The sequence below is a fragment of the Nocardioides sp. genome (assembly GCF_025965415.1).
GTDB lineage: Bacteria > Actinomycetota > Actinomycetes > Propionibacteriales > Nocardioidaceae > Nocardioides.
Genome location: NZ_JAOPWY010000142.1, coordinates 1 through 86,006, shown reverse-complemented (window position 1 = coordinate 86,006; position 86,006 = coordinate 1). Strand labels below are relative to the sequence as shown.

The 86,006-nt window shown below is 69.0% G+C and carries 75 protein-coding genes, 3 tRNA genes and 1 pseudogene; 32 read left to right on the top strand and 47 right to left on the bottom strand.

All coding sequences use genetic code 11. From position 1 onward, the window contains the following. On the bottom strand, positions 1-1,343 hold a 1,343-nt coding region (locus tag JWN97_RS15040), incomplete at its 3' end, for an alkane 1-monooxygenase (protein ID WP_297624210.1). Positions 1,344-1,562: 219 nt separating this feature from the next. On the opposite strand from JWN97_RS15040, the gene ppgK reads away from it, so the two are divergent. Next, the gene (gene ppgK, locus JWN97_RS15035) at positions 1,563-2,318 is read left to right on the top strand and encodes a polyphosphate--glucose phosphotransferase (protein ID WP_297624207.1); all 756 of its coding nucleotides are present in this window, start codon (positions 1,563-1,565) and stop codon (positions 2,316-2,318) included. Here the strand turns inward: ppgK and JWN97_RS15030 are convergent. After that, the gene (locus JWN97_RS15030; RefSeq protein WP_297624204.1) at positions 2,315-2,785 is read right to left on the bottom strand and encodes a MarR family transcriptional regulator; all 471 of its coding nucleotides are present in this window, start codon (positions 2,783-2,785) and stop codon (positions 2,315-2,317) included. The genes ppgK and JWN97_RS15030 overlap by 4 nt on opposite strands. A gap of 94 nt (positions 2,786-2,879) precedes the next feature. On the opposite strand from JWN97_RS15030, the gene JWN97_RS15025 reads away from it, so the two are divergent. Then, the gene (locus JWN97_RS15025) at positions 2,880-4,985 is read left to right on the top strand and encodes an MMPL family transporter (protein ID WP_297624201.1); all 2,106 of its coding nucleotides are present in this window, start codon (positions 2,880-2,882) and stop codon (positions 4,983-4,985) included. A gap of 18 nt (positions 4,986-5,003) precedes the next feature. Here the strand turns inward: JWN97_RS15025 and JWN97_RS15020 are convergent, their stop codons facing one another. Further along, complete coding sequence (locus tag JWN97_RS15020; protein WP_297624198.1) at positions 5,004-6,383, bottom strand: NAD-dependent malic enzyme; 1,380 nt, start codon at positions 6,381-6,383, stop codon at positions 5,004-5,006. Positions 6,384-6,444: 61 nt separating this feature from the next. Here JWN97_RS15020 and JWN97_RS15015 point away from each other — a divergent pair, with 61 nt between their 5' ends. The 5 genes from JWN97_RS15015 (at position 6,445) to JWN97_RS14995 (ending at position 9,593) form a co-directional block, all read left to right on the top strand. Beyond that, positions 6,445-6,735, top strand: a complete 291-nt coding sequence (locus JWN97_RS15015) for a GNAT family N-acetyltransferase (protein ID WP_297624195.1) — start codon at positions 6,445-6,447, stop codon at positions 6,733-6,735. 73 nt (positions 6,736-6,808) lie between these two features. After that, positions 6,809-7,375, top strand: coding sequence for a potassium channel family protein (locus JWN97_RS15010; protein WP_297624192.1), 567 nt, complete (start codon positions 6,809-6,811; stop codon positions 7,373-7,375). Next, positions 7,372-7,761 (top strand): hypothetical protein, encoded by a 390-nt coding sequence (locus JWN97_RS15005; RefSeq protein ID WP_297624189.1) that lies wholly within the window; start codon positions 7,372-7,374, stop codon positions 7,759-7,761. Before JWN97_RS15010 ends, JWN97_RS15005 begins: the two co-directional genes overlap by 4 nt. An 82-nt stretch (positions 7,762-7,843) precedes the next feature. Continuing rightward, a complete protein-coding gene (locus tag JWN97_RS15000) occupies positions 7,844-8,302 on the top strand; it encodes a DUF350 domain-containing protein (protein WP_297624186.1) in 459 nt (152 codons plus the stop codon). A 28-nt stretch (positions 8,303-8,330) separates the two neighbouring features. Next, entirely contained in the window at positions 8,331-9,593 is a 1,263-nt protein-coding gene (locus JWN97_RS14995; RefSeq protein ID WP_297624183.1) for a glutathionylspermidine synthase family protein, read from the top strand. On the opposite strand, the gene JWN97_RS14990 is transcribed toward JWN97_RS14995, so the two are convergent. The 5 genes from JWN97_RS14990 to JWN97_RS14970 all read right to left on the bottom strand — a co-directional run bounded on the left by JWN97_RS14990 (position 9,590) and on the right by JWN97_RS14970 (position 12,303). Further along, on the bottom strand, positions 9,590-10,618 hold the full coding sequence (locus JWN97_RS14990) for a hypothetical protein (protein ID WP_297624180.1): 1,029 nt from the start codon (positions 10,616-10,618) through the stop codon (positions 9,590-9,592). The genes JWN97_RS14995 and JWN97_RS14990 overlap by 4 nt on opposite strands. After that, a complete protein-coding gene (locus JWN97_RS14985) occupies positions 10,618-11,094 on the bottom strand; it encodes a glutathione peroxidase (protein WP_297624177.1) in 477 nt (158 codons plus the stop codon). Before JWN97_RS14985 ends, JWN97_RS14990 begins: the two co-directional genes overlap by 1 nt. Beyond that, the gene (locus JWN97_RS14980; protein ID WP_297624174.1) at positions 11,091-11,738 is read right to left on the bottom strand and encodes a nitroreductase family protein; all 648 of its coding nucleotides are present in this window, start codon (positions 11,736-11,738) and stop codon (positions 11,091-11,093) included. Before JWN97_RS14980 ends, JWN97_RS14985 begins: the two co-directional genes overlap by 4 nt. Before the next feature lie 108 nt (positions 11,739-11,846). Continuing rightward, a complete protein-coding gene (locus JWN97_RS14975; RefSeq protein WP_297624171.1) occupies positions 11,847-12,143 on the bottom strand; it encodes a hypothetical protein in 297 nt (98 codons plus the stop codon). Between the two features lie 76 nt (positions 12,144-12,219). After that, positions 12,220-12,303 (bottom strand) — tRNA-Leu (locus JWN97_RS14970). A gap of 177 nt (positions 12,304-12,480) precedes the next feature. Here JWN97_RS14970 and JWN97_RS14965 point away from each other — a divergent pair. Genes JWN97_RS14965 through pknB form a run of 7 tightly spaced genes read left to right on the top strand, consistent with a single transcriptional unit; the run spans position 12,481 to position 21,103 of the window. Beyond that, the gene (locus JWN97_RS14965; RefSeq protein WP_297624168.1) at positions 12,481-13,197 is read left to right on the top strand and encodes a DUF3662 and FHA domain-containing protein; all 717 of its coding nucleotides are present in this window, start codon (positions 12,481-12,483) and stop codon (positions 13,195-13,197) included. Continuing rightward, positions 13,190-13,669 carry an FHA domain-containing protein gene (locus JWN97_RS14960; protein WP_297624165.1) on the top strand — a complete coding sequence of 160 codons (480 nt, stop codon included), beginning with the start codon at positions 13,190-13,192 and terminating at the stop codon, positions 13,667-13,669. The genes JWN97_RS14965 and JWN97_RS14960 overlap by 8 nt, the downstream gene beginning before the upstream one ends. Then, entirely contained in the window at positions 13,666-14,913 is a 1,248-nt protein-coding gene (locus tag JWN97_RS14955) for a protein phosphatase 2C domain-containing protein (RefSeq protein WP_297624162.1), read from the top strand. Before JWN97_RS14960 ends, JWN97_RS14955 begins: the two co-directional genes overlap by 4 nt. Positions 14,914-14,932: 19 nt before the next feature. Further along, positions 14,933-16,339 carry an FtsW/RodA/SpoVE family cell cycle protein gene (locus JWN97_RS14950; protein ID WP_297624159.1) on the top strand — a complete coding sequence of 469 codons (1,407 nt, stop codon included), beginning with the start codon at positions 14,933-14,935 and terminating at the stop codon, positions 16,337-16,339. Next, positions 16,336-17,796 (top strand): penicillin-binding protein 2, encoded by a 1,461-nt coding sequence (locus tag JWN97_RS14945; protein WP_297624156.1) that lies wholly within the window; start codon positions 16,336-16,338, stop codon positions 17,794-17,796. The genes JWN97_RS14950 and JWN97_RS14945 overlap by 4 nt, the downstream gene beginning before the upstream one ends. Continuing rightward, positions 17,793-19,289, top strand: a complete 1,497-nt coding sequence (locus tag JWN97_RS14940) for a serine/threonine protein kinase (protein WP_297624153.1) — start codon at positions 17,793-17,795, stop codon at positions 19,287-19,289. The genes JWN97_RS14945 and JWN97_RS14940 overlap by 4 nt, the downstream gene beginning before the upstream one ends. Continuing rightward, complete coding sequence (gene pknB / locus JWN97_RS14935) at positions 19,286-21,103, top strand: Stk1 family PASTA domain-containing Ser/Thr kinase (protein ID WP_297624150.1); 1,818 nt, start codon at positions 19,286-19,288, stop codon at positions 21,101-21,103. The genes JWN97_RS14940 and pknB overlap by 4 nt, the downstream gene beginning before the upstream one ends. A gap of 4 nt (positions 21,104-21,107) precedes the next feature. Here pknB and JWN97_RS14930 read toward each other — a convergent pair whose 3' ends face one another. Next, positions 21,108-21,860: a DUF881 domain-containing protein gene (locus JWN97_RS14930; RefSeq protein ID WP_297624147.1), complete on the bottom strand. Its 753-nt coding sequence runs from the start codon at positions 21,858-21,860 to the stop codon at positions 21,108-21,110. Positions 21,861-21,965: 105 nt separating this feature from the next. Between JWN97_RS14930 and JWN97_RS14925 the strand changes: the two genes are divergently transcribed. Then, positions 21,966-22,418: a cell division protein CrgA gene (locus tag JWN97_RS14925; protein ID WP_297624144.1), complete on the top strand. Its 453-nt coding sequence runs from the start codon at positions 21,966-21,968 to the stop codon at positions 22,416-22,418. A 348-nt stretch (positions 22,419-22,766) separates the two neighbouring features. Here the strand turns inward: JWN97_RS14925 and JWN97_RS14920 are convergent, their stop codons facing one another. Then, positions 22,767-23,720, bottom strand: coding sequence for a rhomboid family intramembrane serine protease (locus JWN97_RS14920; protein ID WP_297624141.1), 954 nt, complete (start codon positions 23,718-23,720; stop codon positions 22,767-22,769). Positions 23,721-23,755: 35 nt separating this feature from the next. Beyond that, on the bottom strand, positions 23,756-24,268 hold the full coding sequence (locus JWN97_RS14915) for a peptidylprolyl isomerase (RefSeq protein WP_297624139.1): 513 nt from the start codon (positions 24,266-24,268) through the stop codon (positions 23,756-23,758). A gap of 186 nt (positions 24,269-24,454) precedes the next feature. Here JWN97_RS14915 and JWN97_RS14910 point away from each other — a divergent pair, with 186 nt between their 5' ends. Further along, entirely contained in the window at positions 24,455-25,207 is a 753-nt protein-coding gene (locus tag JWN97_RS14910; RefSeq protein ID WP_297624136.1) for a hypothetical protein, read from the top strand. A gap of 77 nt (positions 25,208-25,284) precedes the next feature. Here the strand turns inward: JWN97_RS14910 and JWN97_RS14905 are convergent, their stop codons facing one another. From JWN97_RS14905 to JWN97_RS14875, 7 genes are read right to left on the bottom strand one after another with little or no spacing between them, the layout of a single operon-like run. Then, positions 25,285-26,304 carry a lysophospholipid acyltransferase family protein gene (locus JWN97_RS14905; RefSeq protein WP_297624133.1) on the bottom strand — a complete coding sequence of 340 codons (1,020 nt, stop codon included), beginning with the start codon at positions 26,302-26,304 and terminating at the stop codon, positions 25,285-25,287. Next, entirely contained in the window at positions 26,301-27,143 is an 843-nt protein-coding gene (locus JWN97_RS14900) for a patatin-like phospholipase family protein (RefSeq protein WP_297624130.1), read from the bottom strand. The genes JWN97_RS14905 and JWN97_RS14900 overlap by 4 nt, the downstream gene beginning before the upstream one ends. 18 nt (positions 27,144-27,161) lie before the next feature. Further along, positions 27,162-27,542: a DUF3817 domain-containing protein gene (locus JWN97_RS14895; protein WP_297624127.1), complete on the bottom strand. Its 381-nt coding sequence runs from the start codon at positions 27,540-27,542 to the stop codon at positions 27,162-27,164. Between the two features lie 10 nt (positions 27,543-27,552). Beyond that, positions 27,553-28,281, bottom strand: coding sequence for an SURF1 family protein (locus tag JWN97_RS14890; protein WP_297624124.1), 729 nt, complete (start codon positions 28,279-28,281; stop codon positions 27,553-27,555). 33 nt (positions 28,282-28,314) lie between these two features. Next, positions 28,315-30,315: a glycosyl hydrolase gene (locus JWN97_RS14885; protein ID WP_297624121.1), complete on the bottom strand. Its 2,001-nt coding sequence runs from the start codon at positions 30,313-30,315 to the stop codon at positions 28,315-28,317. Then, positions 30,312-31,046, bottom strand: coding sequence for a hypothetical protein (locus JWN97_RS14880; protein ID WP_297624119.1), 735 nt, complete (start codon positions 31,044-31,046; stop codon positions 30,312-30,314). Before JWN97_RS14880 ends, JWN97_RS14885 begins: the two co-directional genes overlap by 4 nt. Next, complete coding sequence (locus tag JWN97_RS14875; protein WP_297624116.1) at positions 31,043-32,797, bottom strand: glycosyltransferase; 1,755 nt, start codon at positions 32,795-32,797, stop codon at positions 31,043-31,045. The genes JWN97_RS14880 and JWN97_RS14875 overlap by 4 nt, the downstream gene beginning before the upstream one ends. 210 nt (positions 32,798-33,007) lie before the next feature. Between JWN97_RS14875 and JWN97_RS14870 the strand changes: the two genes are divergently transcribed. Then, positions 33,008-33,652 (top strand): ABC transporter ATP-binding protein, encoded by a 645-nt coding sequence (locus tag JWN97_RS14870; RefSeq protein ID WP_297624113.1) that lies wholly within the window; start codon positions 33,008-33,010, stop codon positions 33,650-33,652. A gap of 54 nt (positions 33,653-33,706) precedes the next feature. Here JWN97_RS14870 and JWN97_RS14865 read toward each other — a convergent pair whose 3' ends face one another. The 3 genes and pseudogenes from JWN97_RS14865 to JWN97_RS14855 all read right to left on the bottom strand — a co-directional run. Then, a complete protein-coding gene (locus JWN97_RS14865) occupies positions 33,707-37,474 on the bottom strand; it encodes a PKD domain-containing protein (RefSeq protein WP_297624110.1) in 3,768 nt (1,255 codons plus the stop codon). 126 nt (positions 37,475-37,600) lie between these two features. Continuing rightward, positions 37,601-38,146, bottom strand: coding sequence for a HipA domain-containing protein (locus JWN97_RS14860; RefSeq protein WP_297624219.1), 546 nt, complete (start codon positions 38,144-38,146; stop codon positions 37,601-37,603). 179 nt (positions 38,147-38,325) lie between these two features. Further along, a pseudogene (locus tag JWN97_RS14855) lies at positions 38,326-38,484 on the bottom strand (ISL3 family transposase); the annotation flags it as partial. A 125-nt stretch (positions 38,485-38,609) separates the two neighbouring features. Between JWN97_RS14855 and JWN97_RS14850 the strand changes: the two are divergent. Beyond that, positions 38,610-38,732 carry a hypothetical protein gene (locus JWN97_RS14850; protein WP_297624107.1) on the top strand — a complete coding sequence of 41 codons (123 nt, stop codon included), beginning with the start codon at positions 38,610-38,612 and terminating at the stop codon, positions 38,730-38,732. An 81-nt stretch (positions 38,733-38,813) separates the two neighbouring features. On the opposite strand, the gene JWN97_RS14845 is transcribed toward JWN97_RS14850, so the two are convergent. The 6 genes from JWN97_RS14845 to JWN97_RS14820 all read right to left on the bottom strand — a co-directional run bounded on the left by JWN97_RS14845 (position 38,814) and on the right by JWN97_RS14820 (position 46,936). Continuing rightward, entirely contained in the window at positions 38,814-39,938 is a 1,125-nt protein-coding gene (locus tag JWN97_RS14845) for a prolyl oligopeptidase family serine peptidase (protein ID WP_297624104.1), read from the bottom strand. A 93-nt stretch (positions 39,939-40,031) separates the two neighbouring features. Beyond that, positions 40,032-41,216 (bottom strand): ABC transporter ATP-binding protein, encoded by a 1,185-nt coding sequence (locus tag JWN97_RS14840; RefSeq protein WP_297624102.1) that lies wholly within the window; start codon positions 41,214-41,216, stop codon positions 40,032-40,034. Next, on the bottom strand, positions 41,206-42,846 hold the full coding sequence (locus JWN97_RS14835) for an iron ABC transporter permease (RefSeq protein ID WP_297624099.1): 1,641 nt from the start codon (positions 42,844-42,846) through the stop codon (positions 41,206-41,208). The genes JWN97_RS14840 and JWN97_RS14835 overlap by 11 nt, the downstream gene beginning before the upstream one ends. 92 nt (positions 42,847-42,938) lie before the next feature. Next, a complete protein-coding gene (locus JWN97_RS14830) occupies positions 42,939-44,021 on the bottom strand; it encodes an extracellular solute-binding protein (protein WP_297624096.1) in 1,083 nt (360 codons plus the stop codon). Positions 44,022-44,319: 298 nt separating this feature from the next. Next, positions 44,320-45,546 (bottom strand): M24 family metallopeptidase, encoded by a 1,227-nt coding sequence (locus tag JWN97_RS14825; RefSeq protein ID WP_297624093.1) that lies wholly within the window; start codon positions 45,544-45,546, stop codon positions 44,320-44,322. Between the two features lie 241 nt (positions 45,547-45,787). After that, positions 45,788-46,936, bottom strand: a complete 1,149-nt coding sequence (locus JWN97_RS14820; RefSeq protein ID WP_297624090.1) for an MFS transporter — start codon at positions 46,934-46,936, stop codon at positions 45,788-45,790. 346 nt (positions 46,937-47,282) lie between these two features. On the opposite strand from JWN97_RS14820, the gene JWN97_RS14815 reads away from it, so the two are divergent. Both JWN97_RS14815 and JWN97_RS14810 read left to right on the top strand, forming a co-directional pair. After that, positions 47,283-47,978 (top strand): FadR/GntR family transcriptional regulator, encoded by a 696-nt coding sequence (locus tag JWN97_RS14815; RefSeq protein WP_297624086.1) that lies wholly within the window; start codon positions 47,283-47,285, stop codon positions 47,976-47,978. Between the two features lie 112 nt (positions 47,979-48,090). Then, a complete protein-coding gene (locus JWN97_RS14810) occupies positions 48,091-49,326 on the top strand; it encodes an FAD-dependent oxidoreductase (protein ID WP_297624083.1) in 1,236 nt (411 codons plus the stop codon). 284 nt (positions 49,327-49,610) lie between these two features. Here the strand turns inward: JWN97_RS14810 and JWN97_RS14805 are convergent, their stop codons facing one another. The 6 genes from JWN97_RS14805 to JWN97_RS14780 all read right to left on the bottom strand — a co-directional run bounded on the left by JWN97_RS14805 (position 49,611) and on the right by JWN97_RS14780 (position 57,246). After that, positions 49,611-51,038 carry a hypothetical protein gene (locus tag JWN97_RS14805; protein ID WP_297624080.1) on the bottom strand — a complete coding sequence of 476 codons (1,428 nt, stop codon included), beginning with the start codon at positions 51,036-51,038 and terminating at the stop codon, positions 49,611-49,613. Positions 51,039-51,065: 27 nt separating this feature from the next. Then, positions 51,066-53,267, bottom strand: coding sequence for a hypothetical protein (locus tag JWN97_RS14800; RefSeq protein ID WP_297624077.1), 2,202 nt, complete (start codon positions 53,265-53,267; stop codon positions 51,066-51,068). After that, positions 53,168-54,013, bottom strand: coding sequence for a CbbQ/NirQ/NorQ/GpvN family protein (locus tag JWN97_RS14795; protein WP_297624075.1), 846 nt, complete (start codon positions 54,011-54,013; stop codon positions 53,168-53,170). The genes JWN97_RS14800 and JWN97_RS14795 overlap by 100 nt, the downstream gene beginning before the upstream one ends. 388 nt (positions 54,014-54,401) lie before the next feature. After that, positions 54,402-55,394, bottom strand: coding sequence for an amidohydrolase family protein (locus JWN97_RS14790; protein WP_297624072.1), 993 nt, complete (start codon positions 55,392-55,394; stop codon positions 54,402-54,404). Continuing rightward, a complete protein-coding gene (locus JWN97_RS14785) occupies positions 55,391-56,098 on the bottom strand; it encodes a 4-carboxy-4-hydroxy-2-oxoadipate aldolase/oxaloacetate decarboxylase (RefSeq protein ID WP_297624069.1) in 708 nt (235 codons plus the stop codon). The genes JWN97_RS14790 and JWN97_RS14785 overlap by 4 nt, the downstream gene beginning before the upstream one ends. Beyond that, positions 56,095-57,246, bottom strand: a complete 1,152-nt coding sequence (locus tag JWN97_RS14780; RefSeq protein WP_297624066.1) for an alcohol dehydrogenase catalytic domain-containing protein — start codon at positions 57,244-57,246, stop codon at positions 56,095-56,097. The genes JWN97_RS14785 and JWN97_RS14780 overlap by 4 nt, the downstream gene beginning before the upstream one ends. 97 nt (positions 57,247-57,343) lie before the next feature. On the opposite strand from JWN97_RS14780, the gene JWN97_RS14775 reads away from it, so the two are divergent. Further along, the gene (locus JWN97_RS14775; protein ID WP_297624063.1) at positions 57,344-58,261 is read left to right on the top strand and encodes a hypothetical protein; all 918 of its coding nucleotides are present in this window, start codon (positions 57,344-57,346) and stop codon (positions 58,259-58,261) included. A 54-nt stretch (positions 58,262-58,315) separates the two neighbouring features. Here the strand turns inward: JWN97_RS14775 and JWN97_RS14770 are convergent, their stop codons facing one another. From JWN97_RS14770 to JWN97_RS14745, 6 genes are all read right to left on the bottom strand, one after another. Then, complete coding sequence (locus JWN97_RS14770; protein ID WP_297624061.1) at positions 58,316-59,164, bottom strand: alpha/beta hydrolase; 849 nt, start codon at positions 59,162-59,164, stop codon at positions 58,316-58,318. A gap of 15 nt (positions 59,165-59,179) precedes the next feature. Next, positions 59,180-59,977: a 3-methyl-2-oxobutanoate hydroxymethyltransferase gene (locus tag JWN97_RS14765; RefSeq protein ID WP_297624216.1), complete on the bottom strand. Its 798-nt coding sequence runs from the start codon at positions 59,975-59,977 to the stop codon at positions 59,180-59,182. Positions 59,978-59,982: 5 nt separating this feature from the next. Next, a complete protein-coding gene (locus JWN97_RS14760) occupies positions 59,983-60,474 on the bottom strand; it encodes a hypothetical protein (RefSeq protein ID WP_297624058.1) in 492 nt (163 codons plus the stop codon). A gap of 11 nt (positions 60,475-60,485) precedes the next feature. Beyond that, entirely contained in the window at positions 60,486-61,766 is a 1,281-nt protein-coding gene (locus JWN97_RS14755) for a Rieske 2Fe-2S domain-containing protein (RefSeq protein WP_297624055.1), read from the bottom strand. A gap of 32 nt (positions 61,767-61,798) precedes the next feature. After that, the gene (locus JWN97_RS14750) at positions 61,799-62,104 is read right to left on the bottom strand and encodes a 2Fe-2S iron-sulfur cluster-binding protein (RefSeq protein WP_297624053.1); all 306 of its coding nucleotides are present in this window, start codon (positions 62,102-62,104) and stop codon (positions 61,799-61,801) included. 827 nt (positions 62,105-62,931) lie between these two features. Further along, a complete protein-coding gene (locus JWN97_RS14745; protein WP_297624050.1) occupies positions 62,932-64,314 on the bottom strand; it encodes a polysaccharide biosynthesis tyrosine autokinase in 1,383 nt (460 codons plus the stop codon). A gap of 216 nt (positions 64,315-64,530) precedes the next feature. Between JWN97_RS14745 and JWN97_RS14740 the strand changes: the two genes are divergently transcribed. From JWN97_RS14740 to JWN97_RS14690, 11 genes are all read left to right on the top strand, one after another. Beyond that, a complete protein-coding gene (locus tag JWN97_RS14740) occupies positions 64,531-64,941 on the top strand; it encodes a hypothetical protein (protein ID WP_297624048.1) in 411 nt (136 codons plus the stop codon). Positions 64,942-65,020: 79 nt separating this feature from the next. Beyond that, complete coding sequence (locus JWN97_RS14735; protein ID WP_297624046.1) at positions 65,021-66,808, top strand: DUF4012 domain-containing protein; 1,788 nt, start codon at positions 65,021-65,023, stop codon at positions 66,806-66,808. A 160-nt stretch (positions 66,809-66,968) separates the two neighbouring features. Continuing rightward, positions 66,969-68,831: a nucleoside-diphosphate sugar epimerase/dehydratase gene (locus JWN97_RS14730; protein WP_297624044.1), complete on the top strand. Its 1,863-nt coding sequence runs from the start codon at positions 66,969-66,971 to the stop codon at positions 68,829-68,831. Next, positions 68,828-69,973: an aminotransferase class I/II-fold pyridoxal phosphate-dependent enzyme gene (locus tag JWN97_RS14725; protein WP_297624041.1), complete on the top strand. Its 1,146-nt coding sequence runs from the start codon at positions 68,828-68,830 to the stop codon at positions 69,971-69,973. Before JWN97_RS14730 ends, JWN97_RS14725 begins: the two co-directional genes overlap by 4 nt. Next, positions 69,970-70,581: a sugar transferase gene (locus JWN97_RS14720; RefSeq protein WP_297624038.1), complete on the top strand. Its 612-nt coding sequence runs from the start codon at positions 69,970-69,972 to the stop codon at positions 70,579-70,581. Before JWN97_RS14725 ends, JWN97_RS14720 begins: the two co-directional genes overlap by 4 nt. After that, complete coding sequence (locus tag JWN97_RS14715; protein ID WP_297624035.1) at positions 70,574-71,218, top strand: acetyltransferase; 645 nt, start codon at positions 70,574-70,576, stop codon at positions 71,216-71,218. Before JWN97_RS14720 ends, JWN97_RS14715 begins: the two co-directional genes overlap by 8 nt. 50 nt (positions 71,219-71,268) lie before the next feature. Further along, the gene (locus tag JWN97_RS14710; protein WP_297624213.1) at positions 71,269-72,366 is read left to right on the top strand and encodes a glycosyltransferase; all 1,098 of its coding nucleotides are present in this window, start codon (positions 71,269-71,271) and stop codon (positions 72,364-72,366) included. A gap of 410 nt (positions 72,367-72,776) precedes the next feature. Continuing rightward, on the top strand, positions 72,777-73,685 hold the full coding sequence (locus JWN97_RS14705; RefSeq protein WP_297624032.1) for a hypothetical protein: 909 nt from the start codon (positions 72,777-72,779) through the stop codon (positions 73,683-73,685). Beyond that, positions 73,682-74,650 carry a hypothetical protein gene (locus JWN97_RS14700; RefSeq protein WP_297624028.1) on the top strand — a complete coding sequence of 323 codons (969 nt, stop codon included), beginning with the start codon at positions 73,682-73,684 and terminating at the stop codon, positions 74,648-74,650. Before JWN97_RS14705 ends, JWN97_RS14700 begins: the two co-directional genes overlap by 4 nt. 83 nt (positions 74,651-74,733) lie before the next feature. Next, positions 74,734-76,092 carry an oligosaccharide flippase family protein gene (locus JWN97_RS14695; protein WP_297624025.1) on the top strand — a complete coding sequence of 453 codons (1,359 nt, stop codon included), beginning with the start codon at positions 74,734-74,736 and terminating at the stop codon, positions 76,090-76,092. A gap of 17 nt (positions 76,093-76,109) precedes the next feature. Continuing rightward, on the top strand, positions 76,110-77,228 hold the full coding sequence (locus JWN97_RS14690) for a glycosyltransferase (RefSeq protein ID WP_297624022.1): 1,119 nt from the start codon (positions 76,110-76,112) through the stop codon (positions 77,226-77,228). 562 nt (positions 77,229-77,790) lie between these two features. On the opposite strand, the gene JWN97_RS14685 is transcribed toward JWN97_RS14690, so the two are convergent. The 8 genes from JWN97_RS14685 to recF all read right to left on the bottom strand — a co-directional run bounded on the left by JWN97_RS14685 (position 77,791) and on the right by recF (position 85,923). Continuing rightward, positions 77,791-77,866: transfer RNA gene (locus JWN97_RS14685), tRNA-Ala, on the bottom strand. Positions 77,867-77,917: 51 nt separating this feature from the next. Then, positions 77,918-78,043 carry a DLW-39 family protein gene (locus tag JWN97_RS14680; protein WP_297624019.1) on the bottom strand — a complete coding sequence of 42 codons (126 nt, stop codon included), beginning with the start codon at positions 78,041-78,043 and terminating at the stop codon, positions 77,918-77,920. 45 nt (positions 78,044-78,088) lie between these two features. After that, a tRNA-Ile gene (locus tag JWN97_RS14675) sits at positions 78,089-78,162 on the bottom strand. 72 nt (positions 78,163-78,234) lie between these two features. Beyond that, positions 78,235-78,780: a DUF3566 domain-containing protein gene (locus JWN97_RS14670; RefSeq protein ID WP_297624016.1), complete on the bottom strand. Its 546-nt coding sequence runs from the start codon at positions 78,778-78,780 to the stop codon at positions 78,235-78,237. Positions 78,781-78,783: 3 nt separating this feature from the next. Continuing rightward, complete coding sequence (gyrA, locus tag JWN97_RS14665; RefSeq protein ID WP_297624013.1) at positions 78,784-81,501, bottom strand: DNA gyrase subunit A; 2,718 nt, start codon at positions 81,499-81,501, stop codon at positions 78,784-78,786. A gap of 60 nt (positions 81,502-81,561) precedes the next feature. Continuing rightward, complete coding sequence (gene gyrB, locus JWN97_RS14660) at positions 81,562-83,751, bottom strand: DNA topoisomerase (ATP-hydrolyzing) subunit B (RefSeq protein ID WP_297624010.1); 2,190 nt, start codon at positions 83,749-83,751, stop codon at positions 81,562-81,564. A gap of 278 nt (positions 83,752-84,029) precedes the next feature. After that, on the bottom strand, positions 84,030-84,617 hold the full coding sequence (locus tag JWN97_RS14655) for a DciA family protein (RefSeq protein WP_297624008.1): 588 nt from the start codon (positions 84,615-84,617) through the stop codon (positions 84,030-84,032). Continuing rightward, on the bottom strand, positions 84,607-85,923 hold the full coding sequence (gene recF, locus JWN97_RS14650) for a DNA replication/repair protein RecF (RefSeq protein WP_297624005.1): 1,317 nt from the start codon (positions 85,921-85,923) through the stop codon (positions 84,607-84,609). The genes JWN97_RS14655 and recF overlap by 11 nt, the downstream gene beginning before the upstream one ends. Between the last annotated feature and the right edge of the window lie 83 nt (positions 85,924-86,006).

The window sequence follows — 86,006 nt, the reverse complement described above, 5'->3', positions numbered from 1 at the left end:
CCCGCGGCGACCTCGTAGACGTAGTCGCAGCCGGGGCAGCGGGCCGCGAGCACCTCGCGCACCGCGCCGGGCAGGGACTCCTGGGCGGCGCGCGCGGCCTCGGCGGCAGCGGCGTGCCCGGCGGCGTCGTACCTCGCGAGGTAGGCCTCCCGCTTGCGGGGGCTGATGTTGGCCAGCGACACGTCGCCGCCGAAGTGGTCGACCACGCGATGGTCCATCACGCGGCGCCACACCGCGGGGACGATGGCGAGCACGATCATCCCGGCGTAGCCGGTCGGGAGGGTCGGGCTCTCCTCGAAGTCGCGCAGCGTCTGGTAGCGCCGGGTCGGGTTGGCGTGGTGGTCGCTGTGGCGCTGCAGGTGGTAGAGCAGGACGTTGGTCGCGATGTTGTTGGAGTTCCAGCTGTGGCTGGGCAGCACTCGCTCGTAGCGCTGGCGATCGCCCTCGCCGACCTTCTGGCGCAGCATCCCGTAGTGCTCCATGAAGTTGACGACCTCGAGGAGCGAGAAGCCGACGACCGCCTGGATGAGGAGGTACGGCACCACCTCGAGGCCGAAGGCGGCGATGACCACGGCCCAGAGGACCAGCGACATCAGCCAGGCGTTGAGCACGTCGTTGTCGAGGCGCCAGGGGCTCTGCGCGCGGCGGGCGAGGCGGCGCTTCTCCAGCCGCCAGGCGGACTTCACCGAGCCGCCGACGGTGCGGGGCCAGAACTGGTAGAAGTTCTCGCCCAGCCGCGCGCTCGCGGGGTCCTCCGGGGTCGCCACGCGGACGTGGTGGCCGCGGTTGTGCTCGATGTAGAAGTGGCCGTAGAAGACCTGGGCGAGCGCGATCTTCGACAGCCAGCGCTCGTTGGCCTCCTTCTTGTGGCCGAGCTCGTGGGCGGTGTTGATGCCGATGCCGCCGATGCAGCCGATCGAGATCGCCAGGCCGATCTTGTCGAGCGTGGTCAGGGGCTGGTCGGCCAGCAGCCCGAACACGTCCCAGCCCCCGGCGACGGCCATCGCCGAGACGAAGCCGACGTACTGGATCGGCAGGAAGAGGTAGGTGATCCAGCGGTAGTACTTGTCCTTCTCCAGCGCCTCGATCACGTCGTCGGGCGGGTTGGAGCGGTCGAGACCGGCGATCAGGTCGATCGCGGGGACGACGCCGAGGATCACGATCGGGCCGATCCAGAACCAGGTGCTCCATCCGGTGGCGACGTAGCCGCCGAACGCGACGAAGGCCAGGCTCGGCACCACGAGGCCGATCAGCCACAAGGAGCGCTTGCGGTCCTTCCAGAGCGCGGTGGTGCCCTCGGGCACCGTGCCGCTCGGAGCGAGTCGCGTGGGGTAGCCGGCCATCAGTCGGACCTCCTGGGTCGGGGTTTACAAGACCATACGATCTGTAAAGCAATTTGACAAGAGGCGCAGATCTGTCAACCGGAGAACCACCGGGTATCCGCCCGTCCGTCGGGTTCTCGACCGTTGCAACGGTCGAGAACCTCACCGAGGCCCGGGTACCCGGTGGTCGCGACGCGGGCCCGGCACACCACCCCCGCGTCGGCCGCTAGATTGACCCCCATGCAGCATCCCTTCGGCATCGACTTCGGCGGCACCGGGATCAAGGGCGCGCCCGTCGATCTCGCGCACGGCGACTTCGCCCTCGACCGCGTCCGCATCGACACCCCCAAGCCGGCCGACCCGCAGGCCGTGGCGAAGGTGTTCCAGCAGATCGTCGACAGCTTCCCGGCGGCGACGACACCGGTCGGTGTGACCGTGCCCGGCATCGTGCGCCGCGGCGTGGTGCTCTCGGCCGCCAACATCGACAAGTCCTGGATCGGCGAGGACGCCGACGCCATCTTCACCCAGGCGCTGGGCCGCGAGGTCCATGTCGTCAACGACGCCGACGCGGCCGGGCTCGCGGAGGCCGAGTACGGCGCCGCGAAGGGCCGCCAGGGGCTGGTCATGGTCATCACCCTCGGCACCGGCATCGGCTCGGCGATGATCTTCGACGGCCAGCTCGTGCCCAACTCCGAGATGGGCCACCTCGAGATCGACGGCGAGGTCGCCGAGGTCCGCGCCGCCACCAGCGCGCGCGAGCGCGAGGGGCTCAGCTGGGAGGAGTGGTCGGAGCGGCTCACCACCTACTTCCGCCACCTCGAGCGGCTCTTCACCCCCGACCTGTTCGTGGTCGGCGGCGGGGTCAGCAAGTCCTGGGACAAGTTCGGCCACCTGATCAAGGTGGAGACCGAGATGGTGCCCGCCACCCTCCAGAACCGGGCCGGCATCGTCGGCGCGGCTCTCGTCGCGCACCGCAAGGCCGGCACGGACGACTAGGAGTCCTTCGGCTCCAACACCTGCTCGAAGGCCTCGATGGCCCCGCGCAGGTAGCGCTCGACCAGCGCCCGCTCGTCGGCGGTGAAGCTCCGGTCGAGCCGGTCGAGGGCGATGAACATCGGCATCAGGTGGCCGACCACCTCGCCTCGCCCGGACTCGGTCAGCACCAGCTCCGTACGCCGGCGGTCGGCCGCGTGCGGTCGGCGCTCGACGTGCCCGCGGGCGACCAGCCGGTCGACGATGCCGGTCGCCGCGGCCGTGGACACCTCGAGCCGGCGCGCCACCTCGGCCGGGCCGATCTGCTCGCGGCCCAGGTGCTCGAGCGTCACCAGCTCGGTGTCGCTGATGCCGGCCCGGCGGGCGACCACGTGGTTGACCCGCGCCCCGGTGGTGACCAGCTCGCGCAGGGCCTCGAGGCTGCCGGACTCGTCCCACCCCTGCTCGGGCTGCTGGTCCGGTGGACTCACGGTCTTCCTCTCGTCTCGGTGTTGAGTTCGGCCGCGGGAATCGCTAATTTAGTTAGCAATCTACTCACTTAGCCACTCGATGGTAGGAACTCACGTGCCCGGTCACCAGCCCCCCGCCCCTGCCCGCCTCGTCGCAGGCCGTCGTACGGCGTGGTTGGTGGCCCTCGTGCCCATTCTCCTCGCCCTCGCGGTGATCGCGCTGGTGCCCGAGGGCGAGCGCGACGCCAGTGCCGTCGACACGCTCCCCGCGGGCGCCGACAGCACGCTCGCCGTCGCACTCGCCGACCGCCTGCCCGAGGACGACGGGCAGGTCGCGATCGTGCTCTGGACGGCGGGGTCCGGCAGCATCGACCAGGCCGCGCAGACCGACCTGAACCGCCAGGCGGTGGAGCTGATCTCGCAGGAGGGCGGCCAGTCGGGTGGCGGACAGGGTGGCGGCGAGCAGCCCGGCGGCGGACAGCCCGGCGGCGAGCAGGCCGGGCCGGTCGTCGTGGCCGAGGACGGGTCGGCGGCGTTCGCCGCGATCCCCGTGACGTCCACGTCGGCGACCGACAACATCGACCAGGTCGACGAGCTGCGCCAGCAGCTGCGCGACGACGCCCCCGACGGGCTCGAGGTCCAGGTCACCGGGCCCGCGGGCATCCAGGCCGACCTCGGCAAGGTCTTCGACGGCGCCGACCTGCGCCTCCTGCTGTCGACCGCGGGCGTCGTGGCGATCCTGCTGATCATCACCTACCGCAGCCCCATCCTCTGGCTGGTGCCGCTGATCGTCGTCGGCATCGCCGACCGGCTCTCCGCGATCGTCGCGACCAACCTGCTCCAGGTGACCGGGGTGGCCTGGGACGAGTCCACGGTCGGGATTCTGAGCGTGCTCGTCTTCGGCGCCGGCACCGACTACGCCCTGCTGCTCATCTCGCGCTACCGCGACGAGCTGAAGAAGGAGGACAGGCGGCACCTCGCCATGGCCCGCGCCGTCTCGCGCACGGCGGAGGCCGTCGCCTCGAGCGCCGTCACGGTCGTGCTCGGGCTGCTGACCCTGCTGCTGTCGGCGATCCCCACCACCCGAGGTCTCGGACTGGCGTGCGCCGTCGGCGTCGTCATCGCCGCGACCTTCGCCCTCGTGGTGCTGCCGGCGGCGCTCGTGCTCTTCGGCCGCTGGGTGTTCTGGCCCAAGGTCCCCCACGTCGGCGACACCGTCCTCGTCGACTCCGACACCTCGCTCTGGCACCGGGTCGGCGACGCGGTGGCGCGCCGCCCGCGCACCTTCGTCGTCGCCACGGTCGTCGTGCTCGCCGCCCTCGCGAGCGGCACGCTGGGCATCACCACCGGTCTCGACCCGGCCGACCAGTTCCTCGAGAAGCCCGAGGCGATCTCCGCCGCCGAGCGCCTCGGCGAGTCGTTCCCCGCCGGCACCAGCGACCCGGTGCAGGTCGTCACCCGCGACGAGCCCGAGCAGGTCCTCGCGGCGGTGGAGGAGGTCGACGGCGTCAGCTCGGCGCGCGTGACCACCACCGGCGACGGCATCGCCCGCATCGACGCCGTACCGGATGCCGACCCCGGCAGCGACCGGGCCCAGGCGATCGTGCTCGACGTCCGGGCGGCCGTCGCCGAGTTCACCGACACCCACGTCGGCGGTGGCGACGCCGAGTCCCTCGATGCCGCCGACCACGCCGCCCAGGACCGGCTGCTGATCCTGCCCCTGATCCTGCTGCTGGTGCTCGGCGCGCTCCTGCTGCTGCTCCGGTCGGTCGTCGCACCGCTGCTGCTGGTGGCCACCGTGGTCGCGACCTACGCCGCCAGTATGGGCGCCTCGTGGTGGATCTTCCAGGGCGTCTTCGGCTTCGAGGCGATGGACACCGGCGTGCCGCTGCTGGCGTTCTTGTTCCTGGTCGCCCTCGGCGTCGACTACAACATCTTCCTCGTCACCCGGGCCCGTGAGGAGGCGCGCGAGCACGGCACCCGCACCGGGATGCTCCGTGCGCTGACCGCCACGGGTGGCGTGATCACCAGCGCGGGCATCCTGCTCGCCGCGGTCTTCGCGGTGCTGGGCGTGCTGCCGCTGGTGGTGCTCGCCCAGCTCGGCGCGATCATCTTCGTCGGCGTGCTGCTGGACACGCTCGTCGTACGCACGGTGCTGGTGCCGGCGCTCGCGCTGACCCTCGGCGAGAAGTTCTGGTGGCCGCGGAAGGTGTCGGCCTGAGGGGAGCCCGGATCCCCGCTAGCCGTCGCGGCCGCTGATGGCGGCGGCCACGCGCTTGGTCACGTCGGGGTGGAAGACGCTCGGGATGATGAAGGCCGGGTGGAGCTCCTCGGCGCTGACGGTGTCGGCGATCGCCTTGGCCGCGCGCAGCAGCATGTCGACGGTGACCTCGTCGGCGCCCGCGTCGAGCAGGCCGCGGAAGACGCCCGGGAAGGCGAGAACGTTGTTGATCTGGTTGGGGTAGTCGGAGCGACCCGAGGCCACCACGGCGGCGTACTTGTCGGCCTCGGCCGGGTCGACCTCCGGGTCGGGGTTGGCGAGCGCGAAGACGATCGGGTCGGTGGCCATGGTCCGGATCCACTCCGGGTCGAGGATGCCGGGGGCGGAGACGCCCACGAACACGTCGGCGCCGGCCAGCACCTCCCGCAGCGAGCCGGTGGCGCGGCGCGGGTTGGTGGCGGCGGCCAGCTCGGTGTGGGCCGACGACAGGGACGCGTCGCCGGCCGACAGCGCACCCTCGCGGTCGACCACGACCACGTCGCCCGCGCCCGCGGCCAGGAGCAGCGTGACGATGGCCGTGCCGGCGGCACCGGCGCCCGACACCACGATGCGGACGTCGGCGAGCTCCTTCGTCACGCAGCGCAGCGCGTTGGTCAGTGCGGCCAGGACGACGATCGCGGTGCCGTGCTGGTCGTCGTGGAAGACGGGGATGTCGAGCGACTCGCGCAGCCGGCGCTCGATCTCGAAGCACCGCGGGGCGGCGATGTCCTCGAGGTTGATGCCGCCGAAGCCCGGCGCGATCATCTCGACGGCCTTCACGATCTCGTCGGTGTCCTGGGTGGCCAGGCAGATCGGCCAGGCGTCGATGTCGGCGAAGCGCTTGAAGAGGGCCGCCTTGCCCTCCATCACCGGCATCGCGGCGCCCGGGCCGATGTTGCCGAGGCCGAGCACGGCGGAGCCGTCGGTGACGACGGCGACCGAGTTGCCCTTGATGGTGAGCTTGCGGACATCCTCGGGGTTCTCGTAGATCGCCATCGAGACCCGTCCGACGCCCGGCGTGTAGGCCATGGAGAGGTCGTCGCGAGTGCGCAGCGGGACCTTGGAGGTGACCTCGATCTTGCCGCCGAGGTGCAGCAGGAAGGTCCGGTCGCTGACCTTGTGCACGGTCACGCCCTCGACCGCGGCCACCGCGGCGACGAGGTCCTGGGCGTGGTCGGCGTCGGAGGCCGAGCACGTCACGTCGACCACCAGCCGGTCGTGGCGCGACTCGGTGACGTCGATCGCGGTCACCACACCGCCGCTCGTGGCGATCGCGGTCGCGACGGCGCCGACGACGCCGTGGTCGGGAGCGGTGTACAACCGCATGGTGATCGAGTACGACGATGCGGTGGCGGCCATGGCCCAGACCCTCCCCCGGCGCCGGGGTTACGGGCAAGTCACCTGCGCCTAGGCTGGGGTTGTGACCATTGAGTTCGCCGACCACGCCGACGCCCACAGGTTCGAGCTGCGCGACGGCGACGAGGTGCTCGGCTTCATCGACTACCGCCTCCGCGACGGCGTGATCACCCTCGTCCACACCGAGGTCGACCCCGCCCACAGCGGCCAGGGCCTCGCCGCGAGGCTGGCCCGCGGCGCGCTCGACGACGCCCGGTCGCGCGGGCTGTCAGTCGTGCCGTCGTGCCCCTACGTCGCGTCGTACATCGGCAAGCACCCGGAGTACGCCGACCTGGTCGCGCCGGCCGACCGATGACACCGGGCCACGTTTCGGCCGCGCCCGGCGGGGAAGCCCTATAGTCCGGCGGCAGCAGGAGATCGAGGGTCACATGGCTGAGACGGACGTCGACGGGGCGGATGCCGTCGTCGCACGACGACTGGGATTCCTCACCCGACCCCTGCGCGCGCTGGTCAACGCGCCACACCTCCTCGTCCTGCTCATCCTGGCGATCTGGGTCGGCTGCTCGCTCACCTACGCCGTGCTCGAGGGCAAGGGCCCGATCGAGAGCCTCTGGTGGGGCATCGTCACCGGCTCGACGGTCGGCTACGGCGACTTCTACCCCTCCTCCACGACCGGACGCGCCGTCGGCGCGGTGCTGATCGTGTCGATGCTGGTGCTCGTCCCGATCGCCATCGGGCACGTGATCGCCAACCTGGTCTTCGACAAGGAGTCGCTCGCCGTCGCGACGGTGCTCGAGGACGTCCACGAGCGCATCGACCGGATGGAGCACCTCACCCTCGCCTCGCTCGAGGCGCAGCACGGTCGCGAGTGGCTCGACCAGCGGCTCGCGGAGTACGACGCAACCGACGCGGCCCGCACCGACGTCGCCGAGCAGATGCTCGCCCTGTTCACACCGTCGCTCGACCCCACGGACCCTCCCGGAGGCACCCGATGACCACCTCGCCCACCCGCCGCCGCATGCGGTCCGCGAGCATCTCGCTCGGGATCACCGCGGTCATGGCCTCCAGCCTCACGGGCTGCGCGTCCAGCGCCGACTACGCCGCGGTCTGCGTCAACCCCGACACCCAGGAGCGCGTCGACGACGACCAGTGTGACGACGGCTCCGACTACGACGGGGCCGGCTCCGGCTTCTTCTGGTACTACCTCGGTGCCAGCTCGCGGGTCCCCGCCATCGGGCAGACGACCTCCGGAGGCACCTTCCGCGGCAGCACCCTCAACGGCTCCGTCCAGCGCGGCGGCCTGCCGACGACGGGCGGCTCCACCGTCAGGTCCAGCACCACCAAGGGCGGGTTCGGCGGCAGCTCGCGCGGCTTCGGGTGACCCCGACCGGCCCGACCGCCCCGCCCGCCCGTCGTACGACGCCGTCCCGTCCGCAGCCTTCCTCCCCCCTCCAGGAGAACCCGTGACCGACCTGCTCGACGCCCTCCTCCACGCCGTCGCCTACGCCCTCGTCGGCGGCGCCATGCTGGTGGCGGCCTACTACGTCCTCGACCTGGCCACGCCCGGCCACCTCGGCACCCACCTGCGCGGGGTCGACGAGAACGGCATGGAGTCGGTGCACGCGCACTCGCGCTCGGCCGGCGTCGTCACCTCGGCGTGGTTGGTCTCCAACGCGGCCGTGCTCTTCACCGCGATCTGGACCAACGGCGAGACCTCGCTCGGCTGGGCGCTCGGCTGGACGGTGTCGTTCGGCGCCGTCGGCATCGCCCTCAACACGCTGATGTTCTTCGCGGTCGAGGCGATCACCCCCGGCAGCCTGCGCACGATCGTCACCGAGCCCGGCCCGGTGCGCCCGCTGGCGTACGTCGCCGCGTCGGTCGCGCTGTCCGTGGGTGCCATCGTCTGCGCCTCGATCGCATGACGACCCGTCGAGCGAGGGGCGTCGGCTGATGTGGCGGCACCGGTCGCGGGCCCGTGAGGGCTGGCGCGACACCGTCGTGGAGCAGGGGCTCGTCTTCCCCGTCACGAAGATGCCCGACGGCTCCGAGCTCCCCTACTGGAACGAGGACGCCTGGTACGAGGTGACCATGGAGGAGGTGGAGACCCTCGAGGCCGCCACCGAGGAGCTGTGGGCGATGTGCCTGCAGGCCGTCTCCCACATGGCCACGACGATGACCGACGAGCGACTCGGCCTGCCGCCCGGCTCGCTCGCCGTCGTACGCCGCTCGGTCGAGGCCGGCGACCCGGCGCTCTACGCGCGTTTCGACCTCGCCTACGGCGCCGACGGCCAGGTCAAGATGCTCGAGATCAACGGCGACACCCCGACCGGCCTCGTGGAGACCGGGATCATCCAGTGGAACTGGATGGAGGACGTGATGCCGGAGATGGACCAGTGGAACTCCGTCCACGACCGGCTCGTCGCCGGCTGGCGCACGCTCCGCCGCTCCGGGCACTTCGACGGCGACCGGATGCACTTCCTCTACGACCTGGGCGAGGAGGACTCCTACGACGGCGGCGAGATGGAGATGACCGTCCACTACCTCATGGACACCGCGATCCAGGGCGGCTGGTTGGCCCTCGCGCACCCGATGGCCGAGGTGGGCTGGAACCCCGACGCCAAGGAGTACCGCGACGTCCACGACGAGCCGATCCGCAACGCCTTCAAGCTCTATGCCTGGGAGGAGATGCTCGCCGAGCCCTTCGGTCGCTTCGTCGTCGACCGGACCGAGGCCCGGCCGACCCGCTGGATCGAGCCGGCCTGGAAGGTGCTGCTCAGCACCAAGGCGCTGCTCCCGGTGCTGTGGGAGCTCTTCCCGCGCCACCGCCTGCTGCTGCCGGCGTACTTCGACGACCCGCACGGCATGGAGCGCTGGGTCGCCAAGCCCCTGCACGGCCGCGAGGGCGACAACATCCGCATCCACCTCGACGACATGATCGAGGACGTCGTGATGCCGGGCGGCTACGGCGACGAGGGCTGGGTCTACCAGGCCTACACCGACCTGCCGAGCTTCGAGGGCAACCGTGTCGTCCTCGGCTCGTGGATCGTCGACGGCGAGGCCGCCGGGATGCTCGTGCGCGAGTCGGACAGCATGGTCACCGACTACTTCTCCCGCGTGGCACCCCACGTCATCTCCGACGGGCTCGCGCCGACCGAGGCACAGGTCGCCGAGTGGCTGGCGGAGCGGGTCGGGCCGGACGCCCCCAGCCTCTAGCGCACGACCGAGTCGGTGATCGTCCGGGTCGCGCCCAGGAAGAAGATCCCCGGCAGCGTCTCGAAGCCGTCGCTCGGGTTGTCGGTGAGCCGCGAGCCGTCGATGGTGAGCGTGCCGGTGCGGTCGTTGGAGACGAAGAAGATCGCGCCGCCGCCCTCGCGTGCGAGGTTGCCGCTCATGCTGGAGTCCTCGACAGTGAGGTGGATGGCGTTGCCGTCCATGTAGATGGCACCACCCGAGCCGCCGCCGGGCGTGCCGGGCCGTGACGGGTTGGCGCCGCGGCCGATGGCCCGGTTGTCGACGAACGTCGAGCCGACGACCCGCCACGAGACCCCGATGCTGCTCAGCGCGGCGCCGTTACTGCACCGGCCGCCGACGAATCCGGTCCCTCGCACGAGGACCGGGCGGTCGCGGTGCTGGTCGAGCACGCGTACGGCACCGCCGCCGAGGTCGGACCCGGTCTTGTCGCAGCGGCTGCCGACGAACATCGAGTCGAGGATCGTGAGGCGACCGCCGCGCACGAAGATCGCGCCGCCACCACCGCCGTCGGTGGTCTCCCCGGTCGCGTTGCCGTCCTCGAAGCCCATCCGCCTCACGACCAGCTTCGGCCGGGCCTGGTCGTTGCAGTGCGAGGTCGTCCAGACCTGCGCGCGGTCGCAGGTGTTCATGTAGAGGATCCGACGCTCGCCGAGCCCGCTGAGCGTCACCATGTGAGCGCCGTCGAGCACGACCTTCGTGGAGGTGTTGACCACCTTGGCGGTCTTCTTCATCGCGATGGTGACCGGGTGCGGCCCGCAGTCGAAGCCGATCCGACCACCCGCGGCGACCGCGCGGACCACCGCTCGCGAGGTGCAGGAGGCGGGGGTGCCGTTGCCGATCACCGTGTCGGCCGCCCTCGACGCCGCCTTCGTGCTCGCTGGTGGAGCAGGTCGCGCAGCGACCGTGTCGAGGCCCGAGGCCGGGACCGGAGCAGCCGGCGCCACCACCGCAGCGACGACCGCCGCGACGAGGACGCCGGCCCGCATCACAGCGCCTTCTCGATGTCCTTGCTGATCTTCTCCGGCTCGGTCGTCGGCGCGAAGCGCTCGATGACCTGCCCGTCGCGCCCGACGAGGAACTTGGTGAAGTTCCACTTGATCTTCGAGCCGAGCACCCCACCCTTGGAGTCCTTCAGCCACTCGAAGAGCGGGTGGGCGTCGTCGCCGTTGACGTCGACCTTGGAGAACAGCGGGAACGTCACGCCGAAGTTCTTCTCGCAGAAGTCCGAGATCTCCGCCTCGCTGCCGGGCTCCTGGTTGCCGAACTGGTCGCACGGGAAGCCCAGCACGACCAGGCCCTGGTCGGCGTAGGTGTCGTGGAGGTGCTGGAGGCCCTTGTACTGGCCGGTGAACCCGCACTGGGAGGCGGTGTTGACGACGAGCACGACCTTGCCGTCGTACTGCGAGAGATCCGTGTCCGTGCCGTCGATGGCCGGCGCCGAGAAGTCGGAGAGAGAGGTCATGACCCCGAGTCTGCCAGCCCGTCGCCAACGGGGTCCTCGTCGAACCGCCCCACGAACGCCCACTCCGCCAGCGGCTTGCGGACCCGGTCGCGGTGGTCGCGGGCCGCGGTCCGCTCGTCGACGTCGGCCGGGTCGCCCGGGCGCCCGACCGCGATGCCGGTCAGCAGCTGGTGGGTCGCCGGCACGGCGAGTTCCGCCGCGAGGGCGTCGTGGTCGAAGCCGGCGAACTGGTGGGCGTCCAGGCCCATGGCCCGTGCCTGGAGCGTGAGGTGCGCCGCGGCCTGCCCGACGTCGTGGAGGGCATAGTCGCTGTACACCGGCGCGTCGGGCTCGTCGCCGGTGCGCACGTGGGCGGCGGTGAGGAACACGACCGAGGCCCGCGGGACCCAGCTCGAGTTGCCGCGGCTGAGGTGGGCGAGGAGCCGGTCGTGGTTGGGCGTGCCCGGCACGCAGACGAAGAACACCCACGGCTGGCTGTTGCCGGCGCTCGGAGCCCACTGGGCGGCGCGCAGCAGGGTCTCGATCTCCGCCGGTGCCAGCCGGTGCCGGTCGTCGTACACGCTCGCGCTCCAGCGCGACCGCATCGGCTCGGCCAGGGCTGCGGCGGTGGGCTGGGGTGCCTGGGCAGGCGCGGGGTCGGTCACGCCGCGAGTATGGCCGCCGTGGACACGCGGGCACGGGTCACCCCGGACGCCCGACGGCAGCGTGGTGCCGGAGAGCGGGACCGACCGAGGTCCGCGCGCCTGCGGAGGTCAGGCGTCCAACGCGTCGAGCTCGGCCAGCGCCGAGGTCCAGCGCTCGCGCCGCTCGTCGTCGGACTGCTCCCACCACTTCTCGCCCCGCTCCCCGAGGCCGACCTTGGCGAGGTGGGTGCGGTGGCGCGTGGCGGCGAGCTCGGCGTCGCTCCCGGCCGTGCGCACGCCGGAGCGCCCGCGCCCGAGGTGGCGCGTGAGCCGGGCGAGCTCGTCGGCCGGGATGAGCGGGTCCGTACGCCGCCAGCGCCGGCCGTCGACCACGAGCCACTTCTCGTCCTCGGTCGGCTCGGCCATGGATCGAGCATGCCACCGTGGGCAGGGCGACCCGGGGAACGACGAAGGCCCCGGGGAACCCGGGGCCTTCGTTCTGTGCGCGAGGGGGGAGTTGAACCCCCACGTCCTTTCGGACACACGGACCTGAACCGTGCGCGTCTGCCTATTCCGCCACTCGCGCCAGAAGCAGCGGCAAAGATACCCCACGCTCGCGGCACGTTCCCAATCGCACCCTTCGGCGGGGCGGCACCCCTGCGTGGTCGCAACCGGCCGGTACGCTCGGCGGCACCGGCCGGGCGGTGTGTGAAGCCTGCCCACTACGACGATGCGACGTGAGCGTGCGGAAAGGAGGCCCGTGGTGAACGCCATCCAGCGGTTCGAGCAGCGGCTCGAGCAGGTCATCTCCGGTGTCTTCGCGCGGGCCTTCCGCAGTGCCGTCCAGCCCGTCGAGATCGCGGCGGCGCTGCAGCGCGAGTGCGACAACAACGCCCAGGTGCTGAGCCGCCAGCGGCGCCTGGTGCCCAACGACTTCCACGTCGAGCTGTCGGTGACCGACCTCGACCGCATCGTCGGCCTGGGCCGCGCGCTCGAGCAGGACCTCGTCGACCAGCTGCAGGACCACGCCGACGCCCAGGGCTACGTCTTCACCGGCCCCGTCTCGGTGGGCTTCGAGTCCGCCGACGACCTGACCACGGGCCGGTTCCGGATCCGCAGCAAGGCGCAGGCGAGCGTCACCGACAACGACCAGCGCACCCGCACCCGGTCCTCGCACGCGACCCTCGAGGTCAACGGCACTCGCCACCCGCTGCGCCCGCCGGGCCTTGTGATCGGCCGAGGCACCGAGGCCGACCTGCGGATCAACGACCCCGGCGTCAGCCGGCGCCACCTCGAGCTCGAGGTCAGCATCGACGGCGTCGACGCGGTCGACCTCGGCTCGACCAACGGCATCCTGGTCGACGGCTCCAAGGTCACCCGCGCCCGGCTGCACGACGGGTCCACCATCAAGATCGGGCACACCGAGATGACCGTCCGCATCGACGGAGGTCGCGACGAGGCCGGGGGCTGGAATGTCTGAGCTGACCCTCTTCCTGATCCGGGTGGCGTTCCTCGCCATCCTCTGGATCTTCGTGCTCTCCGCGATCTCGGTGATCCGCTCCGACATGTTCGGCGCCCGCGTCCCCGAGGGCGCCCGCGGCGCGGCCCCCGCCCCGACCGGCCGCAAGGGCGCGAAGCCCGGCAAGAAGCCGCGGCGCGGCTCACCCACCCACCTCCTCGTCGTCGAGGGCGAGAACCCCGGCACGCGCGCGGAGCTCGCCGACGCCCCGCTCCTCATCGGACGCGGCAGCGACGCCGCCATCAAGCTCGACGACGACTACGTCTCCACCCGCCACGCGCGGGTCGCGGCCAGCGGCGACGAATGGTTCGTCGAGGACCTCGGCTCGACCAACGGCACCTACGTCGGGCCGGTCCGCATCACCCAGCCCACCACCATCGGCCTCGGCGTCCAGGTCCGCGTCGGCAAGACGATCCTGGAGCTGCGGAAGTGACCCTCTACCTCCACTACTCCGCGATCTCCGACGTCGGCCGGGTACGCCGGGAGAACCAGGACAGCGGGTACGCCGGTCCGTGGCTGCTCACCGTCTGCGACGGTGTGGGCGGCGCCGTACGCGGTGACCTGGCGTCCAGCACCGCCGTGCAGGCGCTGCGCAAGCTCGACCAGGAGCCCGACGACGACATCCTCGGCCAGGTCGCCGGTGCCGTGCACCGCGCCGACGACCGGATCGCCGAGCTCGTCGAGGAGGACCCGGGCCTCAACGGCACGTCCACCACCGCGACGGTCGCCCTCTTCGACGGCGCCCGCTTCGGCATCGGCCACATCGGCGACAGCCGGGCCTACCTCTACCGCCGCGGCGAGCTGCGCCAGCTCACCCACGACCACACCTTCGTCCAGTCGCTCATCGACGAGGGGCGCATCACCGAGGAGCAGTCGCGGACCCACCCGCACCGCAACCTCATCCTCAAGGCGCTCGACGGGATCCGTCACGAGGAGCCCGACCTCTTCGACGTCCCGGCCGAGGTCGGCGACCGGATCTTCCTCTGCAGCGACGGCGCGTGCGGCACGCTGACCGACGCGCAGATGGCCGACATCCTCGGCACCGGCACCCCCGACTTCGCCGCCGTCGAGCTGGTCCGCGCCAGCCTCGAGGCCGGCAGCACCGACAACGTCACCTGCATCGTCGCCGACGTCTCCGAGGAGGCGCCGCCGGAGGATCTCGCTCCCCTCCTCGTCGGTGCGGCGGCCGACCTGCCGCGCCGGATGCCGCTGGCCGGCGCCGTCGGTGGCCTGTTCCGCGGCCACCGTTCCGGCGACACCGGCGAGATCCCTCCCGTCCCCGGCGACATCCCCGAGGGCGCCTTCGCGGCCGACCCGATCGACCCTGAGTCCGCGCGCTACGCCCCCCGCCCGCCGGGCCGCTACACCTGGCCGCGCCGGCTGATGGCCGCGGCCGTCGTGCTCGGCCTGGCCTGGATCGTGCTCGCGGCCGGCTGGTCGTGGAGCCAGCAGCAGTTCTACGTCGCCGACGACAACGGCAAGGTCGCGATCTTCCGCGGCCTCAACGCCGACCTGCCCGGCATCTCGCTCTCCCACCCCTACGAGGTCACCGACGTGGACCTCGACCGGCTCAGCGACATCGACGCCGAGCAGGTGCGCGAGGGCATCGAGGCCGACGACCTGGACGACGCGCGGCTGACGGTCGACAACTACGCCGCTCGCCAGGACGTCGAGTGAGAGTGACGAGCGCCCCGCGATGAGTCAGACCGGGACCCTCATGGGCTTCGTGCACCGGCGCCGCCGGGGTGCGGAGCTGTTCCTGCTCGTCCTCGCCCTCGCGGTCGGGATCGGCGCCTACGCCGCCGTCGGCCTGGGCCTCGAGGGGCAGGTGCCGACCGACCTCGTCGGCTACGGCGGCTGGCTGACGGCGCTCATCGTGGCGGCCCACGTGGCCGTCCGCGTCTTCGCCCCGTACGCCGACCCGGTGCTGCTGCCGCTGGTGGCTGCCCTCAACGGGCTGGGCCTGGCGATTCTGCGGCGGCTCGACATCACCTACGAGGCGCAGGGCTTCGACCAGCACACGTTCGCGCGCCAGCAGCTGACCTGGATGACGTTGGGGGTGGTGCTGTTCATCCTGACCCTGGTCCTGCTGCGCGACCACCGCTCGCTGCAGCGCTTCACCTACACCTCAGGGCTGGCCGGCATCCTGCTGCTGATCCTGCCGTTCATCCCCGGCATCGGGCTCAACCTCAACGGCGCCCGCATCTGGATCCGGCTCGCCGGGTTCAGCTTCCAGCCCGGCGAGGTCGCCAAGGTGCTGCTCGTGGTGGCCTTCGCGGGCTACCTCGTCCTCCACCGCGACGCCCTGGCGCTCGCGGGCCGACGGGTCGTCTTCGTCGACCTGCCCCGCGGTCGTGACCTGGGCCCGATCCTGGCGATGTTCGGCGTCTCGATGATGATCCTGGTGCTGCAGAACGACCTGGGCTCCTCGCTGCTCTTCTTCGGCCTGTTCCTGGTGATGCTCTACGTCGCCACCGAGCGGCCGGGCTGGCTGCTGGTGGGCGGACTGCTCTTCGCGGCCGGCGCGTTCGCGGCGTACTCCGTCGTCGGCAACGTGCAGAACCGCTTCAACTTCTGGCTGCACCCGCTCGACTACTACGACCAGTCCCCCGGCAGCGGCCAGCTGGTCGAGGCGATGTTCGGGATGGGCTGGGGCGGCCTCATCGGGCGCGGACTGGGCGGCGGCTTCCCCGAGCGCGTGCCCTTCGCCTACTCCGACTTCATCCTCTCGACCATCGGCGAGGAGCTCGGTCTCACCGCCGTCATGGCGGTCGTGCTCTGCTACGGCCTGATCGTCGAGCGCGCGCTGCGCGTGGCCCTGATCTCGCGCGACGGCTTCGGCAAGCTGATGGCCGTCGGGCTCGGCGCCGTGTTCGCCCTGCAGGTCTTCGTCGTGATCGGCGGCGTCACCGGCCTGATCCCGCTGACCGGCCTCACCACGCCGTTCCTGTCCTACGGCGGCTCCTCCCTCGTCGCCAACTGGGTCGTCATCGCGCTCCTGCTCCGCATCTCCGACCAGGCCCGCCGACCCGTGCCGCGGATGGACCCGGTCGACGACTCGGCCGCCGACAGTGAGCACACCCAGGTGGTGAAGCTGAAGTGAACAAGCCGATCCGTGTCGTCTCGGTCTTCTGCCTGGTGCTCTTCCTCGCGCTCCTGGTCAACGCGACCTACCTGATGTACGTCCGCGCCGACGACCTCGGCAAGGACCCGCGCAACCGCCGCATCATCACCGCGACGTTCTCCCGGGAGCGTGGCGCGATCCTGGTCGGCAAGGAGGCGATCGCGCGCAGCGTGCCCTCGAACGACAAGTACAAGTTCCAGCGCACCTACTCCGAGCCCTTCAAGTACGCGCCGATCACCGGTTACTTCTCGTGGTTCAACCAGACCGGCGTGGAGCGCTCGCAGAACTCCGTGCTCGCCGGCGACGACTCGCGCCTCTTCGTCACCCGGCTGGTCGACCTGCTCAGCAACACCGACCCCAAGGGCGGCAACGTCCAGCTCACGGTCAACGCCGCCGCGCAGGACGCCGCCTGGGCGGGCCTGGAGAACCTGCCCGGTGACGCCCAGGGCGCGGTCGTCGCGCTGGAGCCCACCACCGGTCGCGTGCTGGCGATGGCGTCCACGCCGACCTTCGACCCCAACAACTTCGCCTCGCACGACTTCGCCGCGGTCGCCGAGCTCGGCGAGCGGCTCAACGCCGACGAGCGCGAACCCCTGATCAACCGGGCCATCGCCACGACGCTGCCGCCCGGGTCGACGTTCAAGCTGGTGACCGCGGCCGCGGCGATCGAGTCCGGCGACTACGACGCCGACTCGATGGTGCCGGGCGGCTTCAGGTTCAAGCTGCCCCAGTCGTCGACGTCCATCGGCAACCACGACGGCGGCGACTGCGGCGGGCGCCGGATCACCCTGACCCAGGCGCTCCAGGTCTCCTGCAACGTCACCTTCCTCACCCTGGCCAACGAGCTGGGCAACGAGGCGATGGCCGACCAGGCCGAGGCCTTCGGCTTCAACTCCACCTCGCTCGAGGACCTCGGCGGGCAGGCGCCGTCGCTCTACCCCCGCGACATGGACGCCCCGCAGACCGCGATGTCGGGCATCGGCCAGTCAAGCGTGACCGCGACGCCCCTGCAGATGGCGATGGTGGCCGCCGCGATCGCCAACGACGGCGACGTGATGCGCCCCTACGTCGTCGACGAGGTCCGCGCCCCCAACCTCTCCGTGCTCGACCGCACCGACCCCCAGAGCATCAGCAAGGCGATCTCGAGCACGACCGCCGAGGAGCTGACCAAGATGCTCGTCGCGACCGTCGAGACCGGCACGGCCACCCCGGCCCAGATCCCGGGCGTCGAGGTCGCCGGCAAGACCGGCACGGCGCAGTCCACGGCCGACCGCCCGCCGTACGCCTGGTTCGTCTCCTTCGCGCCCGCCAACGACCCCAAGGTCGCCGTCGCCGTGCTCGTGCAGTCGAGCGACACCTCGCGCGACGAGATCGCCGGTGGCCTGCTGGGTGGCCCGATCGCCAAGGCGATCATGGAGGCGGTGATCAACCAGTGACCGCCCTCGCGCCCGGCGGTCACGTCGACGAGGCCCGCCGCTACGTCCTCGAGTCGCGCATCGCGACCGGCGGGATGGGCGAGGTCTGGTCGGCGCGCGACACCGTCCTCAACCGGCCCGTGGCCGTCAAGGTCCTCAAGGCCGAGTACGCCGACGACGCGCTGTTCCGCCAGCGCTTCGAGACCGAGGCGCGGCACGCGGCCTCGCTGCACCACCCCGGCATCGCGGCGGTCTTCGACTACGGCGCGAGCTCGCTCGACGACGGCTCCGCGACGCCGCGCCCCTATCTCGTGATGGAGCTCGTCGAGGGCCAGCCGCTCTCGGCGCTGCTGCGCCCGAGCGCCCCGCTCGACCCCGCGGCCGCGCAGGACCTCCTCGCCCAGGCCGCCGACGCCCTCGGCGTCGCCCACGCGGGCGGGATCGTGCATCGCGACGTCAAGCCGGCCAACCTGCTCGTCACGCCCGACCGCCGCGTCAAGATCACCGACTTCGGCATCGCCCGCGCCGCCGAGGGCATGTCGCTGACCGAGACCGGCCAGGTGCTCGGCACGCCCGCCTACATCTCGCCCGAGCAGGCCGAGGGCAAGACGGCCACCGCGGCCTCCGACGTCTACGCCCTCGGCGTCGTCGCCTTCGAATGCCTCGCCGGCCGCAAGCCCTTCCTCGCCGACACCCCGGTCGCCACCGCGATCGCCCACCTGCGCAACCCGGTCCCCGAGCTGCCCGATTCGGTGCCCGCCGACCTCGCCCGCGTCGTACGACGGGCGCTGGCCAAGGCACCCGAGGAGCGCTACCCCGACGGCGCGGCCTTCGCGCGGGCCCTGCGCGAGCCGGGGAGCGACGACGGGGCGACCGTCGTCGCCCCGGTCGCGGCGCCGGCACCGGAGTCCACCCAGGTGATGGCGGCCGCCGCGCCGGTCGGCGGTGCCCCCGCCGCACCGGCGTACGACCGGGATGTCGCCCCGCCACCTCCCGCCCCGCGCCGTACGACGCCGTGGCCGCTCCCCGTCGGCCTGGCGGCCGTCGCGATCGCGGTGCTGCTCGCGGTCTGGCTCGGCACTCGAGGCGACGACACCCCCGCGGGCGGGTCCTCCGACACCCCCTCGCAGACCCCCGGCCGGACGCCGAGCCAGAGCCCCCCCGAGACGCCCAGCGACACCCCGAGCGACACCCCGAGCGAGACGCCCAGCGAGACCCCGAGCGAGACGCCGACGGAGACGCCCACCGAGACCGCGACCGAGCCGGCCACCGTGGAGGTCGACCCGGCCGCCTACATCGGCCGTCGTGCCAAGGACGCCGAGAAGGAGCTGGAGCGACTGGACCTGGTGCCGGAGCTCGTCGAGCTGGCCAACCCGGGCGACGCCGAGCCTGACACCGTGGTCGACGTGTCGCCCAGTGGCACCCTCGAGGAGGGCGACACCGTGACCATCACCTTCTACGGCAAGCCCCCCAAGGGCTCGTCGGACGCATCTGGAAAGGGCAAGCAGCGATGAGCCAGTCGGAGCCGACACTGATCGGCGGCCGCTACGAGCTCGGCGAGCTCCTGGGCCGCGGCGGCATGGCCGAGGTCCGCAAGGGCAAGGACCGGCGGCTGGGTCGCACCGTGGCCGTGAAGCGGCTGCGCACCGACCTCGCGAGCGATGCCACCTTCCAGGCCCGCTTCCGCCGCGAGGCCCAGTCCTCGGCCTCCCTCAACCACCCCTCCATCGTCTCGACGTACGACACCGGCGAGGAGATGGCGACCGACGGCTCGGGCGTCGCCCAGCCCTACATCGTCATGGAGTGCGTCGAGGGGCGCACGCTGCGCGACATCCTGCGCGAGGGCCGCAAGATCCTGCCCGAGCGGGCCCTGGAGATCACCTCCGGCGTGCTCTCGGCCCTCGACTACAGCCACCGGGCCGGCATCATCCACCGCGACATCAAGCCCGGCAACGTGATGCTCACGCCGTCCGGCGACGTCAAGGTCATGGACTTCGGCATCGCGCGGGCGATGTCCGACGCCTCCAACACGATGACCCAGACCGCGGCCGTCGTCGGCACCGCGCAGTACCTCTCCCCCGAGCAGGCGCGGGGCGAGACCGTCGACTCGCGCTCGGACGTCTACTCCACGGGCTGCATGCTCTACGAGCTGCTGACCGGCCGACCGCCGTTCGTCGGCGACAGCCCGGTCTCCGTGGCCTACCAGCACGTCCGTGAGCCGGCCTCGCCGCCGTCAGACCTCGACGACCAGCTCGACGCGGAGATCGACGCCATCGTCATGAAGTCCCTGGCCAAGCGCGTCGAGGACCGCTACCAGAGCGCCGCGGCGATGAAGGCCGACATCGAGCGCTACCTCGCCGGGCACCCGATCCAGGCTCCCGCCGTGGTGCCCGCCCCGGCCGACACGCAGTACGTCCCCTCCGTGCCAGCCGGTGCGACCACCACCATGCCCGCCGCCGGCACGGTCACCGGGACCGCGGGCGGCCTCCCGCCGCAGCAGGACCGGCCCTCGAGGAGCCGCGCCGGCTGGTGGTTCCTCGGCGGCTTCGCGGTGATCGCGCTCCTGCTCCTCGGCGCCTACCTGATGAACGACCTGCTCTTCGACGCGCCGCCCGAGCGCACCGCCGTGCCCAACGTCGTCGGGATGACCGAGGACGAGGCGCGGCTCACGATCGCCGACGCCGGCTTCGTGGTCGGGCGGATCAGCCGGGAGACCTCCGACACCGTCGAGGCCGACCTGGTGATCGAGCAGGACCCCAACCGTGACGTCTTCGCCGACCCCGGCTCCTCGATCGACTTCGTCCTCTCCCTCGGCAAGCCCGAGGTCGAGGTGCCCTCCGTGGTGGGCGGCCTGCGGAAGGACGCCCGCGCGCAGCTGGTCGCCCTGGGGCTCAAGGTGCGCTTCGTGGAGGAGGACTCCGACGAGGACCAGAACCAGGTCCTCAGCACCAACCCGCCCGCCGGCACCTCGGTCGCCGAGGGCACCACGATCGACGTCGTCTTCTCCGACGGCCCCGAGAAGGTCCCCGACGTGCGGGGCCTCAGGCAGGCCGAGGCGGAGCGGCAGATCCGCGACGCCGGCTTCGTCCCCGACGTGCGCACCGACGCCACCTCGACGGAGCCCAAGGGCACGGTCGTGGACCAGATCCCGGTGGGCGGCACGGCCGACCAGAACAGCACCGTGACGATCTTCGTCTCCGCCTTCGAGGAGCCGGAGACCCCGACCGAGACTCCGACCGAGACTCCGACGACGCCGACGGAGACGCCGACCATCCCCACCGAGCCGCCGACGACCCCGCCCCCCTCGGGCCGGACCCGGGTGGGCTGACGCCCTACTCCGGGATCGGCGTGGCGTAGGTCAGGTCGAGCAGGCCGGCGTAGGCCGGTGCGGTCGCGGACTCCAGCGCGGTCATGTCCCAGGAGACGCCCCCGCCGGGGACGGTCGTGTAGTCGCGGTAGGTCGCCAGGATCGGGTCGGTGATGAGCTCGGACTCCAGCTGCGCGGGGTCGCCGATGCCCACGATGACGTACGGCGGGGAGTAGGGCAGCCCGTGCAGGGTCACCTGGTTGCCCTCGCACTTGATGCCGGTGGTGGAGATCAGCCGCTGGCCCTGGATGGTGACCGCCACTGCCCCGGCGTTCCACATCGCGTTGGCCACCGCCTGGATGTCCTGCTGGTGGACGACGATGTCGTTGGGATCGCCCTCGTAGCTGAGCCGCGCCTCGATCGAGGCGTCGTCCAGGGTCACCTGGACCGCCGCCCCGCTCTTCTCGGTCAGTCCGGCCGGGTCCACGAGCGTGGCGATCTCGTCCTGCACGCGCGACACCGAGCGGTCGCCGAGCTGCGCGCTCAGCGCCTCCACCTCGGCGTTGAGCGTCGCTGCCTGCTCGGTGAGGTCACCCGCCTCGTCGCGCTCGGCGCGCACGACCGAGGCGAGGTCGGTCAGCCGCCCGGCGCGCAGGTCGAGGCCGTCGCTCTGCTCCGCGCTCACCGCGAAGAGGGTGCCGCTGAGCAGCACCACCAGCGGCGTCGCGACCCGCCAGACGCGTCGGCGCCCGGGGGATGGGTGGGACGGGGACGGCATGACGACTACGCTAGCCCCCCGTCGGGCGCTGAGGCGTCCGCGGCCGGCTGCGCACGACGCCGGACCACCTCTCGCAGCCACATCCCGCAAGCCCCAGGAGCAGCAGTGTCGAAGTCCACGACGGTCATCACCGACGAGAAGAGGTCGCTCTTCACCGTCAGGTTCCTGATCAGTCTCGTCCTCGTCGTGGCCGGCATCGCGTGGCTGGTCTTCTACTACGCCCAGGCCCGCGGCAACCCGCTCGCCTTCCCGCCGGTGGAGGGCTCGCCCAAGGCCGTCAGCGACCTCGGCGACTGGAACTACGCGATCGGCTTCGGAGCGCTGATGCTCGGCCTCATGGTCTCGGCCCACCCCTCGACCCCGCTCGGCCGCGGCCGAGGCGTCGTGGTCGGCATGCTGGGCTGCTTCCTCGTCGGCCTGCTCTGGATCTGCACCTTCTACGTCTTCTCCGACGACCTCTCCAAGCTGTGGATCTTCAACGACCTCGGGCAGTGGAACCTCGTCGTCGGCATCGCTTTCATGGCGGTCGGCTTCAGCTTCGCGACCAAGTGGGAGTAGGTTCTCCTTCGGCCCGGTGATCGGGTCCCGCGCCTCGAGCGGTGAGTGAGGCGCCTTCCTGGGGAAGGGAAGGCGTCTCTCTCACCGCTCGAGTCGATTTCGGGGCCGCCCCGCCCCCCTCCGCGAGCGGTGGTGGAGCCACATTCCCGTCGTCAGGACTGTGGCTGGACCACCGCTCGTGCAGGCGAGCGGATTTCCACACTGTGGAGAACGCTTGTGGAGAATTACACGCATGTAGTTATCCACAGGTGTGTACACACCTGTGGGTAAAGGTCGGCCCCCGCCACCACGTCGTACGACGCGGGGCGGGGGCCAGGCGGAATGCGGTGTGCCAGAGGAGCGAGCGGCTCAGACGAGCGTGCCGGCGCGCACGACGGCGAGCGCCAGCAGGACGACTGTGAACAGGCCGAGCCCGCCCCACTGGATCACCGAGCGGTTGGACTTCGGCGCGTAGGCGATGATCGCGGCCGTCACGACGCCGCCGAGGAAGCCACCGAGGTGGCCCTGCCATGAGATGAGGCGCCAGCCGACGACGCTGATGACGACGCCGATGACCAGGTTCTGCATGAGCCACTGGGAGTTGAGCCGGGCCTTCTTGGCGGTGACCAGCAGGGCGCCGAGCAGGCCGAAGAGCGCGCCGGAGGCGCCCACGGTGCTGGAGCCGGGGCCGGCGAGGTAGAGCACCAGCACGGACGAGGCGACGGCGCTGACGAGGTAGATGGCCAGGAAGCGGGCGCGCCCGACGATGCCCTCGAGCGCGGGGCCGAAGACGAAGAGGGCGAACATGTTCATCGCCACGTGCCAGATCTCCACGTGGGTGAACGCGCTCGTGACGAGCTGCCACCAGGCGCCGTCGGCGACGCCCGCGTGCCAGATGCCGTCACCGGAGGTGGCCTGCTCGCAGACCCGGGAGTCGGTGATGCTCGGGTAGTACTGGCTGGGCGTGGACGTCGAGCCGCACCGGCCGATCGGCGCGAGGGCCAGCAGGTCGACCACCCGGGACAGCCGCCCGCCGGTCGCCGTGATGGCGAGCCAGACGACGGCGTTGATGCCGATCAGGACGTACGTCGTCAGCCGCGGGTCGGCGCTGCGCTCGCCGCCGTACATGGCGCGGTTCTGCCGTGAGCCCTTGTTGGCCGCCTTGACGCAGTCGGGGCACTGGAAGCCCACGGCGGCGTCGCGCATGCAGTCGGGGCAGATCGGCTTCTCGCACCGCTGGCAGCGGATCCAGGTCTCGCGATCGGGGTGCCGGTAGCACGTCGGCACCCCGGTCGCGGCCTGGCCCTCGGACGACTGGGTCATCAGCTGATGGCGATCAGGTCGGGATCAGGAGTCGGTCAGCGCTCGATGGTGACGGACTCGATGACCACCGGCTCGACCGGTCGGTCACCCGCACCGGTCGGGGTGGTGGCGATCGCGTCGACGACGTCGCGGCCCGCCTGGTCGGCGACCTCACCGAAGATCGTGTGCTTGCGGTTGAGCCACGGGGTGGCGCCGACGGTGATGAAGAACTGCGAGCCGTTGGTGCCCGGGCCGGCGTTGGCCATCGCGAGCAGGTAGGGCTTGTCGAAGACGAGCTCGGGGTGGATCTCGTCCTTGAACGTGTAGCCCGGGCCGCCGGTGCCGGTGCCGAGGGGGCAGCCGCCCTGGATCATGAAGCCGTCGATGACGCGGTGGAAGCCGAGGCCGTCGTAGTACTTCTCGCCGCTGCGACCGGCGTCGTCGCGGTAGTCCTTGGTGCCCTCCGCGAGCCCGACGAAGTTCTCGACGGTCTCGGGTGCGTGGTGGGGGAACAGGTTGATGACGATGTCGCCCCGGTTGGTCTTCAGGGTCGCCTTCAGGTCGGCCATGGGATGTGCCTCTCAGATCTGTGTCGTGTGCGCCTCGATCCTGCCACGCCGGACCCACCCCGACCCCACGCAGGGCGCCCGGCGTGACGGCGTACGACGTCGCCCGTCGGTGACTCACCCGGACGGGGCTGGTCGGCTCAGGGTCGGCATGGTGAGATGGAGTCACACTGAAAGAGGAGGTCACGCATGCCCTTCGGCCGCAAGAAGTCCCTCATGGACCGGGCCCACGACTATGTCGAGCAGCTCTCGGAGACCGTTCTCCCCCAGCTGGAGTCTGCGTGGGAGCAGACGGTGGACAAGGCCGGACCCGCTCTCGCCGACGCTCGCGACAAGGCCACCCCCCTGATCGCCGAGGGCCGCGCCCTCGCCGCGGAGAAGGCGTCCGAGGCCCGCGACAAGGCCGCGCCGCTCATCGCCGAGGCCCGGGCCACCGCCGCCGACAAGGCCTCCGTGGGCGCAGCCCTCGCGGCCGAGCGGGCGTCGGCCAGCCGCGACCTGGCTGCAGCCAAGGTCGCCGAGCTCCGGGGCATCGAGCCCGAGCCCAGGGGCTGCAAGCTCAAGAAGGTCCTGCTCCTCGGTGGCCTGCTGGCCATCGGTGGTGTCATCTTCAGCAAGCTGCGCGCCAAGCAGGACGACAACGCCCACTGGCAGTCGACCTACGTCCCGCCCGCACCGCCCAAGCCGTCGCCGGCAGCCCCTGCGGCTCCCGTCACACCGGCGACCACGACGATCACCGGTGACCCGCTCACCGACCCGCTGCCGGGCGAGGACGTCTCGGCCGACGACGTCGTGACCGTCGACCCGCCAGCCTCCGACGACATCGGTGGCGGCGCTCCCGGCGAGGCGATCAGCGACTCGGTCGAGGAAGCCCACGAGGCGACCACGCCCGACGAGCCCGCGGAGGTCATCGACATCGACGACGTGCCGCACAAGAAGTAGCGCCACGGCTCACCGCTCCGGGCGGTGTCCCGCCCACGTCCCGCGAGCCGGGACCGTGGGTGGGGCACCGCCCGTCGTCATTCCACGGGCGTGACGCGGTTGTCCTCGATCCAGTCGTCGACCCGCTCCCACCAGCCGTAGAGCCAGTCGATGCGCGCGTCGCGGTCCTCGGGGATCTCCGCGCGCGAGACCTCCCACCACCGCATGGTGATCTGCTTGTCCATCGGCAGCGAGCGCCACAGGTCGCTGACCGTGACGAGGTGGTCGAGCCCGGTGTGGGCGACCACGAGCACGTCGGCGTCCGGCGCGGCCTCGAGCGCGGCCAGTACGCCGCCGGGCCGGGGCGCCAGCACGTGAGTCATCTCCTCGGCGCGCACGGCCATCCGCTCCAGGCCGAGCTTGCGGAGCCTCGCGATCGCCTTGTCGCGCCGGCCCGCGGTGAAGTTGCCGCCCTCGGGGAAGATCACGAAGGCGTCGTTGTCGTCGAGGTCCGTGGCGAGCGCGGCGATCTGCGACTCGAGGTCCTCGCCGGCCTCCGGGTTGGGCGAGATGAAGCGCGCCGGGATGCGGCGCAGGATCACGTCGATCGCGGGGTCCCAGGCGAGGGTGTTCTTGAGGACCACGCGCGGCTCGCGGTGGTACCAGTGCAGCAGGGCGTACATCAGGATGAACGAGTCGCCGGGGCCCGCGTGGCGGCACATGACGAGCACCGGGCGCTCGGGCACCCGCGCCGGGTGCGGTCCGTCGGTGCGGATCCGCAGCGCGAGCACCCGCCGGGCCTCGCGGAAGAACACGAGCAGCGTGCCCTGCACAAGGTCGTAGTGGATGCCGGCGAAGTAGGGCGAGCGGATCCTCCACCCGAAGCCGCTCGCGACCCAGAGGCCCAGCAGCACGGCCAGGAGCAGGGACTCGAACGTCAGGTAGAGGATGACGACCCACAGCAGGCGCAGCGCCCGCCAGCGGCCGGGCAGCACCGGCGCGAGCGCGGCCGCGACGAGGAGCCAGACCGGGAGGGTCACCCACAGCACCACGGTCAGGCCGATCACCGCCGGTGCGACCACCAGGCGCCGCAGGGCCCAGGCCAGCGGGTGGTTCACGGCTGGTCCGGCCGGGCGCCGAGGGCGCCGTCGAGGTAGGCCCGCGAGGCGTCGTACGTCGCGTCGATGCGGGCCTCGACGCCACCGAAGTCCCGGTGGGCGCGCAGCGAGTCGTCGCGCGCCGACGTGCCCGCGGCGGGGAGCACGTGGGCCTCGACCCCGTCGGGGATGGTCGCCATGTCGCGCATGAAGCGGTGGCGGCGCGCCACCTCGAAGCTCACCCGCGCCACCTCCCACGGCTTCGTCGGTGCCTTGAGCGGCCGGTCGATGCGCCCGACCTGCAGCACGAAGATGCGGCTCGCACCCAGCTCGACCGCCCGGCTGACGGGGATCGAGTTGACCAGGCCGCCGTCGAGGAAGTGCTCGCCGTCGATCTCGGCGGGGGGAAGCAGACCCGGTACGGCGGCGCTCGCCAGGATCGCGGGCACGATCGGGCCGCTGGTGAACCAGTGCTCGGCCGCGCGCTCGATGCTCGCCGCACACACCTCGAAGCGCACCGGGAGGTCCTCGAACCTGGCGTCACCCAGCTCCTCCTCCAGCCGGCGACGCAGCGGCGCCGACGAGTAGATGTGGGTGCCGGACGAGACGGCCCGGCGGACCGTGCGCAGCGGCTTGTCGCCGTAGACCTCGCGGCCCTGCGCGGTCGCGGCCCACAGCTCGGTGAGCCGGTCGATCACGGCGAGCTCGGGCTGCCGCGCGACCATCGCGCCGTTGAGGGCGCCCACGCTCGTGCCGAGGACGAGGTCGGGGACGATGCCGCGCTCGAGCAGCGCCCGCAGCATGCCGACCTCGACGGCGCCGAGGACGCCGCCACCGCCGAGCACGAACGCCGTGACCATGCCCCCGACCCTAGGGGGCTAGGCCAGCTCGGGGTGCTCGGCGCGCACCCGCCGGGTGGCGCGGTGCTCGGCCCAGAAGGACAGGATCGGGACGGTGCCGCACACCAGCGTCACCAGCGTGAAGGGCAGGCTCCAGCCGGCCCGGCGCGAGAGCAGGAAGGCACTCACCAGGAAGATCATGTAGAGCCAGCCGTGCGCGACGCCGAGGTAGGTCGTGATCGTCTCGCCGAGCTGGTTGACGTCGGAGCCCGCGGTGACCCAGGCGGGAGTGCTGTCGAAGATGCCCCACATCGAGGAGCCGTCGAAGTTGGCGAGCGGGACGCCGATCAGGATGAGCACCACGAGCAGGACACCGACGACGGTGGCCATGACGCGGTAGGCGGTGAGGTTGCGGGACACGGCGGCCAACCTATCCGGCGCTCGGTGACGGCAGCTCGGGCGCCGTCGCGTCCCGGCGCCAGCGCCACCAGATGAAGGCCGCGAAGGCCCCGAAGACCCACCACTCGAAGGCGTAGAGCAGGTTGCGGACCCCGGTGAAGCGGCTCGGGCTGGGCAGCGCGTCGAGCGCGGCCGCCTGCAGGCCCTGCGCGGGCTCCTGGCTGACGAGGTAGGCGGAGTAGAGGTCGACGTCGACGCGCTGCACGGCGTCGGCGACACGGATCTCGGGGAACACGTCGTCGCTCGGGTCGTCGTCGGTGACCAGGCTCCCCTCGGGCGCCTGCAGCCACCCGGTCACGTCGGCGGTCCCCGTCGCGGCGAGCAGCGCGTCGTCGGGCTCCGGCGCCCACCCGCGTACGACGAGCACCGCGGCGTCGCCGACCAGGAGCGGGGCGACGGCCCAGTAGCCCGCCTCACCCTCGTGCGCGCGGTCCGCGACCCAGAAGCCGCCGTCGAGCCACTCGCCATCCACCTCGACCGGCCGGCCCAGGTCGGGTGCGGGGAACGGGTCGTCGTTGCCCATCACGTCGGTCAGCGGCACCGGCGTCAGCGCGGACAGGTCACGGGCCTCGGCCTCGCGGCTCGCCTGCCACGCGTCGTACTGCCACATCCCGAGCCACCCCGCGATGCCCACCAGCACCAGGGCCAGGGCCGCGGCGCCGAGGTCGGTCAGCAGGCCGGGGCGGCGGGGGGCGGTCACGGGCTCGATTGTCCCAGCCGGGCCTGAGCGCGATCACTCGCGGGTCATCGCGAAGGCCATCAGGTAGCTGCGGCTGACGGCGTCGTCGATCGACTCCTCGGGCCGGGTGCGCGCGTCGGCCACGGCGGCCGTCGCCTCGGTCCCGCCCGCGAGCGCCGAGTAGAGCAGCACGTAGTCCGCCAGCGGACCACGGAAGCCGTCGACCTCCGCCACCGCTGCGCGGATGCGCGCCGGGTCGCCGACGAGGTAGTCGGCGGACGGGCTCATCGGGATCAGCTGGATGCCCAGCACGGCCGACGCCTCGGACGAGAACCACGTGGCGTGGTCGCGCTTGCCGCCCCAGCTGATCCCGAAGACCTGGTGCGCGAAGCCCGTGGGAAGGTCGGGCTGGGTCCAGTACGTCCGGGCCGCCGCGGCCTCCGACGACAGCAACCACGCGGCCTCGGCGGCGAGGTCGGCGTCCTCGGTCGCCTGCGCCCACAGCGCCAGCCCGGCCCACGCCGTGACGGCCTCGGAGCTCGACTCCTGGTTGTTGCCGTCGGCGAAGGGGGAGGTGCCGGACGCCCACGAGTGCCCGGCGTACACGTCGTACACCCGCAGGCGGGGCGTCACGCCCGTGTCCGATCCACCCGCGATGTCCGCGGCGAGCAGGTCCATCACCGGCCGCAGGCGGTCGACCACCGTCGGGTCGTGGGCGGCCAGGACGCCGGCGGCGTAGAGGAAGTAGCCGTAGTGGAAGTGGTGGTCGTTGAACTCCTCGGAACCGAACGCGGGTGTCTGGCCGACGATCCCCCGCCACTCGGGATCGTGGAGGAAGCACTGCGTCGCGCGCTCCTCGCACCCGGCCGGGTCGGTCCACCGCTCGAGTGTGGTCGTGAGTGAGGTGCGCGCTGCGTCCTCCGCCTCCGTCGCACCCACCTGCGACGCGAGGTCGAGCAGCTGCGCCTGACGGTAGAGCCACTTCCCGCCGAAGTAGGTGTCCTCGGGTGGCGCACTCGACCCGGCGACGTCGGCGGCCACCTGGTGGGCCAGCTCCGACCGCTGGGTCGTGCCCAGACCGGACAGGTCCAGACCCGCGCTCGCCCGGTGCCGCGGCACCGTCCAGGTCAGTGCGGGTCCGCGGCAGACCGGGAGCTCGCCGTACACACTGGCGAACGACCCCAGGTCGCACGTCACCTCGTCGGACAGGCCCGCCGCCTGGACCGGCATGACGACGAAGGCGGCCTCCTGACCGCCGTAGGTCAGGGAGGTCGTCACCTCGCCGTCGCCGACGTCGTACGCCGTCGTGGTGCCGGTGACGGGCGCGGCGAACGCGGCCAGCTCGGCGGGGTCGTGGCCGGCCGGCACCGGGAAGAAGACGGCACTCCCGCCCGCGTCGAGGTCGATGGCGTCTCCGTCGACGGCGCCGTCGCGGACGCTCAGTCCGTAGCTGCCCGTGGGTGTCGTGGCGGTCCACAGGTCGTCCCCGGTGGGGGTCCACCCCACCGAGGTCGTCATCCGCTCGGCCTGCGTGGCGACGTGGCTGACGAAGGGGGAGCCCTCGGCCACCACCGTGCGGCCGAGCTCCTCGTCCTCCTCGTCGCGGCTGCTCACCGTGAACGAGGCATCGTCATAGGCCGCGACGACCTGCTCGGCGACGCCGGCGACCGTGACGGTGACGTCCTCCTGGTGGCTGCCCACCACAGCGGCCGCGGACGTGACCACCTGCGGCAGCCCGACCCCGAAGCCCTGGGGGCCGAGGGTGAAGGCGAGCGGCAGCGGGAAGACCGGCTGGGGCTCGTCCCCGAAGACCAACCCGGAGAACCAGCGGTTGGTGGGGGGCGTGAGCCCGTCGGCGAGCCGGTTCGCCGGCAGCGGGGCGAGGGTGCGACGGGGCAGTGCCTCGACGAGCGGCACCACCACGTCCGTGGGGAGTGCCGCCTCCGGCCGCCGGGCGACGCCGTCGGGAGCCGACATCGGCGAGTCGCCGCGGCACCCACTCACGAGGCAGAGGAGAACGCCGAGGGCGACGCCGACCGTCCCGGTGCGCTTCACCGCACACCCACCCGGTGGAGGAAGTCCATGAAGCTGTCGGTCGGTCCGGCGAGGACACCCGAGTCGGCCAGGGTCAACGTCACCGACACAGGACTGCCCGGCTGGTTGAGCGAGGTCAGGCTCTCCGACGCCAGGTGCGGCACGGAGAGCTCGACAGTGGTCACCGCGATGCCCTCGGAGGTCTGCACCGAGACGTGGGAGACCGTCGCCGACATCCGGCTCCTGCTCGGCAGCTCGACGCGTGCGTCGCCGCCGACCCGGATCCGGCCGTACTGGTCGGGCGTGAGCCGGAACTCCGCGGTGACGTACTGCGTGCCGCCGGCGGTGACCGTCGCCATGTCCCCCGCGGCCAGGAAGGTGTCCTGCTCGGCCTCGAGCTCGGTCAGGGTCCCGGCCATCGGCGCCACGAAGGTGACCCGCCCGCGCGCCCCGTCGATCCGGTAGGACTGCGTGGAGACTGGTTGGAGGCCGTTGGCGAGGTCGCGCTGCAGGTCGATGGACGAGATCGTGAAGAGCTCCTGGCCCAGGGCGACCTCGTCGCCCTCCTCCGCGAGCTGGCGCACCACCACCCCGCCGTACTCCGATCCGACCGTGGACCGGGAGGCCGCCACCTGTGCGTTGCTGCTGAAGGCCTGCCGGGACCGTTGGTTCACGACCAGGGTCAGCGCGGCCACCACGACGACCAGCACGACCAGCCCGCCCCAGAGCCGGAGCCGGTTGCGCCACGTCATGCCGGTTCCTGGTCGAGCGCCCGGTGCAGCACGGGGTCGGCGGGTGCCGGCGGTGCGTGCCGGGCCACGAGGGCGGGCTCGGGCCGACGCGGCGATGGCAGGAGGTCACGCGGTGGCAGGGCCCCCGGCAGGGGATCGAGCCGCGCATGACGCGCGGACCGGGCGGGCCGGCGGCTGCGACGCGACTCGCCCAGGGCGACGACGAGGAAGGCGCCCAGCACCACCGCGTTGGTCACGCACCAGGCGGTTCCGAGCGTGAAGCGGCCGGTCACCAGGTTCTGCCAGACACCGACGGCGCCCGTCATGGCCAGGAAGGCGAAGGTCAGCACCTGCGGCACCATGAAGTTGAACGGCGACGCGCTGCGGGTCGTGCCCCCCGTCACGTGCCACTGCTGCTCGCGCCCGACCAGCGCGTTCACGAACGCCTTCACGTAGATCGGGTAGGAGACCGCAGCCAGCATCAGCACCTCCCAGCGGAAGCTGCCCACGCTGAAGAAGGCGAGCAGCACCTGGAGGACGTAGAAGCCGGCGTACACCAGGAGCCACTGGCCCACGCCGACGGAGAGGTTGACCGGGTGCAGGTCGAAGAAGATCTCCATCGGGGGGACGAAGAGCAGGGCTCCCGGGGCGATGCCCGTGAGGTAGTGGGTCGCCGTGATCCCGTACATGATCCGCTGATCGGGCGTGAGCCGGCGCCTCGGCGAGAAGGGGTTGGCCCGGAACCAGATCTCGAAGCCGCCCGTGGCCCAGCGCAGCTGCTGCTTGCTGTAGGCCTCGATGGTCTCGGGGGCGTCGCCGACGGCCAGCGACTTGGCCAGGTAGATGCTGCGCCAGCCTCGCTCGTGCAGCAGCAAGGAGGTCCAGACGTCCTCGGACTTGGAGTCGACGCAGATGCCGCCGATCTCGTGCACGGCACTGCGGCGGAACATCACGTTGGTGCCGACGCAGAAGGCCGCGTTGAAGTGGTTCCGGCCCGGCTGCACGAAGCGATAGAACATGGTCTGCATGTAGCCCGCGCCGCGGGAGATCAGGTTGACGAGGTTGCCGTAGGTCTGCGGCGTCTGGACGAAGGCGACGGTCGCGTCGGTGAAGAACGGCAGCGTGTGCTCGATGAAGTCCGGGTGCGGCACGAAGTCGGCGTCGAAGATGCAGAAGAAGTCACCCTTGGCGATCGCCAGTGCGTGGTTGACGTTGCCCGCCTTGGCGCCGGTGTTGCTGAGCCGGCGGAGGTAGTGGCAGCCGATCTCGTCGGCGAGGGCCCTGACCTCGTCGGACCGGCCGTCGTCCAGGATCCACGTGCGGTGCTCACCCCGGATGGCCATCGCCGCGAGGGCGGTGCGGCGGATGGTCGCCACCGGTTCGCCGTACGCGGTCACGAACACCTCGACACGGGGGCGCCGACCATCGAGCAGCAACCCCCAGCGAGACGGGTCCTCGGCGCCGTCGCGGACGAGCAGGTCGTCCTTCGCCGCCCAGTAGGCGTAGGTACGCGGGTCCTTGGCCCCCGACAGCACCGTCCACATGGCCAGCAGGGTGTGCACCACGAGCACCCCCTCGGCGAGGACCACGACCAGCCACGGCACCAGGTCGCCGCGGTTGCTCGGGTCGAGCAGGAAGGTCGCATAGAGCAGCACCCCCGCCGTTGCCAGCAGGGTGAGGACGATCAGCACGGGTGAGTAGTGCTGGGCCGAGGCCGCGCGGCGCGTGCTCGGGATGTGCGGGTCGAGCTGCAGCAGGTCGTGGTGGTCCATGGTGCTGTCCTCCCGGACAGTGGGGATGGCGGGCCCCGAGGCGACGACCGTAGCGACGCCGTGCGACGGCCTCCTTACGCTCAGATGTCCAACTTGTAACGATCCAAGAGCCGGCGGTTCCGCTCAGCCACCTGTCACCCGGAGCCCGGCGGTGCCATGATCACGGTGGCTGACACGGGGCAGAGGACCCGCGGCCAGGGGGGGTGGGAGATGACCCGGATCTGTTTCGAGGACGTGACCCGCCACTTCTCGGGAGCCGCCGAGCCCGCGGTCGCGTCCGTAGACCTCGACGTCGCCGATGGCGAGGCGGTGGCGCTGGTCGGCCCGCCCGGCGCCGGGAAGACCACCTTGCTGAGGTTGGCCGCCGGGCTCGAGGCGCCCGACCACGGCCGGGTCCTGCTCGACGGCCGACCAGGACCGCGCGACGGGGTCGAGGTCGTGCTGCTGTTCCAGAACTACGCGATGTATCCCCACCTCAGTGTCCGGGACAACATCGCCACGTCGCTGCGCGGCAGGGTCACGACCGAGCAGGTGGCGGCCGACGTCGACGACGTGGTCGGTCTGCTCGGCCTGGGAGAGCTGGTGAGGCGGACGGCGTCGTCCCTCTCGACCAGCGAGCGGATGCGGGTCGCGCTGGCGCGTTCACTGGTCAGGCGCCCCGGCGTGCTGCTCATGGACGAGCCGCTCGCCAACCTCGAGCCGGGCGTCCGGACCGAGCTGCGTGAGCGGCTGGTGGCGGCACGGCACGCCTACCCCGCCACCACCCTCTTCGCCACCGAGGATCTCGCGGAGGCGGCCGCGGTGGCCGACCGGGTGCTCCGCGTCGAGGGTGGACGGCTGTCACCGCTGCCATGAGACCCACGGCCCCGCAGCTCCCGGGGGGTGGGGCTGCGGGGCCGGGGCCGGTGATCAGCGGGCGGTGCGGAACCCTTCGACGAAGGCGCTGCCGCGCTTCACGACCAGTCGCAGGCGGTGCGGCCGGTCGATCCCGAGACCGCTGACCACGGCGAAACGGTCGAGACGCGGTCGGGCCTTCCTACCGGCGAACGACACGACTCCCACCCGCTCGCCATCGATGAAGAGCACCGCCTTGCCGCCACGCCTGGCACGACCGAAGGCCAGGGCGACCGTGTCCCCCTGGAAGCCCAGGCGGAGCACGTCACGTCCTCGGCGCGTACCCCCGTTGTCGCAGTAGGAGCCTCCCGGCGCCCGGCCCCGTACGACGCGCCAGCTGCCCAGGTGGCCGACCGAACGTCCCTGGCAGGGGTGGGTGCGGGGGAGGGTGGCGGGCTGCGACGACGAGACCGTGACGGTCGGCTCACCCGAGCCCGCCGCGGGGCCTTGCGGATCCGACGGGAGCCCCGGTGTGCCGGGGGTGGGGTCGGTGGTGGGTGGGGTGGTGGGCGGGGCGGTGGGCGGGGTGGTCGTTCCGGGGTCCGAGATGGTGATCCGGACCGTGGCGGTGTCAGTCAGCCCACCGGCGTCCGACACGGTCACCGTGGCGTCGTACGTCCCGGGGTTCGCGTAGGTGTGCTCGACGACCGCGCCCTCCGCGTCCTTGGCGGGTCCGCCGTTGCCGAAGTCCCAGGACCAGCTGAGTGCGTCCGGGGTCTCCGCGTCCGTGCTCCCCGAGGCGTCGAGGACGACCCGCGTGCCGGTGACGCCACTGCTGGGCGTGGCCGTCGCCGTCGCCTCGGGTGCGGTGTTCGCCGCCGGCGGTGACTCCTCGCCCCAGCCGTAGTCGAAGGTGCCGCAGCCGGCTCCGAGCGTGAATGCCACGTCGCCGGTCAGGTCGCCGTCGGCCTGCTGCGGACCCTCGCCCGCCACCGTGCCGTCACCGTTGCCGGTCATCCGGAGCACCTCGAAGGTGAGGCAGTCGTGGTCGAACTCCCAGTTGCCGGAAGGGCTGGACGGGTCGGCGTAGTTGTCGGTCCATCCTTCCCCACCGTCGGAGAAGCGGGAGTCGCCCGCGGTCGCGGTCCAGGCGGCGTCGCTCAGGTCCGGGGTGTTGCTTCCCGGTTCCGGCTGGCTGTCCAGAGGCGACTGGGCCGGCGGGTCGTCGGTCCCGGCGTTGCCGTAGCCGTGGGCCTCGTCGGTGTAGGCGGTGTAGAAGCCCGAGGCGAAGGCGATCGCGTCGCGATCGATCTGTCCGTTGCCGTCCAGGTCGAAGCCGGAGCGGTCCCGCATCTCCATGTAGTAGGCGTGGTCGGAAGGTCCCTCGGCACCGGCGGCGACGTACTGCCATCCCTGCGTGCACTGTCCACCGGGCCCGTCGGCGCGGCACCCACCGTTGAAGATGCGCAGATCCTCCGGCGTCCCACTGGTCTCGAAGTCCGTCCCGTAGATCACCCTGGTGGTGCCGTCGGGCAGGGTCGCGGTGACCGTGAGGTCGTCGATGAACCAGCCTGGACGGGCCAGGCCCGGGTCGGTGGAGTAGCTGAACCGCAGCACCGGGCTGGGCTTGCCGACCAGCTCCGAGACGTCGTAGCGGTCGGCGAGGTAGACCATCTCCGGGGTGTTGCCGACCTTGCGGTCGAGCGCCTCGGAGCCGGCGTCGTAGGACCCCGAGGTGCCGGTGATGCCGTTGTCGAACGCCTGCTGGCACGCGTTCTGGTTGGGGTTGCCGGCCAGGGGGTCGGTGTTGGAGGTGGTGTAGCCGTTCTCCGACGGGTTGGAGCTGAAGGTCTTGCCGCCGTCGGTGGAGGTCAGCACGAAGCCGTAGTCGTAGTCCCACTCGATGTCCCACATGGACTTGAAGTCCGCGCTGAGCGTGGTGCCTACGGGCAGCGAGGCGACCTCCGGGAGGGCGACGTCGATGTTGTGTCCCTTGCCCGGGTCCTTGGCGCAACCGAAGTCGTTGCCGGAGCGGGACCACCAGGTGTGCGACGCCGTCGCCGTGTCACCGGAGTCGAACTTGGCCGGGTCGAGGAGCACGCGACCGGGGAGCTTGGCGACGTACATCTGCGAGTTCTGCACGCGGCCGACGCCGTTCTGGCCCTCGGTGAGGGTGTACGGGTCGCCGGCCGGGGTCTGCCAGGTGATGGTGTCGGTGTCCTGCTTGGAGTCGGGGATGGCGGACTCGGTGCGTGAGGAGTCGAGCACCTCCGGCACCACCCATCCGAGCTCCTGGCGCCCGAACGCGTCGATGTGGTGCGACTTGTCGGTCGCCATCAGGTTCCAGTCGCCGTAGGTCTCGCGGCCGCCGGTGGAGTAGAAGTCGGGGAGACCGAGGGAGTGGCCGTACTCGTGGGAGATCACGCTGGCGGCGTCGATCGCGGTCTCGGGGTTCACGTTGTAGGGGCCGACGCGGACGTAGACCTTGAGGGCCTCGCCCTTGTCGGCCGTCGTCATCGCGGAGTAGGTGGTGTCGGTGTACCAGAGCGGACGCCCCTCGAGGTCCTTGAGCTGGTCATCGGTCGTGAAGCCGGGCAGCTTGGTCACGGGGTCGCTGTAGTAGAACTCCAGGCTGGAGGAGTGCGGCCACACGTTGTCGTAGGGCAGCACGCCGTACTCCTGGGGGCACCCGGCGACGGAGAGCTGCGAGGCGCCGTTGCCCCCGCAGCCCGCGAAGACGGCCATGAAGAAGTCGACCACGCCGTCCTTGTCGGTGTCGTAGTCGGAGTAGTCGATCTCCGGGTCGGCGATGGCAGCTGCGTCGAGCACGAGCTTGCCGGCCGGACCGCAGCCTGAGTCGATGGACTGCAGCGCGCCGACGCCGGCAACGGCGCCGGCGAGGGCCGACCCGTTGGCGTCCGCGCCGTAGTAGGCGGTGTTCCCGGGCAGCTGGTAGACGCCATCTTGGATGCGCTCGGGGTAGAGCGGGGTGCCCTGGGCGGGGATCGGGCTGTCGGCGACGGTCACCCCGGCGGTGCAGGTGTTGCCCAGCTGGAGCTTGCTGAAGGGGAAGCCGGGACCGTAGGCGAAGTCGGCGGTCGTCTTCCCGGTGGAGGGAACGGTGCCCTCCGGGTAGAGCTGGCCCAGGCTCATCTCCTGGAAGAGGTTGAACGTCGAGCCCTCGTAGCCCGGGTCGTTGATGACCTGGTCGAGGGTGGTGTCGTGAGCGACGTAGTCACGATCGGTGTAGGCGACCGGGACGACCGGGAAGGGGCGGTCGCCGTAACGGGCGGTGTCGTACTCCTCGCCCGGGGGGATCACCTTCGGGCCGTGGCTGGTGAACTCCTTGCTGGCACCGCCGACGAGCACAGTCGCGGTGGTCGACAGGTCGCGCCACACCACGGTGGCGAGCTCGGACACCTGTGCGGCTCGGCTCTCCAGGACGAGGGTCCGGCTGGCGCCGGCCGTCAGCGTGCCCACCTCCCAGGTGTAGGAGCCGGCCTCGACGTCGGCAGCGCCGGCCTTCACGATCGTGCTGCCGACGGGCGCCACGACGTCGACGGTGGCGCCGGAGACGGTCGAGCCGGAGGTGTTGCGCACGATGATCCGCGACGGGTAGGTGTCGCCGGGCTTGACCCAGCCGACCGCGGAGACGAAGGAGTTCTCCACCTCCAAGCCACCGACGGTGCCGACGGAGGCGACGGGGGTGGATACGGCTGCGGAGGCCGGAGCGCTCGTGGCGCTGGCCGTGCCGGACGTAGCGACGGCGGTGACCGTCAGCATCCCGGCGAGCAGGGCGGTGACCGCGACGGGGACAGTCGCCAGCCGATGAGATCTGGGCATCGGGTTCCTCAGGAGGTGAGGACGCGTGCGGGGGCGCGTCGATGTCCCGAGAACGAGGCAGTGGTGCCGGAGGTTACGTGGGATGGGCCCCACCTGGCCCAGGTGCAGGAGCGCGACCGATCGACTTCAATCGCGCCTTCTACACCTTCTCGGACCGCACGTAGGCGTACCGTTCCTCGGACCGCGCATGGCGCGGGCTGCTGGGTGCAGCTTCATGCCCCATGAGCGCTGGATGGCGACAGAGAAGGCGACGCGCCGCCACAAGGCTTCCAGATCAAGGACCGTCGCGGCGCCTTCGTCGCTGATCGAGTCGCAGACGTCGGTGTAGTCGGCGACGTCGCCATCGGACCCTCCGAGGAGGGTCATCGCGCTGATGTAGGGCACACGACGCCCGTCGGGGGTCCGATCGAAGCGGTCCAGGATCAGCACCGCACGGCCGTTGATTCGAGTCATTCGCCGCTCGGGTACGGAGATGCCTGCCTCCTCAGCCAGGTCGAGTGCGGTGGCCTCCCAGGCCATGACATCCCAGGTGTCGTCGCGGTGCGGGAACTTGGCGATCATGAGCCGTTCCCCCTCGCGCACCGAGGCCTTCGGGCGGGCACCGCCAAGCGAACCGGACCCCGCGTCGAGCAAGTCCTTGACGGCCGTCTGATCGTCAGGGTCGCGTTCCACGGCATCCGCTGCGGCCAGGAGGCGGGGCAGCTCGAGCAGCTTGAGAACAACTGTGTCCGGATCGATGAAGGGACCGCTCGGCACAGAGGCGGAGGCGTGCCGGAGGCGTAGCGCTCCCCGGCGGGTCAGGTCTGCAACGCCGAGGAGATGGTCGAGGTCGGTGAGGGTGCGTTGGCTCGCCACTGGTCGGGTTCGAGGACTCGACACGCGAGGACCGCGCGGTCGGGCTCGAGGCGTTGGCCGGTCACGACGAGACCGAGCTCGTCGAGGCGACAGAAGGTGGACAGATCGGGGCGGACGAACGCATCTGCGCGCTCGCCGACGGTAGCGTCAGGCAAGTCGAGGTCTCTCAGGATGAGCGTGTAGGAGCCTTCATCCTCGGGAGACCTCGACGTCTATCCCGGGACCGACGCGCCCACCCGACCTACACCCTCAACTGTGAAGAGCCGCATGGGTCATCGCGATGGGCGGAGTGACGATCATCAACATCTCCAGCCCGTTCTGGGCGGTGCCGGGTGGCGTCCTCATCTCGTTGGCCGTGAAGTCGAAGGACTTCACGACCGCCGCCTCGTCCCCGGCGTCCTAGGACCCGCCGCACCACCGACGATCGCGCCACGCGCTGAAATGACGCGGCGGTGACCCCTGGGGAGCGACGGCGCGAGCTCGCCTACGGCGACGAGGTGGACGCCCCGTGCGCGAGGTCCGCAGTCACGTCCCAGATGGATTCATGTGCCTCCATCGCATGGCTGAACAGATTGTGGCTCGCGCCCGGCCAGATCGTCAGCTGCTTGTCCTCGCAGCCCCACGTGTCGTGCAGCTGCTGTGCCTGCTCGGCGCCGAAAAGGCGGTCAGCCTCCCCGTGGAACACGCGGAGCGGGACCGACGCACCGGGAGCGACCGTGCTGAGATCGAAGGGCTGGTATCTGTCGAGAGCGTCAGCTTGGTCCTCCGCGCGAATGATGTATTGCAGCTGCTCACGCAGTGGCGGATACGTGTTCCACACCCCATCGATCACGTTGAAGCACGTGCTGTTGACGATGCAGGCGCGGAATCGCTCATCCATAGCGGCGACGCGAGGGGCGAGGTGTCCTCCGAAGCTCGATCCGTAGATGACGATCCGAGACGCGTCGACAGCCGGTTCAGCCGCCAGGAGATCGTGCGCCGCACTGCCGTACACCTCGAAGTCATGTCGGAGGGCTACCCCGCCCCGACGCCTGGTCGCACCCTGTCCGGGTCCGTCACCGACCAGAACGGCCACGCCGCGCTCGGCGAGTGGCAGTGCCGACTGCCACACCTGCTCTTCTTTCAAGCCATCGGCGCCATAGACGAAGACGACTCCCGGCACCGGCCTGTCTGAGGCTTCGGGAAGCACGAGGTAGGCGGGGCAGCCCAGTCCCTCTGGGTCGATCACTCGGGGGAAGACTCGAGCTCCCGAGGCAGCGATCCAAGCCTGGAACGACTCGTCCAAGCGATCGTACGCATTCCGTGCGCGCGGCGAGTCGTTTGGCTCAGCGAACACGACCAGTCGGAACGCGTAGTAGGCCTGGACGAACCACCGCGAAGCGGTCACCAGATGCCCTCGGTCCCGAGCATTCTGCGCTCTCTCCCACCAATGGCGACCCTCCTGTTCCCACGCGGCGGAGAAGTCTGAGCCGGGGGTGGATCTCACATGCTCAGTCACCCGCTCGGCGACCCCGAGATCGAGGCCCTTGAGCGAGAATCGCTTCACAGCTTGGAACAGGTGCTCGGTCGGCGTGGGACCGCTTTCAGAGTCTGCAGAGACGTGGTTCATAGCTGCCCGCTCGGCCCTTTCTAGGTCGGTGAGTGACGTCGTCGTCACGGGAAGGCCGCGTGGCCAGGCGGGCCACTGCGGTCCTGATACTTCTTAGACAGAGGCTGCCGAGATCAACCACGTGCAGTCGTTCGCGATTCGCACGGACACCTCGGTGCCGTCCGCGAGGGATTGGGAAGGGTGCGACCGGACCCGAAGTCGGACGAAGCCGACCTCGACGACGTGGTCGACCGCTTCCCCCAAGAAGGCTCTCGCCCTCACGACTCCGCTCCATCGTCCTACCGCGTCCAGCTCGGGAGGGGCTGGCTCGATGCGCACGTGCTCCGGCCTGACGGCCACGATGACCTCTGCGCCGACCGGCAGCGTCAGATCTGAGTTCACCTGGAGTCGGCCGGCAGGGGTTTCGACGAGATAGCCGTCCGCATCCCGCCCCAGTACTCGTCCATCGATGAGGTTGGACGTACCGATGAAATCGGCCACGAACTTCGACGCTGGACGCTGATAGACCTCGCGCGGCGGACCGATCTGCTCGAACCGTCCTCCATTCATCACCCCGATCCGGTCCGACATGGCCAGAGCCTCGACCTGGTCGTGCGTGACGTAGATGGTGGTGATGTTGAGTTCGCGCTGCAGGCGCTTGAGCTCGAAGCGCATCTGCTCGCGCAGCTTGGCATCCAGGTTCGACAGTGGTTCGTCGAGCAGCAGGAGCGGCGGTTCCATCACCAACGCGCGAGCCAGCGCCAGTCGCTGCTGCTGGCCCCCGGAGAGATCGGTCGCTTGCCGACCGGAGAGATGCTCGAGTTGCACAACTGACAGTGCACGCTCGACCCGACTGCTCACTTCGGCGCGACCGGGCCTGCTCGCGCGCGGCTTCACCCGAAGCGGAAACGCGACGTTCTCGAAAACGTTCATGTGCGGCCAAATGGCATAGGACTGGAACACCATGCCAAGGCCCCGACGGTTCGCGTGCAGACGCACGCTCGTCTCGCTGTCGAAGAAGGTCTGTCCGTCCACGACGATGGCGCCACTGTCCGGGTACTCCAACCCCGCCACGCAGCGCAACGTCGTGGTCTTTCCACAACCCGAGGGTCCGAGCAGCGTGAACAGCTCGCCGGCCTCGATGGTCAGCGACAGGTCATCGACGGCGAGCACACGGGAACTGGCTTCGTTCTCGCCCGCCGTGAACGACTTGCACAGCGAACGAATCTCCAGCATCGCCGTCGGGACATCATCGGCGCCACTGAGCGTGGCGCCCTCCAAGGGGGCCTCAACCGACATGATTATCCTTACTCTCCTTTACGCCGAAATAGTCAGCAACCAATTTGGCGAATAGCGCCAGAATCCCGAGGAGGACCATCATTACTACCCCGGCAGCAGACAGCTCCGTGGCTAGGCCGGTGTCCCACATGTCCCAGATGAGCGGTCCCAGCACCTCGCCCCCGGGACTGTAGAGCAGGATCGAACTGGACAATTCTCGGATCGCGGACATCACGATGAATATCCAGCCGGCCGCAAAACTCGGAGCCATGAGCGGGAGGACGACACTTCTCAGCGTCCGCATTCGCGACGCTCCGCTGGCGAACGCGGCTTCCTCCAATTCGCCATTGATCTGCCGGAGCCCAGCGGACGCATAACGCATTCCGTATGGCATATACCGAGTGCAGTAGGCGATCAGGAGGATCCACAGAGTTCCATAGATCGGGACGGGCAGTCGCAGGTAGACGATGAGCAGGGCTGCTCCCATGACGACGCCAGGGATCGCGATCGGCAGGAACGACACGCCGTCGAGGGCCCAGGCGCCAGGGTGCCGCGACCTGAGGACCAGCCAAGCCGCGACGGTCATCATCGACATGATGATCGTCGCCGCTCCGATCGACAGCATCAGTGAGTTCCCCAGGGCGTCCAGCACACGTGGATTGCCGAAGACGTAGCGATAGTTGTCGAGGGTGAACGAACCCATGGTGGGAACGCTCGGGTACGGCTGGAAGGACATCAGCACCAGGACGCCGACCGGCAGGACCGTCGAGACGACGAACAGCACCACGATCGCCGCGCCCATAGGGACACGCAGCTTTCCGAGTTGGTGCCGGCGCGCCCGGAATGCCTTGCCACTGACCGTCTCGAAGGCAGCGGTTCCCTTCCCCAAGCGGGAGTAGGCGAAGACGCCGATGGCGGTCAGAGCGAGCAGGACGAGGGCGAACGCACCCGCCTGGCCATACTCGATGGGATAGGTCCGCAACAGTTGGAAGATGCGGGACGTGAACACCTGGATCCCCGCTGGGAGGCCGAGCAGACTTGGCCCCTCGAACGACTCCATGGCGAGCACGATCATGATCAGCACGCCCGCGAAGAGGCTGGGCTTCACAAGAGGCAGCGAAACCCGCCTGATCACGGTCGGTAGACGCGCCCCAGTCGTGAGTGCCGCTTCTTCGAGCGATGGATCAGCGCTCCGGAAGGCGGCATACATGAGCAAGAAGAGCAGGGGTATCTGGTTGGTCGCCTCGACGAAGATCATCCCCTCCATGGACCGCACGTTGAACGGTCTGATCCCGAACATCAGCTCGGTCAGCTCGTTGAGCCAGCCCGACCTGTCCGCACCAAGAAAGATCCACGCGATCGTGTGCAGGACACCGGGTATCACCAGTGGTGCCAGTGCCGAGACGAACAACAGAGGTCGGAACGGCACATCTGTGCGGGCGGCGAGGTATGCCATGGGCGTCGCGATGATGAGCGCGAGAACTGTCGCTCCGACGGCGTAGGTCATGGTGTTGGCGGTCAGCGTCCACAGCATCGACGCGTCGGCACCGAACGCCGCGGAGACATTGCTGAGGCTCGGGGACCCGTCGACGACGAACGTCGTGTAGACCAAGAAGCCGAGCGGCACGACCGCGAGCCAGGCGATCGCCATCGTCAACGAGATGGCCAGGACCGACTCCCCACTCAGCAGTCGAGGGGGTTTGAGCAGTCTCACCACCGCTCCCCGCGCTCCAGGGCTCGGCATCACGAAGCGGCCAGCGCTGAGTACTCGTCGATCACGTCAGCCTCGACCTCGAACCACCGTTCCGCGTCGATGAAACGCAGGTCGGCGTCTGCGTCGAAGGACAGCAGATCCTTCCTGGTCACGTCGTAGGCGAGCTCACGCAGCACGTCCTGACCATCCGAGATCAGCCAATCCATGAACAGGACCGATGTGGCCGGGTTGGCAGAGGTGTTCAGGATCGCGGCGGCCTCCGGAGTCGCGAACAGCGGCTCCAGGGGCGGCAGCCACTCCACCGGTGCCCCATCGCTCTTTCCTGCTTCGACGCCGTTGCTGAAGTCGGAGGCGAACAAGTCGTACTCGCCGGCGATCAGGAGCTGGCGGGTGCTGGTGTGACCGGAGTTGAAGTCGGCGCCGTCCACCACATCCGCCCAGTACTGGTCGATCTCCTCCTCGCTGCGTCCGAGGTCCTCGGCGAGGTAGTTGCTCACCGACCAGTACCAGTCGAAGTCAGACGCCTCGAGGGTCATCCTGTTGTCCCACACCGGGTCTGCCAGGTCCTCCCAGCTGGTCGGGGCCTCGTCAGGCGCGACGGCATCGGTGTTCCAGGCCGGCACGTACATGTTGTAGTGGTTGATGGTCCAGAACTCAGACACTGAACCCTCCACGAGATCTGCCTGATGCGGCGAGGTGTACGGCGCCAGGAGGCCGGCGTCCCGCACCGGGATCAGCCTGCTGTCGCCGATCCAGGTGACGTCGGCGGTGAGTCGGCCCGCCTCGCTCTCCTGCAGAATTCGAGTGCGTACGTCCTCCGCGTCGGCGCGGTAGCTCAGCAACTGAACGCCGGTGTCTTCAGTGAAGGCGGCGGAGACCTCGTCGTTGATGTCGCCAGCGGTCGTCGTGTAGACCGTCATGGAGCTCCCCTCCTTCTCTGCCAGGTCGATGAGGCGTGCTCGTCGCTCATCGACGGGCAGGTCGCCGACCTCCTCCAGCACGTCCTCGACCGAGCGGCTTTCGGCCGCTTCGCCTTCGCCGCCCCCGCACGCGGTCGTGAGAAGAACGACCATCGCCACGAGCACCGGGCGGACTCCTGCGAGCTTCTGCATCTGTGTTGATCCCTTCGGCTTCAGTGTGTGTGCGGCACCGCGCCGCCCGATAGTTCGGACCGATTGGTAGAACCATTAGTCACTGTGAGGATGGTCATACCATTGGAAGACCCGCGTCCACAAGAGCGCCTAGCCCCGGGTGGGACGACGCCGGACTCGAACCACGTGCGCACCCGACTCGTCGAGAACGCCCTCGAGGAGCCTGGAAGCGGTCCTCGCCGGGATGCCCGCCGAGCGCGCCCGGATGTCCGAGCGCCGCACGGCTCACCGAGCCGGCGTTCCAGCGATCGGAATCGGCTCAGCCCACGGAGCGGATGTCGGTCGGAAAGCGGTCGATCACTTCCGGGCCCCGGTCGGTGACGACGCACATGCTTTCGATTCGGAGCCCTCCCCGCCCTGGCACGTCGATGTGACCCTCCACCGCGATCACCATGCCTGCGGTGATCTCTTGAGGATGGTTGAGAGACCACTGACGATTCACAGCGGGATACTCGTACTGATGCAGTCCGATCCCATGTCCGATTTCGATCGTGAGCAGATCGACTTCGTCGTCGAAGCCAAGGTCCTTGGCCTTCGGGAAGTGTCTGGCGGCGACATCTGTCGATCCCCCTGGTCGCAAATCCCCGATCGTCGCGAAGATTCGTCCCTGAAGGTCGCTCATTCGGGACTGTTCGTCGGCGGTGGGTTCCCGCCCGACGACGAACGTGCGATAGACGCACGACTTGTAGCCCATGTAGCTCGTGCCGCACAGGTTGCCAAACGCGAGGTCCCCGGGATTGAGGAACTGATTGGTGCCCTTCAGCCCACGATCCACCGTGAGAATCCCCGCCCGTAGACCAGCCACGGCTTGATCGGCTCCGCCGGTGCTACCCGCCGATCGGCCTATCGCGCTGACTTCAGCGTCAGACATGCCTACCCGGGTGGCACTCGCCATGGCAGCCCACATTCGATCCGTGATGGCTCCCGCCATGCGCAGACAATCGATCTCAATGGGTGTCTTGACCGCCATCGCGGCCATCAGTGCGGGTTCGCCGGGGATCAGGCCCACTCCGGCCGCGGTCAGAGCCTCACGGGCATACCGATCGAATCCGACGATGCCCAAGCGTTCCGAGTCGATGCCCAGACGCGTGCGCTCGGTGTTGATCTCCGCCGCGAAGAGTCGGGCCTCTTCCTTGCAGGCCCCATCACCGGGGATGCCACGCAGCCACGACCGCGCCGTCCGAATCTCTGAGACCCACGGCGCCTCCACTCGCAACGTACGGTCGTATCCCGCATGCGCGAAAACCACTGGTTCGCCCTCGGCCGGGAACAGGACGTACCACAGACTCGGACAGAACTCTGGTCCGGTCAGTCCCGTGAGGTAGCGCAGGTACGCCGCACCACTCACCAGCACCGCAGAGACCTCATGCTCGCGCATGACCGTGCGGGCACGAGAGGCCCGCTGCCGGCGCAATTCAGCGGGGTCGATACGCGCCTGCCAATCGACCACACCGGGCCCGTAGCTGAGACGCTCAGTAAAGGGCACGCCGCCAGGCGCGGTGACATCATGACTAGGCATTGGTTTCCTTCGCGTGGTGACCGTTCGCGGTCCGGGAGGTGTCCCGTCCCGATGGGGTGTCAAGGGCATCTGACTGCGCTCGATTCTCGAGTCGGCCACACATAGCGGTACGCACTACACGGTTCGTGTCAGCTGCGCCCACGGAGGCGAACGAAGCGAGGTGAGCCGAACATATAATGGACTGACCATTTGGGTCAATCGTGTAGATCTACGTGTTGTCCGAGCTCGACAGGTGATCGCGGAGTGTGCGCGTCCTGACCGCCGGCAACGCGATGGCGAGGCCTATGACGGCCAATCCTGCCGATATCGGTAGGGCGGTCACGATGCCCGCCACGACCAGCGGGGCGGCAAAGGACGACGCGGCCCGGAACATCCCTACCGAAGCGATGGCCTCCCCGCGCTCCTGGGGGTGCACCGCGTCACTGGCGATCGCGGGCCCCATGGTCTGCAGACAGCCAGCCCCGAGGCCGGAGATGATCAATGCTGCCGCCACCGCGAGCGTCCACTCAGCCACCAGGGCGACGACCGCGATCGACAGCCCGGTCGCCAGGACCCCTAGGCCGAACGCGGCCGCCAGACCGCGCCAGCGAAGCCGTCCGGCTACCAGAGCACCGACAAGGGATGCGGCATGTGCGCTGGACACCAGGAAGCCGACAGTCGACGAGGAACGCCCTGCCTGCGCCAAGGCAACGGGTACGTACGAGGACAGGAGTGCTCGCCACGCTCCCGCTGTGACCGCCGCCCAGCAGCCTTCCTGGACACCCGGGCGCCGCCACAACCAACCGGGGGGACTGTTCTCGAGTCGCTCGAAGGTGGGGAGTCTGTCGAGTAGGCACGCAGGGACGACGGCTGCGAGCGTGACCGCAGCTCCTGCCGTCAAGGCGTGATTCAGGGACCGTTCGGCGAGGAGACCGGCAGCGATCGGGCCCAGCAGCATCCCGATGCTCGACAGGAAGTTGACGTGAGCCAAGGCCCTGACGGACGGGCCCTTCCCCCGGACGACGTGCACCTGGCTACCGGTCCAGAAGAACGCCCGCGCGACGCCCTGCAGCAACTGTGCCACGGCGAAACCGATGAGCGTCGGGGAGAGGGAGACAACGACCAACGAGGCCGCCAGGACCACGGCGGCTGACATGACCAGCAGCCAGTCGGAGCACGCCCGCAGGATCGGGACGAGGAGCAGGCGGGCACCCATCTGCGTGATGGCGGACGCGGCCGTGAGCAGGCCGACGGACGCGTTGCTGAAGCCGGCCGCCAGCATCGCGAGGGGCATGGCCACGGAGGCGACCCCCAGCCCGAAGGAGAAGAGCATCGCCCCGCTGGCGGCGGAGACGGTGTCACGGTGAAGGTCGGGCATCCTCTGACCTTCCACGCTCGCAACTCCCCTCCCCTCGGGCTCACGCACATCGTGGCCCACGTCGACGCCGGCCTCATGATTGTTATACCAATAGTCCTTCAGGTGTGGAATCTTCTTCGGTTCGTCGGACAGGGCGGCAACCTCCCTGGACCACGCAGGTCGCCTATCCACCCGCCCCCGGATCCAGCCGCCACCGTTCATCGGGTGTGCGGGTTCGCCGTCCACCGTGACGGCGACAGGTTAGACCATTGGACTGATAGATTGACCGCGAAGAGGCTTCACTCAACCCACCGGGGGGGACTGTATGACCAGCTCTAGCGACGAGCGCTCAACGACCAAGAGCGACATGTTCAGCCGCGTCAGCACGTCCCGGGTCTCCCAGGTGATCGTGGACCAGGTCAAGCTCCTGCTTCGAGACGGGTCTCTGCAGCCGGGCGATCGACTTCCCAGCGAGCGCGACCTGTGCGAGCAGTTCGGCGTCAGCCGTGTGACGATCCGTGAGGCACTGCGCGTGCTCGAATCCAGCGGCCTGGTGTCGATCAAGGTCGGTGCCCGAGGCGGCGCTTTCGTGACGACCCCCACCACCGAACGCCTCGGCGAGGGTCTGGCCGATCTGCTGAGCCTGTCCCACCTCACCGCCTCGGATGTGACGGAGGCTCGAAAGGTCGTGGAGTCGGGTGCCCTGCCCCTCATCGTCGATCGCGCCACCGACGACGATATCGCCGACCTGCTACAACTGATCGACGATGGCCAGAAGGCACTCACCAAGGGCGAGTACGACGTAGCCATGTCTGCTGCCTTTCACGTGCGCCTTGCCGAGTGCGCGCACAATCCCGCGCTCACGGCGTTGATCCACAGCTTCCACGGCCCCATGCTCATGTCCCTTCGCGAGGCGAAGGTGAGCGCGCCTCTGATGGGTCCGCAGGGAAACGAGGAGCACAGGGCAATCGTCATTGCGATCCAGTCGCGGGACGTGGCTGAGGCAGGTCGCATCATGAACGCGCACCTGAGCCGGACCGCGTCGCGAGTCGCCAGCCTCTGATCCGCCGACCCCACGCGCAGGCCTCCCCGGACCGAGGGATCCGCCGACCGCGAGGCTTCTGTCCGTACCCCACCTCCGATATGGTTTAATGGTATAACCATTAGGAGACAGGTTGCATACAGACACGCTCATCATCGGTGCCAGTCAAGCGGGCCTGCAGTTGGCCACGAGCCTGCGTCAACTCGGGGACGTCGGAAGCATCACGTTGCTCGGGGGAGAGACGCATCCCCCCTACCAGCGCCCCCCTCTGTCAAAGGCCTATCTCAAGGGAGACCTCGCCGAGGATCGCCTGCTGTTGCGTGGTCCCGAGTTCTTCGAACAACACCGGATCGAGCTCCGGTGCGGTGAATGGATCGAGGACCTGGAGCTGAGCGATCCACGCCTCGGGGCTGGCACGGCGACTACTCGTGGTGGCGATTCACTGCACTTCGGGCGCCTCGCCCTCACCGTCGGCGGGAGGCCTCGCCGCCTCCGAGTGCCGGGCGACGACCTTCGCGGCATCCACTATCTGCGAGACGTGGCGGACGCCGCTGCTCTCCGAGTCGAGCTCGCGGAAGCCTCACATGTCGTCGTCGTGGGTGGCGGCTTCGTGGGGCTGGAGGGCGCTGCGGTCGCCAGGGCGGCCGGCAAGGATGTGACCGTCGTCGAAGCATCTGATCGCCTCCTGTCACGAGCCGTCGACCGCATCGTCTCCGACTTCTACGCCGACGCCCACCGCCGCAGGGGGACCACCGTGCTGGTGCAGACCTCGGTCGTGGGGTTCACGGGCACGGACGGACGGGTCACCGGGGTAGGCATCTCGACAGGAGACACCCTCCCCGCCGACGTGGTCATCGTCGGCATCGGCCTCCTCCCCAGAACCGGACTGGCCGAGTCCATCGGCTTGCACTGTGAGGGCGGAGTACTCGTGGACGAAGCTGCGCGCACCAGCGTCCCCAGCGTCGTCGCTGCTGGAGACTGCACCGTCTCGACGCACCCCTCGCTCGGGCACATCCGCCTTGAGTCAGTCGACAACGCCATCGTCCAGGCGCGGGTGGCGGCAGCAACGATGCTCGGTGTCGAGGCTCCCCCTCCCGCGGTCCCCTGGTTCTGGTCCGATCAGGGGGATGTGAAGCTTCAGATCGCCGGCGTCAACAAGGGGTACGACCGTGTGGTCCTGAGAGGCGATCCTGACGCGGAGAAGTTCTCCCTCCTGTACTACCGCGGACAGGCCCTGGTTTCCATCGACGCCATCAACTCCCCGTTGGACTACATGGCCGTGCGGCGGATCCTGGATGCCGGCAAGAACGTGCCCGTCGAGGTCGCTGGCGATGGCACCGTGGCTCTTCGGGACTTCTTGCGCGACTGAGACGGCGCGTCGGAAGACAGGGCGGGCAACCCCTCGTCCGCGCGGACCACTGCGGACGGGAGTGACATCCTTGCCTCGCGGAGGCTTCCGCCGCCTTCGCCCTCGCTGGCGTGCCCGTGGGACACGAGAACCTCCGGGTCGGAGTGGGCCTTGGACAAAGCCACATCCCGTCCGGAGGTTCTCGCTCGTTCAACCAGGCCCGCCGCTACGGACGTCCTGACCGGACACCTAGGACCAGGTGGAGACCGAGGTCCGGCGGATCGGCGGCGCGGTCCCGGCTCCGTTCACCGGACGAACTCGCCCGCCAGGTCACGACGGATCCAGTCCACCGAGTCCTCGGCATAGTCCTTCCAGTAGTCGCCCTTGTAGTTGATGCCAGGGACGGCAGGGATCCAGTCGTACTCGAGAAGATCGGTGGCGCCGATCGTCTCCGCGAGACGCACCACGTCCGGGTCCTTCGTGATCGGCATGAAGCCCTTGTCGATGAGGTTGATCCACTCGCCGGTGCCACGCTGCTTGATCGAGAACGTCGGGAAGATGCAGTGCACGTGCGGGAAGTGCATCGTGGGCAGGTTGTTCTCCCGGGCGTAGGCCAGGAAGGTCTCATCCCAGTGCTCGGCGCCGAAGCCGAAGTGGATGACGCCGGCGCGCATCCGCTCGGGGAGGTTGGTGGTGGGGTCGGTGCTCCGCCACATCTTCTCGATGCCTCGGTGTCCCTTGGGCACCGTGCCGATGGAGCAGTCGTTGAAGTAGGCCCAGCCCTTGTAGGGGAAGCCCGGGTACTCGACGTCCTTGTAGCGGTCGACGATCTCGCGCCACACCTCTCCATAGCGACCTCCGCCGCGGATCTCCTTGATCATGCCTCCCTCGACCTCCACCTCGATGTGAGGGAAGAAGCCGGTGTGATTGCTCGTGCCGGCAATCACGCCGTTGACGGTGGGGAAGAAGATCCGGGCCTGCTCGAGGAACTCCTTGACGTCGTAGCCGAACCTGACCGCCTGGATGGTCGAGCCGAGGATGTGACCGCTCAGGTAGGCGCCCTTGGGCCACAACCGCGCCTGCTCCTCGGTGACCTTCCAGCTGATGTCCGTGCCCTGCGGGTCGGTGATCCGCACCTCCTCGGCAGTGGAGAACTGCTCGAGGACCTTCAGGTCGAGCAACCGGAAGAGCTCGTCGGGATAGGCGGTGCACTTGGAGATGAAGGTCTCGTAGTCGTTGAAGAGCCAGTTGCCCTTGATGTTTCCGCCCGTCGCGCGGGCCCAGTGCGGGCGACCAGAATCACCGGCATGGATGCGGCTGTATGCGGGGCGGTCCTTGAGGTAGCGCTTCAGCGCGGCAGCCTCGACGGAGTACTCCACACCTGTCTCGGTCATCTCACGGTGCCGGTCGACGGCCTCGCGCCAACCGTCGGCTGCGCTGTAGTACTCGGTGCTCATGCCGAGGTCTCGGCGCGTCACGTGGTCGACGGACTTGGCGCCGGCCTCGAGCATGGCTCGCTTGACGGCCTCGAACACGTACGGGTCCTGGTCGGAGTGGGTCATGATCAGGATCGAGTCGTTCTTCTCGATCCCACCCAGCGCCGAACGTCCGTAGCGTCGTCCGACATGGTGACGCGCGATCGGCATGAGCTCGTCGATGTCGGTCACGCGAGGCTGGTTGAGGTAGTCCGGGTAGCGGGGCGCCGGATAATCGAAGTCGCCGAACTCGGGCATGGATTTCCTTTCGGGATGGGTGAGACGTCAGATCCGTGCGAGGTTGAGCGCGGAGCTGCGTGTGCGTAGGTAGCGGTTCATGACCGCCGGGACGAGGTCTCCCGGATGTGGGACCGACACGGCGCGGTCACCCAGGACGTCGAGGCGTCCGAGATCGAGGTCTCCGGTGAGGAACAGCACCGAGCGAACGCCCATCGATTCGGCCTCGTCGAAGGCTCGGACGGTGTCCTGCAGCGCGTACAGGTCCTTGCCGTCGCCGTAGTCGTCGCCGTAGTCCTCGTCGTACGGCAGTCCGTCACTGATGACCATGAGCATCTTCGAGCGCGCCTCCGTGCGCCGCAGCTGGGCCGTCATGTGGCGTACGGCGGCTCCCATGCGCGTGGCGTCGAGAGGACGCAGCGACTCGATCCGGCGCGACACGGCCGTGCCGACGCCCTCGTGGACCGACTTGACCCGCTGCATCCGCACGGAGTGCCTCCCACTGGAGGAGAAGGCATAGACCATGGACTGGTCCGAGACGCGTTCCATGATCTCGGCCAACACCATGGCTGTCTCGCGCTCATGGTCGAGGACGGTGCGATAGGGGGTTCCATACAGGTGCTGGGCGGTCTCGTCGATCGTGAATCCGCCCTCGGACCGGGTGTCGACGTGGTCGGCCGTCGACATGCTCACATCGATCAGAACCCCACAGACCACGTCTCGTCCGAGCGGTGTCTTGCGTGTGTAGACGTTGCCGTTGAAGCCGCTTCCGGCGCGCAGTCCGACCAAGGTGTCCACTGCTGCGGACAGGTCGATCTCGTCTCCGTCGGCCAGTGCGCGCTGAAGCGACATGCCTTCCGTCGGGAGCCGGCTCCATTCGCGTTGCAGCGCCGTCACAGTGCTGCGGTGAGCAGCCAGGACTGCGCGCCCGTAGGGGGACGGGCCGCCTGCGGCAGCGAGCGGCTCCTCGACGACGCGGCACCACGAGGGTCGGTAGGTGGAGCGGACCGAGTCCCACTCCGGATAGAAGAACACGTTGGAGCTGCCGATGGACACGGGTGCCAGCCACGGCACGTCCCAACGATGTACGGCACCGTGCTCGTGCGGGATCGGTTCGGGCGGACCGCCTCGTTCCTCGTGGTCCCCATCGTCGTGCCCGTGCCCGTGCCCGTGGTCGTGGTCGTGGTGCGCGTGGCCCTCAAGCCCCTCGCGCCATGCGAACATCGCCGGATTCTCGAGGCGGCCCGTGTCGCGGTGTCCCAGGTAACGGCTGCCCAGGACGCCTCGGTAGAGCACGAGCGGCACGTCCAGTGCGTACCTGTCCTCCTCTTCGAGCTTGCTGCGCTGAGCGCCGCCGAGACCGGCGAGCATCGCTTCCGCGTCGGCAGCCGCGGCGGGCCGCGGGGCTGGTTGCGCGGGGTGCAGAGTGAAGGCCACAGGATCCTGGGTGGTCATCGGCGGGGTGTCGCTGAGCCAGCGGTAGAGGCACACCGCAGCCAGCACGCTCTCGGCAACGGTGACCTCCGAGGTCATCCAGTCGACGAGGTCCTCGCAGCGCGGAAGTGCCTGCGCCACGCTGGGGGCGAGGAGCACGTCGACCGGCTCATGTGCCAGCGACTTGGCGGCCAGGATCGTGAGCAACTGGTTGCGCGGCCCGCGGTCGGACACGCGCTCGATCCCCAGCCGGTCGAGGGCATGACGCTGAGCTCGGGCGTGGTGCTCGCGAAGGCCGGGATGCCGGCGCCGCAGCACGCCATCTAACCGGGTGCCTTCGAGGACGCCCAGGGCAGCCTCGCCTGTGGCGGGGTGGAGGCAACGGGATACGAAGTCGTTGACGAGATCCTTCCCGCTCAGGCCGTTGCCGACCTCGCCCAGTGTGCCGATGCCGGGGGCGTAGGTGAATGCCCGGTGTGCCAGAGCCACCAGGTACCAGCCCCAGTTGTCGTGTCCGTTGTCGAAGAAGTCGACGACACCGGGCAGCCTCACCGTGTCGTCGGTGTCCGGCGGGATCGGCGTTTCGCCGGACACGTCGTCCAGGAGGTGGAAGCCAACCGTCCTACCCGCGATGGCTTCGTAGAACAGTGAGGCGACCCGCGACTGCCGCTCGAAATCGACCGGGCCTTCGGGGAGATCCCTACGGGTCCTCGTGATCACCGCTCTGCCGCTCGGAACTGGGCCTCTACCAGTTCGGTGAGCGTGGTTACCGTGTCCGGGTCGTTGGTCAGGACGCTGGTGATGGCCACATCGCATGCTCGGGCTGGCGGCAGGCCCGCAAGGATGAGCTCAGCGGCATGCACCAGCAGTCGAGTGCCCGGGCCCTCGATGGCGGTGGAGTCCTGCAGGTTCCGGATGTTGTTGGCGAGGGTGACCAGCTGTCGTGCGGTGTGCGCGTCCGCCTCGGTCTCTCCACGTACGATCTCCACCTCCACGTCTGCATGCGGGTAGCCGAACTCGATCGCGACGAAGCGCTGAAGCGTGCTCGGCTTGAGCTCCTTGAGGGAGGACTGGTATCCGGGGTTGTAGGACAGGACGAGCAGGAAGTCGTCGTGCGCTCTCACCTCGGTTGCGAGCTTGTCGATAGGCAGGGTGCGACGGTGGTCGGTCAGGGGGTGGATCACCACCGTGGTGTCCTTGCGGGCCTCGACGATCTCGTCGAGGTAGCACAGCCCACCGGAGCGGACTGCGTGGGTGAGCGGTCCATCCACCCACACCGTCTCGTCGGCGTTGAGCAGGTGCCGGCCGACCAGGTCGCTCACCGTGAGGTCTTCGTGGCATGCGACGGTGGTCAGACTCAGGCCGGTGCTGCCGTCCACGCCGACCAGTCGCGCGGCCATGTGCTCCAAGAAGCGCGTCTTGCCGCATCCGGTCGGGCCCTTGAGGAGGATCGGGAGGCGTCTGTGGAAGGCAGCTTCGAAGACGGCCACCTCGTCGGCCTGGGCGACGTAGAAGGGGACGGCGGACGCGGTGGTCACTACACCGTCCGTCACGGTTGTCATGACTGCGGATCAACTCCTGGTGGGCGCTGGGACAGGTTCGTGTGGGTAGGGCCGGAGCGGCACGGCGATCGACGTCGGTCCCCTTCGGGCCGCCCGGACATCGCGGGTATCAGCCGGGCGGACGAGGCGGGCGGGGCATGGATGTGAGACTGCTGTTGAATGCCTCGAGCACCAGAGCCACTCCCATTCGTTCGGCGTTCGCGGAGACCGGGCGCCAGGCCGGACGAGTCACGATCGTCCGTGACGCCCGTCACGCCGCAGGCCTATCGGCTCACATTATCGGTATAAAGGTCAAACCATTCTTCGAGTCGTTATTCAATCGAGATCTTCCCGGGTGATCCCGCCCGCGAGCGGATGTACGTCGATGCCGTCGCACGCTGACGCGCGCCTACGGGCGGGGGAAACGGTCAGCGAGCCGCGGGTAGACCCGGAGCGCGTTCTCGCACAAGACGGCCTCCCGGTCACGGGCGGGAAGCCACGCGCCTCGTAGATAGGCCAACGTGTCGTCCCACTCCACTCCGGTGTCGGGATCGGCGCCGCGAACGGCACCCAACATCTCCGACGCGAAGAGGATGTTCGTCGAGGGCACGACGTCGAGCAACAGGTCGATGCCGGCCTGGTGGTACACGCAGGTGTCGAAGTAGACGTGGGAGAGCAGGTCCGAGGGATCGGGCCAGCCGTAGCGCATCGCCAGTCCGCGGTAGCGGCCCCAGTGGTAGGGCACCGCTCCGCCGCCGTGGGGGATGACGAAGCGCAGCCGGGGGAAGCGCTCGAACAGGTCGGACTGGAGGAGCTGCATGAAGACGCTGGTGTCCGCGTTCAGGTAGTGGGCGCCGAGGGTGTGGAAGTTGGGGTTGCACGCGGTGGAGACATGCACCATGGCGGGGACGTCGAGCTCCTCGAGGAGCTCGTAGATGTCGAACCAGGCCGGGTCGGTGAGTGGCTGACCCGCCCAGGTGCCCGACGGGTCGGGATTGAGGTTGACGCCGACGAACCCCAGGTCCTCGACGGTGCGGCGGATCTCGGCCAGGACGCCGGCGACATTTCCCGCTGGGGTCTGCGGAAGCTGAGCGACGGGAGCGAAGTTCTTCGGGTACAGCTCACTCACTCTGTGCACGAGAGAGTTGGACACGGCCGCCCAGGCGTTGGCGATCTCCGGGTCGGGGACGTGGTGCTCCATCCCGGACGCCTTGGGCGACAACAGCATGACGTCCCCGCCGCGCTCCTGCATCACCCGCAACTGATTGTTCGCGACGCTCTCCCGCAACTCGTCGTCCGAGATCGGCGCGAGCCCAGACCTCTCACCGCGCAGCTGCGCGGCACGGAACTCGTCGAGCGCCTTCGGCGCGGTCGTGAAATGACCGTGGATGTCGATGATCAACGCCGGCGCTCCTTCAGGTACGACTCGTGGTCGACGTATCGCACGCCGGCCGCTTCGATCATGGGTCGCATGTTGTTGACGTCCAGGGAGATCTCCCCGGCCGCATACCGCTCGCGGGAGGCTGCCTCCTTCTTCGATCTCGCCTCCGCGGCTTGCAGGACGTGAGCAGCATCGAGTCGCGGCACCACCACGACGCCGTCCTCGTCGGCAACGATCACGTCTCCCGGCGCGACGATCTGGCCGGCGATCGCCATGGGGACGTTGACGTCGCCGAGCGTCCCCTTGACGGTGCCTTCGGCCGAGACGCACTTCGACCACACCGGAAAGCCCATCGCCTCGAGGTCCGCGACGTCGCGCACCCCTGCGTCGATGACCAGTCCGAGCACGCCGCGCGCCTGCAGGGACGTCGCGAGCAAGTCTCCGAAGTAGCCCATGTCGCACGGTGCCGTCGGGGACACGACCAGTACGTCACCTTCGCGGCACTGCTCGACAGCCACGGCGATCGTGGTGTTGTCTCCGGGAGCGACGGTCACTGTCACGGCGGGACCGCCGATGCGGGCGCCGGGCCACACGGGGTTGAGGTGAGATCCCAGGAGCCCCGTCCGGCCTTGCGCCTCGTGGACCGTCGCGACGCCGTGGGCGGCGAGCTGTGCCGCGACGCCGATGTCTGCTCGCGGCGGATTGGTGACGACCAGGCCGCTCATCGCGTGACCGCCCCTCCGGGCTGGCCGATGAGCTCGGGCATCATCGAGACATGGATCGCGTCCTCATCGGTCTCACCGGCGAGGACTCGGATGGCGTGATCGACCTGGTCGATGCCGTACCTGTGGGTAGCAAGCTTCTCGAGGGGGAAGCGACCGGACGCCAGCTGCGCCACGGCGAGTTCGCAGGCGTTGAAGGAGTGCCCGCGCGCCGACTTGATGGTGATGGCCTTCTCGGTGACGGCCTTGACAGGGAAGTCCGGGAACGCGGCGAGCTCACCCTGGATCAGCAGCGTTCCTTCGCGCCGCTTGAGCACGGAGACTCCCAGCAGCACGGGGGCCGTGCCGGCGCGTGAGGTGCAATCGAGGACGTAGTCGACGCCGCGTCCGTGGGTGAGGTCCATGACCTTCTCGCGGGGATCCTCCTTCAGAACGTCGATGACGGCATCGGCGCCGAGCTCCAGGGCGAGGTCGAATCGCTTCCTGTCCCGCGTGGTGCCGGAGACGATGATCTGAGCCGCTCCGGCCTGCTTGGCAGCCACGAGCTGGGACAACCCCTGTTGCCCCGGTCCCTGGATCAGGACGGTGTCGTTGTAGCCGACGCCGGCCGTGAGGAGTGCCCATTCGATGCCGTTGGACAAGGGCATCACCAGACCAGCCTGCTCGGGGGTGATGCCGTCGGGGATCCTGTGCAGCACCGCGTTCCAGGGCAGGAACATGTATTCGGAGAAGCCGCCCCACAGGGTTCCGGGGTTGTCGGCGGACGTGTAGCCGAACCGACGGGCATCCGGGTTGGTGCGCCAGTCGGTGGCCTCGCAGTGCCGGTACTCGCCGATGCGACACCACTCGCAGTTGAAGCACGCGACGTAGTGCTCGACGAAGACGCGGTCTCCCTCCCGCAGCCCGTGCCGTGCCGTGAACTTCTTCCCCGCCTCGGCGATGACACCGACATTCTCGTGGCCCATGATGACCGGGCCGCGCGTCGCCGGGGTCGTCGGCGGGTTGCTGTAGAGCTTCACGTCCGTCCCGCAGATGCCTGCCACTTCGATCTTGAGCAGCGCGGACTCGGCGTCGATGCGCGGCAGGTCCAGCTCGCGCAGCTCGGTGGTTTCCGGCGCGGTCCGGACGGCCGCGCGCACCTTCTCAGTCATCCCTGCTCCTGCATCCAGGTTGGCTCAATGGTCTGACCAAAGGTACCATCTATATCCGCCGTCGACCGTCGGCGGCGACCTGTGGAACAGGAGCGACATGCGTGACCTCTCGACTCTGACCCGGCGCCAAGGCGCTACCAGCCCCCTGATCGACGGCAGCGTGCGTCCCGCGGGTTACCAGCTCCGCGTGGCGGAGGAACCCGTCCTGGTCAAAGGATTTCGCAGGATGGTCCGCGGGCTGGAGTACGACGTCGCGGAGATGGCGCTCACCACCTACCTGACCGCCAAGGAACATGGCGTGGCCTTCACGGCCCTGCCCATCTTCTTGGTGCGGGGCTTTCACCACGGCGCTACCCAGGTGCTGCGCGAGGGACGCATCCACGAGCCGGCTGATCTCAGCGGCGGACGCGTGGGTGTCAACCGGGGATACACCGTGACCACGGGCGTGTGGGGGCGAGCGGCTCTCGCCGACGCCGGCCTCGACCTGGACTCCGTGACGTGGGTGCTGTCCGGCGACGAGCACGTCGCCGCCTACGCCCCACCGTCGAATGTCGTTCCGGCGGGCGGTGAGCGCTCGCTGGAGGAGATGCTGATGGCAGGCGAGCTCGACGCGGTCGTCGGTGCCGGCATCGACCATCCCGATGTCGTGCCGCTCATCGCCGATCCGGAAGCCGCCGGGATGCAGATGCTGCGCGATCGGGGCATCTTCCCGATCAATCACGTCGTGGTGCTGCGCGATCAGCTTCTTCGTGAGGACCCGGACGTTGCCGTCGCCGTCTACGAGGCGTTCGCCGAGGCGAAGCGCCGCTACGTGGCGGACCTGGCCGCCGGCCTGGAAGAGACCGAGCAGGATCGCCTGCTCCGACGCGTCATGGACGTCACCGGAGCCGATCCCCTGCCCTACGGCCTGGCGCCGAACCGGGACGTGATCGAGGAGCTTCTCGACCAGGCCGCACGCCAGCACATCCTCGCCGCCCCGGTGACGCTGGGTCGGGTGTTCGTGCCCGTGTCCTGAGGGCCGGGCGACCCGACGCCCTCCACCGGCCGCGGCACGCATGCGGACGGTGCACTAGTGCTTCGCGAGGAACTGCATGACCCTGGCGGTCGAGGCTGCGGGAGTCTGCTCGACGACCGGGACGTCCCAGAACTCGTTGAGCGGGAGACACTCCTGCAGGTAGCGGGCCGCCGAGGGCGTGTGGGAGGAGTCATCACCCGGGACGATGAGTGCGGGCACGTCCAACAGCTGCAGGTCCTCGGGCTCGGGCCCCGGGACCGTGTCACGGTCGAAGAGCAGTCGGGCGGTCCCGCTCACCAAGGTCGAGTAGCGAGACAGCTCGAAGGCGACGTAGTGAGCGGCGAAGGCATCGTCGTTGCGAAGGGCAGCCGCCCAGGGACCGACCCGGGGGTCGTTGCTGAAGCCACTGCCACTCGTCCGGGCCAGGTCGACGACGGCGGCGAGGCCGTGCTCCAACGCGAATCCGAGGTGCTGAGCGAAGCGTTCGAGCTGCTTGGCGCGATACGGCACGCCCCCGGCGGGCGAGAAGAGCACCATCGACCGCACGCGAGCGGGATTCTTGACGGCGAGCAACGCGACGGTCGAGCAGCCCACACAGCCACCCATGGCGTGTGTCGACTCGATCTCGAGGTGGTCCAGGAGTCGAACCGCCTGGTCGACGTAGTGCTGCCAGGACAGCCGATCCAACCGTCCGCCGGAGTGACCGGACTCGCGGCGGTCGAACACGATGCACGTGTAGGACGCGGACAGCGCGTCGACGAAGCCGAGTTGGCGGTAGCGACCGAAAGAGGTCCAGTTCTCCAGGCTGGAGTCGAAGCCGCCGGGGCTGAACATGAGCACAGGCGGACCGTCGCCCACGGTCTCGTACCGGGTCGAGATGCCGTCGAGGTCTACGATGGGCATGGAATTCGCCTCCTGCTAGCTGTTGATTCCGCCGCGAATCTGACGTCCGGACCGGATGTCGGCGACGCACTCGGCGATGGCCTCGAACGCGATCCGCCCGACGTTCGCGTACGTGTCGGGCTCCTCGTCGATCCACGCGGAGTTGTAGCCGATCGCGGCGCTCGACATGCGGATCCGCCCATCCAGCCACGGCCCACCGCCGAAGCCACCCAGCACGGGGATGGCGACGGCGTCGACCACCGCGGGGCCGACCACGGGGCCGGAGTTGGTGAAGTTCAGGGCAACGGCGCCGGCCGATTCCAGCCGCTTCGCCTCGGAGACGAGCTCATCGAGCATGTCGTCGGGAACCTGCGCGGTTTCGGCGGCCGAATACGCGATGCCGTACTTCAGAGCCGTCTGGGGGGTGATGCCGAACTGGGCGAAGACGGGAACCCCGGCTCGGGTGACCGCCTCGACCACCTCAGGGAACTGTCCTGCCCCGTCGAGCTTGACCAGGTCGACTCCGACCTCCTTCGCCAGGCGTACGGCGGCTGCGACGCCGTCTCCGGTCTGCACGGGGCCGAAGGGGAAGTCACAGCTGACCATGGCCGAGGAGACACCTCGCCGCACCGCCTTGGCGACGACGAGGATCTCCTCGAACGTGACCTCCAAGGGGTGCGCATGTCCCCACAGGTTGACACCGACGGAGTCCCCGACCGAGATGATGTCTGCGCCGGCACGATCGGCGATCCGGGCCATCTGCGTGTCCCAGGCGACGATGCAGACACTCTTCTCTCCGGCCTCCTTCATGGCTTGCAGCCGTGGGAGCGTCATCCGGCTCATGCGCGAGTGGCCTTAAGCAACTCCACCAGGTCGTCGGCGTCGGCGGGTAGCAGCAGGACGCGTGCGTGGGAGCGGAGGTTGAACAAGGCCGCGCTCGTGAGGGCTTCGGGCGTCACGACGAGCGCGGCCGTCATGATGCCGCGCTCCTTGCAGGTGGCGCCGATGGTCGTGACGGCCTTGGCGTTCTCGCCTGTCACCGAGACGAGGATGACCGTGTTGCTGTCCTCCAGCTCGTCGGCGAGCAGCACGGGCTGACCCTCCATCGAGAGGAGCTCGTGTCCGGGGTCCGTCGCGGTGTAGAACCTCGCCTGTCCCCAGGACTGGGCGGCAGCGTCACGCACGATCTGCTCGGCGCTGTCATCCAGTGCGACCACCCTGGTGTTGCGGGCCGCTGCCAGCGTGTAGTCGATGCGGTACGCCGCCTCCTTCGAGGAGGCAGCCTGCGCGCAGGCGCTCGGACCTGCGGGTATCGAGAGTCGCTCAGCCATGCGGATCCACCTCAGACCGTGGTCTGGGGGACGCCGGGGCGGGCGATCATCGCGTCGCCGATGCCCTCGACGAAGGACTGGTCCGCAGGCAGGACGATCGCCACCGACCGCACCCTCTGGTCCTTGGCGCGGTTTCCGACGGGCTCGACGCCCTCTTGGAGAGCCATGGCTGCCTTGCGCAGTTTCTGACGCGCCTTGATGATGCCTGCGTCCGTGGCGACCAGGCGCTCCTTGGTCCGGTCGACGACCGGCCCCATCGACTCCTGCAGAGACGAGTCCTGGAGAGCGATGCCCTTGATCCCTGAATAGGTGACACCGCGACGCTGGGCGTCTCGATCCATGAGGTAGTCGTTGTCCTTGTTGGCGAGTGGACGGTATGCGTCGTCGTTCTCGCTGTGCACGCCCATGCCGGCCCGCATGGCCGTGACCTCCTGCTCAGTGAGCTGGCGCGTGGGGTGGTAGTCGAAGCTGTAGGCCCAGCAGTTCTCGTCGTCGATCGGGACCCAGAAGTGACCGTGCACGGGGTGGTCGCCTCGTGGAGGCACCATCGTGAAGTTGGGTAGCACCCACGGCGTGACGCGCCAGTAGTAGTGGCCCTGCTCGGCGTTGCGCCGGGCGGCGACCAGCAGCCCGCCTTCGTAGTCGACGACTTCGAACGACGGCATGAGGTCGCCCCTGTTGTACTGGTTGCCCTTCGCTCCCTTGAAGAGCGGGTCGCTCTCGAGGTTGCCCGAGTGCAGGAAGGAGACATGGCTCGAGTCGATGCCGCCCTCGAGCGCCTGGAGCCAGTTGCACTCCTGCAGCCGCTTGGAGGTGAACGCCTGACCTTCGGGGACGGTGTAGGGCTCCCATTCCGGCAACGGCGGTTGCCTTTCGGGATCTCCCAGGTAGGCGAAGAGCAGGTCGCCCAGCTTCACGATCGGATAGGACTTGAGTTTGACGTTCGCGCAGAAGCTGCTCGTCTCGGGCTCGCTGGGCACCTCGATGGCCTGACCCGTGACGTCGTACTTCCAGCCGTGGTAGGGGCACCGCAGGCCACCCTGCTCGTTCCGTGCGAACCACAGCGACACTCCGCGGTGCGCGCAGAACTCATCCATGAGGCCGTATCGGCCATCAGAGTCGCGGAAGGCGATGAGCCGCTCCGAGAGGATCTTCACGCGCACCGGCGGGCAATCGTCGGATGGCAGTTCTTCGGCCAGGAGCACGGGCTGCCAGTAGCGTCTGAACAGATCGCCCATCGGGGTGCCGGGGCCGGTCTGGCTGAGTAGATCGTTGATATCAGGACGCAGCATCGTGGTTCCTCTTCGGATCGATCGTGGTGGTGTCAGGGCTGGGTGGGCGGCACGTCGACGACCAAGCCGTTCAGGGTGTGGTCGATCTCGATCTGGCAGCCGAGCCGACTGCCTTCTCGGCGCTCGGTGACCCCGAGCTCCAAGAGGTCCTCCTCGAGGTCTCCCGGCACGCCGACCGCATCGCGGAACTCGTCGCGGACCCACACATGACAGGTCGCGCAGGAGCTGTTGCCGCCGCACTCTCCGAGGATCCCCGGGACACCCGTTCGGAGCGCGGCACTCATGACCGTCTCGCCGCTGTCCGCTTCGATTGCTCGTTCGGCCCCCGCGGTGTCCACATATACGACCTTCGGCACCTATCCTCCTGACCGCGTGACTAATGGCCTAACCATTATCCCGCTGATTGCCGCGTGGTCAAGTTGTCTCGAATCGAGCATCGTCCGACGGGGCACGGCGGCGTCGCACGTCGCCACAGGTGCGATCTCGTCGTACTCGTCCTGGTCGCCGCCCGGCTGTCGGGCACCTACGCGAAGCCGGGACGGCCTCGGCTCGTCCCGTGCGTTGGGTGATGCCGAGGGAGCGACCGGAAGAGCGGGTCACGACGATGTCGCCAGTTCGAGGTTCCACGCTGTCGCCGATCCCCAGATAAGGCGCTTGCGCTTGGCCGCCGCCGCGACCGAAACTCGGTGAAACGAACACGCGAATAGTCTGGCTACCTTCGCGCACCGCTCGTGTTGGATTCGACGCCGAACAGGGTCGCCGTCCGGGGAATGCTGGGATGATCTTGCCGTGACCCCCGACCAGCGACTGCGCGAGCTCGCGATGCTCCGCGAGGACCTAGACAACCTGATGAGGCCGATTTGACATAAGCTGCACCGCGGCAGCAGAAGGCGTGCGTGGGCCGGCATGGATCCGTGATTTGGGGTCTGTAGGTCCGACCATCTCGCGTTCTCCTGCATCACCAGCTGCTCGACGCCAACTGACCAAGCGTCGGGTCACGCGCTGGCGCGCATCTGCGCCAGCGGCATGACCGCGCGACTCGCGGCAGCCATCCGGATGTTCGCCGGCGGCGTGCTCCTCATCGAGCTCGACTGAGAGGCACGACTTGACAACGCGGTGACGATTTCCGGCAAAGTCCCACGGATGGGTCAGATGCCGCTGCCGATCAGGTCCCGGCAGGTGCCTCGTCGGGGGCAGAGCCGTAGCCATAGCCGTACCCGTAGCCGGAGCCGTAGTCGCCGCGACCCTTTCTGGGCACCATGTTGAACACGGCGCCGAGGGTGTTCGCGCCGACCGCGTCGAGGCGCTGGCGCGCTTCACCGAGCTGCTCGCGGGTGGTGCGTCCGTGGCGTACGACCACCACGGCGCCGTCGACCTGGGAGGCGATGAGCGCCGCGTCGGTGACGGGCAGCAGCGGCGGCGCGTCGATGATGATCACGTCGTAGTCCGCGCGCAGCTCGAGCAGCAGCGAGGCCATCGCCTGCGACTGGAGCAGCTCGGAGGGGTTGGGCGGGATCGCGCCGGAGGCCAGCACGTGCAGCCCGGAGCCGTGCGTGAGGACCACGTCGGTCGCGGTGACCTTGCCGACCAGCGCCGTGGTGAGGCCGATCGTGCCGTCGAGGCCGAGCAGCTCCGCGGCCTGCGGCCGGCGGAGGTCGCCGTCTACGAGCAGCGTGCGCTCGCCGGCCTGCTGGAGCGCGAGGGCGGTGTTGACCGCGGTGGTCGACTTGCCCTCGCCGGGCAGCGCGCTGGTGACCACGAACGCCTTGGACGTCGCGTCGATGTCGACGAAGGACAGGTTGGTGCGCAGCACCCGGAAGGCCTCGGAGCGCGGCTCGTGCGAGGTCAGCTGGGTGAGCAGCGGACGCTTGCCGACCTCGCTGTCGAAGGCAAAGGTGCCAAGAATCGGCGCCTCCAGGGACGTGGTCACGTCGTCGGCCGACTTGGTGCTGGTGTCGAGCAGCTCGCGCACCACCGCGAGCCCGACGCCCAGGAGCAGGCCGAGCACGAAGGCGAGGCCCAGGTTGCGTACGGGGTTGGGGGAGATGGCGCCGCTGGGCAGGGTGGCGGCGTCGACGATGGTGGCCTTGAGGACCGGCTGGTTGCGCCCGGGCGGCGTCTCCAGCTCGGCGACGAGCGCCATCAGCTCCTCGCCGTAGGTCTGGGTGAGCTGCTGGGCCACGACCGGGTCGGGGTCGGTGACCGAGAGGTTGAGCAGGACGGTCTCGGGGGAGGCCTGCGCCGTCACCTTGTCGGCCAGCTCCGCCGGCGTGAGGTCGCTGCTGGTCGCCGCGACGACGCGGGTGGCCAGCTCGGTGCCGGTGGCCAGGTCGGCGTACGACGACAGGCGCTGGCTGCTGAAGAGATTGCCCTGGTAGGCCTCGGCGGAGGAGGAGGCGCTTGTGGAGATGAAGAGCTGGGTCGTGGACTGGTACTGCGGGGTCGTCCGCCACGTGATCAGCGCCGCCGCGACGACCACCAGCAGGAGGGTTGCCACCACGAGTCGCCAGCGGCGGCGCAGGATGCGCAGGTAGTCGGACAGTTCCACGATGTGGTGTTCCCCCAGAGTCAGATGAGGGGCAAGTGTCAGCCACGAGCGGCGGCCCGGGCAACTTGACCGGATTTACCGTTCATTTACCGTCCTGTGTACTTTTGGGCTACGGTTTCCCCCGCCGACCCAGCCAAGGACACCTTGCCGCCGGGTCGGCTCGGATCGAAAACAAATAGGGGACGATCCCACACAGCCATCGGAAGGTTCTTCAGCATGAAGAAGACGGCCATCGCCACCACGTTCGTCGCGCTCAGCACCATGCTGATCGCTCCCTCCGCCCAGGCGGCCCCCTACCCGCGCTCCATCGACACCGCGTGCGTCGCCGTCGCCGCTGACTCCAAGGTCGGCCCCGGGGACCGCGTCAAGGTCACGTTCAAGTGGACCGCAGACGGCAACATCACGCCCCAGAGCCGCGTCACCTACACCGTGACCCGCAAGGGCGGCGGCGCGGTCGAGTCCGGCTTCTTCTGGAGCGGCGCCAAGAAGCAGTCGAGCGTGAAGTTCTTCCGGTTCGCTCGCAACGGCAACTACTACGTCGACTTCGAGACGGCGACCAAGCGCACGTCGGTGTTCCGCAACTGCGAGGCCTCGACGTCCAAGATCAAGGTGCGCAACCGCTTCTGATCCAGGCTCCACACGTTCCAACGATCTGCTGCCCACCAGGCGAAGCCGGTGGGCAGCAGTCATGACGGGGTAATTGACTGTGGCGAAGACCACACGCGAGCGCGCGGAGCGCCCGACCTGGCGCCGGTGGCGCTGGCCACTTGCGACGGCTCTCGCCGTGCTGGTGGCCGGTGGCCTCTGGGCAGGCTGGACGGTCTGGCAGGTCCAGCGTGACCTGACGGCTGCCAGGGCCCAGGCGGTCGCCCTGCCCGGCGCCTTGGCGGGCGACGGCGACGACGCCGCCACGGTCGTCGACGCCCTCCAGTCGCACGCCGGTGCCGCCGCCGACCGTACGTCGGGTCCCACGTGGCAGGTGCTCAGCGCGCTGCCGGCGCTGGGCGACGACTTCGACGCCACGGCCCGTGTCTCCCGCGCCGTCGACATCGTGGCGCGTGACGGAGCGGGTCCGCTCGTCGGGAGCGGGCTGAGCGCCGCGACGTTCGCGCCGCGCGACGGGCGGCTCCCGGTCGACCGCGTCGCTCGCGCCGCCGCGCCGCTCGCCGAGGCGCGCGACGGCTTCGTCGAGGCGCAGGCCGAGCTCGACGACATCCGGCTCGAGGGGCTGGTCCGCGAGCTGCGACCGCAGCTCGAGGCGCTGATCCGCGAGGTCGACGAGGGCGTCAGCACGCTCGACGGCGCGACCCGGGCCGCGGAGCTGCTGCCGGCGATGCTCGGGGGCGACGGACCTCGCGACTACCTCCTCGTCTTCCAGAACAACGCCGAGCCCCGGTCGCTCGGCGGCATGCCCGGCCTGATGGCACCCCTGCGCGCCGAGCGAGGCACGATCACCCTCGGTGGCACGGTCGCGGCCAGCGAGTTCGGCGAGCTCGACAAGCCGGTGCTGCCGCTCACCGAGCAGGAGCGGCGCATCTGGTTCGACCAGCCCGGGACCTACTTCCAGGACGCCGTCTTCATCCCCGACTTCGAGCGGGCGAGCGAGCTGATGGCCGCCCGGTGGAAGGTCGAGACCGGGCAGGAGGTCGACGGGGTCATCTCTGTCGACCCGGTCGCCCTGTCCTACCTGCTCCAGGCCACGGGTCCCATCACGGTCGACGGTCGCCGGTTGACCAGCAACACCTTCGTCGACGAGATCCTCCACGAGCCCTACCTGCGCTACCAGGACGACCCCGCGGCCGAGGACGCGTTCTTCGCCGAGGTGCTCACCACGACGTTCGACCGGCTCCTCGACCCGCGCACCAGCCCTTCCGCGCTGGTCACCGCGCTCTCGCGCGGCGCCACCGAGGGGCGCCTGCTCGTCCACTCAGCGAGTAGTGCGGAGCAGGACCTGCTCGACGGCACCCGCGTCGCCGGCGCCTTCCCGACCGGGTCGGGGGGAGCGGCCCAGGCGGGCGTCTACGTCAACGACGCCACCGGGTCCAAGATGGGCTACTTCCTCGACTACGGCGCCCGCATCAGCAGCGTCTCGTGCGCGGCCGGCGTGATCGGCTTCAGCGGCTCGCTCCGGATCCACTCCACCGCGCCGGCCGACGCCGCGTCGCTGCCGTCCACGGTCACCGGGCCGGGGACGTACGGCGTGGCGCGGGGCGACCACCTCAACGTCTTCGACCTCGTGGCGCCCACTGGCGGAGAGATCACCGACGTCGTGGTCAACGGCGTGAAGTCGACCGGCACCAATCGGACCTTCGAGGGCCGACCCATCGTGTCGGTGCCGATCCTCCTCGAGCCGGGCGACGTGGTCACCCTGACGTGGCGCGCGACCTCGGGCGCAGGCCACTCCGGGGGCGTCGAGCTGATCAGCACGCCCGGCGTGCAGCGTGGCGGTGGCAAGCAGTTCGTCCCCGCGCCGTGTGCCGGAGGGCAGGAGTGATGGAGACCACCCCCCAAACGTTGGCCCTCAGGGGTGGTTTGCCACGTCTGTGCCACGAGACGGTGACACGTCAAGGCGGGCCTGACCTAGGGTCGGCAGCGACCGTTCTTGGGGAACTGGGTCTTGCTGCCTCTACGAGGCGTTTCACACGTGTGGGGACATGTCGATGACTGTGCTCGGGCTTGAGTCTGCTGTGCGCGGACGCAGGACGGCGATGCTGATGGCGCTCGACGCGCTGGCGCTCGTTGCCGCCTACTTGTTCGCCGTCGTGGTGCGCTACGACGGGATTTCTCCAGTTCCCTGGCGCCATGCCGCGCTCGTGGTCGCCGGGGCTGTTGCGCTCCAGTGGGTCATCGGCCTCGTCGGACGCCTCTACCGGGGTCGCGTCGGGGTCGCCACCAACGAGGAGACCCTCCTGCTGGGAACCGCGACGGCAGCGGCCGGCCTGGTCGTCTTCGGCGCCAACGCGTTGACCGACCCCCTCTGGATCGCTCGCAGCCTCCCGCTGACCGCCACCTTCCTCGGCTTCTTCCTGATGCTGACCACGCGAGCGCTGTGGCGACGGCTCACCTTGCGGCTGGCGCCGCTGACGGCCGGTGCCGGCCAGCGCACCCTGGTCGTCGGTGCCGGCGCCAGCGGTGCCCGGCTCGTGCACTCGATGCGCAGCCACCCCGACTCCGGCCTGGTGCCGGTCGGCTTCCTCGACGACGACCCGTGGATGCGCAAGCGACGCCACTTCGGCGTCCCGGTGCTGGGCGCGGTCGCCGACCTCGAGCGCGTCGTGCGTGCCACGGGTGCGACCACGGTGGTCGTGGCGATCCCCAGCGCCAGCAAGGAGCTGATCAAGGCCGTCGTTGACTGCTGCACCGAGCTCGACATCACCGCCAAGGTGCTGCCGTTCTTCGCCGAGACCTTCGCCAGCAAGGCCGACGTCCGCGACGTGCGCGACGTCGACATGCGCGACCTGCTCGGCCGCGCCGCCATCCAGACCGACCTCGACTCGATCGCCGGCTACGTCACGGGCAAGCGGGTGCTGGTCACCGGCGCCGGCGGGTCCATCGGCTCCGAGCTGTGCCGCCAGCTGCACCGCTTCAGTCCCGCCGAGCTGATCATGCTCGACCGTGACGAGTCGGCGCTGCACGGCGTGCAGCTCTCGATCCACGGCCGCGCCCTCCTCGACAGCCCCGACGTGGTGCTCAACGACATCCGCGACGAGGTCGCCCTGCGCCGCGTCTTCGAGGACCGCCGCCCAGAGGTGGTCTTCCACGCCGCCGCGCTCAAGCACCTGCCGATGCTCGAGCAGTATCCACACGAGGCGATGAAGACCAACGTGCTCGGCACGGCCAACGTCCTCGAGGCTGCGGCCGCGGTCGGCGTGACCACCTTCGTCAACATCTCCACCGACAAGGCGGCCGACCCGACCAGCGTCCTGGGCTACTCCAAGCGCGCCGCCGAGCGCCTGACCGCCAACATGGCCCGCCGTGCCGAGGGCGCGTACCTCAGCGTGCGGTTCGGCAACGTCCTCGGGTCGCGCGGCTCCGTGTTGCACACCTTCACCGCCCAGATCGAGGCCGGTGGCCCGGTGACCGTGGTCCACCCGGAGGTCACGCGCTACTTCATGACGGTGGAGGAGGCGGTGCAGCTCGTCATCCAGGCCGGCGCCATCGGCGAGGCCGGCGAGGTGATGATCCTCGACATGGGCCAGCCAGTGAGGATCGTCGACATGGCCCAGCAGCTCATCGCGATGTCGGGCAAGAGCATCGAGATCGTCTACACCGGACTCCGTGACGGCGAGAAGCTGCACGAGGAGCTCTTCGGTGCCGCGGAGAGCGACGAGCGGTCCAAGCACCCCCTCGTCTCCCACGCGCACGTGGAGCCGCTGTCGGTCGACGTCGTCCGCTCCTTCGATCTCGGCTCCCACCACCTCGGGCTGCTCCAGGCCTTCGAGGACTGGGTGCACGGGTCCGAGTCGGAACTGTTGGGAGCCCACGGATACGGCCGTGAGCATGGAGAGGCAACATGACCGTCGACATCGAGACCCAGCCGCGCATCCTGCTGTCCCCGCCCGACGTGGGTGTCCTGGAGCAGGACTACGTCATGCGGGCCATGCGGTCGGGGTGGGTGGCGCCTGCCGGTCCGGACCTGGACGCCTTCGAGGCGGAGGTCGCGGAACGAGTCGGCGTCGCGCACGCGGTGGGGCTCGCGTCCGGCACGGCCGCCCTCCACCTCGCCCTGGTGTCGTGGGGCGTCGGCCCCGGCGACGTCGTCCCCGTCTCGACCTTCACCTTCGCCGCGACGGTCAATGCGATCCGCTACGTCGGCGCCGAGCCGTTCTTCGTCGACTGCGACGAGACCGGCAACATGAGTCCCGAGCTGCTGAAGCAGGCGCTCACCTCGTTGCGCGCGGACGACCGCAATGCCCCCGCAGTGGTCCCGGTCGACCTCTTCGGCAAGGCCGCGGACTACTCCGCCCTGGTGCCCATCGCTGCCGCCGCCGGCGCCAAGGTGCTCTCTGACGCGGCTGAGGCACTGGGCGCGACGCACCAAGGTAGCCCCGCAGGCTCCTTCGGCGACGCGGCGGTCCTGTCGTTCAACGGCAACAAGATCATGACGACCTCGGGCGGCGGCATGCTGCTGACGCACGACAGAACCCTCGCCGACCACGTCCGCAAGCTCTCCACGCAGGCGCGCGAACCGGTCCCGCACTACGAGCACACCGAGGTCGGCTTCAACTACCGACTCTCCAACATCCTGGCTGCAATGGGTAGGGCGCAGCTCGTCCGCCTCGACGACATGGTCGCGCGCCGTCGCGAGTGGCGCGAGCGCTATCGCGCGCTCTTCGCCGACCAGCCGGGTGTCTCGATCCTCGGCGGCACCGATGACGCGGGTGACAACTGCTGGCTGACCCCGATCGTCGTCGACCCTGACGTGTCCTCGTGGACGGCTGCTGACCTGAGCGGTGCTCTCGGACGCGCAAACGTCGAGACCCGTCCGGTCTGGAAGCCGATGCACCTCCAGCCGGTGTCCAAGGGGCTGCGAGGCGTGCTCGACGGGACCTCCGAGCGCATCTTCGAGCGCGGTCTGACACTTCCGGCCGGCTCCGTGCTGACGGACAGCGAGTTTGAGCGCATCGAGCGGGCGATCCTCGGGGTGACGGCGGCGTGAAGCCCTACGACCCCTTCAAGCGTGGCCTCGACGTGGTGGTGGGATCGGCGGCGCTGGTCCTGTCTGCCCCGCTGCAACTCGCACTCGCCGTCCTCGTGCGGCGCAAGCTCGGCTCGCCGGTCCTCTTCCATCAGCTGCGACCCGGAAAGGACGGTGAGATCTTCGAGCTGGCCAAGTTCCGCACGATGCTCGAGCCGGACGAGTCCCGCGGGCTCGTCACGGACGAGCAGCGGATGACGCCCTTCGGTGCCTTCCTACGCTCGACCAGCCTCGACGAACTGCCGACGCTGTGGAACGTAGTGCGCGGCGACATGAGTCTGGTCGGACCGCGGCCGCTGCTGGTGCGATACCTCGATCGGTACACGCCCGAGCAGGCGCGCCGCCACGAGGTTCGTCCTGGTGTGACTGGGCTCGCGCAGGTGAGTGGCCGCAACGCCATCACGTGGGACGAGAAGTTCGCGAAGGACGTCGAGTACGTCGACCTCCGCAGCCTGATGCTCGACCTGAAGATCGTCTGGTGGACGCTGGTGCAGGTGATCCGGCGGGACGGCATCTCGGCCGCAGGCGAGGTCACGATGTCAGAGTTCTCGGGATCGCGCCGTGCCTGAAGACCTCGTGATCGTCGGCGCCGGTGGCTTCGGACGTGAGACTGCTGACGTTGTGGAGGCCATCAACGTCACTGCCGCCTCGCCGTTATGGCGACTTCTCGGCGTTGTCGACGACTCGCTCTCTCCTGCAAGCGCCTCTCGCGTGCAGGCACAGAGCCTCCAGTACCTCGGTTCACTCGATGATCTGATCAAGCTCGACGTCCGCCCGCGCTACGTCGTGGGCATCGGATCACCCACGGTGCGACGACGTATTGCCGAACGCCTCGACGCCGCGGGCTTTGCAGCGGCGACGCTCATTCACCCGCAGGCGACCATCGGCTCCCTAGTGACCATCGGATCTGGATCCGTAGTCTGCGCCGGCGCTCGGGTGACCACTAACATCCAACTGGGCAGGCACGTGCACCTCAATCCCAATGTGACCATAGGCCACGACACCACGCTGGGCGACTTTGTCAGCATGAATCCAGCGTCGTCCATTTCGGGCGACTGCGTGATCGAAGACGAGGTCCTTGTTGACGTCGGCGCCGTCGTGCTGAATCAGCTCGTTGTCGGGCGAGGGGCACTTGTGGGCGCAGCGGCCTGCGTGGTGCGGAATGTGCTAGCTGGCTCGACTGTAAAGGGTGTTCCCGCAAAGTGAAGTCGCGGTGCTCAGCGTCGACGCGCGGCAGATCGCCAGGCCCGCGGGTGATGATCTTCGTCACCAGTCCGACGACCGTCGCGCACTTCGTGAGGCCGATAGCCGGCGCCTTTCTGGCGTGCGGTTGGTCGGTCGACATCGTGAGCGCTCCGGGCGATGAGCTTGACGGTACGGCTCGAGAGATCGGCGCGGCTTCGCATGCAATCCCTCTTCATCGAGGATTCGCTCCAGTTGCGATGCTTAGAGCTCTGGTCAACGCGACGAGGCTTGTGAGGCGACTGGGGCCTGACCTTGTCATCTCGGCGACTCCGGCTGCAGGCCTAGTGGGAGTCTTGTCGGGCAGGATTGCAGGAACCAATGCGAAGATTTTGCACCTCGCATGGGGCCGTCGTTCAGAAGCGCTCAGGTTCCCGCTGAAGCAACTGCTGGAGGGCCTTGAGGCGGCGACTGTCGCCTTTGCAGATGCAACGTTGGCGAACAGCGAGAGTCTGTCGGTCGCCATAAAGAGGTCTATCCGGCGACGCGCTTCGGTGACGGTGCTGGGAGAGGGCAGTTCTCATGGCGTTGATCTGAGCAGGTTCCGATACGAGCCCCCGAAACCTCGGGTGCGACCTGTTATCGGCTTCGTCGGAAGAGTTCGGCGGGACAAGGGCGTCATAGAGCTACTCGAGGCACTGGAGCTCCTCACTCAACGGGGATGCGCTTTCGAAGCAAGGATTTTCGGAAAGATTGAGGAGCCAGACTTGGCTCCCCGAATCGCTGTCACTCCGCGCACTTCCTACATGAGCTTTGCGTCCGATATGCCCGAGGTCATGATGGACCTGGACGTACTGTGTCTTCCCTCGTGGCGTGAAGGATTTCCCAACGTAGTACTCGAGGCGGGCGCGGCAGGTCGTCCCGTCGTCACGACAACAGCAACCGGCGCCATTGACTCGGTAGTCGATGGTGTCACCGGACTTCTAGTTCCTCCACGCGATTCCTACGCACTCGCGGATGCACTGGAGCGGCTTCTTCTTAGCCCAGAACTCCGCACGACGATGGGGGAATCGGGCCGCAAGCGCGTGGAGGCGGCCTTCGAGCAGTCAGTCGTCTGCTTGCGACTGGTCGACTTCGCCGTGGACCTGTGTGGGTTGGAGCGAACGCGATGAACACCGACTCAGCAGTCTTGTCACGGCGGAGAGGGGATTCGGTCGTCGTACGGACGTTGGCCATCGCTCTATTGACCACGTGGCTGGTGTTCGGCGCGCGAGTCACTGTGTCCTTGTCCACGGGCGGGAGAGGGACGCTCGCAATCCTTGAACCGACACTGATTCTCTTGGGTGTGGCCATTTGGTGTTGCACGCCCACCGGTAGAGGGAAGATTGTCCCCGCTCGGATGTATTGGGCATCGGCAGGGCCGTTGTTTCTCCTGCTGCTGCTCCTCCCGATCATGGGTGTCACTGCCGGCACACACGGCGTCCGAAGCCTCTACTCGATCGCAATGGTTGCGGTCCCGTGGTCAATCTTCATGGTCGGACGAGTGGCCGGAGATCCTCGGACGTGGGCCCGAGGTGTGACGGTGTCCATCTGGATCCACGGCTCCTACGGGGCGGTACAACTACTCGGACGGCTGTCACTGCTCCCGGATGCGATTTCGGAGTGGATCACTGCGTGGGATCTGAGCAGCCAAGCAGCGTACGCAGAGTCGTACATCGTCAGTCAGCGGAGCACCGGGATGCTGATCAACCCCAATAGCTTTGGCTTGTGGTCAGTGCTCGCCGTCGTATTCAGCGTCTTCTATCTCAAAGGGCGCATCCGCGCGTTCTCGATCGCCCTGGCTCTGGCAGGGGTCTACGCGAGTGAGTCCCGCACCGCCATGGTGGCGCTCATCGCGTCAGTCATCGCCGTGGCCGTCACCGGTAAGGGGTTGGACGCCATCTTCAGAATGGTGGCACTAATCATCGCCGCCGCGGTGCCTCTGGCCGTGCTGAGTTGGTTCGGAGTGCTGCAATCGTTCGTCGCCGTGAACGCTTTGGAGAGGATGCGCAGCGGTTGGCTCGCAGTTACTGGACGAGGTGTGGACGAAAACTTGGCCGGGAGGGTCGAGGCATGGAACTTTGCTAGCACGCTCTCCGCGGACTATTGGATGGGAACGTGGGGCCCGCCGCAGGTGACGCTTGGACGCTCCATCGACAGTCAATATCTCGCGATGTTCTTGCAGGGTTCGCTGCCGCTCCTGCTGGCGTACCTGCTTCTGCTTATCTCTCCTCTCATTGTGCTCCCGAAGCACCGTCGCCGACCGTTCGTCGCATTCGCGCTGGCCGTAGCGACCATGTCGTTCACAGCCACAGCGTTCGAGAACCTGGCTGCTATGGGATTGGTCTGGTGCGCACTTGTGATCGACGCCCTCAAGGTCCGGACAGGCAACCCCGAGGCGGTGCGGTCAGAAGTCTCTGAGGTGTCGCACAACAAGGTTGGCCCCACATGAGCCGCCGTCTGAAAGGTGAGCGCGTCCGCTTGGCTTTCGTCGGCCAAGCACGCTGGGCGCAGCAGTTGGCGAACGGTACGGTCGCCCAAGGATTGGACGCCCACGTGGTATCCGCCGAGCCTCCTTGGAACCTCCTGCGGCTGACCTCATTGCGTTCGTTGATGGGTTCCGATGTCGTCATCAGAGTGGGGTTCCGCCCCGGCGCCAAGACCACCCGTGGGCGCCTGTTCGATGCCTTGCTGGGAGTCCTGTCGAGGGGGAGCCTGCGCGTCATGTACTGGATCGGCACCGATGTCCAACGGCTCGTTGCCGAGGTCGAAGGCGGTGCCGCTTCGCAGCGGACCCGCGCGATGAGGCGTACTCATTGGCACTTGGCCGGGTCGTCGCGCCTCAAGTCCGAGCTTGCGGCGGTCGGCGTGGACGCCAGGCTGGTTGACTTCCCGTCCTTCGTGTCAATGCCCGTCGGCCGATTGCCCGACATGCCGTCCCGTTTCACCGCCCTCACGTATATCCCGGACTTCCGGAGCCGGTTCTACGGCGGTGACGTGATCCTCGAGCTCGCCCGCGCGCGTCCTGACATCGACTTCGTGGTGATGGGTGGCGACGGCACGTGGGCGGGTGACGCGCCCACAAACGTCCAGTTCGTCGGCTGGGTGAGCGACCCCGCCCCCCTCTACTCGCATTCGAGCTGTGTGCTTCGCCTCCCTGAACATGACTCGGTCGGCGCGACCGCGGCTGAAGCTCTGCTGTACGGCCGCCCGCTGCTCTACACCGAATCGCTCCCATACGCCAAGCTTGTCGACCGCGAGCTGACTTCGGTCCTTGCTGCGCTGGATGACCTTCATCGGGCACACAGCAAGGGAGAGCTCTACCCGAACGTGAACGCGAGCAACTGGGCAAGGCAAGAGTTCGACCCCGAGACTCGGTTCGCTCGGCTCGCCAATGTGCTGAGAGAGATGGCGTAGAACTCGCCGTGGCAGTTCGACGGATGTTGGCGCAGGTCGCCGCGCGAGCATCGACACCCGCGGGACGCATGGGAATGGCCGCGGTGGCCTCGGCCGTCGTTGGTGCGGCGACGACCCCGGTACTCGCCTGGACCGCCACCGCGGAGGACGTCGGCCGGTTCAACCTGCTGATGGTCTACGTCGGGCTCGGCGTTGTCGTCTCGTGCCTAGGTTTGGACCAGGCCTACATCCGCTTTCACCACGACGCTCGCAGACGAGGACGGTTGCTTACTGCTGCAATGCTGTTACCCGTTACCGTGTCCGGCATTTTCGCCGGGGCAATTCTGGTCGCTCCTAGTTGGTTCGCCGAACAAGCCTTCGACCTGCGGGCCGCATCGGTAGGCGTCGGGCTGGCAGCCGCAATAGTACTAAACGTCATCTATCGATTCGCGGCAGTTGAGATTCGGATGGCGGAGTCCCCAGGTGCGCTTCTGGTCAATCAGGTCGTACCGAAGGTCATCCTCATATGTGCCGTCCTCCTTGCTTCCGTGCTTGGCGCGGGGGTCCATTTCGAAATCATCGTCTGGGTCTACGCCGCCGGACTAGCCGCCGCCCTCGCGGTTTGGTCGTCACGCCTGTTCTCGCGCGCGGTGCTCCATGCCGAACGAACGGGAGAGGCCGATACACGGCAGATGCTTCGTTACGGCGTCCCTCTTACCGCCTCCGCTCTCGCCTTCTGGGTGGCGGCCTCAACGGGGGCGGTCGGTCTTCGAGCGCTTGCCTCAATTCAAGAGGTTGCGCTCTACGCACTCGCGCTGAGCTTTGCCTTGCCCGCGTCACTCCTGCAGGTGGTGCTGGCGAGCGTCTGGACTCCCATCGTATTTCGTTGGAACGACATTGAGGCGCGGGAGCAGTTACCGAAAGTACAGAGGATGGTCTCGGCCGGCGCTGTGTGGCTCTTCTTGGTTCTCGGAAGCGGGTCATGGGCTGTGCACTGGTTGCTGCCAAGCCAGTACGCGAGTGTCGAGTACATGATCCCCGCCGCAATGGCTCCTGCCCTCTGGTATGCGGTGTCAGAGGTGACAGCGGTCGGCATCCAGATACGCAAGCGAACCTCCTTGTTGGCCTTGGCATCCTCAGCGGCTGCTGCTGTCGGGGTGATCACCGTCGTGCCGCTTGCTGCCGCCCTCGGGGCTAGAGGCGCCTTGCTCTCGATGATGGCCGCCTACGGAACCCTTTTTGTTGTGAGGACTGAGCTGAGTGCACGCGTGTGGATGTCTGTGCCGCGGCGTCGCTTGTACCTGCAGGCGGCGCTCGTAGGCGTGTTGGCGAGCTCGGTCCTGCTTGGGGGTCCGTTCCTCGGCGTCCGCGTTTATCTGGTGTGGGTCGCGGCCGTGGTGATCCTCGCGGTAATCGATCTGTTCGAAACAAGCAGAAGGTCGCGCCGTGTGCGTGTGCCGTGAGTTGACGGAGGCTTACTGTGAAACTGGTTTACGAAGCACCGTTGTTTCCTGGCGTTGGAGGCGGCCCACGACATTTCGAAGGAATAGCGGCGGCGCTCGCGGATCTCGGAGTGGACACTCGCGTCCTGCTTCCCTCGAGCACAGCCGTAAACGTTCCTGCCGGCGTCTCTCGCCAGACCCGCTTGCCCTCCCCCGGCGACCGGGCGACCCGACACTTGACCTATGAGGTCTCGCGAATCGCCCTGATGGTGTGGTGGCTCATCTCGGGGACCCGGGTTGACGTGTGGATGTCGCGACACTCCCTCTTCGGCGTAGGGACTTTCCTCGCGAGGCGGATCGCCAAAGTGGTCGTCCTCGAGGTCAATGGTCCGGTTCGCGAAGAAGTCGCTGCCAACTTCGGTTCACCGGCTCTTGCCCGGCTGGTCGACCGTCTCTTCCGTTGGCAGATCAAGTGCGCGGACGTAACGATTGCGGTGAGCCCCGGGCTCGTCGAGTACGTGCTTAGGCGCCAACCCAGCGCAAGGTGTCACCCAGTCCCGAATGGCTCGGATGTTGTCAACGTCCAAGGGTCGCGTGACCCCCTGAAGATCGTCTACAGCGGGGCGCTGACCCCTTGGTACGACCTTGCGACACTGCTCATGGCAGTCGAGCGACTCCGCTCGGTCCACGGCGTCGCCGCGACCCTGGATGTGGTCGGCGACGGGAATGGAGCGCTCGAGTTGCGACGCGTCGCGAGCGACCATGGCTTGGCCGACATCGTCCGGTTCACCGGATGGCTCCCATCGAGCGTTTCGCAGCAGTACGTGCAATCGGCAGTCGTGGGCGTCATCCCCATGGGTAGGGCGGCTATGGGCAGGTCTCCCCTCAAGCTGTACGAGTACGCCGCTGCGGGTCTCTCCATCGTCGGATCGGACGTGGACGGAGTCTCGAACTCTCCTCTCGGGGCAGAGGTCTTCCTATACGAGGTGGGCAACGTGGAGTCCTGCGCACTCGCACTTCGCGATGCACTGAATGCGGGTCATAGGACCTACGACGCCGAACAGTGGTCCTGGGAAGCCCGCGCTAGGCAGATCCTGTCCCTAGTCCAACATCGCACGGACTTCACCGGCCTGTGCGGCGGGTCGAACCACCGTTGACTTAGCGCGAACGAGCCATCCGGGACGATCGGTCGACTGATCGAGCAGGTCCTGAAATCGCTACGGCGGCCTTCGAGCAAAAGCGAAGGCCGCCGAGGTCACCTGCTCCAGAAGGTCCGGCCCTGGTGATGGCCTTGGAAGGTCCAGCCGGCACCGGACATGTCACCCAAGACCAAATAGTCCACCGCGGCATCCTGCAGCTCGCCGGGCAAACCGAAGTGGGTCGTCTGCGAGCGGCTCTGAGACTGTTGAAATACACGCAGCAGCTCGACCGCGGACCGGATCAGGTCGATCGCCTCCGCGGCGGACGACGCCGTGACCTACGCCGAAGCCCACTTCAGCTGTTGGGCGAACTCGTCCACGCTGATTCGGCTGAGGGGATGTGGTGCGAGCCGGCTCGGATGATCTGCGACCGCGCGGCTCGCGCCGCATGCGCGCCGTGGCAACCGTCTGCGCGACAAGTCCGGCGTCAATCTGGCATATATCTGGCATAGCCCCCCGCTGAGCCTCACCGCCAGCCACCTCGAAATGACAGAAACCGCAGGATGACCTGCAGTTTCTCTGGTGGAGCCTACGAGACTCGAACTCGCAACCCCCTGCTTGCAAAGCAGGTGCGCTACCAATTGCGCCAAGGCCCCGGATGGTGGAGCAGGTGACGCGCGGAGCGCCGCCTCGAAGTGGTGCGAGCGTCAGGACTTGCCGACCGTGTCGGTGGCCTCGGCCCAGAGGGCCTGCTCGTTCTTGCCCTCGTCCATCTTCTTCTTCGCGAACGCGGCGCCGGCGGCGGCGAGCAGGACCAGCAGAAGCTTCTTCACGGGACTCTCCTCGGGTCGCGATGCCCGGGGACCGGGCAGATGGAGTGGGCCTAGGAGGACTTGAACCTCCGACCTCTTCCTTATCAGGGAAGCGCTCTAACCGTCTGAGCTATAGGCCCGCAACCGCCGCATCAGCGGCGACGCCGAAGATTACCTGACCGTGGTCAGGCGGTGCCAATCGAGGGGTCGGCTCACTTCTCGTCCTCGGCGAGGGTGACCTCGATGCCGCCGAGCAGGGCGGCCGCGAGGTTGTAGAGGAAGGCCGTCAGGGTGGCGATCGCGGTCAGCAGGACCACGTCGAGCACCGACACCAGCAGCGTGAAGCCGAGCACCCGCGACATGCCGACGTAGTCGGTCACGTCGAAGGTCGAGTTGCCACTGTCGCCCTCGACGATGCTCGCCACCGCGGAGTTGATCGAGTCCCAGACACCGGCCGCGCCGAGCACCGACCACACCATGAAGATGGCGACGAAGGTGACGACGCCGAAGGCGACCGACAGCAGGAACGCCGTCTTCATGACCGACCAGGGGTCGATCCGGGTCAGCCGCAGCCGAGCCCGACGCGGGGCGCCGCGGCCGGCCGGGCGGGACCGGCGACCGCGCGAGGAGGACGTCGCCGCGTTGGCGCGGTGCTCCTCGGCGGCGTTGGACATGGTGTCCTGCAGCCGCTCGGCCAGCGACCTGCGGGGAGGCTCACCCCCGGGCGTACGACGGGGAGTCGCGGTGCGGTCCGACATGGATCACTCCTCGGTGTCAGCGTCGGGGCCCAGATCATCGGTCACTGGGGCAGGAGCTCCAGCGGCGTCCTGGCCTTCGATTGTTGCATCGACGGCCACATCGGGCGATTCGCCAGCGGGCGCCTCCGCCTCACCGTCACCCTCGACCTGGCCCGCGTCCTCGACCACCTTGGCCTCGACCGAGCGGGCCACCACGGCCACCGTGTCGCCGGGCTTGGGCGTCACGAACTTCACGCCCATGGTCGAGCGGCCGGTGGGTCGGAAGTTGGCGTCGATGGGGCTGCGCACGACCTGACCACCACTGGTGATGGAGAGGACCTCGTCCTCCTCCTCCACGATGAACGCGCCGACCAGGCCGCCGCGGTCCTCGTTGGCCAGCGACATCGCCTTGATGCCGATGCCGCCACGGGACTGGAGCCGGTAGTCGCTGATCCGGCTGCGCTTGGCGAAGCCGCCGTCGGTGATGGTGAAGACGTACTGCTCGGTGACCTCGTCGGACTCGGCGGCGTCACCCTCGACGGCCTCCTCCGCCGCGACCTGCGCGGCGCGGATGACCGACATCGACAGCAGCGAGTCGCCGTCGCGGAACTTCATCCCGCGCACACCACCGGTGGCGCGACCCATCGGGCGCAGCTGCTCGTCGTCGGCCTTGAAGCGGATCGACTGGCCCTTGCGGGACACGAGCAGGATGTCGTCGTCGCCGTTGACCAGCTCGGCGCCGATCAGCTCGTCGTCGTCCTCACGGAAGTTGATCGCGATGACGCCGGCCTGGCGCGGGCTGTTGTAGTCGCCCAGCTTGGTCTTCTTGACCAGGCCGGTGCGGGTGGCGAGCACGAGGTAGGGGGCCTGCTCGTAGTCGCGGATCGCCAGCACCTGGGCGATGTCCTCGTCGGGCTGGAAGCTCAGCAGGCCGGCGACGTGGCCGCCCTTGGCGTCGCGCGCGGCCTCGGGCAGGTTGTAGGCCTTGGTGCGGTAGACCCGGCCGGCCGTGGTGAAGAACAGCAGCCAGTGGTGGTTGGTGGTCGCGATGAAGTGCTGGACCACGTCGTCGCCGCGCAGGGTCGCGCCGCGCACGCCCTTGCCGCCGCGCTTCTGCAGCCGGTACTGGTCTGCCCGGGTGCGCTTGGCGTAGCCGCCGCGGGTGATCGAGACGACGAGGTCCTCGTCGGGGATCAGGTCCTCCATCGAGAGGTCGCCGTCGGCCGCGATGATCTGCGTACGACGGTCGTTGCCGTACTTGTCGGTGATCTCCTTGAGCTCGTCCGACACGATCTGCCGCTGGCGGGGCTCGTTGGCCAGGATGTCCTCGAGGTCGGCGATGACCCGCTCGAGGTCGGCCAGGCGGTCCATGATCTTCTGGCGCTCGAGGGCGGCCAGGCGACGCAGCTGCATCTCGAGGATCGCGTTGGCCTGGACCTCGTCGATGTCGAGGAGCTGGATGAGGCCGGTGCGCGCCTCCTCTACGTCGGGGCTGCGCCGGATCAGCGCGATGACCTCGTCGAGGGCGTCGAGCGCCTTGGCGAGACCGCGGTAGATGTGGGCCTGGCGCTCGGCCTCGGCGAGGCGGAAGCGCGTCCGGCGCTGGATGACCTCGATCTGGTGGGTGACCCAGTTGGAGATGAACTGGTCGATCGGGAGCGTGCGCGGCACGCCGTCGACCAGCGCCAGCATGTTGGCGGAGAAGTTGGTCTGGAGCTCGGTGTGCTTGAAGAGGTTGTTGAGCACGACCCGGGCGACCGCGTCGCGCTTGAGCACGATGACCAGGCGCTGGCCGGTGCGCGAGCTGGTGTCGTCGCGGACGTCGGAGATGCCCTGGATCCGCCCGGAGTCGGCGAGCTCGGCGATCTTGAGCGCCAGGTTGTCGGGGTTGACCATGTAGGGGAGCTCGCTGATAACCAGCATCGTGCGGCCCTTGGCGTCCTCGTCGATCTCGACGACGGCGCGCTGCGAGATCGACCCGCGGCCGGTGCGGTAGGCCTGCTCGATGCCCTGGCGGCCCACGATCAGCGCGCCGTTGGGGAAGTCCGGGCCCTTGATCCGCTCGACGATGGCGTCCTGGAGCTCTTCCTTGGTGGCGTCGGGGTGCTCGAGCGCCCAGGTCGCGGCCTCGGACACCTCGCGCAGGTTGTGCGGCGGGATGTTGGTCGCCATGCCGACCGCGATGCCGGCCGAGCCGTTGACCAGCAGGTTGGGGAAGCGCGAGGGCAGGATGGTCGGCTCCTGCGAGCGACCGTCGTAGTTGGGGCGGAAGTCGACGGTGTCCTCGTCGATGTCGCGCACCATCTCCATCGCCAGCGGCGCCATCCGGCACTCGGTGTACCGCATGGCGGCGGCAGAGTCGTTGCCCGGCGAGCCGAAGTTGCCCTGGCCGTTGATCAGCGGCGCGCGCAGCACCCACGGCTGCGCGAGGCGGACCATGGTGTCGTAGATCGCGGAGTCGCCGTGGGGGTGGTACTGACCCATCACGTCACCGACGACGCGCGAGCACTTGGAGAACCCGCGGTCGGGGCGGTAGCCGCCGTCGTACATCGCGTAGAGGATGCGGCGGTGCACCGGCTTGAGGCCGTCGCGCACGTCGGGCAGCGCGCGCCCGACGATGACGGTCATCGCGTAGTCGATGTAGGACTGCTGCATGAGCGTCTGCAGCTCGATCGGCTGGATGCGCTCGTCGCCGAAGCCGTGGCCGCCGGCGCCGGTGGTGTCGGTGGGGATCTCAGTCATCTGGGTCTCTCTCCTGCGTTCTATCGATGTCTAGGGCTGGTCGTAGATACGGCTAGCGACCTAGATATCGAGGAATCGAACGTCCTTGGCGTTGCGCTGGATGAAGGACCTGCGCTGCTCGACGTCCTCGCCCATGAGGACCGAGAAGATCTCGTCGGCCTGCGCGGCGTCGTCGAGCGTGACCTGCTTCATCAGGCGCGCGTCGGGGTCCATCGTGGTCTCCCACAGCTCATCGGCGTTCATCTCACCGAGGCCCTTGTAGCGCTGGACCGGGTTCTCCTTGGGGAGCTTCTTGCCCTGGGCCAGGCCGTCGGCCATCAACGCGTCACGCTCGGCGTCGGAGTAGACGAACTCGTGGTCGGCCGGCTTGTTCCAGCGCAGGCGGTAGAGCGGGGGCTGGGCCATGTAGACGTAGCCGTGCTCGATGAGCGGCTTCATGAAGCGGAACAGCAGCGTGAGCAGGAGGGTGTTGATGTGGTGGCCGTCGACGTCGGCGTCGGCCATCATCACGACCTTGTGGTAGCGCAGCTTCTCGAGGCTGAACTCCTCGTGGATGCCGGTGCCGAGCGCCGAGATGATCGCCTGGACCTCGGTGTTGGCGAGCACCTTGTCGAGGCGGGCCTTCTCGACGTTGAGGATCTTGCCGCGGATCGGGAGGATCGCCTGGATGCGGGGGTCGCGACCCTGGCGCGCGGAGCCGCCGGCGGAGTCGCCCTCGACGACGAAGACCTCGCACTCGGCGGGGTTGGTCGACTGGCAGTCGCTGAGCTTGCCGGGGAGACCCCCGCCGCCGAGCAGGCCCTTGCGGTTGCGCGCCAGCTCCCGGGCCTTGCGGGCCGCGATGCGCGCGTTGGCCGCGGCCTGCGACTTGCGCACGATCTCCTTGCCCTCGGCCGGGTTCTGCTCGAACCAGGCGCCGAGCTGGTCGTTCATGATCCGCTGGGTGAAGCCCTTGGCCTCGGTGTTGCCGAGCTTGGTCTTGGTCTGGCCCTCGAACTGCGGCTCGCCGAGCTTGATCGAGATGATCGCGGTGAGGCCCTCGCGGATGTCGTCGCCCGAGACCCGGTCCTCCTTCTTCTTGATCAGCCCCCACTCCTCGCCCCAGTTGTTGACCAGGGAGGTGAGCGATGCGCGGAAGCCCTCCTCGTGGGTGCCGCCCTCGTGGGTGTTGATGTTGTTGGCGAAGGTGTGGACCGACTCGGTGTAGGAGGTGTTCCACTGCATCGCGACCTCGAGGCTCATGTGCTGGCCCGAGGCGCCCTCGGCGGTCTCGGCCTCGAAGGAGATGACGGTCGCGTTGGCCACGGTCTTGCGGCGGTTGAGGTGCTCGACGTAGTCGACGAGGCCGCGGTCGTACTTGAAGACCTGCTCCAGCCCGCCGGCCTCGGCGCGCTTGATCGCGTCGTGCCCGACGTTGTCGACCTCGTTGTCGATGGTGTCGTCGTGGGCCGCGTCGACACGCGACTCGGCGTCGGCCCGCTCGTCGCGTACGACGAACTCGACGCCCTTGTTGAGGAACGCCATCTCGCGCAGCCGCGAGGTGATGGTCTCGAGGTTGTAGTGGGTCGACTCGAAGATGTCCTCCGAGGCGTACCAGGTCACCGTGGTGCCGGTGCGCTCGCCGGGCTCCATCGGGCGGATCTGCTCGAGGTCGGCGTCGGGGACACCGAGCCGGAAGGACTGGCGCCACAGGTGGCCGCGGTTCTTGACCTCGGCGATCAGGCGGCTGGAGAGCGCGTTGACGACCGAGACGCCGACACCGTGCAGACCACCGGAGACCTTGTAGCCGCCACCCCCGAACTTACCGCCGGCGTGGAGCATCGTCAGCGCCATCGTGAGCGCGGGCATCTCCTGGCCGGGTGCGGTGTCGGTCGGGATGCCGCGACCGTTGTCCTCGACGCGCACGCCGCCGTCGGCCTGCAGCGTCAGCACGATGCGGTCGCAGATGCCGGCCAGCGCCTCGTCGACGCCGTTGTCCACGATCTCCCAGATCAGGTGGTGCAGGCCGCGCTCACCGGTCGAGCCGATGTACATGCCCGGGCGCTTGCGCACCGCCTCGAGGCCCTCGAGCACCGTGATCGCGGAGGCGTCGTACTCGAAGTCCTCGTCAACCGCGTTGGTCGAGCGCTTCGGGGCAGCGGCCTCGGCAGGGGCGGCCGCCTCGGCGGGGGGGTCGGCCGGTGTGGCGTCGGAGGAAGGGGGCGAGTCGGGGGTCGAAGCGGTGGGGGTCTCGACGTTCTCTTCGCTCAAGGCACAGCCTTCTTCTCGTCGCCAGCAGTGGCGTTCGACATGAGTCGAGTCGCGGCTGTTGCGGTGGCAACGAAGCGTGCGACTCGACTGCCCATACTACCGGTCAGGAGCCGTCAAACGAAGGATCGCCCCCGGCGATGGGGTGTTCAGTGGAAAACGGTGCCCTCAGGGGCCACATGAGGCCGGTTCACAGCCCCGTTCAGGGGGGTCGGTGGGGCCCCCTACCGTCGCGGGGCCGTCAGATCGCCAGATCCGGGCTCCGGTGAGAGTCGGCCCGGTCATCCGTAGGTGTCGCGCGGACCCCGCCCGTCGCGGCTCGACAACCTGCCCTTGGTCCAGTGCGGCAGGTGCGGGCCCAGCACCTCGATCACGGTGACCGTGCCGTCGCCGAGCTCCTCGTTGAGGCGGCGTACGACGGTGGGCGTGAGGAGCTTGAGCTGGGTGGCCCACGCGGTGGAGTCGGTGCGCACGACCAGGCGTCCGTCGGCGAACGACTCGGGCGTGCAGTGGTCGCCGATCTCGGACCCCACCAGCTCCGCCCACCGGCCGAAGACGCCCTGGACCTTGAGGTCGAGCTCCCAGCCGTGGCTGGCGATGAGCCGGCCCATCGCCTGGTCGAGCATCTGCGGGTCGCGGTCGTCGGGCCGCGCGCCCGAGGACTTCGTGAAGGTGCGCCGCCTGAACGTCGGACGCTTCCGCACCGGTGCGCCCGGCGTCGCCGCGGCGGCGCGGGCCGCCGAGCGCGCGAGGTCCAGGCCGTCGGCCTGGTGATCGGGAGCCGCCGCGGCCTCGGGCGTCACCTCGTCGCCCGTGTGGTCGCTGGTGTGGTCGTCCGCGCGGTCACCGGGCCGGTCGTCAGTCGTCACGCGTGACCTGCCCGTCCGCCACGATGAACCGCACGCCCTGCAGCGAGGTCGGCACGTCGGCGGCGACGGCCGCCGTCACCAGCACCTGCTCCGCGCCGGCCACCAGCTCGGCCAGCTGGCCGCGCCGCTCGGCGTCGAGCTCGGCGAAGACGTCGTCGAGCACGAGGATCGGGTCGTCGCCGTCCGCGCGCAGCAGGTCGTACGACGCCAGGCGCAGCGCGAGCGCGAACGACCACGACTCCCCGTGGGAGGCGTAGCCCTTGACCGGCAGCCGGAGCTCGCCGTCGCCGAGCGTGAGGAGCAGCTCGTCGCGGTGCGGCCCGACGAGCGAGATGCCGCGGTCGAGCTCGTCCTTGCGCCTGTCGGCGATCGCGCCGAGCAGTGCGGCCTCGAGCGGTGCCTTGGTCTCGACACGGGCTCGTCCCTCGCCCTGCTCGACCAGCGGCGGACCGAGGTCGTCCCCGAGGTCGATGCTCGCCTTGTAGTCGAGGTCGGCATCGTCGCGGCTGGCCCCGCGCGCGACCGCCTCGTAGGCCTTGCCGACGTAGGGGCGCAGGTCCTCGACCAGCTGCAGCCGCGCGCCGAGGAGCTCGGCGCCGACGCGGGCGAGGTTGTCGTCCCAGATCTCGAGGGTGGACATGGCCGCGTCGCGCGAGGACCCGCGCGCGACGCCGGCCGTCTTGAGCAGGCTGTTGCGCTGGCGCAGGATCCGGTCGTAGTCCGACCGCACGCCGGCCAGGCGCGGCGCGCGCAGCACCAGCAGGTCGTCGAGGAACTTGCGGCGGTCCGAGGGATCACCCTTGACCAGGGTGAGGTCGTCGGGGGCGAAGACCACCGTCCGCACGAGGCCGATGATCTCGCGCGGGCGCGGCAGCGGCGACCGGTTGATGCGGGCGCGGTTGGCACGTCCGGGGTTGAGCTCGACCTCCAGCATCGCCGTACGCCCCTCCTTCACGACCGAGGCGCGGACGACGGCCTGGTCGGCGCCGGCCTTGACCAGCGGCGCGTCGCTGGCGACCCGGTGCGAGGAGAGCCGGGAGAGGTAGTCGATCGCCTCGACCAGGAGCTCCCGGTCCCCGCGGCGCAGCGCGGCCCGCACCACCGCCTGGTCGGCGCCGTGCCGGACGAGCGGGGCATCGGCCGAGACGCGGTGGCTGCCCAGCGTGGCCAGGTAGCCCACCGCCTCGACCAGGTTGGTCTTCCCCTGGCCGTTGCGCCCGACCAGCACGGTCGGGCCCGGCGTCAGGGCCAGGTCGGCGGACTCCCAGCTGCGGAACTGACCCACCTGCAGGTGCCGGACGTACACGGCTCAGGAATTCGGTGACGCGCTGGGACGGCCCCCGTGCAGGGTCCTGCGCCGGGCCTGGACGATCCCCGTCAGGGCAGCGC

What these genes read in the sequence shown, in the direction of transcription:
- JWN97_RS14845 (WP_297624104.1), bottom strand. Translation starts at nt 39,938, where the DNA reads ATGAACCACGTCTCTGCAGACTCTGAAAGCGGTCCCACGCCGACCGAG.
- JWN97_RS14870 (WP_297624113.1), top strand. Translation starts at nt 33,008, where the DNA reads ATGACCCGGATCTGTTTCGAGGACGTGACCCGCCACTTCTCGGGAGCC.
- JWN97_RS14785 (WP_297624069.1), bottom strand. Translation starts at nt 56,098, where the DNA reads ATGAGCGGCCTGGTCGTCACCAATCCGCCGCGAGCAGACATCGGCGTC.
- JWN97_RS14670 (WP_297624016.1), bottom strand. Translation starts at nt 78,780, where the DNA reads ATGTCGGACCGCACCGCGACTCCCCGTCGTACGCCCGGGGGTGAGCCT.
- JWN97_RS14875 (WP_297624116.1), bottom strand. Translation starts at nt 32,797, where the DNA reads ATGGACCACCACGACCTGCTGCAGCTCGACCCGCACATCCCGAGCACG.
- JWN97_RS15020 (WP_297624198.1), bottom strand. Translation starts at nt 6,383, where the DNA reads ATGGCCGCCACCGCATCGTCGTACTCGATCACCATGCGGTTGTACACC.
- JWN97_RS14920 (WP_297624141.1), bottom strand. Translation starts at nt 23,720, where the DNA reads ATGACCCAGTCGTCCGAGGGCCAGGCCGCGACCGGGGTGCCGACGTGC.
- JWN97_RS14915 (WP_297624139.1), bottom strand. Translation starts at nt 24,268, where the DNA reads ATGGCCGACCTGAAGGCGACCCTGAAGACCAACCGGGGCGACATCGTC.
- JWN97_RS14740 (WP_297624048.1), top strand. Translation starts at nt 64,531, where the DNA reads ATGAAGAAGACGGCCATCGCCACCACGTTCGTCGCGCTCAGCACCATG.
- JWN97_RS14880 (WP_297624119.1), bottom strand. Translation starts at nt 31,046, where the DNA reads ATGACGTGGCGCAACCGGCTCCGGCTCTGGGGCGGGCTGGTCGTGCTG.
- JWN97_RS14760 (WP_297624058.1), bottom strand. Translation starts at nt 60,474, where the DNA reads ATGGCTGAGCGACTCTCGATACCCGCAGGTCCGAGCGCCTGCGCGCAG.
- JWN97_RS14995 (WP_297624183.1), top strand. Translation starts at nt 8,331, where the DNA reads ATGTGGCGGCACCGGTCGCGGGCCCGTGAGGGCTGGCGCGACACCGTC.
- JWN97_RS14775 (WP_297624063.1), top strand. Translation starts at nt 57,344, where the DNA reads ATGCGTGACCTCTCGACTCTGACCCGGCGCCAAGGCGCTACCAGCCCC.
- JWN97_RS14930 (WP_297624147.1), bottom strand. Translation starts at nt 21,860, where the DNA reads ATGCCGTCCCCGTCCCACCCATCCCCCGGGCGCCGACGCGTCTGGCGG.
- JWN97_RS14975 (WP_297624171.1), bottom strand. Translation starts at nt 12,143, where the DNA reads ATGGCCGAGCCGACCGAGGACGAGAAGTGGCTCGTGGTCGACGGCCGG.
- JWN97_RS14850 (WP_297624107.1), top strand. Translation starts at nt 38,610, where the DNA reads ATGGGCGGAGTGACGATCATCAACATCTCCAGCCCGTTCTGGGCGGTG.
- JWN97_RS14710 (WP_297624213.1), top strand. Translation starts at nt 71,269, where the DNA reads ATGATCTTCGTCACCAGTCCGACGACCGTCGCGCACTTCGTGAGGCCG.
- JWN97_RS14990 (WP_297624180.1), bottom strand. Translation starts at nt 10,618, where the DNA reads ATGCGGGCCGGCGTCCTCGTCGCGGCGGTCGTCGCTGCGGTGGTGGCG.
- JWN97_RS14780 (WP_297624066.1), bottom strand. Translation starts at nt 57,246, where the DNA reads ATGACTGAGAAGGTGCGCGCGGCCGTCCGGACCGCGCCGGAAACCACC.
- JWN97_RS14725 (WP_297624041.1), top strand. Translation starts at nt 68,828, where the DNA reads ATGACCGTCGACATCGAGACCCAGCCGCGCATCCTGCTGTCCCCGCCC.
- JWN97_RS14830 (WP_297624096.1), bottom strand. Translation starts at nt 44,021, where the DNA reads ATGCAGAAGCTCGCAGGAGTCCGCCCGGTGCTCGTGGCGATGGTCGTT.
- JWN97_RS14865 (WP_297624110.1), bottom strand. Translation starts at nt 37,474, where the DNA reads ATGCCCAGATCTCATCGGCTGGCGACTGTCCCCGTCGCGGTCACCGCC.
- JWN97_RS14910 (WP_297624136.1), top strand. Translation starts at nt 24,455, where the DNA reads ATGCCCTTCGGCCGCAAGAAGTCCCTCATGGACCGGGCCCACGACTAT.
- JWN97_RS14960 (WP_297624165.1), top strand. Translation starts at nt 13,190, where the DNA reads ATGTCTGAGCTGACCCTCTTCCTGATCCGGGTGGCGTTCCTCGCCATC.
- JWN97_RS15005 (WP_297624189.1), top strand. Translation starts at nt 7,372, where the DNA reads ATGACCACCTCGCCCACCCGCCGCCGCATGCGGTCCGCGAGCATCTCG.
- JWN97_RS14900 (WP_297624130.1), bottom strand. Translation starts at nt 27,143, where the DNA reads ATGGTCACGGCGTTCGTGCTCGGCGGTGGCGGCGTCCTCGGCGCCGTC.
- JWN97_RS14755 (WP_297624055.1), bottom strand. Translation starts at nt 61,766, where the DNA reads ATGCTGCGTCCTGATATCAACGATCTACTCAGCCAGACCGGCCCCGGC.
- pknB (WP_297624150.1), top strand. Translation starts at nt 19,286, where the DNA reads ATGAGCCAGTCGGAGCCGACACTGATCGGCGGCCGCTACGAGCTCGGC.
- gyrA (WP_297624013.1), bottom strand. Translation starts at nt 81,501, where the DNA reads ATGACTGAGATCCCCACCGACACCACCGGCGCCGGCGGCCACGGCTTC.
- JWN97_RS14840 (WP_297624102.1), bottom strand. Translation starts at nt 41,216, where the DNA reads ATGTCGGTTGAGGCCCCCTTGGAGGGCGCCACGCTCAGTGGCGCCGAT.
- JWN97_RS14765 (WP_297624216.1), bottom strand. Translation starts at nt 59,977, where the DNA reads ATGACGCTCCCACGGCTGCAAGCCATGAAGGAGGCCGGAGAGAAGAGT.
- JWN97_RS14950 (WP_297624159.1), top strand. Translation starts at nt 14,933, where the DNA reads ATGAGTCAGACCGGGACCCTCATGGGCTTCGTGCACCGGCGCCGCCGG.
- JWN97_RS14820 (WP_297624090.1), bottom strand. Translation starts at nt 46,936, where the DNA reads ATGCCCGACCTTCACCGTGACACCGTCTCCGCCGCCAGCGGGGCGATG.
- JWN97_RS14800 (WP_297624077.1), bottom strand. Translation starts at nt 53,267, where the DNA reads ATGCGATGTGGCCATCACCAGCGTCCTGACCAACGACCCGGACACGGT.
- JWN97_RS15010 (WP_297624192.1), top strand. Translation starts at nt 6,809, where the DNA reads ATGGCTGAGACGGACGTCGACGGGGCGGATGCCGTCGTCGCACGACGA.
- JWN97_RS14795 (WP_297624075.1), bottom strand. Translation starts at nt 54,013, where the DNA reads ATGACAACCGTGACGGACGGTGTAGTGACCACCGCGTCCGCCGTCCCC.
- JWN97_RS14700 (WP_297624028.1), top strand. Translation starts at nt 73,682, where the DNA reads ATGAGCCGCCGTCTGAAAGGTGAGCGCGTCCGCTTGGCTTTCGTCGGC.
- JWN97_RS14805 (WP_297624080.1), bottom strand. Translation starts at nt 51,038, where the DNA reads ATGCCCGAGTTCGGCGACTTCGATTATCCGGCGCCCCGCTACCCGGAC.
- JWN97_RS14815 (WP_297624086.1), top strand. Translation starts at nt 47,283, where the DNA reads ATGTTCAGCCGCGTCAGCACGTCCCGGGTCTCCCAGGTGATCGTGGAC.
- JWN97_RS14770 (WP_297624061.1), bottom strand. Translation starts at nt 59,164, where the DNA reads ATGCCCATCGTAGACCTCGACGGCATCTCGACCCGGTACGAGACCGTG.
- JWN97_RS14985 (WP_297624177.1), bottom strand. Translation starts at nt 11,094, where the DNA reads ATGACCTCTCTCTCCGACTTCTCGGCGCCGGCCATCGACGGCACGGAC.
- JWN97_RS14730 (WP_297624044.1), top strand. Translation starts at nt 66,969, where the DNA reads ATGTCGATGACTGTGCTCGGGCTTGAGTCTGCTGTGCGCGGACGCAGG.
- JWN97_RS14835 (WP_297624099.1), bottom strand. Translation starts at nt 42,846, where the DNA reads ATGGCGATCGCCTGGCTCGCGGTCGTGCCGCTCGGCTTCTTGGTCTAC.
- ppgK (WP_297624207.1), top strand. Translation starts at nt 1,563, where the DNA reads ATGCAGCATCCCTTCGGCATCGACTTCGGCGGCACCGGGATCAAGGGC.